This window comes from Pseudomonas sp. MPFS (assembly GCF_022537035.1).
GTDB lineage: Bacteria > Pseudomonadota > Gammaproteobacteria > Pseudomonadales > Pseudomonadaceae > Aquipseudomonas > Aquipseudomonas sessilinigenes.
Window position 1 is genome coordinate 2,487,972 of record NZ_CP066123.1, and the last position, 111,752, is coordinate 2,599,723.

Here is a 111,752-nt window from a genome sequence, read left to right on the forward strand (position 1 = left end):
TGCCGAGGAACATCAGCGGCAGGCTGCTGTACAAGGATTTGGACAGCAGTCGTTCATGGGCCTGGGCCACCAGGCTGTTGTGGTCGAAGGGCAGCTTGAAGGCGCCGCTGGCCACTTCCCGCAAGCTGAAGAAACCTTGCTGCGGGCCAGGCTGCACGGGTTCGCTGGCGATCCCCAGGTAGAAGGTCGAGGACGACCAGCAGCGCGGATCGCGAAAGGCATCGCCCACCGTGCCCACCTGTTCCAGCCAGGCCAGGGGCATGTCCACCTTGCTCGAGCGGCGCAGGCGTTCCACCGCGTCGTTCAGGCTGCGGTCCTCGACATCGCCGTTGACCACGATCCCGGGCAGCGCCCAGTGCCCGGCGAAGGGTTCGCTGTCCCGCTGGTGCAGGAGGATGTCCAGTTCGCCGCTGTCACGGTTGTAGCGCAACAGGCACAGGTCGATGGTGTGCAGGTAGGCGTTGGCGAGGGTGGGGCGGTCGTGCATATCAACTTCCGTGGACGGCGTAGAGGCCGTAGTTTAGCGGATTCATCCCCGGAGCCAGCCACTGGCTGGGCGGTGTTTCGCCACGAGCCAGGTATTGGCGCAAGACCGTGCTGCGCACGCCGGGCTGTTCCTCGATGCGCAGGATGGAAAAGCGCTGCAGCAACTCCTGGCCGCGATGGAACCTGGGCAGCTGCCGCGCGACATCCTCACCGACCACCAGGGCGATGCGTTTGCCCTCCAGGGCCAGGTCGTCGGCCAGGCGTTCGAGCAGGGTGAAGCTGTATACCGGGCCGGGATCGGCCAGCGCCAGTGTCTGCTCCAGGCGGCTCACCGCCAGCTCGGCCGGGCATTGTGCTTGCAGGTGTCCGGTGATGGCCTGCAACCAGAGTGCCCGTTGTTCGAAATCGGCCATGCGCTTGCCGTCGGGGTGGCGGAAGCTGGGCACCACCAGGACGCGCCGGGCATGGCGAGCGGCCTCGAGCATCACTTGGGCGTGTCCGGCGTGGGGCGGATTGAAAGCGCCGCCATACAGGGCCAGTTCGAACATTGGTTTATCCTCTGTTGGTACATGACGTGTACTTTATCACCGCTTTGCCCTGCTGCAACTGCTGTTTGAGGCTGTCATTCAACTTGTGATCGATTTGGCGACACTGAAAAAATCTGGAGCAGGGGGGATTGCCACAAAAGTACATGACGTGTACTTTGTGCTTCATGCAGAGGAGAGACCCAGCATGAACAGCCAAACGATGAAGACCGCTTCTTTCGATGTCGATGCGCAAAAGAGCTTCACCCCGCTGTGCCCGGACGAGTTGCCGGTGGCCGAGGGCGACCGCATCGGTGGCGAGCTGAACTTCATGGCGACCCTGGCCAGCCTGCGTATTGGCAGCAAGGACGCCCACAGTCCCCAGGCTCCCTGGGTGGTGGCCGGGCACGAGCAGATGCTCCAGCCCACCGGCCTGGCACACGCCGACCTGACCTGGGTCAGCCACTGCGTTCCAGGCACCGAGGGCTTCACCCTGCTGGACGAATTGCCCAGCCCCTATGACTACGACTACTTCGTGTGGAAGGGCGTGGAGCCGGACCTGCACCCCTACGGCGCCTGCTACCACGACCTGCACGGCAAGCTCTCCACCGGGGTCATCGAGTACCTCAAGAGCCAGGGCGTGCAGCGGGTCATCGTTGGTGGCCTGGCCCTGGACTTCTGCGTCAAGACCACCGCCCTGCAACTGGCCGCCGCCGGTTTCAAGGTGATCATCCACCTGCCGGCGTGCCGGGCCATCAGCGCCGAGGGCGCCACCCAGGCCATCGCCGACATGCAGCAAGCCGGTATCGCGATAGCCGCGACCCGCGAAGAAACCGCCAGCCTGGCCAGCGTTTGAGGAGTCACCATGGAAAGTGCATTTGACCGCGACAACGGCGTGATCCAGAGCCTGCTGGACACCGACTACTACACCTTCACCATGATGCAGGCGGTGCTGCACCAGCACCCCAATGTCGAGGTCGAGTACCAGTTCATCGTTCGCTCCAAAGAGTCCCTGGTGCACCTGATCCCCGAGATCCGCCAGGAGCTGGAGAAACTGGCCGACCTGCAGATGCGCGAAGGCGAGCAGCGCTTTTTGTTCAGCAAGCGTTTTCGCGAATACCTGACCCCTGATTTCGAGCAATTCCTCGGGCTGTTCCGCTTCAACCTGCGCTACATCCACGTGGCCGCCGTCGAGGGTCAGTTGAGCATCCGCGTCCGTGGCCCGATGCTGCACTGCATCATGTTCGAGCAACCGGTGCTGGCCATGGTCAGCGAGCTGCGCAATCGCGACAAGTACCCGGATGTCGAACTGGCGGACGTCACTCGCCGGCTCTACCAGAAGTTCGAATGGCTGGAGAAGAATGCCAGCCGCGATGAACTCGCCGAATTGCGGGTCTCGGACTTCTCCACCCGCCGGCGCTTGTCGTTCAAGGCCCAGCGCGAAGTGGTGAAGATCATGCACAGTGATTTTCCCGGGGTGTTCGTCGGCACCAGCAATGCGCACCTGGCCTACGAGTTCGACCTGCCGCTGATCGGCACCATGGCCCACCAGTGGCTGATGGTGCACCAGCAACTGGGGCGGCTGCGGGAAAGCCAGAACGCCGCGCTGGAGAACTGGGTTCGCGAGTATCGCGGGCGCCTGGGCATCGCCTTGACCGACTGCATCAGCACCGACTTCTTCCTCAAGGACTTCGACCTGTACTTCGCCAAGCTGTATGACGGCCTGCGCCAGGATTCCGGGGACCCGCTGGTCTGGGCCGACAAGGTCCTGGCCCGCTATCGGGAACTGGGCATCGACCCGCGGAGCAAGGACCTGATGTTCTCCGACGGCCTGAACTTCGAGAAATGCCTGCCGATCCTGCGTCATGTGCGCGGCCAGGCCCGCTTCGGTTTCGGCATGGGCACCAGCCTGGCCTGCGATGTGGAGGGTGTGGAGCCGCTGAGCATCGTGATGAAGCTGGTGCGGGTGCATGGCGAGCCGGTGGTGAAGTTCTCCGACGACCCGGTGAAGAACGTCTGTGAAGACCCATCCTTCCTTCGCTATGCGGCGCAGGTATTCAACGTCGATCTTGCCAACTCGCCCCTGGAGGCCTGACATGACCCATCCGACCCAAGAACGTATCGCCCGGGAACTGGGCATCGATCGGCAACTGGTCGCTGGCGGCGAGCCTGCCGAGATTGCGCGCCGCGTGGCATTCATCCAGCAGGTCCTGGGTGATTCCGGTTGCCACAGCCTGGTGCTGGGCATCAGCGGCGGCGTCGATTCCCTGGTGGCCGGGCGCCTGTGCCAGCTGGCGGTGGAGCAGATGCGCGAGGCCGGCCATGGGGTGCGTTTCATCGCCATGCGCCTGCCGTATCGCCACCAGGCCGATGAACACGACGCCCAGGCTTCCCTGGCATTCATCCGCCCCGATGAGATCAGCACCTGCAATATCGCCGACAGCGTCGATGGCTTGATGCGTGAGGTGCAGCTCGACGGCCTGGAACCTTCGGCGGCCCTCACGGATTTCACCAAGGGCAACGTCAAGGCCCGGGCCCGGATGCTGGCCCAGTACGCGGTGGCCAACCTGAGCAATGGCCTGGTGGTGGGTACCGATCATGGCGCCGAGGCGTTGATGGGTTTCTTCACCAAGTACGGCGACGGCGCTTGCGACCTGGCGCCGTTATCGAGCCTGACCAAGACCCAGGTGCGGCTGCTGGCCGATGCCCTTGGCGCGCCCGGGCACCTGGTGCGCAAGGCACCCACCGCAGACCTCGAAGAACTGTCCCCGGGCAAGCTGGACGAGGACGCCTATGGGTGCAGCTACGAGGAAATCGACGCCTACCTGATGGGCCAGCCGGTACCCGACACCGTGCGCCAATTGATCGAAAACGCCTACCAGCGCACCGCCCATAAGCGCGCCTTGCCCCACACTCCGGCGCCACATACCCGGTCCCTTTAACCGCTGCCGAGCGGGCGAGGCTGCGACCGGGGGCGCAGCGTCCGCCAAGCCTGGCGATGGGGTCCATCAGGTCAATTTCGGATACGCCGGATGTGGCTCGTGCCGAGCCATGCGTAGCCTGCGGCAGCGGCTTGTATCTCGACTATCGCGTTTACACACGCGATAGTTCTCGACTGATCATCGAGGAAGAGGAATGAAGCCGGGCAGCGGCTAAGGCCTTGAGCCTGCACTGTAGATTGAGCTCCTCCTCTTCAACCTCACTCGCTAAGTCCGAACGGTATCCTGAGCCCTGCATCGCACGGTAGCTCGCATCAACAAGGCTGAGACCGAGTGATGGATGATCCTCAACCCGCGCATACGAGGAAGAGAATATGTCTAACGTCATCGGGATCGATATCGCCAAGAACACATTCGATGTCGCCACGCCTCTGCCCAACGGCAAGTACCGCACACGCGGCAAGATTCCCAACAATGCCGAGGGCTTCGCCCAGCTCGACCAGTGGCTCAAGTTGCATGCGCAGCCCGACGCCAGGGTCGTCATGGAAGCCACCAGCGTTTATCACGAAGCCCTGGCAGAGCACCTCTACCACCAGGGTTACAAAGTCATCGTGGTCAACCCGGCCCGGGTCCATTACTTCAAGAAAAGCGAAGGAATCAACTACAAGACCGACAAGGTGGACGCCAAGTTGCTGGCCGCCTTTGCCCAGGCCAAGCACGAGTCACCCTTGACGCCCTGGGCGCCGGAGCCTGTGGCGATCCGCCGGCTACGGGTCCTGCTGCGACGCCTGGACGACCTGCAGGAGATGCTGCAGATGGAACGTAATCGCCAGGAAGTGGCGGATACGGTGGTTCAGGAATCGATCCAGTCGCACATCAGCCACATCGAAAAAGACATCGTCCAGACCCGCCAGATGATCAAGCAGCATGTCGACGATGATCCCGACTTGCGGGGCAAACGGGATCTGCTGTTGAGCATCGACGGTATCGGCGAGAAGACCGCGTCAGTGATCCTGGCCGAACTGGGCGATCTCAAGGAGTTTCGTAGCGCCCGGGCCGTAGTCTCGTTTGCGGGGTTGAATCCGCAGCTGGCCGAATCCGGCAAATTCAAGGGCCGCACGCTGATCAGCAAGGCTGGTTCGGGGCGTATCCGCCGAGCGTTGTACCTACCCAGCATCACCGCCATGAACATGAGTGAGCCCCTCATGGCGATGAAAGAGCGGCTGCGCGCCAAGGGTAAAGCGGGCAAGCAGATCGTCTGTGCAGTGATGCGCAAGATGCTGCACATCGTATTTGGCGTGCTCAAGTCGGGTCATCCTTATGACCCGAAATTGGCGCTTGCCCGGTAACGGGCAAGACGGTATCTACACGCAGCGGTTTCAACCATCGCGCCACTTGTCCAGGGCCATGCGGCAATCGGCGACCAGCTCGGGCATGTGCTCCCGTGCCTCTGGCCAGCCCAGGTCTTCCAGCGCGAGCTGGGCCGCCTGGCGCAATGGCTGCCATTGCCGGTGTTCGAAACCGTTGTCCTCCAGGGTCATGCCGTAGGCTTCCGGGCTCAGCCCTTCACAGGCTGTCAGCAAGGCTTGCAGGTGCTGGTGCAGGGCCGGGTCCAGCCGCGCCGGGAAATCCCGCACGAAACGCTCCAGGTAATCCAACTGATCGGACCACAGGTTGCATTCCGCGCAGCAACCGATCTCCACCCGTTGCCGGCTCGCGTCCATGGCCAGGAACTCCAGGGCCGGTCCCAGTTCGCCCAGGAGGATGAGCCAGCGGTACTGGTCCTGGCCGTACCAGGTCCAGATATTCGTCGCCAGTTTTTCGTGGCCGCTGCCTGGGTTCATGGCGCTTCTCCGGCGTGCCACCAGCGCGGTCGCTGGCTCTTGTAGGAGTGGTGGGTGGGCATCAGCGCCTTGCGGTTGTTGCTGTCGAACGTCCCCAGCAGCAGGGCGACCGTGGGTTCGTCGTCGATGGCGCCCAGGGAGCTGCCGCACTGGGCACAGAACGCCCGGCTGGAATAATCCGACGACCTGAACGTGCTCGGCGCGCCGCCTGGGCCAGTCCAGCGCACCCGCTCGCGGGGGAACTCGACCCAGGCCAGGGTCAGGGCGCCGCTATGGCGCTGGCACAGCTTGCACGAGCAGGTATGGGGATTGGCGGCAGGCCCCCGGGCCTCGAAGCGAATCTGCCCGCACAGGCAGCCGCCCTGGTATATCTCTGCGCTCATGCTGGTCCTCCTCCAGGGTGTGCCGTAGTGGCTGGAGGGCGAATCTAGCATGCCCTCCGACCGGCTTCAGCGCAGTTTTTCCAGCATCTGGTAATACCACATGCCAGCGGCCAGCATCGGGTTGCCCAGCTGGTCGCCGAACGGCACGCGGATGTGCTGGCAGGCGGCGAAGGTGTCATAGCGGCCCAGGTGGCCGGTCAGGGCCTCGGCCATGATCTCGCCCATGATGTGGCTGGTGGCCACGCCATGCCCGGAGTAGCCCTGGCAGTACCAGACGTTGTCCGAGAGCTTGCCCAGTTGCGGGATGCGGTTGATCACGATGCCCATGGCGCAGCTCCATTGGAAGTCGATGGCCACGCCCTTGAGCGCCGGGAAGGTACGCTCGATGCACGGTCGCAGTTCGCCGGCGATATCCCGCGAATCCTTGCCGCTGTAGTTGGCGCCACCGCCGAACAGCAGGCGGCCGTCGGCGGTCATCCGGTAGTAGTCGAGGACGAAGCGGCAGTCGTATACCGCCAGGTCCTCGGGGTTCAGGCGCCGGGCCAGGTCGCCCAGGGGTTCGGTGGTGACGATGCCGCCCATGGCCGGGAAGATCTTGCCCTTTAGCTGCCCGGGCTCGAGCTTGTGGTAGACGTCGCCGGCCAGCAGCACCTGGCGGGCCTCGATGCGCCCCTGGGCGGTGACCACCGCCGGCTGCGGGCCATGGACGATCTCCAGCACCGGGCTGTGTTCGAAGATCAGCGCGCCGAGGCTTTCGGCGGCGCGGGCCTCGCCGATGCACAGGTTCAGCGGGTGCAGGTGCAGGTTGCGGGTGTTCTTGATCGCGCCGTGGTAGAGATCGCTTTCCAGCAGGCCGCGGACCTGCTCGCGGTCCAGCAGGCTGACCTCGTCGCCCATGCCACGTTCCACCGCTTCGTCGTAGGCGTCGCGCAACTCGGCCAGGTGCCCGGGCTTGTAGGCGGCATGCAGGTGGCCGTGCTTGAGGTCGCAGGCAATGGCGTATTTTTCTACCCGCTGGCGGATGATCTGGTGCCCGCGCCAGCGCAGGTGCCAGATGAAGTCATCCACCTCGTCGCCCAGGCTGCGGCGCATCTGCTTGCGCATGGCGGCATCGCCGGACAGGCTGCCGGTGACCTGGCCGCCGTTGCGCCCGCTGGCGCCCCAGCCAATCTTGTGGCTCTCGACGATGGCCACCTTCAGGCCGCGCTCGGCCAGCTCCACGGCGCTGGCAACGCCGGTGAAGCCGCCACCGATGATCAGCACGTCCACCTGCTGGCTGCCTTGCAGGGTCGGGTACTGGGTTTCCTGGTTGAGGGTGGCGCTGTAGTAGCTGGGGCAGCGCTCGGCTGCCGGGGTCCGCGGATCGAAGGCGGCGCTCATGGGAAATCCTCGCAAAAGAATGAACCGGGCCGCTGCCGGTAGGCAGCGGCCAGCAAGTCGGGTTGCCCGCAGGGGCTCAGGCCTGGGTCAGGTACCAGCGCCAGTCCTGCTCGCCGACCTCGGCCATGAACTGGCGGTACTCGGCGCGCTTGACCGCCAGGTACACCCCGAGGAATTCGCTGCCCAGGGCCTCGCGGGCCCAGGTCGAGCGTTCCAGGGCGGTGAGCGAGGTCAGCCAGTCGGTGGGCAACAGCTCCTTGGCCTGGGCATAACCGTTGCCCTGCACCGGATCCCCCGGGTCGAGTTGTTCAGCCAGGCCACGATGGACTGCGGCGAGGATCGCTGCGGCGGCCAGGTAGGGGTTGGCATCGGCGCCGCAAATGCGATGTTCGATGTGCCGGCTATTGGCCGGGCCGCCGGGAACCCGCAGGCTCACGGTGCGGTTGTCGACACCCCAGGTGGGGGCCAGTGGTGCATAGCTGTTGGCCTGGAAGCGCCGGTAGGAGTTGGCGTTGGGGCAGAACAGCAGCAACGAGTCCAGCAGCGAGGCGAGCATGCCGCCCACCGCTTGGCGCAGCAGCGGGGTACCGGCCGGGTCCTGGGCGGCGAACAGGTTGTTGCCGGCGGCATCGGCGATGCTCACGTGCATGTGCATGCCGGTGCCGGCCAGGTGGTCGAAGGGCTTGGCCATGAAGGTGGCCTGCATTCCATGCTGGTGGGCCACGGCCTTGACCAGGCGCTTGTAGCGCACGGCCTGGTCCATGGCGGCGAGGGCGTCGCCATGCTCCAGGGTGATCTCCACCTGGCCTGGGGCGTACTCGGAAATCGCCGTGCGCGCCGGAATGCCCTGCAGCTTGCAGGCGGCATAGAGGTCGGCGAGGAAGGGTTCGATCTGTTCCAGTTCCCGCAGGCCATAGACCTGGGTGGTACGCGGTCGGCCGCCATCGGCATCCAGCGCCGGTTGAGGGCGGCCATTGCCGTCGCGCCTGGCGTCCAGCAGGTAGAACTCCAGTTCGCAGGCCATCACCGGGTAGTAGCCGTCGGCCTTGAGCCGGTCGATGACCTTGATCAACAGGTGGCGCGGGTCGGCGATGTTGGCTGGCTGGCCTTCCTGCGGGTGCATGCTGACCTGCACCGCAGCGGTGGGGATCTGCCGCCAGGGCAGGCGTACCAGGCTGCCCGCCAGCGGATAGGCGCGGCAGTCGATATCGCCCACATCCCACACCAGTCCGGAGTTCTCCACGTCGTCGCCATTGAGGGTCAGGCCGAGGATGGTGCTGGGCAGGGGGCGGCCGCTTTCATACACCGCCAGCAGTTCCTCGCGGTGCAGCAGCTTGCCTCGTGGCACGCCGTTGGCGTCGAGGATGAACAGCTCGATCATGTCGATATCGGGGTTGGCGGCCAGGAAATCACGGGCCTCTTCGGGGGCGGCAAAATGCATGCTGGTTCTCGCTTGCGCCTTCAGGGCGCACAGGTTTTCAGGTCCTGCGACGACACCACGCACGGGGCGTTCGCAGGGACGCAAAACAGGTCTGGAGGGGTGATGCGCAACGTTGCGCGATCAGGCCAGGAGCGAGTGATCCGGAGGACGTGAGGAGTGGCGCAGGCGGGAACGGCACAGGGCCATGGGCAGGTTGACCAGGAGCTTCATGGGCAGGACCTGTCCAGCAGGTAATAACCGATGACGGCGGCGCGACCCTCATGGACCTCATGAGGGGGATGGGCGAAGTGGCGAAGGTGGCGAGCAGGCAGCGAACCCTGTGCGACGGCCATGCCCGTGCGACCCTGGCTGCAAGCCGTGGGGGCGGGGCGGGCGAATCCGTGGTACGGGTTCGTGAGGGACATCGGCCGGTGATCTCGCTGTCGAGTTCGTTGTGCTTATTCTTCCGGGTGTCTCAGGGGCAGCAAGCCCCGAGGCGAACCCATACTGCAAGAATCCTTTGGCCAATGTAAGGGGGTGGTGGAGTCAGTCAGCCCCGGAAGGCTTCCATGGAGTCGGTGCCAAGTCCCGGGCTAGAGCGGGGCGTTGGCCTTGGCGAGGGTGTCTAATTTTTTTTACGGCATTTCAGTAGAGGCCGGGCAACAAGCGCCAGCTGCGGGCGCAGTAGTCCTCGTAGGGCTGGCCGAAATGCTCGCGGAGCAGCGCCTCCTCGGCGTGGATCCGGGCAATCAACGGCACCAGGGTCAGTACCGCCAGCAACAGCCCCAGCCCGGAACGGAAGGCCAGGGCCCACCCCACTGCGTTGACCAGCAAGCCGAGGTAGCTGGGGTTGCGCAAGTGGCGATACAGGCCGTCGGTCACCAGGCGGTGATCGGGCTGGATGGCCACCAAGCCGCTGAAGCGCCGGCCGAGGATGAACACCGGCCACAGGCGCAAGGCGCCACCGGCGATGAACAACAGCGCGCCGAGCCAGCGCAGGGCCTCGCCGCCGAAGGTCCAGAACTCCAGGCGATCGCAATAGGCTGGCAGGAAACCGCTCGCCAGGCCGATCAGGCCAAACACCGGCAGCACCCAGCGATTGTCCCGGTCTTCCTGTTCGCCGCTGCTGAGGTTGACCTCGCTGCACAGCGAGGCCAACACCATGAGCAAGGTGGCAATGGCGATCAAGGTCAGCGCCGGGTGGGCGAAGAACGCCGCGAAGCCGCCGCGTCCCCAGATCGCCAGGCCAAGGTAGGCCAGGGCGCCCAGCAGGCTGGAGATGGCCAGTCGAGGAGAGATTTTCATGATGACCGCACTAGCATCAGGAACCTCTCTTGAGTGTAGGAGCGCGCCGGTTCGGCCAGGTGTACGTTGGTCCGGTTCAGGCGCTGCGCTGGGCCAGCCGGCTCACCAGGAAGTCGATGAAGGCCCGGGTCTTCTGCGGTACTCGCCGGGCCGAAGGGTAGACCACGTTGATGCTGATCGGCGGCGCCTGCCACTGGCACAGCACCGGCACCAGGCGTCCTGCCTCCAGGGCCTCTTCGACGATGAAGTCCGGCAGCAGGGCGATCCCCATTCCAGCCTCCGCCGCCTGGGCCAGCAGGTCGCCATTGTTGGCGTGCAGGGGCCCGGTCACATGCACCCGCTGGGTATCGCTGCCATGGCTCAACTGCAGGCTGACGCCACTTTGCAGGTAGCCGTAGCCGAGAAACCGGTGGCTGCCCAGGTCCTTGGGCTGGAGCGGCAGGCCGGTGCGTTCCAGGTAGGCGGGGGAGGCCACCATGATCCGTGGCACCGGCGCCAGTTGCCGGGCTACCAGGGAGGAATCCGCCAGGCTGGCGATCCGCAGCGTCACGTCGAAGCCGCCGCGCACCGGGTCCACTTGCTGGTCGCTGAGCACCAGCTGCAACTCGATCAGCGGATGCAGTTCATGGAACAGCGGCACCAGCGGCCCGAGCCGGCGCAGGCCGAAAGACATCGGCGCGTTGACCCGCAAGACTCCGCGCAGCTCGGCGCTACCGTCCCGGGCCCGCTGCTCGGCTTCGTCCACCGCTGCCAGCACTTCGCGAGCGGATTCGTAGTATTCGGCGCCGGTCTCGGTCAAGTGCAGGCTGCGGGTGGTGCGTTGCAGCAGTTGCACGCCGAGGCTTTCCTCCAGGGCCTGGATCTGTTTGCTGACCTTGGAGCGGGGCACGTCCATGGCCCGCGCCGCAGCGGCAAAACCGCTTTCGTCGACGGTGGCGACGAAGGCGCGCATGCATTCGATACGATCCATGATTGTCCCTGTTTTAGAATCAATGATTCTCGATTTTAGGGAATTGTTCCTGTTTCAGCCAGAACCTAGATTAACCACCAAGCCGGCCCCACAGGGCGCCTTCAGCGCCATCAGCCGGTCATGTTCGCCCCTCACTCTGACTGCAAAAGGAACGCGCCATGTCCATTCGTGAATTGCTCACCCCGCACAACTCGGCCCTGATCCTGATCGACCACCAGCCGCAGATGGCTTTCGGCGTGCAATCGATCGACCGCCAGGCCCTGAAGAACAACACTGTGGCCCTGGCCAAGGCCGCCAGGATCTTCAACGTACCGAGCATCCTCACCTCGGTGGAGACCGAGAGTTTCAGCGGCTACATCTGGCCGGAACTGTTGGCGGTGTTTCCCGAGCAACAGCCCATCGAACGGACCTCGATGAATTCCTGGGAGGATCGCCACCTGGTGGCGGCCGTGCAGGCCACCGGGCGCAAGAAACTGGTGATGGCGGCCCTGTGGACCGAGGTCTGCCTGACCTTCCCGGCCCTGGAGGCGTTGGCCGAGGGCTATGAGGTGTACATCGTCACCGATGCCTCCGGCGGCACCAGCCAGGAAGCCCACGACATGGCGGTGCAGCGCATGGTCCAGGCCGGCGCGGTGCCGGTGACCTGGCAGCAGGTGCTGCTCGAGTACCAGCGCGACTGGGCCCGCAAGGATACCTACGATGCAGTCATGGCCCTGGTGCTGGAGCACAGCGGTGCCTACGGCATGGGTGTCGACTATGCCCACAGCATGGTGCACAAGGCCGGGCAGCGCCGGCTGTGATGGCTCTCCAGGCGGTGCCTCCGGGCACTCGCTGGATATCGTGCAGCAGGGCGCGCCCCTGCTGGTCGCTCAATGTGCTGGCAGTGCGGAGTCGCAGATGAATATTGAACTTACCGATGGCGTGGTCACCCTGCTGGTGCGCCACCGCATCAAGAAGGGGCAGGAGCAGGCCTACGAGACCTGGCTGCGCCAGATCATCGCCAAGGCCCGCAGTTATCCGGGGCACCTGGGGATCGATGTGGTGCGCGGCCACAGCGGCGGCCTCGGCCTCTTCACCAGCGTGCTGCGCTTTGCCAGCACCGAGCAGTTGCAAGACTGGCTGGACTCCGACGACCGTCGGCAACTGGTGCAACAGGCCCAGCACCTGCTGGCCGATGGCGACCAGACCGAGGTCAATGTCGAGCGCGAGTTCTGGTTCACCCCCCAGGACAGCGCCGCGCCGGCCCCGCCGCCGCGCTGGAAGCAAGCCTGCGTGACCTTCCTGGTGATCCTGCCGCTGACCTTCCTCGTGCCGCAGTTATGGAAGCCGCTGTTCGCCTGGCTGCCCTGGCTTGGCGGTTACGTGCAGGCCAATGTGCTGATCACCCTGAGCATCGTGCTGCTGGTGGTCTACGTTTTCATGCCTCGGGTCACCCGCCTGTTCAGCCGCTGGCTGCAACCGCGCGGCGCGGCCTGAACCTTTTCGCCTCAATCGGAGCCATGCCATGAACCACAACGCAATTGCCGATCTGATCCTGTTCAATGGCCGCCTGCATACCGTGGACCGGGCCAACCCTCGGGCCACGGCCGTGGCGATCAAGGAGGGGCGCTTCATCGCCGTGGGCGACGATGCCCAGGCCATGGCCTTGCGCGGCAGCACCACCCAGGTCATCGACCTCAAGGGGCGTACGGTGATCCCCGGGCTCAACGACTCGCACCTGCACCTGATCCGCGGTGGCCTCAACTACAACCTGGAGCTGCGCTGGGAAGGCGTGCCGTCGCTGGCCGATGCCCTGCGCCTGCTCAAGGAACAGGCCCAGCGCACCCCGGCACCGCAGTGGGTGCGAGTGGTCGGCGGCTGGAACGAATTCCAGTTCGCCGAAAAACGCATGCCAACCCTGGAAGAGTTGAACCAGGCGGCACCGGATACCCCGGTATTCGTCCTGCACCTCTACGACCGGGCGCTGCTCAACCGCGCCGCGCTGCGGGTGGTGGGCTACGATCGCCATACCCCGAACCCGCCGGGCGGCGAGATCGTCCGCGATGGCAACGGCAATCCCACCGGCATGCTGATCGCCCGGCCCAACGCGATGATCCTCTACGCCACCCTGGCCAAGGGGCCCAAGTTGCCGCTGGAGTACCAGGTCAACTCTACTCGCCAGTTCATGCGTGAGCTCAATCGCCTTGGGGTCACCAGTGCCATCGATGCGGGTGGCGGCTTCCAGAACTACCCGGACGACTACCAGGTGATCGAGCAACTGGCGGCCCAGCAGCAATTGACGGTGCGCATCGCCTACAACCTGTTCACCCAGAAACCCAAGCAAGAACTGGCGGACTTCAAGAACTGGACCAGCAGCGTGCGCTACGGCCAGGGCGATGACTTCCTGCGGAACAACGGGGCAGGGGAGATGCTGGTGTTCTCCGCCGCCGATTTCGAGGACTTCCTCGAGCCGCGCCCCGATCTGCCTCAGGACATGGAGCAGGAGTTGGAGCCGGTGGTCCGCCATCTGGTGGAGCAGCGCTGGCCGTTCCGCCTGCATGCGACCTATGACGAATCCATTTCGCGCATGCTCGATGTTTTCGAAAAGGTCGACCGCGATATCCCCTTCAACGGCTTGCCCTGGTTCTTCGACCATGCCGAGACCATCAGCCCGCGCAATATCGAGCGGGTCCGGGCCCTGGGCGGTGGCATCGCGATCCAGGACCGCATGGCCTTCCAGGGCGAGTACTTCGTCGACCGCTATGGCGCCAAGGCGGCCGAGATGACCCCGCCGATCCAGCGCATGCTCGCCGAAGGCATTCCAGTGGGCGCCGGTACCGATGCCACCCGGGTCTCGAGCTACAACCCCTGGACCTCGTTGTACTGGATGGTCAGTGGCAAGACCGTCGGTGGCCTGGCTCTGTATCCCCAGGGCCTGGATCGCGATACCGCACTGGAGCTCTATACCCACGGCAGCGCCTGGTTCTCCTCGGAACAGGGCAAGAAAGGCCAGCTCAAGGTCGGGCAACTGGCGGATCTGGTGGCCCTGTCGGCGGACTACTTCAGCGTCGAGGAAGAGGCGATCAAGTGGATCGAGTCGCTGTTGACGGTGGTGGATGGCAAGGTGGTGCATGCCGCCGGCGACTTCCACTCGCTGGCACCGCCCAGCTTGCCCGTGACGCCGGACTGGTCGCCGGTGGCCAAGGTGCCGGGGCATTGGAAGCCTGCCGCGCCGTTGTCGGCTCAGTTGCACCAGTGCAGCGGTCCTTGCGCGGTGCATGCCCACGGGCACGAGCGGGCTCGCCTGGCCAAGGTGCCGGTCAGCGATTTCCAGGGCTTCTGGGGCGCGTTTGGCTGCTCGTGCTTTGCCTTTTGAACCCAGCCGATAAAAGGGCGACAGGACGCTGCGGCGTGCTGTCGCCTGCTGGCTGGGCATTCGCGACAGGCAAGTGTCTCAGTCTTCACCAGGCGCGGCATACGCCTGTTCGATGTGACCGATGTTCTTGTTCAGGATTGGCTTGGAAATACGCAGGATCAGGGACTCGACATGCTTTGGAAAGTCTCGCCATTCTGAGCTGCCGACATCGTAGGCAGAAATGTAGCGCACCAGTTCATAGCGTTTCTCGGGCTTCTTCTTGATTCCCGCGGGGAACTGGATATGCACATCCCGGCGTATGGCCGAATAGGCTTCCTTGAGCAGGTTGGTGGCTTTGCCGAGGTAGATGAGGTTGGCCATCGAGTCATAGAACGCATAGATGCCGGCCCGGTCTTCGTGTCCTTTGAACAGGACCTTCAACTGCTTCATCACCGGTTGATCCGGCTGGAACTCGGCGAATTCGATCACCGACTGGAATTCAGGCGTGAAGGCGCGGTGAATGAAGTACTCGACGGTGATGTGCTGGGGCTGGCAATGGCCTGAGCACCACTCCTGGATCTGCTTGACGCTGTATCCGGTGCGGGCTTCGGCGTCTTCCAGATCGTCCGAGTAGTACCGCTCAATGATGTAACGCAAGACACCGCTGCGATCAGTCACACAAAGTCCTTTTTTAAGGTTCGACTTGGCTTTCGAATATCGTGCCTGGTGGTGACATCGAGGCGTCAGTGAATACTGCAGCCCTCTTTGCCAACCGCCTGGCCGGTTTGAGCGGGGCGATGCTACTAACTGGCCATCAGGCTGTCCAGTTGCCAGGTGATCGTGTTCATGAACCGCGATGAGTGAGCTGGAAGATGTTGTTCGGATTAATTGCGGGCAATAAAAAGGGGCGCTGAAAGTTCAGCGCCCCTGCTGTTTTATATTGAGATTAAACTTGTCTCAACAAAACCGATCGATGATTCGAACTTCCGGATTGCCGCGCAGCGACTGCCATTCGTTCTTCAGGGTCTCCAGTACCCGACCGATGAAGTCCTTGTCGGCGGCGGCTTTCTTGCCGACATAACCCTGGCCGCGGCGGTACATCTTCAGGCGGGCTGCCAGATCCTGGTTGTTGCGGTCGAATTCTGCTTCATGGCTATGGGGCGACAGGCAGTCGATATGCACTTGGCCCGACTTGGCAATCCACAGGATATGGCTGTCGTGGCTGTCTTTGCGTGCGGCGAACATACGTGCCAATTCATCAATAGTGGGATGGTTATTAAGATTCATTTGTAGCCCCCTTGACCATTCATCGATCTATCTAAGTTGTTTAGCTAATTCATCTTGCTACATCGGTAAGTTGAACCCTGATACCGGAAACAGGGCGACAGAGGGTGTCTGTCGGATACAGATAAGGCCCAGAGCCTGATGTGTGTAGTTACCTTGATTAACTGCTACGCACAGAGCGCCACAACGATAGAAAGCAGCATGAACCTGGATGAAGCTGCCGACATTCCCACCATCGGCCACAAGCATCTTGAAGAGTTCTCGCCGGCTTTCCCGTCGAATCGCGAACGGTCAATGCCAGGTCAGTTTCATCAATCTGCCTTGTGGGCAGTACACATCCGGGTCAACAGCTCGGCGGTCAGACGAGCTTGCTCATAACACCTTTGCCTTGTCCCCCGATCGGGGGGACGCCTGCATCATGCAAGGGCGCAATCCGCTCGTCAACGGTTTTGTAGTGAAAATTTTCAGGCACTACATATTGTCTGACAAAAGCCGCAAAGCCCTCATTCGAGCCCCCAAGCAGGGCTGGGGCAGGTAGAATCGGCGCCTGGAAATGGTTCTGAGGTTGCAGCGGTGGATGTACAACAAGGCTTCGTCCTGACGCGACACTGGCGCGATACGCCAGCAGGCACTGAAGTCGAATTCTGGCTGGCCACCGACCAGGGGCCACGGCACCTGCGCCTGCCGTTGCAGACCTCCGTGGCTTTTGTCCCGGCCGTGCAGCGGCACCAGGCCGAGCGCCTGCTGGCTGACGATCCGGATGTCGAGCTGCGCCCCCTGCAACTGCGTGATTTTCACCAGCGCCCGGTGCTGGGTTTGTATTGCCCGCAGCACAACCAGTTGATCCGCCTGGACAAGACGCTGCGCCGGGCCGGGGTCGACGTGTTCGAAGCCGATATCCGCCCGCCGGAGCGCTACCTGATGGAGCGCTTCATCACCGCGCCGGTAGAGTTCAATGGCCAACCGGGACCGGATGGGCTGCTGCTGGACGCGCAGATGAAACGCGCCGTCGACTACCGCCCGCAACTGCGCCTGGTGTCCCTGGATATCGAGACCAGCGAGCGTGGCGAGTTGTATTCCATTGCCCTGGAGGGCTGTGGCCAGCGCCAGGTGTACATGCTAGGCAAGGCCCGCGCCGACGACAGCGCGGTGGACTTCGACCTGGAGTTCTGCGCCAGTCGCGAGCAATTGCTGGAGAAGCTCAACCAGTGGTTGGCCGAGCACGACCCCGACGCGATCATCGGCTGGAACCTGGTGCAGTTCGACCTGCGAGTGCTGCATGAGCATGCCCGGCGCCTGGCGGTACCGCTGCGCCTGGGCCGTGGAGGGCAGGAGATGCACTGGCGCGAACACGCCACCCACAACCATTACTTCGCCTCGGCGGCGGGGCGCTTGATCATCGATGGCATCGAGGCCCTGCGCTCGGCCACCTGGAGTTTCCCGTCCTTCAGCCTGGAAAACGTCGCCCAGACCCTGCTGGGCGAGGGCAAGTCGATCGACAATCCCTACCAGCGCATGGACGAGATCAACCGCATGTTCGCCGAGGACAAGCCGGCCCTGGCCCGCTACAACCTCAAGGACTGCGAGTTGGTGACGCGGATCTTCGCCAAGACCCAGCTGCTGACCTTCCTCCTGGAGCGGGCCAGCGTCACCGGCTTGCCGGCCGATCGCAGTGGCGGCTCAGTGGCGGCCTTCACCCACCTGTACATGCCGCTGATGCACCGCCAGGGTTTCGTCGCCCCCAATCTCGGCGAGCTGCCGCCCCAGGCCAGCCCCGGCGGGTTCGTCATGGATTCGCGGCCCGGCCTCTATGAATCGGTGCTGGTGCTGGACTACAAGAGCCTGTACCCCTCGATCATCCGCAGCTTCCTGATCGACCCGGTGGGCCTGGTGGAAGGCCTGCGCCAGAGTGACGAAGAGCATTCGGTGGCGGGTTTTCGCGGGGCGCGTTTCTCCCGCACCCGGCATTGCCTGCCGGCGATCGTCCAGCGGGTGGCCGAGGGCCGGGAAGTGGCCAAGCGCGAGCACAACGCGCCGCTGTCCCAGGCCCTGAAGATCATCATGAACGCCTTCTACGGCGTGCTGGGCTCCAGTGGCTGTCGCTTCTTCGATCCGCGCCTGGCCTCGTCCATCACCCTGCGCGGGCACGAGATCATGGCCCGCACCCGGCAGTTGATCGAGGCCCAGGGTCACCAGGTGATCTATGGCGATACCGACTCCACCTTCGTCTGGCTCGGCAGCGCTCACGACGAGGAGCGCGCCGGGCAGATCGGCCGGGCCCTGGTGGACCACGTCAACCAGTGGTGGCGCGATCACCTGCGCGAGCAGTACGGCCTGGAAAGCGCCTTGGAGTTGCAGTTCGAAACCCACTACAAACGCTTTCTGATGCCCACCATCCGCGGCGCCGAGGAGGGCAGCAAGAAGCGCTACGCTGGCCTGGTCCAGCGCGCCGATGGCAGCCAGGAGATGGTCTACAAGGGCCTGGAGACCGTACGTACCGATTGGTCGCCGCTGGCCCGGGAGTTCCAGCAGGAACTGTATCGGCGGATCTTCCACCGCCAGCCCTACCAGGACTATGTGCGCGACTACGTGCAGCGCACCCTGGCCGGCCAGCAGGACGATCTGCTGATCTACCGCAAGCGCCTGCGCCGACCCCTGGATGAGTACGAGCGCAATGTCCCGCCCCATGTCCGCGCGGCGCGCCTGGCCGACGACTACAACCGTGAACAGGGCCGGCCGCTGCAATACCAGCGTGGTGGCTGGATCAGCTATGTGATGACCCTGGCGGGTCCCGAGCCTCTGGAGATCCGCCGTGCCACCATCGACTACGAACACTACCTGACGCGCCAGTTGCAGCCAGTGGCGGACGCCATCCTGCCGTTCGTGCAGGATGACTTCTCGACCCTGGTGGGTGGGCAGATGGGGTTGTTCTAAGGCTGAGCAGCAGCCAGGCTGTCATGACGGGCCGCTGGGCGGGTGGGCGAGTCAGTCGTCCACGGCTTCGCACAAATGGCTGGCACCGTGCTTGTCGGTGTAGTTCACGGTGACCGAATCGTCTGCTTCAACGCTGATGGACAGGTTGGCTTCGCCTGCCTTGACCTGGAAATGCCGGTCATCCACGGCCGTGCTCTTGACCTCCTTGCCATTGATGTACACCGGGCCGCCCTGGTCGGCGCTGACCGCCAGGTTGCCGGGGCAGGCGACGTTGAACAGGGGAATACCTTCGGCCTGGGCGGTGCCGGTGATGATCATAAAAGTGCCCAGCAACAATGTCTTGCGCATTACGGACTCCTGGCGAGAAGGGGTAGGGACGGCCGTTGCGACCTCCCTGGCACCCCGGATCAGTGCCTAGCCTATCGCCTGCCCAACGCTTGCGCGAGTGGAATATGGCCCCCGAAACGCGGCTCCGGCGGGTTCTGAGCGGGCGAAAAAAACCATGGACTCGCCGTCGACGAGTGTGTCAGCTTCGGAGCGCCTCTTTGGGCGAGTGATAGGACGATCTCGCAGGCGGGGTCGTTTGTGTTCTATCGAACATTTTCTGTCTGGAACAAGGACGTAACAATGTCAAAGACACTGTCAAAAGCACTGTCGGAAATTACCTGGAATTGGGCCGACCAGGCCGCACAAGCCAGTAATGCCTACCAACAGGTACAGGCTTTCAGCCACCGCTATGACCGGGGTGGCAGCGATCCGGTGAACGGCAAGCCGTCGTTCACCGCCGACCAGGCCGCGGATGCGATCCTGCGCAAGAACCTGTCCTGGCACGACAAGAACGGTGACGGCAAGATCGACCTGACCTACACCTTCCTCACCGAGAAACCCGCCAACTACAACCCGTCCCTGGGTACCTTCAGTCAGTTCAGCGCCTTGCAGAAGGCCCAGGCCGTGCTGTCGATGCAGTCCTGGGCGGATGTGGCCAAGGTCAGCTTCACCGAGGCGGCCAAGGGTGGCGACGGGCACATGACCTTCGGCAACTACAACGTCAGCACCGGCGGCGCGGCCTTCGCCTACCTGCCATCCGGTGGTAGCTACGACGGCCAGTCCTGGTACCTGATCAACAGCCAGTACCGGGTCAACGAGACTCCCGGCACCGGCAACTACGGGCGCCAGACCCTGACCCACGAGATCGGCCATACCCTGGGCCTGTCCCATCCGGGTACCTACAACGCCGGCAATGGCAACCCCACCTACAAGGACGCCAGCTACGCCCAGGACACCCGTGGCTACAGCCTGATGAGCTACTGGAGTGAGAGCAACACCGGGCAGAACTTCAGCAAGGACGGTAGTGGGGCCTATGCCTCGGCGCCGCTGGTAGACGACATCGTCGCGGTGCAGAAGCTCTACGGCGCCAACTACCAGACCCGTGCCGACGACACCGTGTACGGCTTCAACTCCAACACCGGGCGGGATTTCTACAGCGCGCACTCCAACAGCGACAAGCTGGTGTTCGCGGTCTGGGACGGTGGCGGCAACGACACCCTGGACTTCTCCGGCTTCAGCCATAACCAGAAGATCAACCTCAACGCCGGTGCCTTCTCCGACGTTGGCGGCCTGGTGGGCAACGTCTCCATCGCCTATGGCGTGACCGTGGAGAACGCCATTGGCGGTTCCGGCAACGACCTGCTGATCGGTAACGCGGTGGCCAACGTCCTCAAGGGTGGTGCCGGCAACGACATCATCTACGGTGGCGGCGGCGCCGATACCCTGTGGGGCGGAAGCGGGGCCGACACCTTCGTCTTCGGCGCGGCGTCGGATTCCACCGTCAACGCGCCGGACTGGATCATGGATTTCACCAGCGGCCAGGACAAGATCGACCTCACCGGTATCGCGCAGTTCGCCACCGGCGGCGCAACCCTGAACTTCGTCAAGGCCTTCAGTGGCCATGCGGGCGACGCGATCCTCAGCTACAACGCCGGCACCAACCAGAGCAGTCTGCTGGTTGACCTCGCCGGTCACGGCACGGCGGACTTCGCCGTGGGTATCGTTGGCCAAGCGGTAGCGGCCGACATCATCGCCTGATCGATCAGGTCCAGTGGAGCGGCGCGCGATGCGCCGCTTCCACTCTGTCGGCCAGGGCCCGCCACCTTTTCGGTAGCAGCGCGGCCGCCACAGGTTTCCCCGGCGCTCAGTCGCCGCCCCCACCGCCACAACCGCCGCCTCCGCAACCACTGCTGTCACCGCCGCCGTCGCTGCTGCCGCCATCGCCGCCGAAGCGCGAGCTGTCGCTGTCGGAGCTGCTGGGGGACGAGTCGCTGTCTGCAGAGCTGCTGTGCAGCTCGCTGCCGCAATGGATCACCGTGCTGCCGGCGCCGTTATCGGTCAGGCGCCGCAGCGACTGGCAATCGGCGACGTAGTGAAAGCCCTGGGCGATCTTCAGCTTGGCATCCAGGGCGAACAGCAGCGGCAAGCGGCTGGGTTGGGCGGGGTGGATGTTTTCTTCGAGGCACGCCTGGCGCCAGACCCGGCGCAGGCCGTTGTCGCTCTGGCGCTCGGCATTCTGGCCGAGGACCGCCGCCGGGGTGTGATGCAGGAACTGGCCGAAGGCCTGGTGGCAGAACGCCTGGTAATCACGGGTATGAAGGATGAATTCGTGCCACAGGTCATCCACTACCTGGGACGGCATCGACACGTAGCGCTGGCCGCTTTTCAAGTAGGCCAGGAAGAACTGGCGCAGGCCCTGGGCGACCAGTTGGCAGTCCTTGAGCGTCAGGTGGGGGTGCCGGGTGCGCAGGGGCGTAAAGAGCCCGGGCGGCAGGCTGAAACTGCGGATGAAGGCCTCGCGGCGCAAGGCCGCCAGGGCTTTCTGGCGCCGCCAGAACAACAGCGCCAAGGCCAGGGCCGCCACTGTGGGAAGGATGAACAGCATGCCAGGGTCTCCGCCGCAAAAGTGCCGAGACAGTGGCGCAAAGCCGCGGTTAATTCAAGCCGCGCGGTGCCGGGCCCGGGCAGCGGCGATCCGGGACACCCCGGGGAAAAAACCGGATGGCGCCAGGGGACGCTTCTATCCTCTGGCGGTATCGGCCGTGCCTGTGGCCGACCATGGATTTCACCCCACACGGAAGCCATCTCATGAAACTCAGTACCTCCATCCCCCTGGCCATGGGCCTGGCTGGCCTGTGCCTGCTGTCTAGCGCGCAAGCCGACCAGGGCAGCGATACGGTGGCCCGTCTCAACCAGCTGTACAACGACACCCGCCAGGACTGCGGCGGCCCGTCCAAGCCGGCGTTCCTCTGCTCGGGGGTGCTGTTTCGCGCCACCTGGCCCTCCACCGACTACCAGTTCTACAGCATCAGCCCGAAAAGCCAGGCCAGCGGCGGCGTCTCGGCGTCCTACCTGCGCAAGGACTCCAAGTTCCGCAAGTTGGCCTACGGCCTGCAGAGCGGCTTCATCTTCGACACCATCTTCGGCAACCCCAAGGATCACCAGGACTACGCCGTGCTGTGCTCCTTCCCCATCGATGCCGCCACCGACGACCGCCAGCAGCAAGGCTGCACCGACTCGCGGCGCACCCCGGGCAGCGTCGAGAAGTACTGCCACGAGATCGGCGTGACCACCGCCGAGCAATGGGGCGCCAACTACCGGCAGAATCGGGGTGATCATTCGCGCCAGTGCTCCTTCGACGTGCGCGATGAGCGCAATGCCGCAGCTGGCCCGGCGTTCTACCAGAGCATCCGCTCCATGGCGCAGATCGCCGCCGAATCCTTCGGTACCCAGAACGAGCTGCGCCTGGCCAAGTGGGAAGAGAAGCCGCCGCAGTCGCCGTCGATCCTGGCGCTGTTCTACACCGAGGAGGGCGGCCTGGAGGGCGCGCGCCTGAACCAGATCCAGTGGTACAAGGCGGTCCAGCAGTACCTGCCGGTGATCAACATGAAGTTGCCGCAGACACCCCAGCAGGAGGCGAGCTTCGTCTACGACAACAAGAAGCAGGTGATCTACCCCATCACCGAAAAGAACAGCTGCGAGCGCTATGTGCAGAGCGCCACCTGGATCGAGCGGGATGACCCGGGGTTCGGCAAGAAGGTCATGACCCTGGAAGTCACCCCCACCGACTGCGGGCGCAAGGTCCAGGACAACCAGACCAACAACTTCTTCAACGAGTTGGCCAGCGACCATTACCTGGACGCCCAGTGGAAAAACAACCCGGACAACCGCGACAGCACGGTGGGCAGCATGCGCCGCCAACTGGTCTGCCACTTCAACATCGCCCGGGACAAGCCGCAGTGGAACCTGGAGCCCTCGCGCCCCTATACCTCCAATGAGGACTCCATCGCCAAGGGTTGCAACAACACCTGAGTGAACCGGCCGCCGGCCATCAGTTGTGGTTGATGTCCACCTCACGGGTTTCCTTCAGGCACAGCAGGCCCACCAGCAGGCTGACCCCGGTGATCGCCACCGGGTACCACAGGCCATAGAAGATGTCGCCGGTGTACACCACCAGGGCGAAGGACACGGTGGGCAGGAAGCCGCCGAACCAGCCGTTGCCGATGTGGTAGGGCAAGGACATCGAGGTGTAGCGGATACGGGTCGGGAACAGTTCTACCATCAGCGCCGCCAGCGGGCCGTAGCACATGGCGGCGATCAGGATCAGGGCGACGATCAGCGCCACCACCATGGCCTTGTTGACGTTCTGGTTATCGGCCTGTTGCGGATAGCCGGCCAGGGTCACCGCACCGCGCAGCGCCGCCTCGTCGAAACCGTCGATCTTCACGTCGCCGACGCTGACCTGTACCGGGCTGCCCGCCGGGGCGGCGATGCTGGAATAGGGCAGGCCCTGTTTCACCAGGAAAGTCTTGACCTTGTCGCAGGGGCTGTCGAAGCGTGCCTTGCCCACCGGGTCGAACTGGAAGGTGCAGGTGGCCGGGTCGGCGGTGACGGTGATGGGCGCCTGGCGGCTGGCCTGGTCGATGGCCGGGTTGGCGTAGTGGGCCAGGCCCTTGAAGATCGGAAAGTACAGCGCCGTGGCCAGCAGCAGGCCAAGCATCAGCACCGGCTTGCGGCCGACCTTGTCCGAGAGCCAGCCGAAGAAAATGAACATCGGCGCGCCAATCACCACGCTGATGATCAGCAGGCTGTTGGCCAGGGCCGGGTCCATCTTGAGGAACTGGGTGAGGAAGAACAGCACGTAGAACTGCGCGGCGTAGAAGGTCACCGCCTGGCCGGCGTTGATGCTGAACAGGGCGATCAGCACCACCTTGAGGTTCTCCCACTTGCCGAAGGATTCGCGGATCGGCGCCTGGCTGGCGCGGCCTTCTTCTTTCATCTTCAGGAACGCTGGCGACTCGTGCAGGCTCATGCGGATCCAGGTGGAGATGCCCAGCAGCACGATCGACAGCAGGAACGGCAAGCGCCAGCCCCAGACGTCGAATTGATCGCCGGTGAAGTAGCGGCAGGCCAGCACCACCAGCAGCGACAGCAGCAGGCCCAGGGTCGCGGTGGACTGGATCCAGCTGGTGTGCAGGCCGCGCTTGCCATGGGGCGCATGCTCGGCCACGTAGGTCGCGGCACCGCCGTACTCGCCGCCCAGGGCCAGGCCCTGGAGCATGCGCAAGGCCACCAGGATGATCGGCGCGGCGATGCCGATGCTGGCGTAGTTGGGCAACAGGCCTACGGCGAAGGTGGCCAGGCCCATGAGGATGATGGTGGCGAGAAAGGTGTACTTGCGCCCGATCATGTCCCCCAGGCGGCCGAACACCAGGGCGCCGAAGGGCCGCACCACGAAGCCGGCGGCGAAGGCCATCAGGGCGAAAATGAAGGCCGTGGTGTCGTTGACCCCGGCGAAGAACTGCTTGCTGATCACCGCCGCCAGGGCACCGTAGAGAAAGAAGTCGTACCACTCGAAGACGGTACCGAGGGACGAGGCGAAGATGACTTTCTGGCTTTCCTTGCTGGTGGGCACCACGGCCGTGGTGTCCATCGCTTGAGCATGTTCCGACATATCGATATCCCTCACAGTGATTGTTTTTGTTGTTCCACTGTCGGCGCCAGTGATGGCGTCGCTGTCTGCATCTTTTCGCAGTCCTCGCTCCTAGCAGGGTGGGGTCAGGCGGGGGAGGCGGTTTGTTTTTCCGGGGCAGGGCTCCTTGTAGTCGTGGCCAGAATCAGTTCGGCGGCCTTCTCGGCGATCATCAGGGTCGGCGAGCAGGTGTTGCCCGAGGTGATGCGCGGCATGATCGAGGCGTCGGCGATGCGCAGCCCGGCGATGCCGTGCACGCGCAGTTGGGCGTCCACCACGGCCTGGGCGTCGTGGCCCATGCGGCAGGTGCCCACCGGATGGAAGATGGTGGTGCCGATCTTCGCTGCGGCTTCATGCAATTGCTCCTGGCTTTGCAATTGCGCGCCGGGCAGGTACTCGCTGGGACTGAACGCTTGCAGGGCCGGGGCGGCGACGATGCGTCGGGTCAGGCGGATGGCGTCGGCCGCCACTTGCAGGTCCTGCGGATGGCTCAGGTAGTTGGGCTGGATCAGCGGCGCCTGGCCTGCGTCCACGGAACGGATCTCGACCCGGCCACGGCTTTGCGGGCGCAGGTCGCAGACTGAGGCCGTGAACGCCGGGAAATCGTGCAAGGGTTCGCCGAAGCGTTCCAGGGACAGTGGCTGCACGTGGTATTCGAGGTTGGCGGTGGCCTGCTCGGGGCTGGAGCGGGCGAAGGCGCCGAGCTGGCTGGGAGCCATGGACAGCGGGCCGCTGCGGTCGTACAGGTAGCGCAGGCCCATGCCCATCTTGCCCCACAGGCTGCCGGCGATCTGGTTCAGGGTGCGGGCGTTATCCAGCTTGTAGATCAACCGCAGTTGCAGGTGGTCCTGGAGGTTGCCGCCGACCCCGGGCAGGGCATGGGCGACGCCGATGCCCAGGCGTTGCAGCAACGCCACCGGGCCGATGCCGGAACGCTGGAGGATGCTCGGCGAGCCGATGGAGCCGGCACAGAGAATGATCTCCCGGCGGGCCTTGAAGTCCTGCTGGCGTCCCTGGGCCATGGCGCGCACCGCCGTGGCGCGGCCGTCTTGGAGGAGCAGCCGTTGCACCTCGACGCCGGTCAGGACGGTGAGGTTGGGGCGCTGGGCGATGGGCTTGAGAAAGGCCTTCGCGGCGTTCCAGCGCACCCCGGCCTTCTGGTTGACCTGGAAGTAGCCGCAGCCTTCGTTGTCGCCGCCGTTGAAGTCGTCGATCCGTGGGATGCCGCTCTGTTCGGCAGCGCTGCGAAAAGCATCGAGGATCGGCCACGAGAGGCGCTGGCGCTCCACCCGCCACTCACCGGCGGCGCCGTGCAGCGGGCTGGCCCCGGCGAAGTGGTTCTCGCTCTTCTTGAACAGCGGCAGGACCTCGCTCCAGCTCCAGCCCGGGTTGCCCTCGGCGGCCCAGCCATCGTAGTCGGCAGCCTGGCCACGCATGTAGATCATGCCGTTGATCGATGAACAGCCCCCCAGCACCTTGCCCCGCGGGTAGCTCAAGGCGCGACCTTGCAGGCCCGGTTCGGCCTCGGTCTTGAAGCACCAGTCGGTGCGTGGGTTGCCGATGCAGAACAGGTAGCCGACGGGAATGTGGATCCAGGGGTAGTTGTCGCGTCCGCCGGCTTCCAGCAGCAGCACCCGGTGCTGGGGGTTGGCGGACAAGCGATTGGCCAGCAGGCAGCCGGCGGGACCGGCACCGACCACGATATAGTCGAAAGCGTCAAAGGCAGGAAGCATTCGTGACCTCGTTGGCAGATTCTTATTAGCAGGCCGTTGAAAAACTACCTGCGTTGCCATCGCTGCGTTGAAAACAGGCTCAAAATGCTCATTTACCACATGTAAATTGCGCTTTTTCGCCTGTTTTCGCCTTGCGCTGGCTGCCTCGCCTACATTTTTCAAGGGCCTGTTAGCAGCTGTCCGTCATCCGCGGCAGCCTTGTGCTTCATCCTAGTTGTTAGCTTTCGTTAAAAGAATGTTAGTTTTTGCCCACCCGCTGTGCGTTTTCTAACAGCATTAGCCCCCAGGCACCGGCAAGGAATCCCCATGTTCGACTGGAACGACCTGCGCTTTTTTCTCGAGCTGCAACGCAGTGGCCGCCTGCTCACCGCGGCGCGACGGCTGAACACTACCCACGCCACGGTGGCGCGGCATATCGAGGCGGTGGAGAAGGCCCTGGGCACCGCGCTGTTCGTCCAGCACGCCCAGGGCTATGAGCTGACCCCGGCCGGCGAGGCGCTGCTCAAGCACGCCGAGGCCATGGAGAACGTGGCGCTGCTGGCCCAGGAGGAAATCACCCAGTCCAGCGCGTTGCTGGGCAAGATCCGCGTCGGCGTCACCGAGGGCCTGGGGGTCAAGTTCCTCGCCAGCCGCATGGGCGGCCTGTTCGAGCGTTACCCGGGGCTGGAGGTGGAACTGGTGGCGGTGCCGCGGTTCGTCAGCATCCTCAACCGCGAGGCGGAAATCAGCATCCACCTGGAACGACCCAGTGCCGACATGCTGGTGACCCGCAAGCTCACCGACTACCGCCTGGCGCTGTACGCCAGCCAGGCTTACCTGGACCGCGCCCCACCGCTGCGCAATCGCGAGGACCTGGGGCGCCATGCCTGGATCGGCTACGTCAACGACCTGCTGTTCAGCCAGGAACTGATGTTCCTCAACAGCTTTTGCCGCAACCCCCAGGTGTTGTTCCACAGCACCAGCGTCATCGCCCAGCAGGAGGCGGCCCGTTCGGGCCTGGGGATCGCGGTGCTGCCGTGCTACATGGCCGCCACGGATCGGCAGCTGGTGCCGTTGCTGCCCACCGAGAGCATCCAGCGCGCCTACTGGATCAGCACCCGCCGCGAGCTGCACAAGTCGGTGCGCCTGCGGGTGGTCTGGGACTACCTCATGGAGCTGTGCGCCACGCACCAGCCGGTTTTGCTGGGGACCGCCCCACAGGTCTAGGGCGATTCACAACAGCGGCCCACAGTGGGCCGAGCGGCTGAGCAGGTCGCCGGCCTGGATATCGACGAAGCGCGAGCCGTAGGACAGCGGCTTGAGTGCCCCGCGCTCCTGGCCCATGCCCAGGCCGCCAGTGGTACGGGTCTCGCCGTCCTGCAACAGCGGGTCCAGGCGTGCCTGGGCAGCCACCAGGCGCAGGGTCACGGCCTGGCGCCGTGGCAGCTCACCGGCGAGCAAGGGACTGGAGCGGTGCCACAGGTACTTGCTGAACAGCAGGGCATCGCCGGGCTCGAAGGCTTCTTCGATGCGCTGTCGCTCGAAGCGCTCGGTCAAAGGTCCCGGGCTGGCGTAGGTCTGGCGCAAGAGCTCGGACAGTTCGGTGATTGACTCGCCCTGGGCCAGTTGCTGGGCCAGCATTCGCGAAAACTGGAAGTTGCCCACGGCCGAGCACAGCGACAGCGGCACCCAGGCCATGCCGCCACCCTGTGCCTTTGGGCGTACCGGTTGCAGGGGCAGCCACAGGCTGAAGGCCGGGTCTTGGGGGCGGATGTAGCGAAAGTTCAGCGAGTCGTAGTGCCAGGCGAAACCCGAGCGCCCCTGGTCCAGCTCGAAGCCTTGGGCTTCGCACAGGATCAGCCGGCTGTCGGTGAGGTAAGTCAGTACCTGGGCCAGTGCCGGCTGGCCTTGGAGTTGCCGGAGAATACCGTCCTGGTCCAGGCGGTGGGTCAGGCGGTTGAACCCCTCGCCAGCGCTGGCCTGGGTCGGACGCAGTTGCTGCTCCACCAGCTGGCGCAGCGATTCGATGGCGGCGCTGGTCAGCAATCCCGGCAGCTTGAGGTAGCCCTGTTCGTGGAACAGCCGCCGCTGTTGCGGGTCCAGGGGCAGGGGATTGACCAGGTAAGGGGCGGGCGGTTGCGGCAGGTTCACGGGCGTATTCCATTACCGGGGACAGGTGCCTGAGTATGGACAGTGGCACCGCTGACCGAGCGCTGGATTCGACCTCGACCGGTGTTTAAGCGACACCTGCCACCGGTTGCTGTCGGCGCGCGGCCAGGCGAGGGCGGGTCTGTCGCCATTGGCACATCGAGCGCTGTCAGGAGTTGGGGCCGGCAGCTTGCAGGTCTTGCTGGCGGATGTAGGAGTCCTGGGTCCGGATGAACCGGTCGAAGGCTCTGGAGTTGTAGACCTGCAAGCAAGCGTGCAGCACGACTTTGCCAGGACGGTGCTTACTGTTGGCCGCGACCTGGTCATAAGCCTTGAAGACGTATTCGGTGGTGGCGTCATAGGGGTCATGCAGGGTCGTGAGCGTGTCTTCGTCCTGCAGGACCTGATGCAGGCCACCGCCCATGACGCCATACATGCCGATGGCATGCCCAACGTCCTCGCCCATGGCCGAGCGCTCGGGAAACTGCCTGGCCATGCAGTAGGCCAGTCCATAGTTCTTCAGGGACTGGCGTGCCGCCGCCAGGTCCTTCGCGCCAGCCTGGCCCATGCCTGCCATCAGGCACAGCGCCAGCGAAAGCCTTTTCATCCTTGATCTCCTGAGTCATGGCCGGCAGCGGCCGTTGCGGCGCCGATGGTCGAAGCCGCCATCGAGCTTGTCAATGCCCCGGCTCGCCGGTGCGCCTGGCCAACCTGATAGCGCCTGCGGGCATTGGCGTGAAAAGACAAAAAGTCGTCATCAATTGAAGCCGGTCGCCGCCTGGGCCGTTGCTAGATTGGCAGCCGTTGCCGTGCCACCTCACCCATAACAATCAATAACGAAGGTGCCTATCGTGAGCGCTACCGCCGAACCTGCAGCCCTGCCGGGCGAGGCCAGTCATCGCTGGCTGCTGATCACTATCACCCTATGTGCGTCGGTGCTGCCGGCGACCTTCCTCTGGGCCCCGGCCCTGTCCATGCAATTGACCACGCAGATCGGCCTGAGCCCGAGTCGGATCGGCGCGATGTTTTCCCTGGAACTGATCTTCAGCAGCCTGGCCACCTTGCCGGCCATCTACTGGCTGCGCTCGGGTCACTGGCAGCGCTGGGCCTTGCTGTTCATGGGCCTGTACATCGGCGGCAACCTGGCTTCGGCGCTGTTGCTGGAGCGCTATTTCAACGCCTTCCTGGTGGCTCGGGGCGTCACTGCACTGGCCGCCGGTTCGCTGCTGATCCTGTGTACCCGCAGCGTCGCGCACCTGGATGATCGCGGGCGGGCGTTCGGTTCGATCATCTTCGGCCAACTGATACTCGGAACCCTGGGACTGGCGGTGTTGCCCAGCGCCTTCCAGCATTTTGGCCCCGGGGTGTGCTTTGCCTTGCAGGCGCTGTTGATGCTGGCCTGCGTGCCGCTGTGCCGGCACTTCATTCGGGTCCCTCAGCTAGCGGCCAGCGGTGGGCGCCGTCGCTTGGGGGCTTCCAGACATGGCCTGCTGGGGGTGGCCTCGATCTTCCTGCTGTATGTGTGCCTGGGCGGAGTCTGGACCTTCATCAGTGCCTTGCAGGCGCCCACGGCCATGGATCGTGGGCAGTTGGACCAGTTGCTGACCCTGTCCAGCGCGGTGGGCATCCTCGGCGCCGGCGCCGCCACTTTGCTGGGACGTGATCGCTATCGCGGGGCATGCCTGCTGCTGGGGTTCGCCGCGTTGGTCCTGGCCTTGCTGGTGATGGCGGCGGTGCCCCGGGCGGATGCGGCCTTCATCGCGGTGCTGGTGTTCAAGTTCACCTGGACCCTGCTGGTGCCCTTCATGCTCACGGTGATCAGCCTGCACGATCGCGAGGGCGGCTTGATCAACCTGACCAACCTGGTCCTCGGCCTGGGGCTGGCCTGTGGCCCGGCGCTGTGCGGCTATCTGCTGGAAACCTTTTCCTACCAGGCGATGTTCGGCTGCGGCGCGCTGCTGGCCCTGCTGGCCGCCGCGGCGATCAACCTCGCGCACTTCCACCTGCCATCCAAGAGTCTTTGCCATGAAGCCTGAATTGCATCCTTCAGCGGGCGCCAGTGCGTTCCTGTTCGACGAGCGCTGCCTGTGGTTCCACTCCGGCCGGGCCTCGGCCCTGGCGGCCCCGGTCGGCGGGTGGGTCCAGCCGCTGGCCAGCGGCTCGGGCGTGGCCTCGGCCGATTGCTTGCGGCGGCTCAAGGCGTTGATGGACGCCAGCGGCCTGAGCCGACAGTTGCGGGTGGAGTCCGCAGCGCCGGCCTCCCTGGCGCAGATGGCCAGGGTCCATGACCTTGAGTACCTGGAGCGCTTTCGTCGGTTGAGCGAGCAGCAGGGAGGAGAACTGGGACTGGCGGCGCCTTTCGCTGCCGGCAGCTTCGAGCTGGCGGCGCTGTCCGCCGGGCTGGCCAGGGCGGCGGTGGAAGGCGTGATACGCGGCGAGTACCAGCGAGCCTATGCCGCCTGCATCCCGGCCGGGCACCACGCTTTGCGGGATCAGGCCATGGGCTCGACGCTGCTGGCCAACTCGGCCATCGCCGTGGAGCACGCCATTGCCGAACTCGGCGCGCGGCGCGTGGCCATCGTCGATTGGGATGTGCACCACGGCAACGGTACCCAGTCGCTGTTCTACGAGCGCGGGGACGTGCTGACCATCTCCCTGCACCAGGAAAACTGCTTTCCCCCAGGCTCCGGCGGCGCCGACGAACTTGGGCGAGGTGTAGGGCAGGGGTGCAATCTCAACATCCCGCTGCTGCCCGGTTGCGGCCACCAGCAGTACCTGCATGCCATGGCGCAGTTGGTGGTGCCGGCGCTGCTGCGTTTCGCCCCGGACCTGCTGGTGATCGGCGCCGGCTACGACGCCAGCACCTACGACGTGCTCGGCCACATGCAATTGCACAGCGGCAGTTTCCGCGAGATGACTCGGATGATGGTGGCGGTGGCCGAGCGCCTCGGCCATGGGCGCCTGGTGATGGTCCATGAGGGCGGCTACTCGGAGGTCTACGTGCCGTTCTGCGCGATCGCCGCCATCGAGGCCCTGACCGGCCTGCAGACCCAGGTCCGCGATCCCTTTATCGAGTTCATCGAACAGCAGCGGCTGGCGGACGACTTCGATCGCCTGCACCACCAGCGCGTGCAAACCCAGGCCCGGCAACTGGAGCTGGTGCCTGCTCCTTGAGTCCATCGCCCATACAGGTCCGACCATGAATCCTTCCAATAACAACAATCGATTCTTCGTCCAACGTGGGGCTGTGCTGGCGTGCTGTGCCCTGTGGGCCGGGTGCGCGCTGGCCGGCCCGGATCAGCCCGGCCCGGTCGCGAACCCGGTCTCGCCGGCCCGGGCTCCGAGCCTTGGCGAACAGCTGGATGCCCAGGGCATCGCCGTGCACGGCTTCGGTAGCTGGTACAGCTTGTACAACACCTACGGGGTGGGGCGTCGCCAGGATCAGAACAACCTGTTCCTGATGTTGGCGGCCGACTTCGACCTGGAAAAGCTGCTGGGTGTGAAGGGCGCCAGCGTGCACCTCAAGCAGAGCTATGCCCCGGTGGCCAGCAATGTCGACTACGGTCCGGCGCTGGGGGACATCTATGGCGCGGTGGCGCCCTTCGTACCGAAGAAGGCGCGGCTGGTGCAGCTGTCCTACGAACAGCGCCTGCTGGAGGATGCCCTTAAGCTGGAGCTGGGCCGGAGCAACCCAGCGACCTCGTTCATGCAGCCGGCTTGTGCCTTCGTGTTCACCTGTTTCAACCCGCTGACGTTGATGAACGGCTCGGTGTTCGCCTATCCGTTCGCCTACTGGAGCGCCACGGCCCGCTACAACTTCGACGACAACCGCTTTGCCCAGGTGGGCGGCTGGTTGCTCAATGGGCAGATCCCCTTCGAGTCCGGCTGGAACTGGCGCGAGGAACGCCACGACGGGCGCTTCTTCCTGGCCCAGGTCGGCACCCAGACCCGTTTTGGTGAGGCGCTCTATCCCAGTCGTTTCGAGCTGACCCTGTATCGCTCCACCAAGAAACAGCCCAACCCCAGCCGCACGGTGGCCGGTACCTCGACCTTGCTCGACCCGGGCTCGGCGCCCAAGGTCCAGGACCATGCCGATGGCATTCTCTTCAATTGGCAGAAGACGGTGTACCGCGCCGACGGTGGTAGCCGCCCGTTCGATACCCACCCGCGCAGCCTGACCCTGGAAGGCGGGCTCAGCTCGTCGCTGACCCCCGGGGTTACCGGTGGGGTGGATGCCTTCGGCTTCATCGGGGTCAATGCCCTCAACGTTATTCCGGGCCGCCCGCTGGATAGCCTTGGTGCACGCCTGAGCTGGTTTCGCGTGAGCAAGGACTTCCAGGCCCGCCTCAAGGACGCCGGGCGCCTGTCGGGCAGTGCCTACGAGCAGCCACGGGACAGTTTCGTCGCCGAGCTCAATGGGCGCTTCGTCCTGGGTAGCGGCGTGACCCTGGACCCCTTCATCAACTACGTGCTGCAACCCAGTCGCTTCCAGAACCCCTTCGCCGAACAGCGTCCGGCCAGCGGCTGGTTGTTCGGCCTGGGCCTGAACTTCGCCCTCGACCCGTTGCTGGGCTGGCGCCACTGATCCCTTGAGGAGAGTCCCGATGAACCTTGTGCAAACCCAGGACCTGATCTTCTGCAACTGGCAACAGGCGGCAGTGGACGGTGACCTGGAGCAGCAACTTGCCGCCTTGCTCGAAACCATGGCCGCCGCCCTGGCCGAACGAGGGGTGAGCTTGGGCGCGATGCTCAAGCACAGCATCGCCATTCGCAATGGCGCCGTGGACCCGCTGGCGGCGATCCAGGCATTCCATCGCCAGTGCCATGCCCTGGCCCCCCGGTTGGTCCGGGAGCCCAGCGTCGGCACCCTTTTCCGGGTGCCGCATCTGCCCCGGGAAGGGGCGCTGGTAGCGCTCGAGGCGGTATTCGCCAGGCATGCCACGCCGGCACGGCGGGCCCTGTTCGACGACCTGCCGATGGATGTGGCGCGGGCCCTGGAGTATCGCGGCCAGCTGTTCCTCACCGGTTTCGAGGCCCTGGAACTGCTGGCGCCGGAGCGTGGCTTGAGCGCCGATAACCTGCAGGTCCGTCCCGGGCTGGCGGAGCAGGTGGAGGTGATCCTGGACAAGATCCAGGACAGCCTCCGGGCCCTGGACGCCGACTGCTCCGACCTGGCCCGCCTGACCCTGTACCTGCGCGCCGACCAGGACCCGCAGCACGCCCGACAGTTGGTAACGCAGGCTGTGCGCCAGCGGGCCGATGCCAGGGTGGCCGAGGCGCTGCAACTGTGCGTGCTACGTGGCCACGGCATGGTCCTGGAGGAATTCAAGATCGAGATCGATGGCCTGGCCCTGCGCCCGCAAGTCCTGCGGCCAACCTGGGTCAGCCTGGCCTGCGGCGAGGCCGGCAGCTTGTCGCTGGCGAGCGTGGAGCAGGCGGCGAGGGCCCTGGCCAGGCGCCTCGACACCGGTGGCCAGCCGGCGGCCTTGCAGGTGTTGCTCAAGTGCCCCGGCATCGAGGCCGGCCCCGTGGCGAGCCAGCCCTTGCTGGAAGCGTTCAGCCGCCAACTGCAGCGTGAGCTGGGAGCCGCGGCGACGTTGCAGCTGTCCGTGGCGCTGCTCTGGGTCAAGGCCCTGGAGGCACCCGGTGCGGCCCTGGAGCTGGACGCCAGCCTGTTCATTCAATGAAGGAAGGAGTAGCAACATGTCATTCGATACCCATACACGAGCCTGGGATCTGGTCCGGGACCTGGACCTCTCCGGCAAGATCTACCTGGTGACCGGCGGCACTTCGGGGTTGGGCAAGGAAAGCGCCCGCTGCCTCGCTGCCCGTGGCGCCCGGGTACTGGTGCTGGGCAGCAGCGCCGAACGCGGCAACGCCGCGCTGGCCGAGCTGCGGGCCGCCACCGGCAGCCAGTCGCTGCACTTCGAGGCGGTGCGCCTGGAGTCGTTGCGCGACGTCGACCGGCTGGCCTCAAGGCTGCTGGAGCAGTTGCCGCACCTGGACGGCGTCATCGCCAGTGCGGGGATCATGGCCACCGATTTCGCTCGTACCGACGATGGTCTGGAGCGCCAGTTCGGCATCAACCATATCGCCCACCATCGGTTGATCACCCGGCTGTTGCCGCTGCTGCGCCAGGCGGCCGCTGCCCGGGTGGTGCTGCTGACCTCGGGCGCCCATCGCCTGGCGGGCATCGATTTCGCCGATCCCAACTTCGAGCACCGGGCCTACGACCGCTGGACGGCCTATGGCCAGTCGAAGTCGGCCAACGTGCTGTTCGCCGTGGGCCTGGACCAGCACCTGGCCGAGGAGGGCATCCGCGCCCTGGCGGTGGCCCCCGGAGTGGTGGCCGGGACCAACCTGCACAATCACCTGACCGACGCCGACTTCGTGCCCTTGCTCGAACGCCAGCCCGGGCTGCGCCAGTTGACCCGGCGCAAGAGCACCGAGGAGGGTGCGGCGAGCATTCTCTGGGCCCTGCTGCATCCGCAATTGGAGGGCTGTGGCGGTTACTACCTGGAGGATTGCCAGGTGGCCTTGAGCAACGCCGATCCCCTGGATCACCTGGGCGTCATGCCCCGGGTGCGTGATGTCGCCCAAGCCCGGCAACTGTGGGCGCTCAGCGAACGGCTGATCCAGCAGGCCCTGGCTGGCGAGCCGCGGGAGGTGCGGCCATGAACCCGCTGGAGCAGGCGCTTCCCGGGTTCGATGACTTTGCCGCGCAGTTGCGCCGCAACCGCCTGCCGGACAGCCCGGCGCTGCGCGGGCGGCGCTTCGTCCTGGGGTTCGCCGAGCAGCGGGGCGAGCTGGCGTTCGATGAACAGGGCGAGGCTCGCTGGCAGGGACTGCCGTTGGCGCTGGCGGCGGGGACCGCGCAAGCCAATGTGGTGCAGGCCTGCGCCGGGCTGTTTTTCATCGACCTGCCATTGCCGGCGGCGCAGCGCCAGAGCCTGGTGGTGATCATCGACGAGCAGCGATCCCGGGCCTTGCTGGTGCATTCCTGGCTGGATACCGGGCGCAAGGCGCGCGGATTGGCCTCCAACGTCGGCCAGGCGCTGCAGCACGCCGGATTGGATGGCCTCCCGGCAGGCGCACCGCCCGAGCGCAGCGGCGAGCTGATCGGCAAGCGCGTGCTCAATCTCTATAGCCAGGACACGGCGGTGGAACATGTCTATCTCAACAGTCGCTGGTACGCCTACCAGATCCATGGCGGCGTGCGCCATGGTGACTGCGATTGCGACGAGGCCAGTTATTTCAAGCTGCGCGAGCAGTTGTACCTGGTGACTTTTCGCGAGAAGGCGGTGGATGTGGCGATCGTCTTTGTCCTCGACACCCGTGCCTGGCGCAATACCGGCATGGCCCTGGGCGAGGTGGATGGGACCTGGTTCAACGTGCCCATCGGCGCACAGGTACGACTGCTGAGCGAGACGGCGTATCCCGAAGGCATCTCGCCGCTCTGAAGGGGCGGGCCGGCTAGAGGAACTGCCGCCGGTAGCGCAGCGGCGGCACCCCGGTCCAGCGCTTGAAAGCCTTGGAAAACGCCGCGCTGTCGGCGTAGCCCAGGCTGTCGGCGAGTTCGTCGATCCGCGTGCCGGGATGGCGCATGCGTTCCAGGGCAAGGCTGTGCCGCACCTGCTCCAGCAGCTCGGAGAACACCACCTGTTCCAGGGCCAGCTTGCGTTGCACGCTACGTGGCGACAGGCACAGCTGACGCGCGATGCGCTCCAGGGAGGGCGGCTGTTCGCCCAATTGCTGTTCCAGCAGGCGCCGCACCCGCTCATGGAAGCTGCCGCTGTGTTGTTCGGCGCACAGGCCCTGGATGTGCTCGCGAAAGAACAACAGGACGTCGGCATCGCAGCCCTGGCCAGGGCACCTGTGGTCCAGCCAATGGCTGGCGAAGACGATGCCGTTGCTCGGCGCGGCATCCCGTACCGGACAATCCAGCAACCCGGCCAGGGCCTCGCGCTCCTTGGCCGTCAGTTCATGGCAGAGGTCGATCCGCTGGGCTCGCCAGTCCTGTCCCAGGCGCAACTGCAAGACATGGATCAGCATGCCCAGGCTGAACTCCACGTCCTGGCGGCAGGCACTGGCCGGGTAGGCGGGCAACTGGTAGCTGATCTGCACCTGCTCGCCGTCGATGCGCAGTTGGGTGCGGGTGCCGCCCTGCAAGGCCGTGGTGCTGAGGTTGAGCTCAAGCAGTGCGCCGTGCAGGGTCGCTTCGTTGAGGAACAGCTCGCGCAGCGGCGAGAGCACTGGGGAGCGGCTGGCAAGGCCGATGCGCGCGCCCAGCAGCGGGTCGTCCAAGGCCCGGGCCGTCTCTTCGAAGAAGCCCAGGTAGTGATCCAGGGGAATATTGTCCGCGGGTTTGAGCCCTTGCCACTGGGCCTGGGAGGGCGATGGCAGGCGCAACTGCCGTTCTTGCAGGTACTCGAGCAAGGGGCTGAGCTTCAGGCGGCGCACATAGGCGCCGACGGGGCGGGATGCAGGCATGGCGATGGCGTTTTCTTATTGTTCTGCAAGGCACGTTCCCAGGTGGTACGCGCGGTCCGGCAACCATACTAGACGAGGAGAAAAGCCCCGGACAATGGGCATCGCTCACCTGTTCTCGCCCCCTTGGGGCAGGGCGGTGCCATGCCCTGCGGGCTGCTCCGCGTGTTCCGCGCGGGGCTGTCGGCGAATAGCCAGCAGCAAGCCCATGGCCAGCAGGCTGGAGGCACCCGCCAGCAGCATGGCCAGGTGCAAACCGCTGGTCATGGCCGTGCGGTACAGCTCGCCGAACAGCGGGTTGTCCGGGGGCAACTGGTGTTCGGTCACCGCTTGGTGGGCCAGTTCGCCGGCGTTGGCCATGCCGCTGGCCCGGGCCGACTCGCTCAGCACCTGGATGGCCCGGGCACCCATCAGGCTGCCGAGCAGGGCGATGCCGATGCTCATGCCGGTCTGGCGCAGGGCATTCATGCTGGCCGAGGCGATCCCGGCGCGTTCCGGCGGTGCGCAGGCCATCACTGTCAGGCCGGTGCCCGGCAGCGCCAGGCCCATGCCCAGGCCCAGCAGCCCCAGCAACGAGCCCACCAGCCAGTAGGGAGTGTGGGCGTCGAATAGGGTCATGGCGGTCATGGCCAGGCCCACCAGGCCGTAGCCGGCCACCATCAGCCAGGACAGGGGCACGCGCTGGTTGATGCGCCCGAAGCCGATGGCTACCAGGCCGGTGACGGTGAATTGTGGCAGCAGGCGCAGGCCGGTTTCGGCTGCGGACCAGCCCTGGATCTGCTGCAGGAAGATCGAGAAGAAGAACAGGCTGCTGTAGCTGGAAAAACCGAGGATGAACGAGGCCAGGTTGGCCACGGCGAACGGGCGCTGGCGGAACAGGTCCAGGGGTACCAGCGGCCGTTGCACCCGCCGCTCCACCAGGGTGAAGGCCAGCAGCCCCACGGCGGCCACCAATAAGGTCAGCAGGGGGCCTCGGCTGGCGAAGCCTTCTTCGCCGGCGAGGATCAGGCCATAGGTCAGGGCCGCCAGCCACAACACGCTCAGTGCCTGGCCCAGCGGGTCGAGGGCGGCATGCTGTGGGTGCTTGCGCTCGCTGATTCCCCAGCACCCGAGGGCCAGGGCCAGGAGGCCGATGGGCAGGTTGATCAGGAAGATGCTCTGCCAGCCGACGGACTCCAGCAGCAGGCCGCCCACCAGGGGGCCGAGGATCAGCGCCAGGGCACTGAACGCCGACCAGCCGCCGATGACATGGGCCCGCTGGCGCAGGTCGGGGAAGGCGTGGCTGAGGATCGGCATCGCCCCGGGAATCAGCAGTGCCCCGGCCAGCCCCTGGACCGCGCGCCCGGCCAGCAGCAACCCGAGCTCCTGGGCCAGGGCGCAGAGCGCTGAACCCAGGGTGAACAACAACACCCCGGCCAGCCAGCAGCGCTTGTGGCCGAAGCGGTCGCCCAGGGGGCCGGCCGAGAGCATGAAGGCCGAGAGGCAGATGGCATAGGCGTTGACCACCCATTGCAGGCCGGCCAGGTCGGTGGCCAGGGCCTGTTGCAGGGTCGGCAGGGCGACGTTGACGATGCTGATGTCCAGCGAGGCGAGGAAGGTTCCGAGGTAGGCGGCGGCCACCAGGGCCGGGCGACGATAGCGTTCCATCAAACATCTCCCGTGGAGGGCTGGAGAGGGGCGAGGCACTCAGGTTAGTATTTCGACTGACCGTCGGTCAATGGGAAATGATAAATATTCTCAACTCTCTTTTGCCCGGCAATTGCCCTAGACTGGCGGCCCTCGCCACCACCCGGAATCGTTCATGATCGTGAAACGCCACAAGGCCCAGGAACCTGCCAGCGATTTGCCGCAGCCGCGGACCAAACCCGCCGAAGTGCGCCTGGAAGAATTGATGGGCGCCGCCCGCAGCCTGTTCCTTGAGCAGGGAGTGGAGGCCACCACCATCAGCCAGATCGTCGAGCGCGCCGGGGTGGCCAAGGGCACCTTCTATCACTACTTCCAATCCAAGAACGACATGCTGGCGGCCCTGGGCGAACGCTATACCCGGGACTTCCTCGAGTGCCTGGAGCAGGCGGTGGCGGCCTGCGCCGAGGATGACTGGGTGGCGAAGGTCAGTAGCTGGATCCGCGCCAGCGTCCAGGCCTACCTGGCCACCTACCGCCTGCACGACATCGTCTACCCCAACCATCACCACCATGAGCGCGGCAACCCGGAGCGCAATGCGATCCTGCGGCAGTTGCAGGGCATCCTCGAAGGAGGGCGGCAGGCCGGTTGCTGGCCCCTGGAACAGCCGACGGTGATCGCCTCGCTGATCTATGCCGGGGTGCACGGCGCCACCGATGACGTGATCGCCGCCCGCCAGGAAGATGGCCAGGCCCTGGCCGAGGCCATCGTCCAGGCCTGCCTGCGGATGCTCGGCGTGACCCAGCCCTGAAGTTCTTCTCGGTACAAGGAAAGACCCCGATGAAACACAGCAAACGCCTACTCGGCGCGGTACTGGCCGTATTCCTGGCGTACAAGGGTTATGGCTGGTTCTACTACGGCACGCCCTACCAGGATCGCTACTACAGTGACGACCGGGCCTTCTACTACCAGAAGTACCGGCTGTTCAGCTGGCGCGCCTGGATTCCGACCATGACCATGCCCGGCGATGGCGACAGCTCGCGCTACTCCACCGGTGGCTACCTGCGGGTGTTCAAGGCCGATGGCAGCCTGGTGGGCGAGTCTTATGACCCGTGCATTGCGGTGGTGGAGGTGTCCTGGGGCAGCGAGCACGTGGTGGGCTTTGGCTGCGACGACCACCTGATAGCGTTGACGGGCACGACCGCCAAGGACTGAAGCCCGGCGCGCTGCGGCCGAGTTGCACGTGGCCGCAGCGCAGGTTTCAGAAGCCGTTGGCCCGGGCGAAGTCCAGCCGTGGGTCGCTGATGCGCGTAAGGTTCACCGCGGCGCCCGACCAGCCACCTTCCATCTCTTCGCTCAAGTGATAGCGGCTCAGGTCGTACTGGATCGCGGTGCTGCCCAACTGCGGATGACCGACCCGGCTAGTGAGGCTCTGCAGCAGGCTGGAGATCAGGAACTGCAGGGGCGACTCGCAGGTTTTCAGGCCGATCCCGTAGTCGAAGCCCTGGTCGTCACGCTCGCGGAAATAGCCGAGGAACTTGCGTTTGTCCAGGTTGAGTCCAAGCACCCGGTTGAAGGCCTGGCGGCAGGCTTCCAGCTCTTCGCCGGCAACCCGGGGCAGGCCCAGGATGTTGTTGAGGTTCTTCAGGGCCACGCAGCCCTGGGTGGCGATCACCTCCGGCATCAGGATCACGTCCTGCTCGCCCTGGGCCAGGGGCTCGCGGTGCCAGGTGTTGAGGCTCTGGCGCAGCTTGTCCAGGCTGCCGGCGGTATAGCCGTTGTAGCCATAGATGTAGGTTGGCGGCAGCAACTGGTCGCGGACCGAGAAGGATTGCGCCGGTGGTAGGTCGGCGAAGGGTTTGCGGTACATGAACTGGCTGTAGTGGTTCATGGATTCCCGGGTGATCGACACCTTGAGGTTGCGTACCGACTTGCCGTTCTCCAGGGCCTGGAACAACTGCGTTTCGTTGAGCTGCGACTTGACCTCCACCGTGGCCACCACGCCTTCGATCAGGTACACGTCGGCCGAGCCGAAGGTGCGCAGGATGGGAAAGTCGTTGCGGTAGATGATCAGGTCGATCTGCTTGGAGATCCCGCCCTCGGCATCGACGATCTGCCCTGAGCCGATGCTGATATTGCGCGGCAGGAAGCGTTGCAGCACATCCCTGATGAAACTCTCCCGGGCGTCGCCCAGGATGGTCTTGTGGTCGGCGATGCTGCTGCTCACCGCAAAGCTGCTTTCCAGCACCTTGGCGATGGACTTGGCCCACCTGTTGATGATTGCCACGAGGTCTTCCTTGTGTGGATTGAGAGGGGTCAGGGCAGCAGGTCGAAGTGTCCGCTGGCCAACCGTTCGCCGTTGACCAACAGGTGCACCAGGTGGCGCCCGGGGTAGTGCCGGCGAGTGGTGAATTCACGGATCTGCTGCTGGCGGGCCAGTGTCTGGCGCCCCTGGCCGGGCAGGGTGAAGGTCTTGAGCTTGAACACCTTGGTGCTGGTGGCGCCCGAGGCCTTGATGTAGTCGATGGCGTAGTCCACCACCAGGCGCTGGGGCTGCGAGCTGCTGGAGACCAGTTCCAGCGCCAGCTCCAGGCGCTCGCCCAGGCGCAAGGCCGCGGGCGTGACGGTGAAGTGCGTTACCTGGACCTCAGCCCGGGCCCCGGCGCCGATCAAGGCCAGGGCCTGGCGCTCGCCCTGCTTGATCAGGCTGCGCAGGCCATGGCGGACGATCCAGGCCGTGTGCGGTTGCTCCAGCGGCCAGTCTTGCAGGCGTTGCAGCACCCACTGCGGGTGGTCCTTGGTGATGTCGTTGAGGTGGTTGGCCACCGACTTGCGCACATACAGGCTGGGGTCGTTGCGCAGTCGCTCGAGGATCGGCGCCGCCAGCCCAGGTTCGGCCTGCAGGCGTTCCAGGCGGAACGACCAGGGCAGGCGCGGGCGGCTGCCTTCGCTGGCCAGGCGGCGCACGTGTTCGTCCGGATCGCGCGACCAGTCGTACATATGCTCCAGGGTCGCCGCCTGCTGGTTGACCAGGAACGGGCGCACGGCGAACTCCGAGGAGCCAAAACCGGTGAAGAACTTCAGCGCCGCCATGGAGCGGGCGAAGTCATGGGTGCCATGGCTGGCCACGAAGTGCGGCAGGAACATGCAGACGAAGCGGCTGTCGAGCCGTGGCGCCAGGGCATACAACAGTTCCAGGCTGTGTTCGTAGTGCCCGGGCAGCACCTGGTGCAGGCTGTCGCTGACCCGCGCCAGGCGCTGCATCACCGAGAGCTCGGCCAGGCCCTGGCTGGCGCGCTTGAGAAAGCCCGGGTGATCGAACGCCGGATACACCTCGCGCATGGCGTCGGCGATATGCACCAGGCGTTGCTGGTTGAAGATTTCCTTGAGGGCTGGGGCGGCGTCGCTCATGGAGGGTTCCTGTCTGGGGAGGGGGCCGCCCAATCTAGACTGGGCGGCTGACAGAATCTGTCAGGAGAGTGCTTCAGCGCATCGGCGGCAGCAGGTTCTCTTCCAGGCGTTCGTCCTCTTCGTCGGCCTCGAACAGGCGGGCCAGTTCGGCACGGGCTTCCTGGGCAGTCTGCATGACCTTGGCCTCGTCGTCGTACACCTCATGCTGGGCGGCCAGCAATTGCTGGTCGTGCTGGGTGAAACGCTGGATCCGCGAGTCGGCCTGGACCTGGCTGAGCCCGAGGCCGATCAGGGTCCGGCGGCTCATCTCCAGGCTCGAGTAGTAGGTTTCCCGCACGGCCTGGGCGCCCAGGTCCACCAGGCGGTGCACGTGCTGGCGGTTACGTGCGCGGGCGATGACCTTCAGGTGCGGATAGAGCTTGCGCACCTGCTCGGCGGTCTTGATGTTGGTGTCCGGGTCGTCGGTGGCGATGACGAAGAACTCCGCCTGGCCGACCTTGGCTGCGCTGAGGATCTCCGGCCGCAACGGGTCGCCATAGAACACCGGGATGCCGCCGCCGAAGCTGCGGATCAGCTCGATGGTTTCCACCGAGGTGTCCAGGGCTACGAACGGCACCTTCTGGGCCCGCAGGATACGCGCCACGATCTGGCCCATACGGCCCATGCCGGCGATCACCACCCGCGGTTGGTCGGAGTCGATCCGGCGGTATTCGGCGGGCATTTCCACCGGCTTGGGCTTGGGCTTGAGCAGGCGCGAGCAGGCCAGCAACAGCAGCGGGGTCAGGGCCATGGACAGGGTGATGGTCAGCACCAGCAGGTCGTGCAGGCGCGCGTCGAACAGGCCCTGGTCGCGGCCGATCTTGAACACCACGAAGGCGAATTCACCGCCCGCCGCCAGCACCACCCCAAGGCGGATCGCATGCTCGCGGTCCAGGCCACCGGCCAGGCGCCCGACCACGAACAGCAGTGGCAACTTCAGGCCGATCAGCAGCAGGGTCAGGCCCAGCACAGCCAAGGGCGCGCTGAGTAGCAGGCTGAGGTTGGCGCCCATGCCGACGCTGATGAAGAACAGGCCCAGCAGCAGGCCCTTGAAGGGTTCGATCTGGGCTTCCAGCTCATGCCGGTATTCCGAGTCGGCCAGCAGCAGGCCGGCGAGGAAGGCGCCCAGGGCCATGGATACGCCCACCAGGTCCATCAGCCAGGCGGTACCGATCACCACCAGCAACGCGGTGGCGGTGGAGACCTCCGGCAAGCGGGTCTTGGCCACGATGCGAAACACCGGGCGCAGCAGGTAGCGGCCACCGACCACCACCACGGCGATGCTGCCCAGCACCTGCAAGCCGTGGCGCAGGTCCTCGGCGCTGCTGGTGTGGTGATCGACACCGGCCAGTACCGGCACCATGGCGATCAGCGGGATCGCGGCGATGTCCTGGAACAGCAGGATGGCGAACGCCAGGCGTCCGTGGGGGCTGGTCAGTTCCTTGCGTTCGGCCAGGCTCTGCAGGCCGAAGGCGGTAGACGAAAGGGCCAGGCCCAGGCCCAGCACCACTGCGCTGTTGAGCGTCTGGCCGAAGAGGAACAGCGCCACGCTGCCGATCACGATCCCGGTCAGCAGCACCTGGGCCAGGCCAACCCCGAAAACCGCCTTGCGCATCACCCACAGGCGTCGCGGCGACAGCTCCAGGCCGATGATGAACAGCAACAGCACCACCCCCAGCTCGGAGATGTGGCTGACGCTCTGGGGATTGCCGATCAGGCCCAGCACCGACGGGCCGATCAGCACCCCGGCCAGCAGGTAGCCGAGCACGGCCCCCAGTTGCAGGCGCTTGGCCAGGGGCACGGTGACGACCGCGGCGCAGAGAAACACGACGGCGGCTTGTAGCAGGTTGCCTTCATGGGGCATCGGGGGGACTCCTGGTAGAACGGGGCGCAGGTGATGATAAAGGCTCGTCGATGACGATGGGCAGATGGCTATCGCCAGCCTGCGCTCGGATAAAAAACGGTATGGATGTTCTGAGACTGGCGGAGTGCCTGGCAAGGCACGTCGGAATATGGGAGATGCTGGAGGGCCGGGCCGGTCAATGTGGCCACTGCTCCAGCAGGATCGCCACGAATTTTTCCGCGGCCGGCGACAGCGATGCGCCGCGGCGGTACACCAGGCCCAGGGTGCGGTTGACCACCGGCTCGGTCAGCGGAACGCTGACCAGGGTCGGGTGATCGGCGGCGGGCATGGCCAGGCTTGGCATCGCCGAAACTCCGAGCCCGGCCTCGACCATGCCCAGTGACGTGGACAGGTGCTGCACTTCGTAGAACCACTGGGGCCGCCAGCTCAAGCCGGACAGGGCATGGTCCAGCAGCATGCGGTTGCCGCTCAGGCGGCCAACGCCGATCAAGCGATAGTCGCTGAGTTGCGACCAGGTCACCGAACGGCGTCCGGCCAGTTCGTGGTCGCGCCGGCAGGCCAGAACAAAGGGTTCGTTGACCAGTGGCACGAACTCGATGTCCGGGTGCTGGCCGCTCATCATGTTGATGCCGAAATCCGCTTCGCCGCGCAGCACCGCTTCAAGGCCCTCGTTGGCACTGAGGTCGAGCAGGCGGATGCGAATTTTCGGATAGCGCTGGTTGTACAGGCGGATCACCGACGGCAGGAAATAGAAGGCCGCCGTGGGGATGCAGGCCAGGGTCACCTGACCGATCTGGCGTTCCGCCAGCTCACGGATGTTGAGGATCGAATCGTCGAAGTCGTCCAGTAGGCGGCGGGCCTTGGGCAGGAAGTCGCGGCCGACGCTGGTCAGGCTGACCTTGCGCGTGGTGCGATCGAGGAGGGCGGTGCCCAGCCCCTCTTCGAGCTTTTTCATGCGCCGGCTCAGGGCCGGTTGGGACAGGTGCAAGGCGTCTGCCGCTTCGTGGAAACTCCCCAGTTCGGCGATTTTCACGAAAGATCTAATGTCCTGGAGCTCATATTCCATGCGGGCTTCTCAAGGCGGGAGTCGGGTGGGGCGCTGGCGGACACGATATTTGACTCATGCGTTGAACGCAATAATCTCTCTGATATTTGCATTGGAAACACATTTTAATCCCTGACACTCTTGTGCCCAGAACATCAATTACCTCGATTGATCAACAAGAGTCAGTATTCATGCAACGAATTCCTTGTGTGTTGATGCGCGGCGGCACCTCCAAAGGGGCGTTTTTCCTGGCCTGGGATCTGCCGGTGGCAGTGGCCGAGCGTGATGAACTGTTGCTCAACCTGATGGGCTCCGGTCACGAACTGGAAATCGACGGCATCGGCGGTGGCAGCCCGCAAACCAGCAAGGTGGCGATCGTCAGTCCGTCGCTGCACCCGGATGCGGATGTCGATTACCTGTTCGTCCAGGTCATGGTGTCGCAGCGGCGGGTCGATACCGCGCCCAACTGCGGCAACATGCTGTGCGCTGTCGGGCCTTTCGCCATCGAACAGGGGCTGGTCAAGGCCAAGGGGGCACAGACCCAGGTGCGGATTCGCAACCTCAACACCGGCACGTTGGTCAATGCCCAGGTCCAGACCCCCGATGGCAAGGTCAGCTACGAAGGCGACACCACCATTGACGGCGTGCCGGGTAGCGCAGCGCCGGTAGCCCTGACCTTTCTCGATGCCGCCGGTAGCAAGACCGGCCAATTGTTCCCCACCGGCCAGCCTCGGGACCTGATAGACGGCATCGCGGTGACCTGCATCGACATGGCCATGCCCATGGTGCTGGTGCAGGCGGCCTGCCTGGGCAAGCGTGGTGATGAAACCCCCGCCGAACTGGACGCCGATAGCGAGTTTCTCCAGCGCCTGGAGAGCCTGCGGCTCAAGGCCGGCCTGGCCATGGGGCTGGGTGATGTCAGCGACAAAGTGATTCCCAAGCCGGTACTGGTTTCCCGGGCCCAGGCCGGGGGCACCCTGGCGGTGCGCTATTTCATGCCCCACAACTGCCATCGGGCCCTGGCCATCACCGGCTCCATCGGCCTGGCTACCGCCTGTGTCACCGCCGGCAGCGTGGTGGCCGAGATGCTGGGCGGGGTCAGTGAACCGCGCCTGGATCAGGTCCGTATCGAACACCCCAGCGGGGCGATAGATGTCGTATTGTCCTACAGCGGAACAAACCCCGAAACCATCCGGGCCTCGGTGGTTCGGACCGCTCGCCGGTTGTTTTCCGGGTATGTCTACGTGCCTGCTTCACAACGTCTTGCCGGTTAGTCGACGCGCTGTCGATCTTGATTGCATCAGTACAATTCTAAAAATGGGTGATGCCATGAAAGTAGTTAAATCGCTCTACTTCCAGATCCTCTGCGCGGTGTGCCTCGGGGTATTGGTGGGACACTTCTGGGCCCAGCAAGCCATAACCTTGAAGCCGCTGGGCGACGCCTTCATCAAGCTGATCAAGATGATGATCGCTCCCGTGGTGTTCTGCACCATCGTCATCGGTATTGCCGGCATGAACGACAAGCGTTCCCTGGGCCGCCTGCTGAGCAAGACGATGTTGCTGTTCCTGGGCCTGACGCTGATCAGCCTGTTCATCGGCCTGGCGGCGGTCTACCTGTTCCAGCCCGGTGCGGGGATGAACATCGACCCCACCCGGCTGAACACCCAGGGCCTGTCGCAGTACACCGAGTCGGCGGCCAAGCTGGGGGTGGTGGAATTCTTCATGCACATCATCCCCGAGACCTTCATTGGCGCCTTCAACAAAGGCGAGGTACTGCCGGTGCTGTTTATCGCGGTGCTGTGCGGGTTTGCCCTGTCGTCCCTTGGAGAGCGTGGCAAGCCGGTGCTGGAGGTGCTGGAGTCGGCTTCGCAGATGGTGTTCAAGATTTTTTCCTACCTGATGCGTTTTGCCCCCGTCGGCGCCTTCGGCGCCCTGGCCTTTACCGTGGGCCAGTACGGCATCACCTCCCTGGGCGCCCTGGCCAAACTGATCATGACCCTGTATGTCGCCTGCGGCTTCTTTGTCTTCGTGGTCCTGGGGGGTATTTGCCGGGCAAACGGCTTCAGCCTGTGGAAGCTGCTGCGCTACCTGCGTGAAGAGTTCCTGGTGGTGCTTGGCACCTCGTCCACGGAGCCGGTGATGCCACGCATGCTGGAAAAGCTCCAGGCCCTGGGCTGCCGCAAGAGCGTAGTGGGGCTGGTGCTGCCCACCGGCTATTCGTTCAACCTCGACGGTACGGCGATCTACCTGTCCCTGGCGGCGATCTTCATCGCCCAGGCGTGCAACATCGAGCTGAGTGCCGGTCAGGTCGTCACCATGCTGGCAATCATGCTGCTGTCGTCCAAGGGCGCCGCCGGGGTGACCGGCAGCGGTTTCGTGGCCCTGGCCTCGACCCTGACGGTGATTCATGACATTCCCCTGGCGGGCCTGGCGTTGCTGATCGGCATCGATCGCTTCATGTCCGAGGCCCGGGCCTTGACCAGCCTGGCCAGCAACGCCGTGGCAACTGTGGTGATCGCCCTCTCGGAGCAGGCCTGCGACCGCCAGGTGCTGTTGCGCACGCTCAATGGCCAGCCGCTTGCGGCCCAGGCCGCTGCCGCCGATGACACCCCGGTGACCGTCCTGGCGAGCAAGCTCGGCTAGACCAGCCGGCTGCACCGCTTTACCCCAAGTACCGACTCAACACCTGTACCGGGCGCCCCTGATCGGGGGGCGTCCGGTGCTCGGGTGGCCGTGCGCCCGCGCGCCGGCCTCGCTCATCATAAAAACAAGAGAATCGACTTATGCTCGCTTTACTCGGCCTCGCCATGGTGGTGGTCTTCACCGTCCTGATCATGACCAAACGCCTGTCGCCCATCGTCGCGCTGACGCTGGTGCCCATCGTCTTCGCGGTGCTCGGCGGGTTTGCCGGCACCACCGGCAAGATGATGCTCGACGGCCTGAAAATGGTCGCGCCGTCGGCGGCGCTGTTGCTGTTCGCCATTCTGTTCTTCGGCTTGATGATCGATTCGGGGCTGTTCGACCCGCTGATCCGCAAGATTCTCAAGCGGGTCAATGGCGACCCGACCAAGATCGCCATGGGTACCGCACTGCTGTCGCTGGTGGTGGCCCTGGACGGTGACGGCACCACCACCTACATGATCACCTGCGCGGCGATGCTGCCGTTGTACAAGCGCATCGGCATGAACCCGATGATCCTCGCCACCATTTCCATGCTGTCGTTGAGCATCATGAGTGGCATGACCCCCTGGGGCGGGCCGGCAACCCGAGCTATCGCCGCCCTGGGCCTGGATGCCGGCGAGTACTTCGTGCCGCTGCTGCCGACCATGATCGGCGGCGCCGCCTGGGTGGTGTTCACCGCGTACCTGCTGGGCCGGGCCGAACGCAAGCGCATCGGCAATACCCAGCTGCAAAGCGGCGGTGGCGACTGCTACATCAAGGCCATTCTCGAAGACACCCCGCACAAGCGGCCCAAGCTGGCCTGCGTCAACCTGCTGCTGCTAATGGTGGTGATGATCGCGCTGGTGCTGGGCCTGATGCATTCGGCGGTGCTGTTCCTGATCGGTTTTGTCCTGGCCTTGATGATCAACTACCCGCGGTTGGAAGTGCAGAAGGAGCGCATTCTCGCCCATTCAGGCAATGCCATGACCGTGGTACTGCTGGTGTTTGCCGCAGGGATCTTCGCTGGCATTTTCTCCGGCACCAAGATGGTCGACGCCCTGGCACAGACCCTGGTGGACTGGATTCCGCCGTCCTGGGGCCACCTGTTCCCCCTGGTGGTGGCGCTGACCAGCATGCCGCTGACCTTTGTCCTGTCCAACGATGCCTACTACTTCGGCGTGGTGCCGATCCTGGCCAACGCGGCGGCGGCTTATGGCATTTCTCCCCTGGAAATCGCCCGCGCCTCGATCCTCGGCCAGCCGGTGCACCTGATGAGTCCGCTGGTGGCCTCGACCTTGCTGCTGGTGGGCATGGTGGATCGCGACATCGGCGACTTCCAGAAAGCCACGGTGAAGTGGGCCGTGCTGACCTCTCTGGTGATTACCGCCCTGGCCTTGCTGACCGGCGCCCTGACCCTGTTCGCCTGACTCGTTCAAAGCCCACTTTCGTGGTCTGGCGCGCCTGCTGGCGGGGCGTCTGGCGACCTGCGCCTTGAATAACAACAACGAGAAGTACGACATGAGCCATTTGCTGATCCGCGTAATGCTTGTTCCCGGTCTGAGCCTGTTGCCCCTGAGCCTGGTCCAGGCCGCGGGTTTGATCGACGACAGCAGCCTCAAGCTGCAATTGCGCAACGTCTATTTCAACGAAAACTTCCGCGACGAACACGGCCTCAGCGCCAAGGCTGCGCGCACGGCCAAGAGCGAGCGCACCGAATGGGCCCAGGGTTTGCTGCTCGATTATCAGTCCGGATTCACCCCCGGCACCCTGGGGTTCGGGATCGATGCCCTGGGGCTGTGGGGCGTGCGCCTCGATTCCGGCAAGGGCCGCAGTGGCACGGGGCTGCTGCCGGTGCACGACGATGGGCGCGCCGCAGGCGAATTCGCCAGTGCCGGCGCCACGGCCAAGGTGCGGCTGGCCAAGACCACGCTCAAGTACGGCACCCTGCTGCCCAAGACCCCGGTACTGGTCTACAACGATGCCCGGCTGTTGCCGCAGACCTACCACGGCACCCAGTTCACCAGCACCGATATCGACGGCCTGAGCCTGACCGGCGGCTATCTGCAGCGCTTCAAACTGCGCGACTCCACCGACAGCGTGGGGCTGGTGCCCGACGGCTACAGCGGCGGCCAGTCCGGGGACTTCCGCTATGGCGGGGGCGAATACCAATGGAGCAAGACCCTGCGCCTGAGCTATTTCCATGGCGAACTCGAGAACTTCTATCGGCAGGACTTTGTCGGCCTGCAACATGACCTGGCGCTGGGGCAGGGGACCTTGACCAGCGACCTGCGCTACTTTCGCAGCGCCGATTCAGGCGCGGCGTTCGACGGCAAGATCGCCAACCGCCTGTTCAGCGGCCAGCTGACCTACGCGATCGCCGGGCATTCCCTTGGCGGCGGCTACCAGCGCCTCAGTGGCGATGCCGGGCTTCCCTATATCAGCGGCGCCACGGTCTACTCCTTCAGTAATGCCGGGATCGGCAAGTTCATCGAGGAGGGTGAGAAGACCTGGATGCTCGGCTATGGCTACAACTTCGCCAGCCTGGGTGTTCCCGGCCTGACCTTCAGCTCCCGCTACCTGAGCGGTAATGACGGTAAGTCCGGCACCCGCGTCGATGAGTGGGAGCGCGACAGCGAACTGGCCTATGTGCTCCAGCAGGGCTCGTTCAAAGGGCTGGGAGTGAAGCTGCGCAATTACGTGTATCGCTCCGACTACTCACGTGGGCGCGACAGCAACCGCCTCTACATCACTTACGACATTGCCCTCTGGTAGCGCATTTACAGCGGCTTGAAGCGTCCATCCCACTGCGGATCCAGGCGCCGTATGCGCTCGGCCAGGGGCGGGTGGGTGGCGAACAGCCGGTCCAGGCGCGACTGCACGCCCTGGTGGAAATACATGTGGCTGTATTGCGCGGCGTTGAAGGCCTTCAGGCGCGAGCCGGCCGTGCAGCCGCCGATTTTCTTCAGCGCCCCGCTCAGGCCCTGGGGGTTGCGGGTGAACTGTACGGCCGAGGCATCGGCGAGGAATTCGCGCTGGCGGCCGATGGCGGCCTTGATCAGGTTGCCCAGCAGGGTGCCGAGCGAGCCCAGGATCAGCAGGGCCAGCCACGATGATTGCCAAGCCCGGGCAATTCTGCGAAAAAGCCGCCCGCAGCCCCGCACCGGGGCAATGGTTGAAGGATGAGCACGCATGAGCGATGAGTTGCAGGTGATCGATATCCAGCTGGGCGACGGCAAGGCCGTGGTCAAGGGCGCCCTGATCACCACCCAGTACCGGGGCTTTCTGGAGGACGGCAGCAGCTTCGATTCTTCCTATGATCGCGGCAAGCCGTTCCAGTGCGTGATCGGCACCGGGCGGGTGATCAAGGGCTGGGACCAGGGCCTGATGGGCATGCAGGTGGGCGGCAAGCGCAAGCTGCTGGTGCCGGCGCACCTGGGGTATGGCGAGCGCGCCGTGGGTTCGATCCCGCCCAACGCCAACCTGGTGTTCGAGATCGAACTGCTGGAAGTACTGACCCGCGATGACTGATCCAGAACACGCGGTCCTGCCGGCGAACAAGGCCTGCCCCGTGGTGTTGCGCCAGGGCGCAGGCTTGGAAATCCTGGCCTTCGAGCATCCGTTGGCTGGCCTGCAACTGGTCAAGGGCAGCATCGAGGCGGGTGAAGCGTCGGCCGCGGCGGCGGTCCGCGAGCTGGCGGAGGAGGCTGGGGTCCAGGGCATCGCGGTGCGCCCGCTGGGCATCTGGCGGTCCGGATTCCCCGGCCAGGTCTGGGCCTTCCATGAGTGCCAGGCGGCCCAGGCGCTGGCCGAATCCTGGAGCCACCGTTGTGGCGATGACGGCGGCCATGAGTTCAGCTTCTTCTGGCATCCCCTGGCCGAGGCGCCATCAGAGCAATGGCATCCGCTGTTCCAGCAGGCCCTGGCCTTTTTGCGCGAGCGCCTTGCGGGCAATTGACCCGATAGCGGGCAATGGGTGTCGCGGTGTGTTCATTGCCCCAGTCGGTACTGGTTGTTACCGCTGCGCTTGGCCTCGTACATCGCCAGGTCGGCGACGTGCAGCAATTGGTCCATGCGGGCCCCGTGGTCGGGGAACACTGCCACCCCCAGGCTGCTGCCGATGCTGTGTCGGTGGCTGTCGACCTCCACTGGTGGGGACAGTTGGCTGAAGATCTTCTCGCCGATGCGCCTGGCTTCCTCGGACAGATCCAGGCCCGCTGACAAACCTTCGAGAATCACCACGAATTCGTCGCCACCGATGCGCGCCACGGTATCGCTGGCCCGCAGGATGCCTTGCAGGCGCCGGGCGGTGACGTTGAGCACCTGATCACCCGTGGCATGGCCGTACTGATCGTTGATGGCCTTGAAACCGTTGAGGTCGACGAACACCAGGGCGACCCGGGTCTGGCTCAGGCGGGCCTGCTCCAGGGCCCGGGACAGGCGCTGTTCGAGCATCAGGCGGTTGGGCAGGCCGGTCAGTGGGTCGAAATGCGCCAGGCGCTGCAAATGGCGGGTGGACACCTTTTCATCGGTGATATCGCGCACCACGCCCATCATCTTGATCGCGGCGTCGTGTCCATTCTTCACCACGTTGCCGGTTTCCCGCAGCCAGTGGACGCTGCCATCGGGCCATACCACGCGGTACTCCTCATCATGGTTCTCCCCAGTGCGCAGGCAGCGCAATTCCCCCTCGCGCACCCGTTCCCGATCCTCTGGGTGCACGCAGGAGCAAAACAGCTCGTAGGAGGGCACCACTTCGCCAACCTTGAAACCGAACATGCCGTAGATGGCTTCCGACCAATACAGGCGCTGGGTGTCCACCTCCCAGTCCCAGGTACCGATCCGGGCGAAATACTGGCTGCGCTTGAAGCGCTCGACATCGTCGGGCAGGTCCTCGGCGAGTTTGCGATAGGCCCGCAACTGTGCCTGGGCGTGGCGTTCACGATGCAATAGCCACAACGCCAGCAGGGCCAGCAGCAGGGTCAGGCAGAGCAGGGACCAGACAGCAATCATCGGATTCTGGACGACATGGAGGGAGAGATCCTGAGGGTGGCACATGGCTATGTTAATCCACGCCATGTGACGAACAGCAGTTTTTTCTGCCGAACCATGCCGTTGGTCGGCAAGTCGCCACCGGCAGCAGGCAAAGGCGTTTTTTCTGCGTGGGTGGCTTGTGTGGCGACGGGCCAGCGGTCAGGATCCGCAGCATATAGGTATAGGGGGTATAGGTATGTCGCACACTCATGAGCGCAAGGAGCAGTTGCTCAAACGCGTCCGGCGCATTCTTGGCCAGGTCCAGGCCATCGAGCGGGCCCTGCAGGACGGTGCCGAGTGTGGCAAGACGCTGCATCTGGTGGCTGCCAGTCGGGGCGCGATGAACGGTTTGCTGGACGAGATCATCGAGGCCCATGCCCTGGAACATGTGGCCAATCCTGAACTCAGCGACGCCGAGCGGGCGCACGGCGTAGACGAGTTGCTGGAAGCCATCCGCCGTTATTCCAAGTAGGAGCCATGCGATGAATTTGTCCCAGCAGGCCGCACACCTGGCCCACGATCACCAGTTTCTCGGCGCCGATCACGACGCCAATGCCCGGCGCACCTTGTGGGTGGTGGTGCTGACGGTGGTGATGATGGTGGGGGAAATCCTCGCCGGTTATCTCACCGGTTCCATGGCGTTGCTGGCCGACGGGCTGCATATGGCGACCCATGCCGGGGCCCTGGGGATTGCGGCGGCGGCCTATGGCTTTGCCCGGCGCAATGCCGGCAACTGCCGTTTCAGCTTCGGTACCGGCAAGGTCGGCGACCTGGCGGGTTTCGCTTCGGCGATCATCCTTGGCCTGGTGGCCCTGGGCATCGCCGGCGAGTCGCTGGTGCGCCTGTTCCAGCCGGCCAGCGTGGCCTTTGCCGAAGCCACGCTGATTGCCATAGTGGGGTTGGCGGTGAACATCCTCAGCGCCTGGATGCTGGGGGCCGGGCATGGCCACCACGGCCATGCCCACGGGCACCACCATGATCACGAACACCACGAACACCACGAACACCACGAACATCGACAGCAGCACGCTGTCCACGGTGACAACAACCTGCACTCGGCCTATGTCCACGTCCTGGCCGATGCCCTGACCTCGGTACTGGCCATCGTCGCCTTGCTGGCCGGGCGTTACCTGGGGTGGGTCTGGCTCGATCCAGCGATGGGCATCGTCGGCGCCCTGGTGATCGCGCGCTGGTCCTACACCTTGATCAAGTCCAGCGCCGCGGTGCTGCTCGATGCCAGCGACGAGCAGGTGGCCGAGCAGATCCGCCGTTCGGTGGAAGCGCCGGGAGACGCCAATATCGTCGACCTGCATGTGTGGCAGGTGGGCCCCGGGGCACGGGCGGTGATCGTCAGCGTGGTGGCCCGCGCGTCCCTCAATGCCGAGGCCCTGCGTGGGCGACTGGCACCGGTGCCCGGGCTGGCGCACCTGACCCTGGAGCTGCGCAGCGTCTGACGTCTCAGGCCGCCGGGCGCAGCAGTTCCAGCACCGAATAGACCAGCCCCACCAGTGCCACGCCCATCAGCACCAGGCTCGACAAACCGGTGATCAGGCGCTTGTACTTCAGTGAGAAGCCATGGCGAGCGACGAGGATGTAGGCCCCCAGCACCGCGAAGTCGATCAGCGCCCAGACCAGGGTCAGCAGCAGGGCGCTGTGCTGCAGGGAGCGCCCAACCTGGATGAACTGGGGAAAGAACGAGACGAAGAAGATGATGTCCTTGGGGTTGCCGATCCCCACCAGGAAGCCGGTCGCCAGGCCCTGGCCACGGCGCCGTGGGCTAGTGGCCTCAGGTTCGCTGCCGGGCGCAGCGGCAGCTTCCCGCAGGCCCTGGAACGCCAGCCAGCCGATGAAACAGCAGCCCAGCAGGCTGACCCAGCTAATCAGGCGCGGGTCCAGGGACAGGCCGGTGGTCAGCATCAGCACCGCCACCAGGGCCAGCAGCAGTGAGGCCGCGTTGGTGCCCACGGCGGTCAGCAGCGCCTGGCGCGGGCCGGCGTTCATGCTGGTATTGATGATCAGCGCCACTACCGGTCCCGGGGTCGCCACCAGCATCAGCACGCTCAACATGTAGACCAGCAACAACGACAGATTCAGCTCCACGGACCAGGCTCCCGGCAATTGACAGGCGCGCAGCTTGGGGGCTTTTGCCGGCGTTGAAAAACGCAAAAAGCTGTGACCTACTATGATTTTTTATCATGATGAGTGTCCGCCGATGGTCGAGTCCCTGCCGCCGCTCTATGCCTTGCGCGCGTTCGAAGTGGCCGCTCGTTCCAGTTCCTTCACCCGTGCGGCAGAGGAGCTGTCCCTGACCCAGAGCGCCATCAGCCGACATATCCGTACCTTGGAGAGCCAGTTCGGTTGCCGCCTGTTCGAGCGTCATGGACCGCGGCTGGTGCTCACCGAAGTCGGCCAGCGCCTGGCCCGGGAGCTCAAGAGCGGCTTTCGGATCATCGAGGACGCCTGCCTGCCCCTGCGCGCCAACAGCGGCCAACTGCGCCTGAAAGCCCCCTCGACCCTGACCATGCGCTGGCTGCTGCGGGTGCTGGAGCAATTCAAGGGCGACTGCCCGGAACTGCCGGTGCAGTTGGCCAGCGTGTGGATGGATTTCGATCATGCGGATCTGCACGCCGAGCCCTACGACTGCGCGATCCTGCTGGGCAATGGCCACTTCGGGGCCGGGGTCGAGGCTTGCAAGCTGTTCGACGAGTGGCTGATCCCCATTGGCCCGCCGCAACCTGCAGATGCACCGGCCTGGACCCTGGAACGCCTGGCGCAGGCCGAGCTGATCCACCCCTCGGCGGATCGCCGGGACTGGCGCCGCTGGCTGCAGGCCCAGCCAGAGCAGGGCTTGGTACAGGCGCTGCGGCTGGACCGGGGTACGGTCTTCGACACCCTGGACCAGGCAATTTCCGCCGCCATGGCCGGGCACGGGCTGTCGGTGGGCGACCTGCACCTGGTGGCCGAGGACATTCGGCGTGGGCGGGTGGGGCTGCCGTTCCCCCGGGCAGTGGCCTCGGGAGACGGTTACTACCTGGTGTGGTTGCGCGGCAGTCCCCAGCAGGAGCGGATCGCGCGCTTGCGCCAGTACCTGCTGGAGCGGGTGGTGCCGATCGACGACCTGGCCCTGGATTATCTGGTGCCCGGCGCACCGCGAGCCTAGGCCGCCACTACGGGCCTAGCCGAGGATGATGTAGTCATTGTGCTGCGTTATGCCCCGGTGCGGGCCTGGCACCAGGTGCACGTAGCGTCCTTGCAACAGGTCGATCGGCAGGCAGTCGTCGACATCCAGCAGGGCATCGGTATGGGCCTTGTGCCAATGGGCGAGCATCTGCTGCTTGGCCTTGGCCTTGGCTTGCTGCTTGTCCGAGGCAACCACCAGCAAGTAGCGATGGGCTTCGCCGAAGGTGGCGCTCTCGTAGCCGCCCAGGTTGATGAAGAACAGCCGGGGTGCGCCGGCCGCGGGGGCCAGGGGGCTGAGTTCGAGCTTGTAGTGTTCGACGCCATCGACCTGCATCCATGAGTCGATGTGCAGGCCGGCGGGGCTGCCGAACCAGCCCTCGCGCAGTTGCGGGTAGGCCGCTTCCAGGGAGTCGGCCACCACGAACTGGACGTCGTGGACCTCGATCTTCGCCTGGGGGTGCTTGCCCCCCAGCATCACTACAAACAGCATGGGCGTTCCTTGTTCCGGGATCGGTCGGGGTGCGGGGCACCGCGTGGGCCGCAGGTTTACCGCAAGCCCGGGACGCTGCCAAGGGGGCCTGCTTCAGTGGGGCGGTGATGCATCGTTGAACCACGGAATACGACCATTGAGCGACGGCAGGTAGTGCCAGCGTAGCCGCAGCTCGGCCAGGGCTGGCGTGCCCAGCAGGACCCGGAGCAGGCTGGCGACGATGTTCAGCGCCAGGCCCCGGCCGGGGCACTGGTGGCGGCCGGCGCCGAAACTCAAGTCCTGGTCCGGGGGCAGGGCCGGGTCGTGGTTGGCCGCGGCCAACAGCACCAGCACCGTATCGCCGGCCTGCAGTGGCACCCCGGCCAGGGTGCAGGGCTCGGCCACGAAGCGCCGGGTGTTGTGCACCGCTGGATCGAGCTTCTGTTGTTGGCACAACCAGGTGCCGAGCTGCGCCGGATCGTGGCGCAGGTGCTGGACCAGCGCCGGTTGGTCGAGCAAGGCCAGCAGGGCATTGCCGAACAGCCCGGCACAGGCGTCATGGGCCTGGATCAGCAAACCCACCAGGTTGGCCCGCAGGTCTGCCGGGTCCAGGCCCCCTTGCTGTTGCCGGATCGCTTGCAGCAGCGGCCCGGGAGCATCGGCGTGCAGCAGGGCGTGCATCTGCTGGTCCAGGTAGTGCGCTGCCTGATGGGCGGCCTGGCGCTGGGAGGCATCGCCCAGGGGTGAGAGCCCGGCCACCAGCTCGCCCGTGCGCTGGGCGATCTCGGGTTGTTGGGCGATGGTCACGCCGAGCGAGCCGGCGACCAACTCCACCGGCAGCCGGAATTGCCAGTGGCGCAGCCCGGCGGCGTCGGTGGGTGTATCCAGCCTCGGGTAACCGTGGCCCAGGCAGGCCTGCAGATCCAACTCGGCCGTGGCCTGCAAGCCCGGTTCAATGGCCGTGCGCGGGCAGGCGTGGCGCGGACCGTCGTTCATCCGCATCAGGCGGGCGAAGAGCGCTCCAGCGGGCCCATCGGTCAGCGCCACCGGCACGGGTTCGTGGGCTGGCCGCACGCGACAGGCCGGGTGCTCGAGGACCGCCGCTACCGCCGCGGCGCTGCTGGCGATCCACAAGCCGAGCGTGGAGTCGTAGGTCAATCCGCCCTGGGCACGCACCGGGGCGTAGTACCGCTGGTAGGGGTTGGAATGGCTGTGGATGCTGATCAGGTCCATGATTGATCTCTATGTTTGGCAAGCATTCGGGTTGTCACTATCCTCAGTCGCTCGAAGGCATGATTCGTCGGAGAGCGAAATATGAATGTCGAACACCCCGACCGTGGCGTATCCCTGGTCGCCGCGGCCATCGCCGAACCGGCCCGGACCCGTATGCTGTGCGCCTTGATGGATGGCCATGCGCGTACCAGCACCGAGCTTGCGGCCATCGCCGAGGTCAGTACCTCCACGGCCAGCGTGCACCTGGCCAAGCTCAAGGACGCGGGCCTGGTGCGGGTGCAGGTCCAGGGACGGCACCGCTACTACTGCCTGGCCGATCCCTTGGTGGCCCAGGCCCTGGAGACCCTGATGGTGATCGGCCAGGGCGATATCGGCACCTTCACCCCGCGCACTCCGGATCGCCTGCAGTTCGCCCGGACCTGCTACGACCACCTGGCGGGCACCCTGGGCGTGCAGTTGCACGACCGCTTGTTCGAGGCCGGCTGGCTGCTGGAGGATGGGGAGGGCTACCGGGTCAGCGCCAGCGGGAGTGAATTCTTCCGTGGGCTGGACATCGATGTCGCGGCGCTGGCCGGCTTGCGTCGGCGTTTCGCCTGCGGTTGCCTGGACTGGAGCGTGCGTCGTCCGCACCTGGGCGGCGCTTTGGGCGCGGCCTTGCTGCAAGCCCTGGTGCAGCGCAAATGGCTGGTTCGCGACCTGGACAGCCGTGCCCTGGCGTTGACCAGCACCGGTGCGCGAGCCATCAGCAAGCGTTTCGGCGTGGCGCTGATCCAGCCGGCCCGGCCGCTCTCGGCCTCGGCCTGCCTGGAGCAGCAGGGCCTCGGCGGCTGAACGGCACATGACGATTTGTACCCCTAACCAGGAGAAGCGCCCCATGCTCATCGTGTTCGGCGGTTTGCCTGGCACTGGCAAGACCACCATCGCCCGCACCCTGGCCCCACGCCTGGGGGCCACCTACCTGCGCATCGACAGTATCGAACAGGGCCTGCGTGATGCCGGCCTGGCGGACGTCGGCAGTGCGGGTTATCAGATTGCGTTGCAACTGGCCGAGGCCAACCTGGCCCTGGGCAACCGGGTGCTGGCCGATTGCGTCAACCCGGTGGCCGAGAGCCGCGCGGCCTGGCAAACCCTGGCGCGCAAACTGGAGGTCGACCTGCTGGAAATCGAAGTGGTGTGTTCCGACCGCGACCAGCACCGACGCCGGGTCGAGGGCCGGTGCGCGGATGTCCCGGGTCTTTCGCCCCCAAGCTGGCAATCGGTACTGGCCCACGACTACCAGGCCTGGGACCGACCGCGACTGGTGCTGGACACTGCGCGGCTGGCACCGGAGCAAGCGGTACAGCGGATTCTCGCGCAGTTGTCCGCGCCGGCCCGCTGAAGCACAGGTGGTGGGTTCAGCCGCGCCCCATGCACTGCCGGCGGTATTCGTCCGGGGTGGTGCCCATCATCCGCCGGAACATGCTGATGAAGGCCGAGGCGCTGCTGTAGCCCAGGTCCAGGCCGATGGTCTCCACGGTCTGGCCGCGTTCCAGCAAGGCCAGGGCCTGGACCACCTTGAGCCGCTGGCGCCATTCGAGCAGCGACATGCCCAACTCCTTCTGGCTGCGGCGCACCAGGGTGCGCTCGCTGGTATTGGCGGCATGGGCCAGTTCCGCCAGGGAACGCGGGTCCCCGGGGTTGGCCTTGAGCATGTGCAGCACCGGACCCAGCAGCGGATCATCGGAGGAGGGCAGGTAGCTGCCGGCGCAGGACGCCTGGCCGAGCTTGTCCACCAGCACTTGCAGCAAGCGCTGCTGCTCCGGGCTTTGCGGCAGGCCGGGCGGGTCCTGGCGCAGGTCGTCCAGCAGCGCCAGCACCAGCGGGCTGAGGCTCAGGGCACAGTGCCGCGCGGGCAGGGCACCGCACAGCTCCGGGCTCAGGTACAGCGAGCAGTGGCAGGCCTCCTGGTGGTTGAAACCCACATGCTCGACATTCGGTGGCAACCAGATGCCGTACTGCGGCGGCGCCAGGTAATGGTGGTCGTCCAGCTCGATCTCCATCACCCCGCTGTAGGCATAGACGAACTCGCCCCAGGCATGGCTATGCCGGGGGTAGGTGGCGTGGGCGGGCAGGTTGGCCGTGCGAAAGAACACCGGCGCCGGCAGGTCCTGGCTGAACGGTGGCAGGTGCAAGTGTTGCGCGGCTTTGGGCATGGCGGCACCGGTGGGTGGACAAGCAAAAGGGGGTAGGTGCGAATCCTACACGACCCATTGGATTCATCGCTGGAGGCGGTAACAGGAAAGGGGGCTGCCAGGGCCAGTTCTTTAGTCTTGTTGCCGATTGGAGCGAACCCGAGGTGGGTTCCTGGATGATGTATGAAAGCGTCTGCTGCCACGTTTTTATGGTGGTTTGTAGTTGTATTTGTGAGTCTGATGGTGCAGTCAACTATATGGCCGCCGTGACTGCGATGGTGACCGCAACTGTGATAGGCCCCATTTTTATTCGGGCTGCGTCGTAGATAACCAGAATGATGCGAAGGGTTGTCGCTGGGTGTTCTAAAACCTGAGGTTTTTGCTTTGATACCCGCTATTTCCTGACGTTAAACCGTTTAGCAAATGACGTTATTCGCTGCTAAGTGCAAGAGCCAGATCCGTAGTCGCCCAAACAAACATGATTGAGCCTGTAAATTCCGATATAGGTTAGCTGGAGTGTTTTCTCGCGTCTGAAAGGGTGATGCCGATGGCAGCGATGGTGACCGCAACAACGGCAACGGCCATACGTGGATAGATAGGTTGAGCTAGAACCACAAAAGCAACCACGGCCGAGGCGGCAGGCTCCATCGATACAAGAACGCCGAATGAACGCGCCGATAAGCGGCGCAGCGCGTAATACTCCAAGGACAACGGCAGTATTGTAGAAAAAAAGGCCATCAAGAATTCACCTAGCAAGATGCTTGGTGCGACACTCCCCAATCCGTTGTCCAGCCAAGCAAAGGGAAAGATCAAAGCACAGGCAATGGCCATCCCGATTGCCAACCCGGATTCGCCTTCAAACGCCTTAGAGATTTTCGGGCTCAATAAGACAAAAGCAGCCCAGAATACTGCCGACAAAACGGCGTAAACCACACCAAGCCTGTTGAGGCTCGTACCCAACTCGGGAGCCAAGGCCAGTACACCTGCCATAGCCAGAAAGATATAAAGGAAATGTGAGGCACGCCTGGCAAATAACACAGATAACGCCAACGGTCCCATGAACTCTATGGTTGAGCCAATCGCCATCGGAATCAGTTCTACCGCGTAGAAAAAAGAGAGAAACATTCCGGCGATTGAACAACCAAATCCCAGCACTAATAGCACATTCCGGGCATGCCACTGGACTTTTGCCCGCCAGGAAAAACTCCCCAATACGAGGGCTGAAAAAAATGCATTGTAAAATGCTGCACCACTTGCCGGAACCGCATGGAACAGGTGTATCGCAATGGCAGTGCCGACTTGCACAGACAGGATAGAGAAAACGACCAGCCAAATCGGTGATACACGTGCCAACCAATGACCCAGTAAAACCTCTACCTTCATGACGAAGCCCCATTGACAATCTGAACCCAATCTTGCGCACCATAACCATTGAATCGTGTCGCCAGCGAAGGGGAATAGGCCCCTAACATGCCAAACCCTACATAGTCCCCAACGGCTATCTCATCGGGAAGTGAATACAACTTCTTGAACATGTCCGAGCTGTCGCAGGTCGGTCCCGTCACGCGCCAAGGGCCTGCATTACCCATACGTTCCTGCCCGAGGTCATCCCATGCTACCAATGAGTCGAACCCTTCTCGTACCAAAGCTCCCGCCAACCACGTCATCCAATGAGGGAGTTCCCAAAGAACATTCTTCATTGGCTTGAGTCCAGGGTGAGTGGCATGGTAACGAATATCAAAGTTTCGCCAAAAGCTCTCTCGCTCGGAAAGGCTGACTATTGCCATGGGCGTATGAACAAAAACAATATGCATGGTAGGAGCTCCTGTCTTCGATCATTTTCCAAGCTTGCCTGAACTTCAAGTGGCGCTCTTTTTTGATACCTCTATCCAAGTGTGAAAAGCATGCGGTCAAAAAATTAAACATTGTCTGAAATCAAAAAATAATCAAGGATTAGCCTGAATAATTTTATTTATATGTTTCAATGATATGGTGGTTTTCGGACTTTTCATACATTGATTTCGGAAGTTTCAGTCGAAAATGGTCGTTGGGTGTTCCCGCCTAATTGTGGCTGAAATGGCCTGTGTATTTAAGTTGAGTCACAGTGGATTAGTGTTGTGCAATAAAACCCCGCCCGAAATCGCTTGTGTTCATGCAGCAATAAATTGTCTGGCAGGACAGTCTCAACCGACTGTCTATCTTGGTTCAGCGGGTCCAGCCCTGATTCCGGTACGTCTCCTGACGTGCTTTGAACTACTGCGTTTTTTCGCCATGAACTGCAGGTAAGTAATCTGCGAGTTACTGGCATAGCCTAGAAAAACCACATATACAGGGGATCTCTGCTCAATACGTCTGGAACGTCGTGCTACTTACAGCAGGGTGAACACGATCTACCTCCGTTTACATAAATGCGAGGGTAGGAAAATTAAGATGCAGCTTTGTCTTTACCAACGTCGGGTTGGTGATCCGTACATCAACAACGCGGTCGACCTGGTCGAGGATTCAGTCCTTGTGCCTTGCCGTTTCAATGGTGGCCCGTAGCCCCAAATGCTCGGGCACCTTTTTCAATCTGGGCGTAGTGTTGGGAATTCCGCTGTAGAGGGGCAGGCGAGGGCCTTGCGGTCTTTTGCTTTTCCTCGAGGCACTGGATTTGCGAGACCTGCTCTATGGGCATCAGATGCTCGTCGCTGAAAGCGACGGCACGCTTACTCGTAAAGGCTTTGAAAGCCCTTTTAGTGATGCACCAGTCCCTGATAGTTGTTGATAGTGAGCGAACAGCGCTTGCTCGCCTAGCGCCAGATTGGTTTGTCTTGAAAGTCCCCTCGTGAAAATTTCCGATGCGGTTGTCTTTAACTCGCTATGACTTGGCGTAGGTGAGCTATATCTAGCAATTCTGTCAGGTGGACAATAGCCCACCTGAATCATTCACCCAAGGAACCGTCATGGCTGTACGCCAACCCCTCGATGCCACGGCTTGCAGCCTGATGGTCGGCCTGTGTGCCGTCTGGGGCCTGCAACAGGTGGCGCTCAAGGCCACCGCCCAGGACATCGCGCCGATCATGCAGATTGCCCTGCGTTCCGCTGGCGCTGCATTACTGGTGGGGCTGCTGATGCTCTGGCGCGGTGAGCGCCTGGGCCTGCGTGAAGGTCACTGGCGCCCCGGCCTGCTGGTGGGCGCGCTGTTTGCCCTGGAGTTCCTGCTGGTGGGCGAGGGCCTGCGTCATACCAGTGCTTCGCATATGGCGATCTTCCTTTATACCGCGCCGATCTTCGCCGCCCTGGGCCTGCATTGGCGGCTGCCCGCCGAGCGTCTCAAGTCGATGCAATGGCTGGGGATCGGCGTGGCGTTCGCCGGTATTGTCGTGGCCTTTAGCGGGCCTTCGTCCCAGGGCGCCGGGGGCAATGCATTGCTGGGGGATTTCCTCGGCCTGCTGGGCGGTGCCGCCTGGGGGGCGACCACGGTGGTGGTGCGCTGTTCACGCCTGGCTTCGAGCCCCACCACCCGGACCTTGCAGTACCAGTTGCTGGGTGCCTGCGTCTGGTTGGGATTGGCGGCCTGGCTGTCCGGGCAAACCTCCATCCGCTTCACCCCGCTGGTCATCACCAGCCTGAGCTTCCAGGTGCTGGTGGTGTCTTTTGCCAGCTTCCTGATCTGGTTTGGCCTGCTGCGCCGCTACCTGGCCTCGCGCCTGGGGGTACTGTCGTTCATGACGCCGCTGTTCGGCATCGGTTTTGGCGTGTGGCTGCTGCACGAGCCCCTGGAGCCGAGCTTCATCTTCGGCGCCGCGCTGGTGCTGGCGGGCATCGTGCTGGTCAGCGGTTATGAATGGCTGCGCCAGCGCCTGGGCCATGGCTCGCGGCGAGCCATGGGTTCCTGAATGGCGGCCTCAGGGCTTGGGCGCCGCGAGCTTGTCCTGGATCTTCTGCTGGAGCTGGATGGCGGCGGTGCAGGCCGGGTCCTTGGTACCGTGCTTGTTGCAGGACCTGCCCAGCACCTTGAGGGCCTTGGTGCTGTCCGGCGGGGTACCAATGCCCTGGCTCAGGTTGAACCCGTACATGGTGCAGGCCCAGGGGTCGTCCGTCTCGCAGGCCTTGGCGTAGGTGTGGGTTACGCACTGGCGCACGGATTCGTCGTCGGGGCTGGCCACGAACATCCCGGCCGCACGGTTGGTGCAGCCGGACATCACGCCCAGGCTGCAGGCTCGCTGGAACAGCGGCTCATAACCCATGGCCGGGCCCTTGGCCTTTTGCACGTTGATGGCCAGCCAGTAGCAGTCATTGCCATCGCCGGCCTTGCAGTGTTGCAGGCAGCTTTCCATGTGCTCGGCCTCGCTGCAGTTGTCGCCGCGGTCGAGACTTGCCTGCGCCCGTTTCGGGATCAGCGTCGCCGGGCATTGCTGGGCCTGGGCCTGCCATTGCGACTGCGCCAGGACCTTGTTCGATACCGCTTCGGCCGGGGTCGTGGGCGTTGTCGCGGCCTGGGCCTGCCAGATGGGCAGCAGGATCAGGGTCAATAGCCAGGAGGCGGCGGGGTGGCGCATGGAGCAGTCCTTTCTCGGGGCGGGGAGGGGCGCGTATCTTAAGGGCTTTGGCGAATCTGGCGAGGGATTTGTCCGGGTTATCCGGGGTATTTTTTCATGATCCAGGCCCCCGGTCCCCTTGAACTGTCGAGGGCGAATTCTTTACTGTATATAAAAACAGTATCCGGGTCCGGCCATGCAACTGATCGACAAGCTGGGCATCCTCGCCGATGCCGCCAAGTACGACGCTTCCTGCGCCAGCAGTGGCGCCCCCAAGCGCAGCTCCCAGGGCAAGGAAGGGCTGGGCTCGACCAACGGCATGGGTATCTGCCATAGCTACACGCCGGACGGGCGTTGCGTCTCGTTGCTGAAGATCCTCCTGACCAACTTCTGCCTCTACGACTGCCAGTATTGCGTCAATCGCCGTTCCAGCGATGTGCCACGGGCCCGTTTCACCCCCGAGGAAGTGGTGCGCCTGACCCTGGACTTCTACCGGCGCAACTGCGTCAGCGGGCTGTTCCTCAGTTCCGGGATCATCCGCTCGGCGGACTACACCATGGAGCAGTTGGTGCAGGTGGCCAGGCTCTTGCGCGAGGAGCACGAGTTCCGTGGCTACATCCACCTCAAGACCATCCCTGATGCCGACCCCGCGTTGATCGAGCAGGCCGGGCGCTATGCCGACCGCTTGAGCGTGAATGTCGAGTTGCCCACCGACCAGGGCCTCAGGACCCTGGCCCCGGAAAAGCAGCTGGGCTCGATCAAGCAGGCCATGCGCACCATCCACACCGGCGAGCAGACGGTGCTCAACGAGCCCCGGGCACCGCGTTTCGCCCCGGCCGGGCAGAGCACGCAGATGATCGTTGGCGCTGACGACACCGACGACAGCACCATCTTGCACAGTGCCGAGGCCCTGTACGGCAACTTCCGCCTGCGCCGGGTCTATTACTCGGCCTTCAGCCCGATCCCCAACAGCCCGAAGAGCGTGCCCCTGGCCGCGCCGCCGCTGATGCGCGAGCACCGCCTGTACCAGGCCGACTTCCTGTTGCGCGGTTATGGCTTCAGTGCCAATGAACTGTTCAAGGGGCCCGGGCTCCTGGCCCTGGACATCGACCCCAAGCTGGCCTGGGCCCTGGAGAACCGCAGCCTGTTTCCCCTGGACCTGAACCGCGCCGAGCCAGCGTTGATCGCGCGTATCCCGGGGATCGGCCTGCGTACCACCCAGCGCCTGGTGGAGCTGCGCCGGGAGCGGCGCATCCGCTTCGAGGACCTGGCGCGCATGCGGTGCGTGCTGGGCAAGGCCAAGCCGTTCCTGATCACCAGCGACTATCACCCGCGCCAGGCCGAGACCAGCAGCGCGCAGCTCTACCAGCAACTGCGCGATCGCCCGCAGCCGCAGCAGATGGGGTTGTGGGGATGATCGACCTGGACTGCCACGAGTCGTTCGACACCTGGCGCGAGCAGGCCCGGCGCTTGCTCAGCCATGGCATCGACCCCAGCCAGGTCAGTTGGTCCGGCGCCCGCGAGGCCGACCTGTTCGGCCAGCAGCAGGACTATCCGCAGCAACCCGGGCCATTCCAGGCACGCATTCCCCTGGCGCTGCTGGGGCTGTTGCAGCGGGCGGGAAGCTATTGCGGCGAGCAGCGCTGGAGCCTGTTGTACGAGGTGTTGTGGCGGGTCAGTCATGGCGACCGCACGGCCATGCTCAGCGGCGACCCCTTGGGCAGCGAATTGCAACGGCGCATCCGCCAGGTGGATCGCGAGGCCCATCATTTGCACGCTTTCGTGCGTTTTATCGCGGTGCCGCCAGGACGTTCGGCCCTGGCCGAGCAGCCGCAGTTCGTGGCCTGGCATGAGCCGGCCCACGACATCCTGGCCAGCGCCAGCGAGCATTTCATCGGGCGCATGGGGCGCCAGCGCTGGATGATCGCCACACCCCGGGACGGGGTGTATTTCGATGGCGAACGCCTGCTGTACCAGCGCCAGTGTCCACTTGGCTGGCAACAGTTGGCCCAGGGCATGGAAGACCCCGGGGGCGAGCTGTGGTTGACCTACTACAGCCATATCTTCAACCCGGCGCGGCTCAACCCCAAGGTCATGCAGGGGCACTTGCCGGCGCGGTTCTGGAAGCACCTGCCGGAGGGGCCGTTGATCCCCGCGTTGATCGCCCAGGCCCGCCACGGCAAGCAGCGCGACGGCCAGGCCAGCCAGGTGGCGGTGCGGCCGGGCAAGCGCATCGGCAGCAACTGAGCCACGCGCTGGACAATAAAAAGCCCGCCGCTGGCAAGCAGAGGCGGGCTCGGGTGAAGCGGGGCGGGTCAGACCTTGACGATCCAGCCGGCCGGAGCCTCGACTTCGCCGGTCTGCACGCCAGTCAGCTCCTTGTAGAGCTTCTGGGTGATCGGACCGACTTCTTTTTCGCTGTAGAACACGTGCAGCTTGTTCTGGTACTCGATGCCGCCGATCGGGGTGATCACCGCAGCGGTACCGCAGGCGCCGGCTTCCTTGAAGTCGCCGAGCTTGTCGATGAACACGTCGCCCTCGACCACTTCCAGGCCCAGGCGGCTCTTGGCCAGTTCGATCAGCGACAGGCGGGTGATCCCCGGCAGCACCGATGGCGAGTTCGGGGTCACGAACTTGTCGTCATGGGTGATCCCGAAGAAGTTGGCCGAGCCGACTTCCTCGATCTTGCTGTGGGTCAGCGGGTCCAGGTAGATGCAGTCGGCGAAGCTGGCCTTCTTGGCCTGGGAGCCGGGCATCAGGCTGGCGGCGTAGTTGCCACCGACCTTGGCCGCGCCGGTGCCCTGTGGCGCTGCACGGTCATAGCTGGAGATCAGGAAGTTGTGCGGGGTCAGGCCGCCCTTGAAGTAGGCACCGACTGGAATGGCGAAGATCGAGAAGATGAACTCGGGTGCGGTGCGCACGCCGATGTTGTCGCCCACGCCGATCACGAACGGGCGCAGGTACAGCGCGCCGCCAGTGCCGTAGGGCGGGATGAAGCGTTCGTTGGCCTTGACCACGGCCTTGCACGCTTCGATGAATTGTTCGGTCGGTACCTGCGGCATCAGCAGGCGAGCGCAGCTGCGCTGCATGCGGGCGGCGTTCTGGTCCGGGCGGAACAGGTTGATCGAACCGTCCTTGCAGCGGTAGGCCTTGAGGCCCTCGAAGCACTGCTGGCCATAGTGCAGGGCGGTGGAGCCCTCGCTGATGTGCAGCACGTTGTCTTCGGTCAGGGTGCCTGCGTCCCACTCGCCGTTGCGCCAGTACGACAGATAGCGCTTGTCTGTCTTGATGTAGTCAAAACCCAGCTTGTCCCAATTGATGCTTTCGTTACCCATGACACCCTCTATCTCTTAACAACCGTCGGAACGGCTCAAGGCTTCTGACGTTTTTATTGGATGGGCACAACAATACTGCATTCCGGGGGCAGGCCGCACCCCGGACGATGGGAGGGGGAGCAAAAAAACTTAGCCTGCTCATGAACCCTCTCGTCACCCCACGGATAGCGACCTGCTTTGCATCTTTTCTGTAGGAGCGAAGCGTGCTAGCGATGACATCGGCGCAGACGGTTCGACATCTCTGGCGTACCTGCTGGCCTTATTGCGGGCAGCCTCGCTCCTACGCTCTGGTGGTTACATGTGCAGCGCGTGGCCCAAGGCGCGCAACGCGGCTTCCTGGACGGCCTCGCCCAGGGTCGGGTGGGCATGGATGGTGCCGCCGATGTCTTCCAGGCGCGCGCCCATCTCCAGGGATTGGGCGAAAGCCGTGGACAATTCGGAAACCCCGACGCCCACCGCCTGCCAGCCGACCACCAGGTGGTTGTCGCGCCGTGCCACCACGCGCACGAAGCCACCCTTGGATTCCAGGGTCATGGCCCGGCCGTTGGCAGCGAACGGGAAGCTGCTGACGATGCAGTCCAGGCCGGCGGCCTTGGCTTCGTCCGGCGTCTTGCCGACCACCACCACTTCCGGATCGGTGAAGCACACCGCCGGGATCGCCGCCGGGGTGAACTCCCGGTGCTTGCCAGCGATCAGCTCGGCCACCATCTCGCCCTGGGCCATGGCCCGGTGGGCCAGCATCGGCTCGCCGCTCAGGTCGCCGATGGCCCAGACGTTGCGCATGCTGGTCTGGCAGCGTGCGTCGATCTTGACCGCCGAGCCGTTCATGTCCAGGTTCAGCGCTTCCAGGTTCCAGCCCTGGGTGTTGGGCTTGCGGCCCACGGCCACCAGCACCTGGTCGGTTGCCAGGGCCAGGGTGTCGCCGTTGGGCTCGCGTACCTGCAGGCTGCTGGTGCCGGCATCGAAGCCCAGCACGCTGTGCTTGAGGTAGAGCTTGATCCCCAGTTGCTTGACCGATTCCAGCACCGGTTGGGTCAGCTCGGCGTCATAGGCCGGCAGGATGCGCTCCTGGGCCTCGACCACGCTGACCTCCACCCCCAGCTTGCGGTAGGCGATGCCCAGTTCCAGGCCGATGTAGCCACCGCCGACCACGGCCAGGCGCTTGGGCAGGACCTTGGGCGCCAGGGCCTCGGTGGAGGAGATGATCGGCCCGCCAAGGGGCAGCATCGGCAGGTTGACGCTCTTGGAACCGGTGGCCAGCAGCAGGTGCTCGCACTGGATACGGGTGTCGGCGCCGTCGATTTCCACGGTCTTGCCGTCGATCACCCGGGCCCAGCCATGGATCACCTGGACCTTGTTCTTTTTCAGCAGGGCCGCGACCCCGGTGGTCAGGCGGTCGACGATGCCGTCCTTCCATTCCACGCTCTTGCCGATGTTCAGGGTCGGCGCCGCCACTTCGATGCCCAGGGCCGAGCCCTGGCTGTGGTGGCGGGTCTGGTGGAACTGCTCGGCTACGTGGATCAGTGCCTTGGACGGAATGCAGCCGATGTTCAGGCAGGTGCCGCCCAGGGACTGGCCTTCCACCAGGATGGTGGAGATCCCCAGCTGGCCGGCGCGGATCGCTGCGACATAGCCGCCAGGGCCGCCACCGATGATCAGCAGTTGGGTGTTGAGAGTCTGTTGCATGTCTTACTCCACAAACAGCGTGGCGGGTTGTTCGAGCAGGCCGCGGATGGCCTGGATGAATTGCGCGGCGTCCATGCCGTCGACCACCCGGTGATCGAAGGAGCTGGAGAGGTTCATCATCTTGCGAATCACGATCTGGCCCTTGATCACCATGGGCCGCTCGACGATCTTGTTGACCCCGACAATGGCCACTTCCGGCAGGTTCAGCACCGGCGTGCTGACGATCCCGCCCAGGGCGCCGAGGCTGGTGAGGGTGATGGTCGAGCCGGACAGCTCTTCACGCGCGGCCTTGCCGGCACGGGCGGCCTTGGCCAGGCGTACGATCTCCTCGGCGTTGCCCCACAGGCTGCGGGCCTCGGCGTGGCGCACCACCGGCACCATCAGGCCAACGTCGCTCTGGGTGGCGACCCCGACGTGCACCGCACCGTGGCGGGTGATGACCTGGGCTTCATCGTCGTAGCGTGCATTGATCTGCGGGAAATCGCGCAGGGCCACGACCATCGCCCGTACCAGGAACGGCAGCAGGGTCAGCTTGCCGCGGGTGGCGCCATGCTTCTCGTTGAGGTGGATGCGCAGTTCTTCCAGGGCGGTGACGTCCACTTCCTCGACATAGCTGAAGTGCGCGGCGCGGTGCTTGGATTCCTGCATGCGCTGGGCGATCTTGCGGCGCATGCCGATCACCTGGATCTGCTCTTCGTCGTGGCGCTCGGCATAACCGGCAGATGGCGCCGAATGTCCGTGCGCCGCCCGGGTGCCCTGGGCCAGGTAGGCGTCCAGGTCTTCATGCAGGACGCGCCCGGCAGGGCCGCTGCCTTGTACCAGGCGCAGCTGGATGCCCAGGTCCAGGGCATGCTTGCGCACCGCCGGCGAGGCCAGTGGGCGCTCGTTGGCGTCCCGGGCGACCGGAGCCTGGGCCGGACGGCTGGTGGCGGCCTGGCAGGCGGGAGCCGGTTTTTCCACTTGAGGTGCGGCGGCCACCGGCGCGGCGGCCGGTTTTTCCGCGGCGGCTGGCGCCTTGCTCGGCGTCGGCAGCTGGTCGGAGTCCTTGAGGTTGCCCGCCCCCTCGACCTCGATGCTGATCAGGATGCTGCCTACCGCCATCACTTCACCCGGCTCGCCGCCCAGGGCCAGCACTTTGCCGTGGACCGGGGAGGGGATGTCGACCATGGCCTTGTCCGTCATCACGTCTGCCAGCACCTGGTCTTCGACCACCAGGTCGCCAACCTTCACGTGCCACTGCGACAGTTCTACTTCTGCGATGCCTTCGCCGATGTCCGGCATCTTGATAACGTGCGTGCCCATTCAGACCTCCATGACCCGTTGCAGCGCCGCGCCCACTCGGGACGGCCCTGGGAAATATGCCCACTCCTGCGCGTGGGGATACGGCGTATCCCAACCAGTGACGCGCTCGATCGGGGCCTCCAGGTGATGGAAGCAATGCTCTTGCACCAGCGACACCAGCTCGGCGCCGAAACCGCAGGTCCGGGTGGCCTCGTGCACCACCACGCAACGGCCGGTCTTCTTCACCGATTTGACGATGGTGTCCAGGTCCAGAGGCCACAGGCTGCGCAGGTCGATGACCTCGGCGTCGATGCCGGTTTCCTCGGCCGCCACTTGCGAGACATAGACCGTGGTGCCGTAGGTCAGCACGGTGACGTCCTTGCCCGGACGGGCGATCGCCGCCACGTCCAGCGGGACCTTGTAGTAGCCGTCCGGCACCTGGGCCGAAGGGTGCTTCGACCAGGGTGTCACAGGGCGGTCGTGGTGGCCGTCGAACGGGCCGTTGTACAGGCGCTTGGGCTCCAGGAAGATCACCGGGTCATCGTTCTCGATGGAGGCGATCAGCAGGCCCTTGGCGTCGTAGGGGTTGGATGGCATCACGGTACGCAGGCCGCAGACCTGGGTGAACACCGCCTCGATGCTCTGGCTGTGGGTCTGGCCGCCATAGATGCCGCCGCCGCACGGCATGCGCATGGTCAGCGGCGCGGTGAACTGGCCGGCGGAGCGATAACGCAGGCGCGCGGCTTCGGAGATGATCTGGTCGGTGGCCGGGTAGACATAGTCGGCGAACTGGATTTCCGCCACCGGCCGCAGGCCATAGGCGCCCATGCCGACGGCGGTGCCGATGATGCCGCTTTCCGAGATCGGTGCGTCGAACACCCGCGATGTGCCGTACTTGGCCTGCAGGCCTTCGGTGCAGCGGAACACGCCGCCGAAATACCCCACGTCCTGGCCGAACACCACGACGTTGTCGTCACGCTCGAGCATCACATCCATGGCCGAGCGCAGGGCCTGGATCATGGTCATGGTGGTGGTGGTCATGGCGGTGTCCAGCTGGATATTGTTGTTGTGATCGTTCATCTCAAACCCCCAGTTGCTGGCGTTGGCGTTTCAAGTGCTCGGGCATGTCCTTGTAGACATCTTCGAACATGGTCGCGGCGCTGGGGATCTGGCCGCCGGCGAGGGTGCCGAACTGTTCGGCTTCCTTCTGCGCGGCGATGACCTGGGCTTCGAGTTCGGCGCTGAGCGCGGCGTGTTCCTCTTCGGACCAGTGGCCGAGCTTGATCAGGTGCTGCTTGAGGCGAGCGATCGGGTCGCCGAGCGGGAAGTGGCTCCAGTCGTCGGCCGGCCGGTACTTGGACGGATCGTCGGAGGTGGAGTGCGGGCCGGCACGGTAGGTGACCCACTCGATCAGGGTCGGGCCGAGGTTGCGGCGGGCGCGTTCGGCGGCCCAGCGCGAGGCGGCGTAGACGGCGATGAAGTCGTTGCCGTCGACCCGCAGCGAGGCGATGCCGCAACCCACGCCGCGTCCGGCGAAGGTGGTGGCTTCACCACCGGCGATGGCCTGGAAGGTGGAGATCGCCCACTGGTTGTTGACCACGTTGAGGATCACCGGCGCCCGGTAGACGTGGGCGAAGGTCAGGGCGGTGTGGAAGTCCGATTCGGCGGTGGCGCCGTCGCCAATCCAGGCCGAAGCGATCTTGGTATCGCCCTTGATCGCCGAGGCCATGCCCCAGCCCACGCCCTGCACGAACTGGGTCGCCAGGTTGCCGGAGATGGTGAAGAACCCGGCTTCTTTCACCGAGTACATGATCGGCAGCTGGCGCCCCTTGAGCGGATCGCGCTCGTTGGACAGCAGTTGGCAGATCATGTCCACCAGTGGCACTTCGCGGGCCATCAGGATGCTTTGCTGGCGATAGGTGGGGAAGCACATGTCGTCGACATTCAGGGCCAGCGCCTGGGCGCTGCCGATGGCTTCCTCGCCGAGGCTCTGCATGTAGAACGACATCTTCTTCTGGCGCTGGGCGACCACCATGCGGTTGTCGAAGATGCGGGTCTTGAGCATGGCTCGCATGCCCTGGCGGAGGATCTCTACAGGCACGTCTTCGGCCCATTCGCCCAGGGCGTTGCCCTGGTCATCGAGTACTCGGATCAGGCCACGGGAGAGGTCGGCGGTATCGGCGGGTTCTACATCGATCGGGGGTTTGCGCACCAGGCCGGCGTCGTTCAGGCGCAGGTAGGTGAAGTCGGTCTTGCAGCCGGGACGGCCCGATGGTTCGGGCACGTGCAGGCGTAGCGGAGCATACGCTGGGGTCATGGCTTTCTACGCTCGATCTTGTGGATTTCTTGTATTTGGGCGCGCTAGCTGGCAGTCATTCCCTGGGTAAGGGAAATCTTGTCCTACAAACATCATAGGCCGGGAGAAGGAGAATATTTATCTCTGTTTCGTTGCGCAGAAAGTCATTTGCAGATAAAAAATCTGCATAAACATAAAAACAAGGTTGTTTTGTCTCATGCGCAAACTGGACCGTACCGATATCGGCATTCTCAATAGCCTGCAAGAGAACGCCCGCATCACCAACGCCGACCTGGCCCGTTCGGTGAACCTGTCGCCAACCCCCTGCTTCAACCGCGTCAGGGCCATGGAGGAACTGGGGCTGATCCGCGAGCAGGTGACCCTGCTCGATGCCGACCTCCTGGGCCTGCACGTCAACGTGTTCATCCACGTCAGCCTGGAGAAACAGGTGGAAGAGGCCCTGCAGCACTTCGAAGAGGCCATCTCCGATCGTCCGGAAGTGATGGAGTGCTACCTGATGGCCGGTGACCCGGACTACCTGATTCGCGTGCTGGTGCCCAGCATCCAGTCCCTGGAGCGCTTCATGATGGACTTTCTGACCAAGGTGCCCGGGGTGGCCAATATCCGCTCCAGCTTCGCCCTCAAGCAGGTGCGCTACAAGACTGCGTTGCCGCTGCCGGCCAATGGCCTGACCCTGGGCACCTGAGGCTCAGGCCGGGACGTCCTGCCATAACCGATCGAGTTCCTTGAAGTCCCAGTCGCCGGGGGCTTCACGGGCGATGATGCGTTCGCGTCCCTTGACCTTGGCCAGGTCCACCACGCTCTGTTCCAGGGGCAGGTTGGAGCGGGTGGAGAAGAACACCTTGACCTTGGGGGTCAGCAACGCATCCGGGTGTTGCTCCAGCACCACCGCCAGGCGCCCGCTCTCCAGGCGCACCAGGGAGCCCACCGGGTAGATCCCGACACTCTTGACGAAGGCCTGGAACACCCGCTGGTCGAAGTGGCCGGTCCAGGTGGACATGCGCTGGATCGCCTCGGCCGGGTCCCAGCCGCGGTTGTAGGGGCGGTTGGAAGTTACCGCGTCATAGACGTCGCAGACCGCGCCCATCTGCGCGAACAGGCTGATCTGCTCGCCCTTCAGGTGGTGCGGATAACCCGAGCCGTCGGCCTTTTCATGGTGGTGCAGGCACACATCCAGCACCAGGGCATCCACCGCACCGTTCTGGCGCAGGATGCTGCCGCCAGCCTCGGGGTGCAGCTTGACCTGTTCGAACTCGCTGTCCGACAGCTTCTGCGGTTTGTTGAGGATGGCATCGGGGATGGTCAGCTTGCCCACGTCGTGCAGCAGCCCGGCCACCCCGGCCAGTCGCACGAAGTGTTCCGACAGGCCCAGTTGGCGAGCAGTGGCCAGCATCAGCGCGCACACCGCCACCGAGTGCATGTAGGTGTAGTCGTCGGCGCGTTTGAGTCGGGCCAGGCTGATCAGGGCGTGGGGATGGCGCAGCAGCGAATCGGTGATCATGCCCACCAGCTCGTTGACCTGTTGCACCTGGATCACCTGGCCCATGCGTACTTCCTGGAACATGTCCATCACCGCCTGGCGTGAATGGGCACAGACCTTGATGGCCCGTTGCAGCTCCTCGCCCATGCTGGCCCGCGGCGCAGTCGTTGGGGCGGCGACAGGCGAGGGTGGTTCGGGCGCGGGTGGCGGGGTCGCTTGCCGCTCGCCAGGTTCGGGCAGGTCGCGGCCCTTGGCCGAGTCGATCCACAAGCCGCTCAGGTTCGAGCGTTGCAGGCGCCGCAGGTCTTCACGGCTGTTGAGGACGAAACCGGCTTTCCAGAACGAGTGGTCCAGCCAGGAACCACAGAACTGGTGGATGTACATGCCCATTTGCAGTTGTTGCAGCGAGATCAATTTCAGCATCACCAGTACTCCCCACGGGGCGCTCGACTCTCCCCGCTGCAACGGCTGGACGGCAGCCGTTGCAGCGGAGAACTGCGGATCACACGAGCGTTTTTACCCACGCGTTTCGCTAAGGCCCCACGACACGCGTCACAGGGCGAAGCGTGCCACCAGCTTGTTCAGACCCACCGCCAGGGACGACAGTTCGCTGCTGGCCAGGGAGGTCTGGCTGGCGGCGGACGAGCTCTGCAACGCCAGGTCGCGGATGCTCATCAGGTTCTGGTCCACCGAGCGGGCCACCTGGGCCTGTTCTTCCGAGGCGGTGGCGATCATCAGGTTGCGCTCGTTGATGTCGCTGATGGCTTCGGTGATATGGCCGATGGCACTGCCGGCCTCGTGGGCGATGGCCAGGGTCTGGTTGGCGTCCTCGCTGCTCTGCTGCATGGACAGCATGGCCTTGCTCGAGCCGTTCTGGATGCCTTGGATCATCTGCTCGATTTCCTGGGTCGACAACTGGGTGCGATGGGCCAGGGCCCGCACCTCGTCGGCCACCACGGCAAAGCCGCGACCTTGCTCGCCGGCACGGGCCGCCTCGATGGCGGCGTTGAGGGCCAGCAGGTTGGTCTGCTCGGCGATGGCGCGGATCACGTCCAGGACCTTGGTGATGTCCTGGGCCTGCTGGGCCAGGCCGGCCATTTCCACCCGGGTGTTCTCCACGGTGCCGGTGAGCTTCTCGATGGCATGGATGGTCTGCTCGACCCGCTCCTTGCCCAGGCCCGCCGAGCGTTCCGAGGCCTGGGTCGATTGCGAGGCGGATACCGCGTTGCGCGCCACTTCCTCCACTGCCGCGGTCATCTCGTTGACTGCCGTGGCGGCCTGGTCGGTCTCCATGCTCTGTTGCTGGATGCCGGCGTTGGATTCACGGGTGATGGCGCTCATCTCCTCGGCGGCCGAGGCCAGTTGGGTCGAGGAGTCGCTGATATGGCGGATGGTCGACTTGAGGCTGTCGAGCATGGCCTGGGTCGCTGCCTGCAGATCGGTCAGTTCGTCATGCCCGCTGACCTCCACCTGGGTGCGCAGGTCGCCCTCGGCGATCTTGCGAGTGCTGGCCAGCAACGACAGCACGGGCCGGGTCACGCTGCGGGTGAACAGGGTGGCGATCAAGATGGTCAGCACGATGGCCAGGATGATGATCACCCAGGTCACGGTCAGGCCGGTGCTGAACTGGTCGCCGGCGATCACGGCGGATTGCCCGGCCCCGCTTTCGTTGATGCGAATCAGCTCCTCGATGGACGCTTGCAGGGTGTTGGCCAGAGGCACCGTGATCTGGTTGATGTAGTCGGCGGTCTGCTGGGCGGTGTTGGTCTGGGTGGAGTTGATCATCACCGCCAGCTTGTCGAGGTAGTCCTGGGCGCCACGCTTGACCTGTTCGTAGGCAGCTTTCTCCTCGGGGCCGGACACCAGCGGTTCATAGTCCTTGATGGCCTGGGCCAGGGTGGTCTTCAGGGTGCCCAGCTTGTCCAGCGAAGCGGGTTTCTGGTTGTCTCCCTCAGTGGCGTAGTGCAGGGCCTCCAGGCGGACCCGCAAGGTGCCGGATTCGATTTTCGCGGCTTGGCGGACGCTGGGCATCCAGTTGGTTTGCAAGTCCAGCGCGGCGTCGTGAATCTGTCCCATCTTCCACAGTGCCAGCCCCCCGAGGCCAATCAGTAGTACGCAGATGGCGCCGAAGCTCAGCAGCGCCCTGGAAGTCAGCTTCAAGTTTCTTGTCACCATAGAGGCACCTTGCAGGTTGGAGTGATACAGCCAGGTTTGTGTCGACTCCTTGTCGCCCTGATATCACTCTGACTCCTAAATGATGAAAAATCTGTAGAGATGTTAAAAAATATTTCTGTAAACGATTCTCCGTTTCACCCAGCGCGCCAACGCCCCGCAAACCGGGCGATGCGTCCTGGCAGGCACACCGCGGATGCAGGTTCTGCGACTCGTGCCGAGCCATACACGGCCCCTGGTTTGACTCCCATCAACGCGCCTTTTGCGCTTTTGCGCCATGCTGGGCGCCTGTCCAATGGAGAAGGAAAAGGCCCATGACTACGCCTGTGACAACGGCGCCCGCGGCCAAGGCCGCATTACCAATTGGATTGCTGATCGCCGTGCTGGCCATGATCGGCGTGTTGTTCCTGCCGCTGCCCGCCGACCTGCCCGTGGCGGGGCACCGGATGCTGGCGATCCTGGCATTCGCGGTGGTGGTGTGGATCAGCGAAGCGGTGTCCTACGAGGCCAGCGCGATCATGATCACCGCCCTGATGGCGATCCTCATCGGCACCGCACCGACCTTGAACGACCCCGGCCAACTGTATGGCAGCTCGGCGGCCATCAGCCTGGCCCTGACCGGGTTTTCCAACTCGGCCCTGGCCCTGGTGGCCGGCGCCTTGTTCATCGCCGCCGCCATGACCCACACCGGCCTGGACCGGCGCATCGCCCTGGTAACCCTGGCCCGGGTCGGCACCAGTACCCGGCGCATCCTCCTGGGTGCCATCGCCGTGACCATCCTCCTCAGCCTGCTGGTGCCCAGCGCCACCGCCCGCAGCGCCTGCGTGGTGCCGATCATGATGGGAGTGATCGCCGCGTTCGGCGTCGACAAGCGCTCGAACATCGCCGCCGGGCTGATGATCGTGGTGGCCCAGGGCACCAGTATCTGGAACGTCGGGATCCAGACCGCCGCCGCACAGAACCTTTTGACCGTAGGATTCATGGACAAGATGCTCGGCCACCGCGTGGCCTGGCTCGACTGGCTGATCGCCGGAGCGCCCTGGGCGCTGATCATGTCCCTGGTGCTGTTGTATCTGGTGCTCAAGATGCTGCCCCCGGAGAGCGACAGCATTCCCGGCGGCAAGGAGGCGGTGGCCAGGTCCCTGGCGGATATCGGCCCCATGACCGGGCCGCAGAAGCGCCTGCTGGCGGTGTCGCTGCTGTTGCTGCTGGCCTGGTCCACCGAAGGCAAGCTGCACCCGTTCGACACCACGACCACCACCTACGCCGGGCTGGTGTTCCTGCTGCTGCCACGGATCGGCATCATGACCTGGAAGGATGTGCAGTCGCGCATTCCCTGGGGCACGGTGATCGTCTTCGGGGTCGGCATCAGCCTCGGTTCGGCGCTGCTCAGTACCCAGGCCGGGCAATGGCTGGGCACTCAGGTGGTGGCCCACACCGGGCTGGACCAGGTCGGCCCGCTGGCGGTCTTCGCTATCCTCGGCGCCTTCCTGATCCTGATCCACCTGGGGTTCGCCAGCGCCACGGCACTGACCTCGGCCTTGCTGCCGATCCTCATCGCGGTGCTGCAGACCCTGCCGGGCGAGTTCAGCCGGCTGGGCATGACCATGCTCCTGGGGTTCGTGGTCAGCTACGGCTTCATCCTGCCGATCAACGCCCCGCAGAACATGGTGTGCCTGGGCACCGAGACCTTCACCGCGCGCCAGTTCGCCAAGGTCGGGCTGGTGGTGACGCTGGTCGGCTACCTGCTGATGCTGGTGTTCGCCATGACCTGGTGGAAATGGCTGGGCTGGCTGTAGGCCCGGAGCGGGGCAGGGCTGGCGCTACAGCCAGCCGCTGAACACCCGGGTCACGCTACCGGCCAGGCGCACCTTGCCCTGGCCGTCCCAGCTCACGCTCACCGGTCCGCCGTCGCACAGCACCGTCACCTGGTTGTCCAGCAGGCCCCGGCGGATGCCGTTGACCACTGCGCCGCAGGAGCAGGAACCGGAACCCAGGGGAATGCCGCCGTGGCGTTCCCAGATCCGCAGGCGAATGGTCTGGCGGTCGATGACCTGGATGAAATGCACGTTGGTCTGGTGTACGAACAGCGGATGGGTCTCGATCGCCGGTCCAAGGCTGGCGATGTCCAACTGCTGCAGGTCGTCGACGAAAAAACTGCAATGCGGATTGCCCATGCTGCACGCCGCCGGTTCCCCCGGCAGCGGCAGGCGCAGGCTGTCCAGCTCCCGGGCCAAGGGAATGTCCTGCCAGGCGAGCCCGGGAACGCCCATCTCCACCGACACGCTGTGGTCGGCCAGGCGCTGGCAGTCTTGAATGCCGCGGGCGGTCTTCAGGCGCAGCGAGCTGGCGCCGCTTTCGCGCAGCAACAGCTCGGCGGCACCCCGGGTGGCACTGCCGCAGGCATCGAGGCTGGAACCATCGGCATTGAAGAAGGTCAGTTGCGCCGCGCTCTCGCGACAATCGCCCAGCACCACCAGTTGATTGAAACCTATGCCACGTTGCCGGTCGCCCAAGGCCCTGGCGCGTTCGGCGGTGATCGGCTGGCCGCGACCGCGGGCGTCGATCACCACGAAATCGTCGCCATTGGCATGCATCTTCACGAAATTAAGCGGCATTTATGCTCCACAGGGATAGGACAAGATAGGCAACCAGGCCAGGATCGAACAGTCAGCGGCACCCGTCGCCATCCGTTGCAGGATTTCGAAAAAACTCCGGCGACGCCAGCGTCTTGAAATAAAATTCACCCAACGTACTCCAGGCGTGCCTGGGCCCGGGGGTTTATGGCAGGCTGGCGGTCACACCACCCGCGTCGACCTTCCCGGTACGGACCAGAACAACACTAAGGTCACTGCATGGATCACTACGCCCCGCGCAACTGGCAGCCCCACGAAAAGCCCAGCTTGCCCGGCTCGCCCTCGACACCGCTGCACCCCACCCACAAGCGCCTGGCTTATGCGCTAGTGGGCCTTTTGGTGGCCATCACCGGTGGGCTGGGCAACTCCCTGGTGATCGCCAACCTGCCGTACCTGCAAGGCGCCCTGGGGGCCACCAGCGCGGAAATGGCCTGGTTGCCGGCCGCCTATGTCATGACCAACGTGTCGATGAACCTGCTGCTGGTGAAATTCCGCCAGCAGTTCGGCCTGCGGGCCTTCACCGAGGTGTTCCTGGTGCTCTATGCCCTGGTGACCTTCGGCCACCTGTTCGTCAACGACCTGAGCTCGGCCATCGCCGTGCGTGCGGCCCACGGCATGGTGGGTGCGGCCTTGAGCTCGCTGGGCCTGTACTACATGGTCCAGGCCTTCCCGGCCAAATGGCGGCTCAAGGCCCTGGTGCTGGGGCTGGGCACCTCGCAGCTGGCCTTGCCCCTGGCGCGGCTGTTCTCCGAAGACCTGCTGCAGATCGCCGAATGGCGTGGCCTGTACCTGTTCGAGCTGGGCTTGGCCCTGGCTTCCCTGGGCTGCGTGTTCATGCTCAAGCTGCCGCCCGGCGATCGCTTTCGCACCTTCGAGAAACTCGACTTCCTGACCTTCGCCTTGCTCGCCACCGGCGTGGCGCTGTTGTGCGCAGTGCTGTCCCTGGGGCGCATCGACTGGTGGCTGGAGGCTCCGTGGATCGGCTACGCCAGCGCCGCCTCGATCCTGCTGATCTTCGCTGGCCTGTGCATCGAACATAACCGCAGCAACCCGATGCTGATGACCCGCTGGCTGGGCAGCGGGGCGATGATCCGCCTGGCCCTGGCGGTGATCCTGATCCGCATGGTGCTCTCGGAGCAGTCCACCGGCGCGGTGGGTTTCCTCCAGGCGCTGAACATGAGCAGTGAACAGATGCGCCTGCTTTACGGGGTGATGCTGCTGGGCAGCATTGCGGGGCTGGCCACCAGCGCCTTGACCATCAACCCGGCGCACCTGTTCATGCCCCTGGTCATTTCCCTGGCGCTGATGGCCGTCGGTTCGGTGATGGACAGTTTCTCCAGCAACCTCACGCGCCCGGCCAACATGTACATCAGCCAGTTCCTGCTGGCTTTCGGCGGTACGTTCTTCCTTGGCCCGACCATGGTCCTGGGCACCCGCAACGTGCTGACCAACCCGCGCAACCTGGTGAGCTTCTCGGTGCTGTTCGGCATCTGCCAGAACCTCGGCGGGCTGATCGGCTCGGCCCTGCTGGGGACCTTCCAGATCGTGCGCGAGAAATACCATTCCAGCTTCATCGTCGAGCAGCTGACCTTGCTCGACCCCCAGGTCCTGGCCCGGGTGCAGAGCGGCGCGGCGGCCTATGGCAAGGTCATCGCCGACCCTGACCTGCGCACCCTGCAAGGCATGCGCAGCCTGACTTCGGCGGCCACCCGCGAAGCCAACGTGATGGCCTACAACGATGTATTCATGCTGATCGCGGTGATCGCCGTGCTGACCATGATCTGGATCTTCATCCGCAGCCTGTGGCTGATGAGCACCACCAAGCCCGTCGCGCCCCAGCCTCCCGTCCAACCCAGTGGTGCCCCTTCTTCATGAGCGAAACCGTCAATCCCACCACCAATGCCATCGCCTCGAGCCCCGAGCCCAATGGCCCGCCGACCATTCCCGCCACCGAGCCACGGCCGTTGGCGGTGCGGATCATCTCGTCCCTGGGATTCGCCGCGATCGCCATCGTCGGCGTGCTGATCGTGCTCTACGCCTGGCAGCTGCCGCCGTTTTCCAGCGCCATCGAAAGCACCGAGAACGCCCTGGTGCGCGGCCAGGTGACGATCATCGGGCCGCAGCTCAGCGGTTATGTGTTCGAAGTACCGGTGCAGGATTTCCAGCACGTCAAGACCGGCGACCTGCTGGTGCGCCTGGATGACCGCATCTACCAGCAGCGCCTGGACCAGTCACTGGCCCAGTTGGCGGTGCAGAAGGCCTCCCTGGCCAATAACCTGCAACAGCGCAACAGTGCCGAAGCCACCATCAAGCTGCGCCAGGCGGCCCTGGCCGACAGCCAGGCCCAGGCGCGCAAGAGCGCCGCGGACCTGTCGCGCAACGAGGCGCTGATCGCCGATGGTTCGGTGTCCCGGCGTGAGCTGGACGTGACCCGCGCCGCCAATGCCCAGACCGTGGCGGCGGTGGCCCAGGCCCAGGCCCAGCTGGAAATCGCCCGCCAGGACCTGCAGACCGTGATCGTCAATCGCGGTTCCCTGGAGGCGGCGGTGGCCAATGCCGAAGCGGCGGTGCAACTGGCGCGGATCGACCTGTCCAACACCCGGATCCTCGCCCCGCGCGATGGCCAGCTGGGGCAGATCGGCGTGCGCCTGGGGGCCTACGTCAACTCAGGGGCGCAGTTGATGGCCCTGGTGCCGGACCAGTTGTGGGTGATCGCCAACATGAAGGAAACCCAAATGGACAACATCCGGCTGGGGCAGCCGGTGAGCTTCACTGTGGATGCGCTGAACCACCGCAAGTTCACCGGCAAGGTGCAGCTGATCTCGCCGGCCACCGGCTCGGAATTCGCCTTGCTGCAGGCGGACAACGCCACCGGCAACTTCGTCAAGATCGCCCAGCGAGTGCCGGTGCGGATCACCGTCGACCCTGACCAGCAAGAGCTGGATCGCCTACGCCCGGGGTTGTCGGTGGTGGTCAGCATCGACACCTCCGTCACCCCCTAGCGCTACCGTCCTATAGCCGCTGTCGAGCCCGCGAGGCTGCGCACGAGAACGCAGTCCTCGCCAAACCGGCCGCTGCATTCCATCTGGATAATTGCGGTGCCTGTTTCCACGGGCGCTGCGCGCCCGGTCGCAGCCGCGCTGGCGCTGGACGGCGGCTACAAAGGCGGTTCAGGCTTGCAGCGGCGGTAGGGTGCCCAACAGGGCGACGGCCGCCACGGCCGCGATGCCCAGCAACCACTCCAGGCCCACGCTGCGGCGCAGGCTGTCCAGGCGCTGGTCGCAGCCCCGGGTGCGCAAGCGATTGAACAGGGCCAGGGCCAGCATGCCGGCCACCAGCAGGGCTTTCACCAACAGCACCAGGGCGAAACCGCTGAACAGCGGAGTCGGCCACCATTGGCCAGTGAGCATCCGTACGTTGACCAGGCCGCTGGCCAGCAGGCCCGCCACCAGCACGTAGCCCACACCGCTGAAGCGCCGCAACAGCGGCTCCATGGACGCCTGCGGCTGGCGCAGGACCATCAGCAATACCAGCAAACCGCCCAGCCACAGGCCGACGCAGCCCAGGTGGACGATCTGGTTGAGAATCAGCAATTGCCCCTTGAGGCCATCGAACATGGCGCCGTGGCCCACCGGGGCCAGGGTGCCCAGGAGCAGGGCGGCCAGCCCCAGGCGCAACGGCAGGGAACGGCCCAGGGGTGTCAGCAGCAGGCCCAGCAACACCAGGTTGAGCGCCAGGTGCCAGGTCCAGACCTGGCCGAAGAACGTCTTGCCCAGCACCAGCCAAACTGTCGCCGGGTCCAGGGCGGCGGACCAGGCCCCGGCCATGCTGGCGCTGATCAGCAGCAACCAACCCAGAGCGCTGGCCAGGCCGACCAGGGTCAGCCCGCGAGCCACGCGGTCCAGCCGCTGCTGCACGACTTCATGGCCTCGGCCCAGCAGCAACGGGCGCAAGCCCCAGGCCCCGACCAGGGTCAGGATCGCGGCGAAATGCACGAAGCGGCACAGCACCAGCCATGACGCCATGGGTTACGGGCTCACCTTGAAGCTGTAGCTGCCTTCGCTCTTGTGGGTGTCCACCGACACGGCGTGCCATTGCACCTTGTAGCTGCCGGCCGGCAGCGGAGCGCTGGCGGGGGTGACGACCAGGGTCTTCTTGTCCGCGCCTTCGGTGGCCAGGCCCTTGAGCGCGACGGGGGCGCCGTCTTTGCTCAGCTCGACCTTGGTGAAGGCCGCTTCCACGCCCTCGCTGAACTCCAGGCGCAGCTCGCTGGGGGCGCTGGCGCTGCTGTCGGCGGCGGGCGTGGTGGTTTTCAGGTGGGCGTGGGCCAGTGCCGAGCCGGTGGCCAGCAGGCAGGTGAGGAGGGCGGAGGTGGTGCAGAGTGTTTTCAACGACATGGCAGGTTACCTGTAGAAAAGCCAGGGAGCCGGCGCCGCTGGGGCGCCGGTATGGTTCAAGCGTCTTGCAACTGCATGTGGATGATGGGGTACGGCTTGCCTTCACCATCGGTTTCCGAGCGACCGTAGTCGACGAAACCATAGTGACGGTAGAAGCCATGGGCCTGGGGGTTCTGTTCGTTGACATCGACCTTCAGGCCCGGCTGCCGGACCTGGTCCAGCAACTGGCGGCCGATGCCCTGGCCACGCTGGGCCGGTTCGATGAACAGCATCTGCACGGTGTCGTCGCCAATGGCGATGAAGCCGCCGGGCGTGGCATCGGGGTTCTCCCAGACCAGCACTTGCAGGGCCGGCAGGTAGCTGTCGCGTATCAGCGGGTAGAGGCGCTGGATGTCGTCTTCGCTGATGAAGTCATGGGTGGCGCGTACCGAACGCTCCCAGAGCGCGGTAAGCAAGGCGTCGTCCGCAGCGACGCGAGGGCGAATCTTCATGGGGATGATCCATCTTGGTAACTGATTAGATGGCCGGCGGTAGGGTAGGGCCGGCATTTGGGCAGAGACCTGTATGCCCGTGTCGCGAATCAACGCTTGGACGGAGCACTGCAGTGACGGCTGCAAATGAGCGGGAGGCCGATCCTACCCAATGATGCCCGCCAGCGAAACCCCGAAGGCGTCTTTAATGCCGCATGGGCAAGAGCCCCAGCTCGACCAGCTTGGCATCGGTCGTTGCGATTTTCTGCAGATGTTGTGCATTGCCTTCATCCATTACGTCGGGGCATGTGACGATGATGCTGCCTTGGGCCGGGGTTGGGCGCAGTTCATCCACCTGGGGGAAATCCTGCGCCGACAAGGGCTGGGGGCAGTAGCCGATCCAGCCGACGGTTTGCCGGTCTGCGAAGGTTCGTTGCCGGCGGTAGTAAGCGTTGGGGGCCACCACGCCCCAGGCGATCTCCGGCCAGAAATCAAGCGCCGTGCTGATCAGCTCCACCAAGCCTTGCCGCGGATTTTGCAAGCAGCGGACCAAGGTCCCGGCGTCGGAAAACTCGAGGCCCGTGGGCAGCGAACCTCTGTGCCTTGCGTGGTACTTGAGTGAAAGCCCGCCTTTGAGCGGGTCGGATATCCCGTTCCAGAGCACAAAGCTCATGTCATTGATGGCGAAGTCCTCATCCTTCCAGGACTGCACTTCGCGGACAAAGCTGGCCTCGTCCAGCAGCACCTCATGCTCCAGGCCCTTGTTGCGGCTGTCAGCGCACAAGAACCAGTGCCTGAGGACAGGGTCGATCCTGCCGATCTCTCGCAAGAAGCCAAGGCTTCTCTGGATCTGGAGGTGCTCCGGGACTTGAGCGATTTTCTGCCTGTCGAAACTCAAATTGAAATTGAAGCGCTTGAATTCGTCCATGAGGTCTCCGTAAGGATGCTCCCTGCCTTTTGGGGCAAAGCGTTGTCGCGTCAATCGCTGGGCGGCGAGTCGTCTCCTCGGCCCAGGGTACGGGTGGGCCGCGCCAGGGCGTGATTTAACATGAAATGGCGAGCTGGGTGTGGCTCCCATGAATCAGCCGCCACGTTGATGCAGGCATGGCACTGGCACCGGCGATCCGCGTTGTTTCTAGCGGGCAAGCAAGCCGGTTTTCTCGGCAGTGCTTGAGTTAGAAGTGCGCTTAGCAGGGTGCTAGTCTTGCCGCAGACTGTTTTGGTAGGAGCCCTCATGGGCAATCACAAGATCGAGATTCGTCGCAACAACGTGGAAAAGATCCTCCTGGGGGCCGAGAAAGTCTTCGCCGAAAAGGGTTACGCCGGCACCGCCATGGCCGACATCGCCGAAGAGGTGCAACTGCCGCGTTCCAACCTGCATTACTACTTCAGCACCAAGCACGAACTCTACAGCGCGGTGCTGTTGGACCTGCTGGACGTGTGGAAGCAGGACGCCCTATGCTTCGAGATGTTCGACGACCCGCGGGTGGTGCTCAGCAGCTATATCCGCGCCAAGATGCAGCATTCGCGCAGCCGCCCCCACGGCTCCAAGGTCTGGGCCAACGAGATCATGCATGGCGCGCCAAGCCTGGGCACCGCGTTGGACGAGAGCCTGTACGACTGGGCAAAGATGAAGGAAGCCAAGATCCGCCAATGGGTCGACGACGGGCGGATCCTTGCGGTGGAACCCTCGGCGCTGCTGTACCTGATCTGGGCCTCGACCCAGCATTACGCCGACTTCGACCACCAGGTGAACATCCTCAACGACCACCAGCCGCTGTCGGATCTGCAATTCGAACGGGCGGTGCAGACCGTCACCAGCGTGATCCTGCGCGGCATCGGCCTGGAACCATAGAGGCAGCGGCAAGCGGCAAGTGAAAGCAAGCTTCAAGCTAGGAGCTTGAAGCTTGCGACTTGCTGCTTAGAACTTGCCGCTTGTAGCTGCTTCCTCGCGGTGAGGGTTGCGGGGGTCGTGCAGCCAGTCGAGGAATGGCTTGCCGGTCTGCTGCGGCACCATCTCGATGCAATCCTGCACCGGGCACGTGATCTGGCACAGGTTGCAGCCCACGCATTCGTCGTCGATCACCTCATATTTATGGGTGCCGTCCGCTTGCCTGAGGCTGGCAATCGCCTGGTGCGAAGTGTCTTCGCAGGCAATATGACAACGGCCGCAACCGATGCAGGCCTCCTGGTCAATTTTCGCGATCACCTGGTAGTTGATATCCAGGTACTTCCAGTCCGTGGTGTTGCCCACCGCCCGCCCGGAGAAGTCCTGCAGGCGGTGGTAGCCCTGGCTGTCCATCCACCGCGAGAGGCCATCCTGCATCTCTTCGACAATACGAAAGCCATGCAGCATCGCCGCCGTGCACACCTGCACCGCGCCGCAGCCCAGGGCCACGAATTCCGCGGCATCGCGCCAGCTGCCGATACCGCCGATGCCGCAGATCGGCAGGCCACGGGTCTGTGGGTCACGGGCGATCTCGGCCACCATGTTCAGGGCGATCGGCTTGACCGCCGAGCCGCAGTAGCCACCGTGGGTGCTCTGGCTGCCCACCATCGGGTGGGCCACCATGCGCTCCAGATCGACGCTGGTGATGGAGTTGATGGTGTTGATCAACGACACCGCATCGGCCCCGCCACGGTGGGCGGCGCGGGCCGACTGGCGGATGTCGGTGATGTTCGGCGTCAGCTTGACGATCACCGGCAGCGAGCAGTACGTCTTGCACCAGCGGGTCACCTGCTCGACGTACTCCGGCACCTGGCCCACCGCCGCGCCCATGCCGCGTTCCGGCATGCCGTGGGGGCAGCCGAAGTTCAGCTCGATGCCATCGGCGCCGGTGGCCTCCACCAGCGGCAGGATGTGTTTCCACGAATCCTCGACGCAAGGCACCATCAGCGAAACGATCAGCGCCCGGTCCGGCCAATCCTTCTTCACCTGGGTGATTTCCCTGAGGTTGATCTCCAGGGAGCGGTCGGTGATCAGCTCGATGTTGTTGATCCCCAGCACCTCGCGGTTGGCGCCGAAATGCGCCGAGTAGCGCGACGACACGTTGACCGCCGCCGGGTCTTCGCCGAGGGTTTTCCAGACCACGCCGCCCCAGCCCGCCTCGAAGGCGCGGACCACGTTGTAGGCCTTGTCGGTGGGCGGCGCGGAGGCCAGCCAGAACGGGTTGGGCGCCTTGATTCCTGCGAACACAATCGACAGATCGGCCATCACGCAGCCTCCACGTTGAGCATGAGTTGAGCATGCATGGCCTCGGCGGCCAGCTTGCCGTGCTGCACGGCCTGGACGGTGAGGTCCTGGCCGAGGCTGGTGCAGTCGCCACCGGCGTAGACTCCGGGAATGCTGGTGCGCAGTTGCTCGTCCACGGCGATGCGTTCGCCGCTGCGCTTGAGCTCCCGGGCCAGCGGATCGTCCAGGCTGGCGCTGTCGAACGCCTGGCCGATGGCCTTGAAGATCGCGTCGGCGGCCAGCTCGAAGGTTTCGCCGGTGGTGTGCAGGCGACCCTCCACCAGTTGGGTCCGGGCAAAGCGCATGCCGCGCACCCGGCCCTGGTCGTCCAGCAATACCTGTTCGGGAGCGGCCCAGGTCAGCAACCGCACCTGGTTGGCCTTGGCGATGTCCTGCTCATGGCCGGTGGCGCCCATGTCCGCGGCGCCACGGCGGTACACCAGATTGACGTCGCGGGCACCGAGGCGGGCCATCTGCACCGCCATGTCGATGGCGGTATTGCCGGCGCCGATGACGATGCAGCGCTCGGCCAGGGGCAACTGGCCAAGGTCGTCGGCCTGGCGCAGCTCGCGGATGTAGTCGGTGGCCGCCAGCAGCCCGGGGGCGTCCTCGTGCTCCAGGCCCAGGCGCTTGCTGGCCGCCAGGCCCAGGCCGAGGAATACCGCATCGAACTCTTGGTGCAGTTCGCTCAGGCTCAAGTTGTCGCCCAGTACCTGGCCATGGCGGATCTCGATGCCGCCGACGTCGAGCAGGAACTCCAGTTCACGCTGGGCGAAATCGTCCACCAGCTTGTACTTGGCGATCCCGTATTCGTTGAGGCCCCCGGCTTTTTCCCGGGCCTCGAAGATCACCACCTCATGGCCGTGCAAGGCGCTGCGGTGGGCGCAGGACAGCCCGGCCGGGCCGGCGCCGACCACGGCGATACGCTTGCCGGTGGCGGCGGCGCGCTGGAACGGATGCTGGCTGAACTGCGCGTTGTCCAGGGCGTAGCGCTGCAGTTGGCCGATCAGCACCGGCGCGCATTCCTGGGCGTTGTTGCGCACGCAAGCCTGCTGGCACAGGACCTCGGTGGGGCAGACCCGGGCGCAGCTGCCGCCGAGGATATTCGCCGCGAGGATCTTCTGCGCCGCGCCCTGCACGTTGTCGGTGTGGATGTGGCGGATGAACGAGGGGATGTCGATCTCGCTGGGGCAGGCGTTGACGCAGGGCGCGTCGTAGCAGTACAGGCAGCGCGAAGCTTCCAGCTGCGCCTGGCGTGGGGTCAGGGGTGGCGCCAGGTCGCTGAAATGCTCGGCGAGGGTGACGCCGTCCAGGGTCGGACGGGGCAAGTGGTTCAGGGTCTGGATCACGGTTCTGGCCTCAGGTTTTTTTATCGAATGCCTCTGATGGGCATTGTTTTTCAGCGATGGAGCGGTTATCGCGCTGACCTCTGATTCGCTGCCGGTTTCTGTAGCCCCAGCGAGGTTTCGATCGGCAACGCAGTTGCCGCAAAACCTGCGCTTGCGGTGCGCCAGGTAGAACGCGATAGCCGGGTTACGGCCGCTTCGTCGGACTGCCGCCCAACCCGATCGCAGCCTCGCCAAGGCTCGGCAGCGGCTGCAGGGCGACAGGTTCAGCGTTTGACGGCGGTCGGCTTGTGGGCTTCGGCGCGCTTGTTCAGCAGGTCGAACACCGTCGGGTAGGGCGGGCGCTCGACGTAGCGCCCGGCGCCGCGCTCGGCCCGCAGGTCGCCGTCGGCCCACACCAGCCGGCCCTGGCTGATGGTGTGGCTGGGGATGCCGCGCACGGTCTTGCCTTCGAAGATGTTGAAGTCCACCTGCTGGTGGTGGGTCTTGGCGGAAATGGTCCGGGTGCCGGCCGGGTCCCACAGCACCAGGTCGGCATCGGCGCCGACGCGGATCGCCCCCTTGCGCGGGTAGAGGTTGAAGATCTTGGCGGTGTTGGTGGAGGTCAGGGCGACGAACTCCTGCATCGACAGGCGCCCGCTGTTGACCCCTTCGTCCCACAGCACGGCCATGCGGTCCTCGATGCCGGCGGTGCCGTTGGGGATCTTGCTGAAGTCCTCGCGCCCGGCGGCCTTCTGCTCGGCGCAGAAGCAGCAATGGTCGGTGGCGGTGGTGTGCAGGTTGCCCGATTGCAGGCCATGCCACAGCGCCTCCTGGTGGCCGCGCGGGCGAAAGGGCGGGCTCATCACGTAGCCGGCGGCGGTCTGCCAGTCCGGGTCGCGGTACACGCTGTCGTCCAGCAGCAGGTGCCCGGCCAGCACTTCGCCATAGACCGGCTGGCCCTGGGCCCGGGCATAGGTGATTTCATCCAGGGCCTCGCGGGTGGACACGTGCACCAGGTACAGCGGCGTGCCCAGGGTCTGGGCGATGCGGATCGCCCGGCTGGCGGCTTCGCCCTCCACCTGGGATGGCCGCGACAGTGGATGGGCTTCCGGCCCGGTGATGCCCTGGGCCAGCAGCTTGCGCTGCAGGTGATACACCAGCTCGCCATTCTCGGCGTGCACCGTGGGCACTGCGCCCAGTTCCAGGCAGCGCTCGAAGCTGGCCACCAGGGTGTCGTCGGCGGCCATGATGGCGTTCTTGTAGGCCATGAAATGCTTGAAGCTGTTGACCCCGTGATGCCGTACCAGCTCGGCCATCTCCTCGCGCACCTGTTCGCTCCACCAGGTCACGGCCACATGGAATCCGTAGTCGCTGGCCGATTTCTCGGCCCAGCCGCGCCACTGGTGGAAGGCCTCCAGCAGCGATTGCTGAGGGTTGGGAATCACGAAGTCGATGATCGAGGTGGTGCCGCCGGCCAGGCCCGCCGCCGTCCCGCTGAAGAAGTCCTCGCTGGCCACGGTGCCCATGAAGGGCAGTTGCATGTGGGTGTGGGGATCGATGCCGCCGGGCATCAGGTACTGGCCGCTGCCGTCGAGCACTTCGCAGCCTGCGGGAATGTCCAGGTGAGCGCCGATGGCTCTAATCAGGCCCTCTGCGCACAAGACATCGGCTTTATAACTTTCATCATGGGTAATAACGGTGGCGCCACGGATCAACAGAGACATTCCGAGTTCCTCGCAGGCATGACCGACTGTTTGCCGGTTCTAACTTTTTTATTGAACGCACTGACAACTAAACAATCCTGTCAGCGGTGTCAGGATTAAACGCTAGTCTCACTTTGAAGAAACATCAAGAATATTTTTTATAAGCTTATATTGAATGTAACTAGTTGAAATTTAACGATAAAAATATAAATCCCAGAAATCGTGCAGGCGTTCACCATTTTGACTCACTTGACAGGATCGAAGAATAGTCGAGATTTTCCATGTCCTATCAGCGGCTTGAATAGGTACGAGAACGAATCGGATATCGTTGCTGAAAGTGCGGTGCACCTATTTGGGTCTTGATCTAAGTGGCAACTTGCCAGCTACCTTGCCTGAGTGGCCTGGCAACTAACCTGAGACCTGAAAGTTATTTGAATAAAGCTGAGTTACATCAGTTGCTTACATGGATTCCATCAACTGGTCGGTCACGAACCTGGGCTCACCGGCACACTTATTGAGTGCCGCCACGGATCGTCACGCCGGAGGGTGGAAGTCGTCAGTTCTCCGGCCATCGTCCGGCGCCCGATCCAGGGATCGCTGGCCGATGAGCACAATAACCAGAACAACAGTGGAGCGGCCATGCAACAGATCAGATCCCAGGTGACCGAGCGCGCCGGCTTGTACGAGCTGGACGCCGGCAGCGACGTGCTCGACAGCCCCCGTTACAACCACGACATCGCCCCGACCAAGGTCCAGGAACGCACCTGGAACAAGTGGCACATCACCGCGCTGTGGATCGGCATGTCGATCTGCGTGCCGACCTACACCCTGGGCGGGGTGCTCACTGCCTACTTCGGCCTGAGTGTCGGCGAGGCGCTGCTGGCGATCCTCTTGGCCAATGTCGTGGTGCTGTTGCCCCTGACCCTCAATGCCTTCGCCGGCACCAAGTACGGCATTCCGTTCCCGGTGCTGCTGCGCTCGTCGTTCGGCATCATCGGCTCCAACGTGCCGTGCCTGATCCGCGCCCTGGTGGCCTGTGGCTGGTTCGGCATCCAGACCCTGTTCGGCGGCCTGGCCATCCACCTGTTCCTTGGCTCGATCTTTCCGGATTGGAAGGCCCTGGGCGGCACCGGCGAGGTGATCGGCTTCATGCTGTTCTGGACCCTCAACCTGTGGGTGGTACTGCGCGGTGCGGAATCGATCAAATGGCTGGAGACCTTGTCGGCGCCGCTGTTGGTGGCGGTGGGCATCGGGTTGCTGCTATGGGCCTTGCCCAGCGTATCGCTCGGTGAGTTGCTGGCGATCCCGCCCAAGCGTCCCGAAGGCGCCAGCGTCACCGGCTACTTCATGGCCGGGCTGACGGCCATGGTCGGTTTCTGGGCCACCTTGTCGCTGAACATCCCGGACTTCAGCCGCTACGCCAAGAGCCAGAAGGACCAGGTGCTGGGGCAGATCTTCGGCCTGCCGCTGACCATGTTCCTGTTCGCCGCCCTGGGAGTGGTGATGACCGCGGCCTCGGCCAAGCTGGTGGGGGTCACGGTCTCCGACCCGGTGAGCCTGATCGGGCATATCCAGAGCCCGGGCTGGGTGGCCGTGGCCATGGCGCTGATCATCATCGCCACGCTGTCGACCAACACCGCGGCCAACATCGTCTCGCCCACCAACGACTTCCAGAACATCGCCCCCAAGCTGATCGGCCGCACCACGGCGGTGATCCTCACCGGCCTGGTAGGGCTGGCGCTGATGGGCCACGAACTGCTCAAGAAGCTCGGCCTGCTGGTGTCCGACGTGAGCCTGGAAACCGTGTATTCCAACTGGCTGCTGGGCTACTCCAGCCTCCTGGGGCCGATTGCCGGGATCATGGTAGTGGACTACTTCATCATTCGCAGGCAACGCCTGGACCTGGCCGGGTTGTACCGCGACGACGTGTACCCGGCGTGGAACTGGCACGGCTTCATCGCCTTCGCCATCCCGGTGGCGCTGACCCTGATGTCGCTGGGCAGCAGTGCCTTCAACTGGTTCTACAGCTACGGCTGGTTCACCGGTTCGGCCCTGGGCGGGCTCATCTACTACGGCCTGTGCAACCTGCGCAGCCCGCAGGGCGTGAGCGCCAAGACGCCGGTGTGATGCATTGAGAGCATCGCGGGCAAGTCGCATCGCCGCCCGCTCGCTCCTGCAGGGAACGCGGGGCTTGTTCACAAACAATCCACCAGACACCACAGCACTCAAGACGAGCACGACCTTGTCGACCACAACCAGAAAAGCCTGAGGAGATCACCATGAACGCTGCCGTCGACGTTCTGCAATCCAGCCATCAGCACATCAACCGCGACCGCCTGTGGCAGTCGCTCATGGAGCTGGCCCGGCTCGGCGCCACGGTCAAGGGCGGGGTCTGCCGCCTGGCCCTGACCGACCTCGACCGCCAGGCCCGTGACCTGTTCGTCACCTGGTGCGAGGAGGCCGGGTGCACGGTCAGCGTGGACGGCATCGGCAACATCTTCGCCCGCCGCCCCGGGCGCAACCCGCAGTTGCCTCCGGTGATGACCGGCAGCCATATCGACACCCAGCCCACCGGGGGCAAGTTCGATGGTTGCTTTGGCGTGCTGGCGGGGCTTGAGGTGTTGCGCACCCTCAACGACCTCAAGCTGGAAACCGAGGCCCCCCTGGAAGTGGTGGTGTGGACCAACGAGGAAGGCTCGCGCTTCCCGCCGTGCATGATGGGCTCCGGGGTGTTCGCCGAGAAATTCACCCTGCAGGACACCCTGGCCAGGACCGATGCCGAGGGCATGAGCGTCGGCGCGGCGCTGAACGCCATCGGCTACGCCGGCACGCGCCAGGTCAGCGGGCATCCGGTGGGGGCCTACTTCGAGGCGCATATCGAGCAGGGGCCGATTCTTGAAGACGAGCGCAAGACCATCGGCGTGGTGCTCGGCGCCCTCGGGCAGAAGTGGTTCGACCTCAAGCTGCGCGGGGTCGAGGCCCATGCCGGTCCGACCCCGATGCACCTGCGCAAGGACGCCCTGGTCGGTGCTGCTGCGGTGGTGGCGGCGGTCAACCGTGCGGCCCTCGGCCATCAACCCCACGCCTGCGGCACTGTCGGTTGCCTGCAGGCCTATCCGGGCTCGCGCAACGTGATTCCCGGCGAGGTGCGCATGACCCTGGACTTCCGTCACTTGGAGCCAGCGCGCCTGGACTCGATGATCGCCGAGGTGCGCCAGGTGATCGAATGCACGTGCGAGGAACACGGCCTGAGTTTCGAGCTGACCCCGACGGCGGACTTCCCGCCGCTGTACTTCCACAAGGTGTGCGTCGAGGCCGTGCGCGGCGCCGCCGAGGGCCTGGGCTTGTCGCACATGGACATCGTCAGTGGCGCCGGGCATGACGCGATCTTCGTCGCCGAACTGGGGCCGGCGGGGATGATCTTCGTGCCCTGCGAAGGCGGCATCAGCCACAACGAAATCGAGAACGCCGATCCCGACGACCTGGCCGCCGGCTGCGCGGTGCTGCTGCGCGCCATGCTCGCCGCCTCCCAGGCCATCAGCTTGAAATCCTGACTGCCGTTCCCGGCCTGCGAAGCTGCGTCCTCGTACGCAGCTTCGCAGGCTCAGCAGCGGCTACAGGTTTGCATGGGTGACGAACCTTTGGCAGACACTAAGCTAATTCCTAAAAATTATTTATTTTCTAATTATTAGATCAATTAGCTTTTAGTGACTGTCCTCTCCCAGAAGGTTCGCCCCCCATGCGCCAGCCCTTTGCTTCGCCTCGTCGCTTGTCGCTCTCCGTCCTTGTCGCCCTGGCGCTGGGCATGGCCTGCAACGCCCAGGCCGACACCAGCCTGCGCATCGGCTACCAGAAATCCTCGACCCTGCTGGCAGTGCTCAAGGCCCAGGGCACCCTGGAAAAGCAACTGGCGGGGCAGGGGGTGAACATCACCTGGCACGAGTTCACCAGCGGTTTGCCCCTGGCCGAATCGCTGAACGTGGGCAATGTCGATATCAGCGCCGATGTCGCCGACACCGTGCCGGTGTTCGCCCAGGCCGCCGGCGCCAGGTTGACCTACTTCGCCACCGAGACCCCATCGCCTGCGGCCCAGTCCATCGTCATCGGCAAGGACTCGCCGCTCAAGTCCCTGGCCGATCTCAAGGGCAAGCGCATCGCCGTGACCAAGGCTGCCGGCAGCCATTACCTGCTGATAGCCGCGTTGCGCGAGGCGGGCTTGAGCTTCGCCGATATCCAGCCGGTGTACCTGACCCCCGCCGATGGCCGCGCCGCCCTGGAAACCGCCAAGGTCGATGCCTGGGTCACCTGGGAACCCTTCGTCGCCAGCGCCGAGCGCCAGCAAGGCGCACGGGTGCTGCACGACGGCCAGGGCCTGGCCAGCTACCGCCGCTACTACCTGGCCTCCAACGACTACGCCAAGGCCCATCCCGAGGTGTTGCAGCAGGTGTTTACCGAGTTGCAGAAAACCGGCGCCTGGGTCAAGGCCAACCCGGCACAAGCGGCCAAGCTGCTGGGCCCGCTATGGGGCAACCTCGACGTCCCGACCGTAGAACTGGCCAACAGCCGCCGCACCTACCAGGTCGAGCCCGTACAGGTGCAAGCCCTGGGTGAGCAGCAGAAGATCGCCGACACCTTCTACCAGGCGAAACTCCTGCCCAGGCCCGTGGATGCCCGGGCCGTACAGCTCTGGAGCCCCAAGCACCTGTAGCTACACAAAGCGATCTTCGCGAGCCGCAGGACTCTCCGGTGATCTGCCGCCAATTCCATCCGTAGTCGCTAATCCCATACGCAGCTTCTTGTAGCCGCTATCGCTGGCTGCGAAGCATCAGCAAAGGCCTGGTACCCGGTCTTGGGTTGCAGCACGAATCGGGCAGGCCCCAGGCCTTCTATCCCTTGTTCCCGGCAAGGAATTGTTGCAAGCGTTGGACGCCCTGTTGCAGGCGTTCTGGGTCGGTGGCATGGCACCAGCGTAACCAGGTGGCCGCTTCCGGGCCAAAGGCACTGCCGGGTGCCAGGCCGAGGCCGACCTGGTTCACCAACTGGTGGGCCAGGGCCATGGAGTCTGGATATCCGTTGATGCGAAAAAACACATACATGGCCCCGCCCGCGTCGGGCAGTTCGATCTCGTCGATGGACCTGAGCTGATCCACCAGGGATGTCCGGGTCGCCGCCAGCCGTTGGCGTAGCGCCGCTACTTCATCTTCTCCTTCGAGCAAGGCCGTCATGGCCGCCCTCTGAATCGGCTCCAGCACGCAAGAGCTGTTGAACTCGATCAACTTGGCCAGATCGTCCAGCAGCTCCGGCGGGGCCACTAGCCAGCCGATGCGCCAGCCGGTCATCGACCAGGCCTTGGAGAAACTGTTGACCGACAAGATACGATCGCCAGGAACGTAGTGCCTTAGGAAGGACGGTGCCGACGCCACACGGAGATCGTAGAGCAAGCGCTCATAGACGTCGTCGCAGATGATCCAGATGCCATGTTGGCGACAGTGATGAAGGATCGGTGCGATCTCGTCCTCACTGATGGTCCAGCCCGTGGGATTGTTCGGCGAGTTGAGCAGCAGCATTCGTGTGTCCGTGGACAGGGTTTGCAGTAGCCGCTCCACATCCAGGCTCCACTTGCCATCGACGACCGAAAGCGCGAACCGGCTGACCCTGGCGCCCAGGATCCCCGGGATCTCGGTCAGGTTTGGCCACAGTGGAGTAATCGCCACCACATGATCGCCCGGCTCCAGCAACAATTGAGCCGCCAGCATCACCCCCGAGACCCCGGAGGGGGTGACCGCCACGCGGTTCATGCCGATCGGTGTGCCATGCAACTGGCTCAGGTATTCGGATATGCCGTGGCGCAAGTAAGGCCTGCCCAGGTTCTGGGTGTAGCGGGTTTCACCGTGGCTGAGCGACTCCATGGCGGCATGCCGGATAAAACGTGCGGTGGGTTGGTCGGACTCGCCGAACCAGAACGGCAGTACGTCCTCGCGGCCCATGGCGCTGTTGGCCAGCTCCCTGATGGGGGATGCGCCCAGGGTCTGGACGGTGGGGCGGGGGAGCAGTCGCGGAAAACCGGGTTGCCGCTGCTGGGTATCGAAAGACATGGGAAATCCTCTTCGGGGTCAGGCGGATTGACGGCGCTCAGCACGTGACGACGTACCGATGAAGGCGCGGGCGCGCTCCGATGCCGGGCACTGGAAAAAGGTCTCGGGCGGGGCGACCTCGACGATGCGTCCCCGCTCCATGAACACCACCCGATCCGCCACCTTGCGGGCGAAGGACATCTCATGGGTGACGATCAGCAGGGTGACCCCGGTCCTGGCGATGTCCTGGATCACATCCAGGACCTCCTCGACCATCTCCGGGTCCAGGGCCGAAGTGGGCTCATCGAACAGCAGCAACTCCGGCTTCATGGCCAGGGCCCGGGCGATGGCTACGCGCTGTTGTTGTCCGCCGGAGAGCTGGCTGGGTCGCTTGTGCTGGTGCTCCTTGAGCCCCACCCGTTCGAGCAACGCTTCGGCGCGGGCCGTGGCATCGGCCCATGACAGCCCGCGAACCCTTACCGGAGCCAGTGCCACGTTGCGCAGTGCACTCATGTGCGGGAACAGGTTGAACTGTTGGAACACCATGCCGACCTCGGCACGTACGCGGGCCAGGTTACCGTCGTTGGCGACCCTGATGCCGTCTACCTCGATGACACCCGCGTCATATTCCTCCAACAGGTTGATGCAGCGCACCAGGGTGGATTTACCTGAGCCGGAAGGGCCGATCAGGGCAATGACTTCGCCACGGCGAACCTCAAGATTGATGTCATCCAGGGCCTGGAACTGACCGTAGTTTTTCTGCAGGTGACGGATGCGGATGAGCGGGGTCTGGACTTGCGATTGGTGGAGGGTATCCATCAGCGTTTTCCTCTGCGTTTCTGCTTCGCCTCGATGATGCTGACCACTCGTACCAGGGGTAGCAGTAGCGCCAGGTACAACAGTGCAGCGCCGATCAAGGGTGAGGGGTTGGCAAAGTAGGCCTGGGCCTGGGTCGCTTGTTTAAGCAGGTCCGGCATGGCGACCACAGACGCCAGGGCCGTGTCCTTGATCAGGCTGATGGCGATGCCGGTTCCTGGAGGGATGGTGACGCTGATGGCCTGGGGCAAAACTATGTCGGTCATCATTCGCCGCCATGAGAAACCCAGGGCCTTGGCCGCTTCTATCTGCCCGGATGGCACCGCCTCGATACCGGCGCGCAAGGTTTCGGCGATATAGGCGCAGGCCACCAGCGACAACGCGGTGGTCGCAGCCCAGAAGGGCGAGAGGCGCAAGCCAATGAACGGTAAGGCGTAGTAGATGATCACCAGCAATACCAGCAGGGGAATCGCTCGTAGCAGGTCGATCAGAACAATGGCCAGATACTGCATCGGCCTGATGGCATACAGGCGTATCACCACCAGTACCAGGCCCAGCAAGGTGGCCAGCAGCAGGCTGGTGAAGCCCAGCAGGATGGTCAGCTTGAAGCCATTGAGCAGCGACTCGATGGAATTGGCCAATATCTGCGAATTGAAGAAGGTTTCGATCAAGCCCATGGGGGTCTCCTCGTCTGGCGCCATGCCCGTGTCGTCCTTGCCGTCGCTTGGCGACCCGGTCTTGATGGGCTTGGCGTTCAGGGGTGTCAGTGGCCTGGAATGGGTTCGATCTTGACCGTGCTGGAATCGGCATGGGCTTGGGCGTTGAACCATTTGCGGTAGAGGCCGGCCATGCTGCCATCGGCTTTCATGCGGCCGATCTCCTGGTTCACCTGCTCCAGCAACGGGCTGTTCCTGGGCAGCATCAGGGCGTTCTTGTCGCCGGTGGCGACCTCGTGAATGATTTTGAACTGTGGCTTGTCCTTGATGTACCAGGCGGTAATCGGGCAGTCGTTGATGGTTGCACTGGTACGCCCCGAGGCCAGGTCCATCATCGGGTCGATATTGCCGTCGTAACGGCGGATGTCATTGAAGGCCCGTTCCTTCTGCGCCTTGCTGGCCCAGATTTCGCCGACGGTGCCGGTGATCACTCCAACATCCCGCCCCTCGAGTTGGGCGATGCCCTGGACATCGCCCTTGGCCAGAGTCGTCACGCATTGGTTGGAGTCGATGAAGGGTTGGCTGAATGCCACGTTCTCCAGGCGCTTGGCGGTGATGGTGATACCGCCGATGGCAATGTCCGCCCGGCCTGACTGTACGGAGGCGAACAGCATGTTGAATGGCATGGAGGAAAACTCGACACCTTTGTTCAGGCGCTGGGCCACGGTCTTGACCACGTCTACCTCGAAGCCGGTCAGGACACCGTTGCTGTCCTCGAATTCATAGGGTGGGTTGGCCTGGTTGACGACCACCTGGATGCTGGCGGCTTGGCTGGTCAGCGAGGCAAGGGCAAGCACCACGGCGGTCAAGGGTACGATCCGGATCTTGTTCATTGTTGTTCTCCAGGAGCTGGCGATCGGTTGGTGGTACCCACGCTAGCAATGGACCCGGCACGGTCGGAATCCCCCCATGGGGGGATGGTGGCGCGAACGGTGTGCGTCCTAACTTGCAGGCACGGTCGGTGCTGCTGGATGGCTGCACGACGTTTGCTCAACGACATCGGGAGAATGAGTATGGATCTGAGAGGTAAGCGAGCCCTGGTGACTGCCGCCGGCCAGGGCATTGGTCGAGCCACCGTGGTGGCTTTTGAACAGGCAGGGGCGCAAGTGATTGCCGTTGACATCAACCCAGCGGCTCTCTCGGGTCTTGGCGGGGCGAGGACGGTGCAGTGCGACCTGACCTCGAACGCGCACATCCAGCGCCTGGCAGCCGAGGTCGGTCATATCGACGTGCTTTTCAACTGTGCCGGTGTTGTTCATAGCGGGGCGGTGCTGGACTGCAGCGAGGAGGACTGGGAACAGGCCTTTGCGCTCAACGTTACATCGATGTTCCGCCTGATCCGGGCATTTTTGCCATCGATGGTCGAGGCGGGAGCCGGCAACGTGATCAACATGTCGTCGGTGGCTTCGAGCATCAAGGGTGTCAGCGGACGGTTCGCCTATGGTGCCAGCAAGGCGGCGGTGATCGGTTTGACCCGTTCCATTGCCGCGGACTACGTCAAGCAAGGCATTCGCTGCAATGCCATTTGTCCTGGAACGGTCGAGTCGCCTTCGCTGCGCGAGCGGATCCGGATGCAGGCCGAGCAGTCAGGACGGTCCGCCGAGCAGGTGTATGGCGAGTTTGTCGCCAGGCAGCCCCAGGGCCGGCTCGGCAGCGCCGCGGAGATCGCCCAGCTGGCGTTGTATCTGGCCAGCGATGCCAGCGCCTTCGTCACCGGTACCACCCAGATCATCGATGGTGGTTGGAGCAACTGAACAGTAAGGAGTAGAGGTTATGAAACTGGTTCGTTTTGGTGAGAAGGGCTTCGAGCAGCCGGGAATCCTCGATGCCCAGGGGCGCATTCGCGACCTCGGTGCGGTTGTCCCTGATGTAGCGGGGCAGACATTGACTCCCGAAGGTCTTTCCCGCTTGCGAGCATTGGAGCCCGAATCCCTGCCGCTGGTGGCCGACACCGTGCGCCTGGGGCCCTGTGTCGGCGCCGTGGGCAAGTTCATCTGCATCGGTTTGAACTATGCCGACCATGCCAGGGAGACGGGAGCCGCCATTCCTGCGGAACCGGTCATCTTCGGCAAGTGGACCAGCGCCATTGTCGGGCCCAACGATGAGGTGCAGATTCCCCGCGGGTCGCAAAAAACCGATTGGGAGGTGGAGTTGGGAGTGGTCATCGGCAAGCCCGGCCGCTACATCAGCGAGCAAGCAGCTCTAGAGCATGTGGCTGGTTACTGCGTTATCAACGATGTATCCGAGCGGGAGTTCCAGATCGAGCGTGGCGGCACCTGGGACAAAGGCAAAGGTTGCGACACCTTTGGCCCCATCGGTCCCTGGTTGGTCACGGCCGATGAGGTGGCCGATCCCCACGAGCTCGACCTGTGGCTGGAAGTCGATGGGCGACGCTACCAGGACGGTAACACGCGAACCATGATCTTTTCCGTGCCCTACCTGATCAGCTATGTCAGCCGATTCATGAGCCTGCAACCTGGCGATATCATTTCCACTGGCACGCCCCCGGGTGTCGGCATGGGACAAAAGCCCGAGCCGGTGTATTTGCGCCCTGGCCAGCGAATACACCTGGGCATTCAAGGGCTTGGCGAACAGCACCAGCGTACTGTCGCAGCCAGCGGCACAGCAGGCGACGAATAGCCCTGGAACTTGGCGGGTTCGTCGTTGCTGCCCTCATGGCGATTTGGCATGCTCTTCGGGCCTGTATGCCATTGCCCGCTGGAGGTCCCGAATGCCTGCTGCGATTTCGATTGCGCAAATGAGTCAGTTGGTAGACGCACTGGACCATGAGGACTTCCCGGCGTTGCTGCTCAGTTATCTGGAACGCACTGTCTCCTTCGACTTGTTCGCTTTGTTCCTCTACGACCAGGCAGCCGCCCCGACTTACCTGTGCAGCAACTTTCCAGCTGGCGTGAAAGAGCTGTCGCTGCACAGGTTTTCCGGTCGAACCTTCCGTTACCACCCATTCTTTCAGCATCACCTGAAGGGCATCGCCAACGGTATCCACTCCCTCAAGGACCTGAGCCAGTCGGATTTCCTGCTCCGGCCGGAGCGCGAGTGCGATCACATCCGCTTCAAGAGCGATGAGGAGATCGGCTACATCACCAAGGGGTTTCCTGATTCACTCAAGGAGCTGGATATCACCATTGACCTGGGGCACGGACAGACTTTGCAGGTGGGCTTGTACCGTCAGCAACGGGCCTCGTTCAGCCTGGCGGAAGTGGCCAGGCTCAACAGCCTCTACCCGTTGCTGGAGTCGCTGTTCAAGCGCTACCTCAAGACTTGGCTGGCCCGACGTGCGGGCGCCTCACGCGAAGGATTGCATCGTGCGGGAATGAGCGATCTGCAGCAGCTGCTATCGCCACGGGAGGCCCAGGTCGTCGGGCTGATCATCAAGGGTTTCAGCTCAAGGGATATCTCGGAAAAGCTCAGAATCAGTGCTGAAACCGTCAAGAGCCATCGCAAGAATGCCTACTTCAAGCTAGACGTCTCGACGACAGCAGAATTGGCTTCACGTTTTCTGGATGGTGTCTCGCTGGCCTCCCACATTTCAGGTATCGATAACCTGGTTGGAAGTGCCGGCACATTGCGCTGAGTCGATCAAGGTGGCCAGCAGGCCGGAAGCGATCCCTGTAGCCGCTGCCGCAGGCTGCGCCCGGGCGTGCAGCGCCGCGAGACCCCACGACACGCTGCATCAGGCCCCGCTGCGCAGCCTCACCCAGCCGCTACAGCGTCACGCCCAGCGCTTGCAATTGTTCACGCGTTTGCTGCGCCGAAAGATGGTGGATGGCATTCCAGCCCAGGGCCCTGGCCGCCTGGATATTCGGCTCATGGTCGTCGATGAACGCCAGTTCCTCGGGGGCGATGTCCGGCAGGTGGGCGCGGATGCGTTGCACCGTGGTGTGGTAGATCGGCGGCTCGGGCTTGAGCTGGTGCTCCTGGCCGGACACCACGATGTCGCGCAGAAGCCGCAGGAAAGGGTAGTTGTCCCAGGCGTAGGGAAAGGTCTCGCGGGACCAGTTGGTCAAGCCGAACAGCGGCATCTGCGCCTGGTGCAGCTCCTCCAGCAGGGCCACGCCGTCGTCCAGCTGTCCGCGCAGCATTTCCACCCAGCGCCCGTAATAGGCTTCGATCAGCGCTGCATGCTCGGGGTGCTCGGCCACCAGGCTGCGGGTGCCCTCGGCCAGGCTGCGACCGCCGTCTTGCCGGGTGTTCCAGGCCTGGGTGCAGATGGTGTCGAGGAACCACTGGCGGTGTTGATCATCGGGGATCAGTTGCCGGTACAGATGATGGGGACTCCAGTCGAACAGCACGCCACCGAAGTCGAAAACCACAGCACGAATCGTCATGGACATTTCCTGTTGAGCGGTTGAGGGCAGGGGCCATCCTGCGACGCCAGCCGGCACAATGCAATTTGTCCTGCGCCATTGGTCCGGTTCACGGCACCCACGGGCTCGATTGCGATCTATGCCTGTACCCGTCACGCAGGCATTCGCGCAGGAGGAGTCCATGAGCACCCGGCAACCCACCGGACCGAGTTCGTCCGAGCACGCCACAGGCCGTCATGACCCGGGATTCGATCCCGACTCACCGGACCTGGCCGACCCCCAGGTCGATCCGGTAGGCCCGGCGAGGGCCCCGCTGGATCGGCCGCCACCGGAGCATGAGCGCAAGCGCTCCCGAGCCTATGATCCGTTGGCCAACCTGAAGAAGTGAAGCGAGTGCGCCGGGCATGCCGACATGCGGCAGTCGCCGGTTCCACATGCGGGTGTAAGGTGGACCGGCCAGCCTCAGGCTCGCTGACGATAAGGAGGTGTGTATGAGTACGCCACTGCTGAACAAGATGCAGATCAATGGCTATCAGGTACTGAGCGTCAATAACGGACCCTGGAAGGTCTGCACCCCGGGCGACCGGCTTGCCACCTTTGGCACCCGGGAAGAGGCCCTGGCCTTCGCCGCTGCCTTGCCGGTACGCAAGGATCGGCCCAGGCCCACCGCACGATAGCTGACTGGCAACGAGAAGCCCCGGTTCGTCCGGGGCTTTTCGTTGCGCGCTAGCTGCGTTGGCCGGTGCTGCGTCAGTCACCCTCGGCCAGGTCGGCTATGGGCGAGAGGGTGCGCGGCCGATACTTGCCAAAGACCCGCAGCGCCAGTAACGCCAGGACCAGGGTAGCGCTGGCGCCGTAGCCCAGGACCCAGCCGATTCCCTGCATCAATGCGTGACGCGCCAGGTCGATGGGAACCCCCAGCGCTTCAGCGGCCGTGAAGTTGCCTGCGCAGATGGCGTCCACCAGTGCACGCCCCGCCTGGACCCCGAGAGGGGCCAGGCTTTGCTCCAGCGACCAGGAGACTCCCAGCCCCAGGATCAATCCCATCACGGCAATGTTGATGGACAGCGAAATCATCCGTGCACTGAACTCCATGCCAGAGGCCATGCCTGCGCGCTCCGCTGGGAGAGCCCCGGTGGCGGTGTTGGTGACGCAGGTGGTGGTCAGGCCGACTCCCGCGCCTGCCAGCAGGCAGCCAGGCAGCAGGCTGGCCCAACCGGCGTAGGACGTGGTGACGGCAAGGCCCAGGAGTCCAAACCCCAGGGCTATGGCGAACATCCCAAGGGGGATCACCCAGCCAGGGCCGCGCTTGGCCAGCATCTTCTCCGCCAAGGGCGGCACGAGGCAGATCGGCAGGGTGTAGGTGAGTACGATCAGCCCGGACTGCACGCCGTCATAACCCAGTGCCGACTGCAGGTAGAGGGGAAAGTAGATGATGAAGGGCCAGAAGCTGAAGTTCATGGCGCAGGCCCCCAGCAGGGCTCCGGAGAAGTGGCGGATACCAAAGGCCTTGAAATCGAAGATGGGCCGTTCGGCCCGGCGTTCGATCACGACGAAGAGCAGCAGGCAGGCGAGGCTGGCCGCCAGCACGCCCCTTGCCCCGGCACTCCCGAGGCCGAGCTCCTGGCCCTGGGTGATCAGGTAGACGCAACCGAACACCGCCAGTGGCAAGGTGATCATGCCGCCGATGTCGATACCGGTGGTGTGCGGGTCGGCCGACTCTTGCACCCCGCGTTGGGTCAGGGCAAGGGTCAGCAGCGCCAGGACCCCATGGATCAGGAACACCCATTGCCAGCTCGAAACCGCCAGGATCGCCCCGCCAACGACCGGGCCGGTGCCCAGGCCCAAGCCGAAGACCACGCCCCAGCAGGAGAACGCCACGCCCCGTTCGGGGCCTTCGCGAAACTGTTGGGAGAGGATCGCCACCTGGCAGGCCAGCATCCCTGCGGCACTGACACCCTGGCCGAAGCGCGCGGCAATCAGCAGCGGGGCATTGCTGGCCAGGCCGCAGACCAGTGACGCCACGCCGAAAGCCGCGACGTTGAGCATGAACAGGCGCTTGCGGCCATAGCGGTCGGCCAAGGCGCCCATGGCGATGAGCATGGCGCACATCGCGATGGTGTAGGCGTTCATGATCCATTGCAGTTGCCGGAAGTCGGCGGCCAATGTGTGTTCAAGCGTGGGCAGGATGGCCGGGATGCTGGTGATTTCCAAACCGAGCATCGTGGCGGACAGGCAGACCGCCATCAGGGCGATCCGGTTTCTGGATGATGCAATTGCGCTCATTGTGCAGGTCACTCCTGGATCGAATCAGCGCGGGTTGAAAGAACCCCGGGACGCCCGGGCAGCGCTGATCAAGCGGTAGCGATGCTAAACACAACGAAATAGAATCACCCGCCATATCTATGACAACAATTTGGGATGTCTCCATGGTCGCCAACTTCACCCTGGACGTGGATTCGGTCCGGGCTTTCGTGGTCATCGCCGATTCGCAGAGCTTCACCCGTGCCGCGCAATGTCTGGGCACGACCCAAGGGGCGCTCAGCGTCAAGCTCAAGCGCCTGGAAGACAAGCTCGGGCATCGTTTGATCGAGCGCACCCCGCGCCATGTGCGGCTGTCCACCAAGGGCGAGCTGTTCATCGAGTCGGCCCGGGACTTTCTCGCGGCCCACGAGCGGGCCTTGGCCAACCTGGCCACCCAGCGCAAGCACCTGAAGCTCGGCATGGCCTGCCATGTCATGGGGCCGGAGATCACCACGCTGCTGGCCCGGTTGAAATCCATGGACCCGGGCTTGTCCATCGAGGTGCGGCTCGACAGCGTCGGGCCATTGCTCGATGACTACGACGCTGGAGCGCTGGATGCGGTGATCATCCGCGATTGTGAAGATCGCCGTGACGGCAACGTGTTGTGCGTCGAAACCTTCGGTTGGTTCGCCGCCGCAGACTTCGAATTCAATCGCAACGAGCCCTTGCGCGTCGCCAACCTGAGCCCGCAATGCGGCGTGCGGGATCTTGCGGCGTTGTCGCTCGATCGCGCGGCCATCCCTTGGGTCGAAGTGTTCGTTGGCGGCGGGGTATCCACTGTCGTCGCGGCGATCTGTGCCGGGCTGGCGGTGGGCGTCTTGCCTTGCCGCCTGGCTCCGGTGGAACTGGTGGAGGTCTCCCAGCGTTTCGACCTGCCTGGCCTGCCATCGTCGAAGCTGGTGGTGCATTCCAAACTATCGGACACCCGCACCCGTGAGTCCCTGCGAGTCATCGCCAGCGCCTTTCGCGAACCGCGCAGCTAGGCTCGCTCAGGCCCCGCAGAGCTCGACGAGATGTAGGCGCAGGGGCCCGACACCGGTTTCGACCGGGCCGCTGACAGGGGTCAGTCGACGATCACCCGCTCCTCCGGGCCACCGCCCAGGCATACGCTCAACTGCTCGCCCGCCTTGTTGAATGCGCAATAGGGCAGGGCCCGCTGGCGCATGGCGTTCAAGGGCGGAAGGATGAACAGCGCCGCGAGGATCAATGCCCAGACGGTGCGCAGGAACAGCTCATCGGCGCTGGTGGCCGCAGGGCGTGGTGCCAGGCGTCGTCGGCGCAACAGTTGCACGCCGCTGTAGATGAAGGCGCAGCCAATGGCCATGGCGTAGTCCAGCTCCCGGGCCATGGGGCTGAACATCAGGTTGCCATCGGCATCGTCCGGGTAGTTGATCCGCCACCAGGCGCCCAGCAGCAAAGGCACCAACCCGGCACCGATCCAGGCCAGGCGAGCCCCGGGCACCCGGGTCAGCAAGGCCAGGCCCAGGCCCAGGGCACACGCCAGCCAGATGCTGAGGTACAGGATGAAGCCCATTGAACCGCCGAACAGGGTGCCGCCGACATCCCGCGGGACAATCAATTGCACGTCACAAAACACCATCAGCGCCAGCGGCGCCGCGACGGCGACCCAGCACAGGGGGTGGTAGAGCCAGGACCAGAGGGTGAACAGGCGGGGCATGGGTAAACTCGATGAAGGTGAAGGGTGGTTGCGGTGCAGGTTCAGGCGAGCGCCAGTGCACTGCCGACGGCAAACAGCAGCAAGGCCAGGCTGATGCCTACCAGCGGGATGCGAAACCAGTAGAGCACCGCCAGGACCCACAGCCCGGCGAGGAAGGCCAGGCCCAGGTACAAAAGCCCCGGGGCCTGTTGCAGCAGCTCGGGATGCAGCCAGGCCAGGTAGCCATAGACCAGGCCGAAGAGCATGGCGCCCAGGCTATGACTGGCGTTGAAACCGATCCAGGCGCGCCACAGGCTGGTCTGGGCGCTGATCACCGGGGCGACCGCGCGCATGCGTTCGGCCAGGGCCGGGTCGCGGGGCTGGAACTTGTCGGTGGCGAAGGTGTAGATCAGGTGCAGGGTACCGAGCAGCAGCACGATGGCTGCGCCGGCGATGAGCAGGGCAGGTGCCGACACGATTCATCCTTGGGTGGTGGGCAGGGGCGCCGAGTATGCCGGGGCGCCCGGGGTTTTGCACCTGCTTGTGCAAGGGGCCGGGCAGGGCGCCGCACGCCCGGCCCGGTGCTTCAGAACTGCTCGTCGGCGAGGCTGAACAGCGGCGAGCTACCGGCACGGATGCTCTGTTCCAGGCCAAGGATGCGCGGCAGCAGGCGGCTGAAATAGAAGTCCGCGGTGCCCAGCTTGGCGCCGTAGAAGCGTTCGTCCTCGGCGCGCTTGTGCCCGGCCACCTGGGCCATGCGCGCCCACAGGTAGGCGTAGGCCACATAGCCGAACAACTGCAGGTACTCGACGCAGGCGCTGCCCACGGCGTTGGGGTTCTGCACGGCCTGTTCGCACAGCCAGTCGCTGAGTTCTTCCAGGCGCTGCACGGCATCGAGCAGCTGCGCCGAATAGGCCGCGCCGGGCAGGTAGGCGTAGTCGCGGATCTCGCCGGTGAACAGGCGCAGGGCCACGCCGCCGTTGGCCACCACCTTGCGCCCCAGGAGGTCCAGGGCCTGGATGCCGTTGGTGCCTTCGTAGATCTGCGCGATGCGCACGTCGCGCACCAGCTGCTCCTGGCCCCACTCACGGATGTAGCCGTGGCCGCCAAACACCTGCTGGCCCAGCACGCAGCTGTCCAGGCCGTTGTCGGTGAAGAATGCCTTGGCCACCGGGGTCAGCAGCGCCACCAGGGCTTGGGCGTTGTGCCGCTCATGGGGCTGGTCGGCGAACTTGGCCAGGTCCAGCTGCTGGCCGACGTAGCTGGCGAAGGCCCGGCCGCCCTCGGTCATGGCCTTCATCGACAGCAGCATGCGCCGCACGTCCGGGTGGTTGATGATCGGGTCGGCGACCTTGTCCTTGGCCACCGGGCCGGACGGGGCGCGGCTCTGCAGGCGCTCGCGAGCGTAGGTCCGGGCGTTCTGGTAGGAGTTCTCGGCGCAGCCGATGCCCTGGATGCCGATGGACAGGCGCTCGTAGTTCATCATGGTGAACATCGCCGCCAGGCCCTTGTTGGCCTCGCCCACCAGGTAGCCGCTGGCGCCGTCGAAGTTCAGCACGCAGGTGGCCGAGCCCTTGATCCCCATCTTGTGCTCGATGGAACCGCAGCTCACGGCGTTGGCCTGGCCCAGGTTGCCGTTGGCGTCGACGTGGATCTTGGGCACCAGGAACAGCGAGATGCCCTTGGGCCCGGCCGGGGCATCCGGCAGCTTGGCCAGCACCAGGTGGATGATGTTCTCGGTCAGGTCCTGCTCGCCGCCGGTGATGAACATCTTGCTGCCGCTGATGCGGTAGCTGCCGTCGGCCTGGGGTTCGGCGCGGGTGCGGATGATCCCCAGGTCAGTGCCGGCGTGGGCCTCGGTCAGGCACATGGAGCCGGCCCAGCGGCCTTCGTACATCGCCGGCAGGTAGCGCGCCTTGAGTTCCTCGCTGGCGTGGGCGTCGATGGCCAGGCAGGCGCCGGAGCTCAGGGTCGAGTACAGGGCGAAGCTGGAGTTGGCGCCGTAGAGCATCTCCTCGAACTGCACCGCGAGCATCTTCGGCATGCCCATGCCGCCATAGGCCGGGTTGCCGCCCAGGCCGACCCAGCCGCCCTGGATATAGGTCGCGTAGGCCTCCTTGAAGCCTGCGGGGGTGCGCACCTGGCCGGCGTCCCAGGTGGCGCCTTCTTCGTCGCCGCTGCGGTTGAGCGGGGCCACCAGGGTGGCAGTGACCTTGGCGGCTTCCTCGAGGATCGCATCGGCGGTGTCGCCGTCCACGATGTCCGCCAGGGCCGGCAGCCGGGCCCAGAGCTTGGGGGCGTTGAACACTTCATGCAGGACAAAGCGCATGTCGCGCAGGGGAGCGTTGAATTCGGGCATTGCAGGAAACCTCGTGCAAGGGTGGAGGTTGCACGGCCGTGGCCGCGTGATTCAAAAGGGGCGGGCCCCGCGAACATGCCGGGGCAGCATGCGCGGGGATCTTGGGTTCAGGCTAGAGGTTTTTCGCCATGTCGCGCAGGACGAACTTCTGGATCTTGCCGGTGGAGGTCTTGGGCAACTGGCTGAAGACCACGGTGCGCGGCACCTTGAACCCCGCCAGGTGCTCGCGGCAGAAGGCGATGATCTGCGCTTCGCGCACGTCCTGGTGGTCGGCCTTGAGGGTGATGAAGGCGCAGGGCGTCTCGCCCCATTTTTCGTCGGGCCGGGCCACCACCGCCGCTTCCAGTACCGCCGGATGGCGATAGAGCACGCCTTCGAGTTCGATGGTGGAGATGTTCTCGCCTCCGGAAATGATGATGTCCTTGAGCCGGTCGCGAATCTCCACGTAGCCGTCCGGATGGGTCACGCCCAGGTCGCCGGTGTGGAACCAGCCGCCTTCGAAGGCTTCGGCGGTGGCGGTGGGGTTCTTCAGGTAGCCCTTCATCACCGTGTTGCCGCGCATGAAGATCTCGCCGATGGTCTGGCCGTCCCGGGGCGTGGGTTCCAGGGTCTTCGGGTCGGCCACCATCACCCCTTCCAGGGTCGGGTAGCGCACGCCCTGGCGCGCCTTGATCTGCGCCCGCTCTTCCAGGGGCAACGGGTCCCAGGCAGCGTGCCAGGCACACAGGGTCACCGGGCCATAGACCTCGGTCAGGCCGTAGACGTGGGTGACCTGGATGCCCATCTCTTCCACGGCGCCGATCACCTTGGCCGGTGGCGCGGCCCCGGCCACCATGGCCTTGACCGGGTGGTCGATGGCCGCCTTGGCCGATTCCGGCATGTTCACCAGGGCATTGAGCACGATGGGCGCGCCGCACAGGTGGCTGACCTGGTGCTCGCGGATCAGGTTGAGGATCTTCTGCGGGTCGACCCGGCGCAGGAATACGTGGACCCCGGCCAGGGCGGTGACGGTCCAGGGGTAGCACCAGCCGTTGCAGTGGAACATCGGCAGGGTCCACAGGTACACCGGGTGGTTGCCCATGGCCCAGGTCATCTGGTTGCCCAGGGCGTTGAGGTAGGCGCCGCGGTGGTGATAGACCACGCCCTTGGGATTGCCGGTGGTGCCGGAGGTGTAGTTCAGGGCGATGGCCTGCCACTCGTCATCCGGCCACTGCCAGGCGAACTCCGGGTCGCCCTCGGCGAGGAACGCCTCGTAGTCCAGGTCGCTGACCGGCTGGCCCTCGCCGTACTCCGGGTCGTCGAGGTCGATCACCAGCGGCGGGTGGTCGAGCATGGCCACGGCGGCCTGGATCACTGCATGGAACTCGCGGTCGGCGATCAGCACCTTGGCCTCGCCGTGGGCCAGCATGAAGGCGATGGCCTCGGCGTCCAGGCGCACGTTGAGGGCGTTGAGCACGGCGCCGATCATCGGCACGCCGAAATGCGCCTCGAGCATCGCCGGGATGTTGGGCAGCATCACTGCCACCGTGTCGTTCTTGCCGATCCCGCGGCCGGCCAGGGCCGAGGCCAGGCGCCGGCAGCGGCTGTAGGTCTGGGCCCAGGTGCGACGGATCGAACCATGGACCACCGCCGGGTAGTCCGGATAGACCGCGGCGGTACGCTCGATGAAGCTCAGGGGCGAAAGGGCGATGTGGTTGACGGCAGACGGCGCAAGGCCTTGCTCGTAGATGGACATGGTTCGGGCACCCGGTGGCTGATTGTTAGCTCTATTGACCGAGGCGCTCGTTGGCGCCTCGGTGACTTATCCGGAGGCTTTTATATACTGTTTGCAGATTGATATGGAAGTAATACCTGAGTTGTATAGTATTAATACTATATTGATCGCCGATGATCCCTAAAGGTCCAACGATGATGCAAAGCTCCGCTCACTTGAGCCATTGGCTGCGCCTGCAGCGCGAAGGCCGCCTGCCAGATTCGCCCTGGCTGGGCCATGACCCGCAGCCCAGTGCGCTGCTGGATGCCGACGCCCGGGCGCTGGACCTGAACCCGGCGCTGCGCCAGTGGCTGGAGGGCGCGACAGGGGATGGGCTGGCGGCCTGGCTGCCGGTCAACCACCCGGCCCTGGTGCGGGCCTGCCTCGACCAGCAACGGCCGATCGAGGACGTCGAGGCCCAGTGCGGCGAGCGGATCCTGCTCTGGACCTTCATCCCCGACCCGTATCGCCAGCGGGTCCTGGCCCGGTGCCGCGAGGCCACCACCCAGGTGCAGGCCGAGCGCGAGTCGGCCAGGGCTCGGCGGCTGTATCGGCTGATCACCGAGAACACCACCGACCTGATTTCCCGGCACACCCCCGATGGCTGCTTCCTCGACGCCTCGCCTGCGTCCTGGACCCTGCTCGGCTACTGGCCCGAGGAGCTGCGCGGCATGCCCGCCCGCAGCCTGTTGCACCGCCGCGGGCTGGCCGGGCTGATGCAGCGCACCGGGGATGCCCTGGAGCAGGACGGCTACCACACCATGACCTATCGCATCCGCCATCGCGACGGCCACTACCTGTGGTTCGAGACCGCCTGCCGGGCGATCCGCGAGACCTACACCGGGGCGGTGGTGGAGGTGGTGGCGGTATCCCGGGACATCACCGCCCGGGTCCAGGCCGAGGAGAACAAGCGGCGCCTGGCCGAGGTGGTGGAGGCCAACCCCGATCCGGTGCTGTTCGTCCAGCCGGGCGGCAGTGTCACTTACCTCAACCCGGCCGCCCGGCGCGCCCTGGGCCTGGAGCCCGCGCAGGCGATGCCCGAGCTGGTGGCGATCCTCAGTCCGGCGGTGCTGCAAAGCCTGCAGCGAGAGGGCTGGGAATGCGCCGAGCGCACCGGGCGCTGGAGCATCGAGACTCGCTTGCAGCCGCCCTCGGGCGGTGAGTCGGTGGCGGTGTCGCTGATGCTCCTGGCGCACCGGGCGGCCAGCGGCGAGCGCTTCTATTCCCTGGTGGCCCATGACCAGAGCGAGCGCGAATTGCGCGAAGCCCAGCAACGTCATCACCAGGACGAG

At 64.6% G+C, this 111,752-nt stretch carries 105 protein-coding genes and 1 pseudogene (2 of these 106 cut by a window edge); 49 read left to right on the forward strand and 57 right to left on the reverse strand.

Annotated features, from left to right (window positions below):
* Window positions 1-487, reverse strand: the 5' portion of a protein-coding gene (locus I9018_RS11770; protein ID WP_241109533.1) for an NUDIX hydrolase. The gene continues 221 nt to the left of window position 1, outside the view; the window shows 487 of its 708 coding nt (coding positions 1-487); the start codon lies at window positions 485-487; its stop codon lies off the left edge, out of view.
* 1 nt (window position 488) lies between these two features.
* Window positions 489-1,034 (reverse strand): adenylyltransferase/cytidyltransferase family protein, encoded by a 546-nt coding sequence (locus I9018_RS11775; protein ID WP_241109534.1) that lies wholly within the window; start codon window positions 1,032-1,034, stop codon window positions 489-491.
* A gap of 184 nt (window positions 1,035-1,218) precedes the next feature.
* Between I9018_RS11775 and I9018_RS11780 the strand changes: the two genes are divergently transcribed.
* From I9018_RS11780 to I9018_RS11795, 4 genes are all read left to right on the forward strand, one after another.
* Window positions 1,219-1,866, forward strand: a complete 648-nt coding sequence (locus I9018_RS11780) for a nicotinamidase (RefSeq protein WP_241109535.1) — start codon at window positions 1,219-1,221, stop codon at window positions 1,864-1,866.
* Between the two features lie 9 nt (window positions 1,867-1,875).
* On the forward strand, window positions 1,876-3,105 hold the full coding sequence (gene pncB, locus I9018_RS11785) for a nicotinate phosphoribosyltransferase (protein WP_068586778.1): 1,230 nt from the start codon (window positions 1,876-1,878) through the stop codon (window positions 3,103-3,105).
* A 1-nt stretch (window position 3,106) separates the two neighbouring features.
* On the forward strand, window positions 3,107-3,952 hold the full coding sequence (gene nadE, locus I9018_RS11790; protein ID WP_241109536.1) for an ammonia-dependent NAD(+) synthetase: 846 nt from the start codon (window positions 3,107-3,109) through the stop codon (window positions 3,950-3,952).
* A gap of 371 nt (window positions 3,953-4,323) precedes the next feature.
* Window positions 4,324-5,298, forward strand: coding sequence for a transposase (locus tag I9018_RS11795; protein WP_241107265.1), 975 nt, complete (start codon window positions 4,324-4,326; stop codon window positions 5,296-5,298).
* A gap of 30 nt (window positions 5,299-5,328) precedes the next feature.
* On the opposite strand, the gene I9018_RS11800 is transcribed toward I9018_RS11795, so the two are convergent.
* The 6 genes from I9018_RS11800 to I9018_RS11825 all read right to left on the reverse strand — a co-directional run bounded on the left by I9018_RS11800 (window position 5,329) and on the right by I9018_RS11825 (window position 11,251).
* The gene (locus I9018_RS11800; protein ID WP_124346440.1) at window positions 5,329-5,793 is read right to left on the reverse strand and encodes a hypothetical protein; all 465 of its coding nucleotides are present in this window, start codon (window positions 5,791-5,793) and stop codon (window positions 5,329-5,331) included.
* Window positions 5,790-6,176, reverse strand: coding sequence for a GFA family protein (locus I9018_RS11805; RefSeq protein ID WP_124346441.1), 387 nt, complete (start codon window positions 6,174-6,176; stop codon window positions 5,790-5,792). Before I9018_RS11805 ends, I9018_RS11800 begins: the two co-directional genes overlap by 4 nt.
* 66 nt (window positions 6,177-6,242) lie before the next feature.
* Window positions 6,243-7,556 carry an FAD-binding oxidoreductase gene (locus I9018_RS11810; RefSeq protein WP_241109537.1) on the reverse strand — a complete coding sequence of 438 codons (1,314 nt, stop codon included), beginning with the start codon at window positions 7,554-7,556 and terminating at the stop codon, window positions 6,243-6,245.
* A gap of 76 nt (window positions 7,557-7,632) precedes the next feature.
* Window positions 7,633-8,997, reverse strand: a complete 1,365-nt coding sequence (locus tag I9018_RS11815) for a glutamine synthetase family protein (RefSeq protein ID WP_241109538.1) — start codon at window positions 8,995-8,997, stop codon at window positions 7,633-7,635.
* A gap of 624 nt (window positions 8,998-9,621) precedes the next feature.
* The gene (locus tag I9018_RS11820; RefSeq protein ID WP_241109539.1) at window positions 9,622-10,281 is read right to left on the reverse strand and encodes an isoprenylcysteine carboxylmethyltransferase family protein; all 660 of its coding nucleotides are present in this window, start codon (window positions 10,279-10,281) and stop codon (window positions 9,622-9,624) included.
* 76 nt (window positions 10,282-10,357) lie between these two features.
* The gene (locus tag I9018_RS11825; RefSeq protein WP_241109540.1) at window positions 10,358-11,251 is read right to left on the reverse strand and encodes a LysR family transcriptional regulator; all 894 of its coding nucleotides are present in this window, start codon (window positions 11,249-11,251) and stop codon (window positions 10,358-10,360) included.
* A 158-nt stretch (window positions 11,252-11,409) separates the two neighbouring features.
* On the opposite strand from I9018_RS11825, the gene I9018_RS11830 reads away from it, so the two are divergent.
* The 3 genes from I9018_RS11830 to I9018_RS11840 all read left to right on the forward strand — a co-directional run bounded on the left by I9018_RS11830 (window position 11,410) and on the right by I9018_RS11840 (window position 14,606).
* A complete protein-coding gene (locus I9018_RS11830; protein ID WP_241109541.1) occupies window positions 11,410-12,051 on the forward strand; it encodes a hydrolase in 642 nt (213 codons plus the stop codon).
* A gap of 97 nt (window positions 12,052-12,148) precedes the next feature.
* A complete protein-coding gene (locus tag I9018_RS11835) occupies window positions 12,149-12,727 on the forward strand; it encodes an antibiotic biosynthesis monooxygenase (RefSeq protein ID WP_068586832.1) in 579 nt (192 codons plus the stop codon).
* 28 nt (window positions 12,728-12,755) lie between these two features.
* Window positions 12,756-14,606 carry an amidohydrolase gene (locus tag I9018_RS11840; RefSeq protein ID WP_241109542.1) on the forward strand — a complete coding sequence of 617 codons (1,851 nt, stop codon included), beginning with the start codon at window positions 12,756-12,758 and terminating at the stop codon, window positions 14,604-14,606.
* 78 nt (window positions 14,607-14,684) lie between these two features.
* Here I9018_RS11840 and I9018_RS11845 read toward each other — a convergent pair whose 3' ends face one another.
* Together I9018_RS11845 and I9018_RS11850 are read right to left on the reverse strand one after the other, a co-directional pair.
* On the reverse strand, window positions 14,685-15,263 hold the full coding sequence (locus tag I9018_RS11845) for a hypothetical protein (RefSeq protein WP_068586837.1): 579 nt from the start codon (window positions 15,261-15,263) through the stop codon (window positions 14,685-14,687).
* Between the two features lie 279 nt (window positions 15,264-15,542).
* Entirely contained in the window at window positions 15,543-15,872 is a 330-nt protein-coding gene (locus I9018_RS11850; RefSeq protein WP_241109543.1) for a hypothetical protein, read from the reverse strand.
* Between the two features lie 198 nt (window positions 15,873-16,070).
* On the opposite strand from I9018_RS11850, the gene I9018_RS11855 reads away from it, so the two are divergent.
* Window positions 16,071-16,247: a hypothetical protein gene (locus I9018_RS11855; RefSeq protein ID WP_164487277.1), complete on the forward strand. Its 177-nt coding sequence runs from the start codon at window positions 16,071-16,073 to the stop codon at window positions 16,245-16,247.
* Between the two features lie 195 nt (window positions 16,248-16,442).
* Window positions 16,443-18,803: a DNA polymerase II gene (locus I9018_RS11860; RefSeq protein WP_241109544.1), complete on the forward strand. Its 2,361-nt coding sequence runs from the start codon at window positions 16,443-16,445 to the stop codon at window positions 18,801-18,803.
* A gap of 51 nt (window positions 18,804-18,854) precedes the next feature.
* Here I9018_RS11860 and I9018_RS11865 read toward each other — a convergent pair whose 3' ends face one another.
* Window positions 18,855-19,151, reverse strand: a complete 297-nt coding sequence (locus I9018_RS11865) for a hypothetical protein (protein ID WP_124346450.1) — start codon at window positions 19,149-19,151, stop codon at window positions 18,855-18,857.
* Between the two features lie 279 nt (window positions 19,152-19,430).
* Between I9018_RS11865 and I9018_RS11870 the strand changes: the two genes are divergently transcribed.
* Window positions 19,431-20,888 (forward strand): serralysin family metalloprotease, encoded by a 1,458-nt coding sequence (locus I9018_RS11870; RefSeq protein ID WP_068585716.1) that lies wholly within the window; start codon window positions 19,431-19,433, stop codon window positions 20,886-20,888.
* 106 nt (window positions 20,889-20,994) lie between these two features.
* On the opposite strand, the gene I9018_RS11875 is transcribed toward I9018_RS11870, so the two are convergent.
* A complete protein-coding gene (locus I9018_RS11875) occupies window positions 20,995-21,735 on the reverse strand; it encodes a hypothetical protein (RefSeq protein WP_068585715.1) in 741 nt (246 codons plus the stop codon).
* Window positions 21,736-21,938: 203 nt separating this feature from the next.
* Here I9018_RS11875 and I9018_RS11880 point away from each other — a divergent pair, with 203 nt between their 5' ends.
* Window positions 21,939-23,162: a DUF2599 domain-containing protein gene (locus tag I9018_RS11880; RefSeq protein WP_124346451.1), complete on the forward strand. Its 1,224-nt coding sequence runs from the start codon at window positions 21,939-21,941 to the stop codon at window positions 23,160-23,162.
* 19 nt (window positions 23,163-23,181) lie between these two features.
* Here the strand turns inward: I9018_RS11880 and I9018_RS11885 are convergent, their stop codons facing one another.
* Both I9018_RS11885 and I9018_RS11890 read right to left on the reverse strand, forming a co-directional pair.
* On the reverse strand, window positions 23,182-24,804 hold the full coding sequence (locus I9018_RS11885; RefSeq protein WP_241109545.1) for an MFS transporter: 1,623 nt from the start codon (window positions 24,802-24,804) through the stop codon (window positions 23,182-23,184).
* 104 nt (window positions 24,805-24,908) lie between these two features.
* Entirely contained in the window at window positions 24,909-26,555 is a 1,647-nt protein-coding gene (locus I9018_RS11890; RefSeq protein WP_068585704.1) for a GMC family oxidoreductase N-terminal domain-containing protein, read from the reverse strand.
* A gap of 306 nt (window positions 26,556-26,861) precedes the next feature.
* On the opposite strand from I9018_RS11890, the gene I9018_RS11895 reads away from it, so the two are divergent.
* Window positions 26,862-27,761 (forward strand): LysR family transcriptional regulator, encoded by a 900-nt coding sequence (locus I9018_RS11895; RefSeq protein WP_085596530.1) that lies wholly within the window; start codon window positions 26,862-26,864, stop codon window positions 27,759-27,761.
* A 6-nt stretch (window positions 27,762-27,767) separates the two neighbouring features.
* Here the strand turns inward: I9018_RS11895 and I9018_RS11900 are convergent, their stop codons facing one another.
* Together I9018_RS11900 and I9018_RS11905 are read right to left on the reverse strand one after the other, a co-directional pair.
* Window positions 27,768-28,685: a phytanoyl-CoA dioxygenase family protein gene (locus I9018_RS11900; RefSeq protein ID WP_241109546.1), complete on the reverse strand. Its 918-nt coding sequence runs from the start codon at window positions 28,683-28,685 to the stop codon at window positions 27,768-27,770.
* 166 nt (window positions 28,686-28,851) lie between these two features.
* Entirely contained in the window at window positions 28,852-29,289 is a 438-nt protein-coding gene (locus I9018_RS11905; RefSeq protein ID WP_241109547.1) for a hypothetical protein, read from the reverse strand.
* Between the two features lie 244 nt (window positions 29,290-29,533).
* Here I9018_RS11905 and I9018_RS11910 point away from each other — a divergent pair, with 244 nt between their 5' ends.
* Genes I9018_RS11910 through I9018_RS11935 form a run of 6 tightly spaced genes read left to right on the forward strand, consistent with a single transcriptional unit; the run spans window position 29,534 to window position 36,142 of the window.
* On the forward strand, window positions 29,534-30,718 hold the full coding sequence (locus I9018_RS11910) for an MFS transporter (protein ID WP_124346456.1): 1,185 nt from the start codon (window positions 29,534-29,536) through the stop codon (window positions 30,716-30,718).
* Window positions 30,708-31,856: a class II histone deacetylase gene (locus I9018_RS11915; protein WP_241109548.1), complete on the forward strand. Its 1,149-nt coding sequence runs from the start codon at window positions 30,708-30,710 to the stop codon at window positions 31,854-31,856. Before I9018_RS11910 ends, I9018_RS11915 begins: the two co-directional genes overlap by 11 nt.
* A gap of 25 nt (window positions 31,857-31,881) precedes the next feature.
* Complete coding sequence (locus I9018_RS11920) at window positions 31,882-33,267, forward strand: carbohydrate porin (protein ID WP_241109549.1); 1,386 nt, start codon at window positions 31,882-31,884, stop codon at window positions 33,265-33,267.
* Between the two features lie 19 nt (window positions 33,268-33,286).
* Complete coding sequence (locus I9018_RS11925) at window positions 33,287-34,369, forward strand: hypothetical protein (protein WP_241109550.1); 1,083 nt, start codon at window positions 33,287-33,289, stop codon at window positions 34,367-34,369.
* A 16-nt stretch (window positions 34,370-34,385) separates the two neighbouring features.
* Window positions 34,386-35,360, forward strand: a complete 975-nt coding sequence (locus I9018_RS11930; RefSeq protein WP_241109551.1) for an SDR family NAD(P)-dependent oxidoreductase — start codon at window positions 34,386-34,388, stop codon at window positions 35,358-35,360.
* Entirely contained in the window at window positions 35,357-36,142 is a 786-nt protein-coding gene (locus tag I9018_RS11935) for a MoaF C-terminal domain-containing protein (RefSeq protein ID WP_241109552.1), read from the forward strand. Before I9018_RS11930 ends, I9018_RS11935 begins: the two co-directional genes overlap by 4 nt.
* A gap of 13 nt (window positions 36,143-36,155) precedes the next feature.
* On the opposite strand, the gene I9018_RS11940 is transcribed toward I9018_RS11935, so the two are convergent.
* Both I9018_RS11940 and I9018_RS11945 read right to left on the reverse strand, forming a co-directional pair.
* Window positions 36,156-37,172: an AraC family transcriptional regulator gene (locus I9018_RS11940; protein WP_241109553.1), complete on the reverse strand. Its 1,017-nt coding sequence runs from the start codon at window positions 37,170-37,172 to the stop codon at window positions 36,156-36,158.
* Between the two features lie 105 nt (window positions 37,173-37,277).
* The gene (locus I9018_RS11945; RefSeq protein WP_241109554.1) at window positions 37,278-38,816 is read right to left on the reverse strand and encodes an MFS transporter; all 1,539 of its coding nucleotides are present in this window, start codon (window positions 38,814-38,816) and stop codon (window positions 37,278-37,280) included.
* A gap of 154 nt (window positions 38,817-38,970) precedes the next feature.
* On the opposite strand from I9018_RS11945, the gene I9018_RS11950 reads away from it, so the two are divergent.
* Both I9018_RS11950 and I9018_RS11955 read left to right on the forward strand, forming a co-directional pair.
* Window positions 38,971-39,603: a TetR/AcrR family transcriptional regulator gene (locus I9018_RS11950; protein WP_241109555.1), complete on the forward strand. Its 633-nt coding sequence runs from the start codon at window positions 38,971-38,973 to the stop codon at window positions 39,601-39,603.
* A 29-nt stretch (window positions 39,604-39,632) separates the two neighbouring features.
* Window positions 39,633-40,007, forward strand: coding sequence for a hypothetical protein (locus tag I9018_RS11955; protein WP_241109556.1), 375 nt, complete (start codon window positions 39,633-39,635; stop codon window positions 40,005-40,007).
* Window positions 40,008-40,053: 46 nt separating this feature from the next.
* On the opposite strand, the gene I9018_RS11960 is transcribed toward I9018_RS11955, so the two are convergent.
* The 4 genes from I9018_RS11960 to I9018_RS11975 form a co-directional block, all read right to left on the reverse strand.
* On the reverse strand, window positions 40,054-41,079 hold the full coding sequence (locus tag I9018_RS11960; protein ID WP_241109557.1) for a DUF6602 domain-containing protein: 1,026 nt from the start codon (window positions 41,077-41,079) through the stop codon (window positions 40,054-40,056).
* Window positions 41,080-41,108: 29 nt separating this feature from the next.
* Window positions 41,109-42,203: a DNA alkylation repair protein gene (locus I9018_RS11965; protein ID WP_241109558.1), complete on the reverse strand. Its 1,095-nt coding sequence runs from the start codon at window positions 42,201-42,203 to the stop codon at window positions 41,109-41,111.
* A 73-nt stretch (window positions 42,204-42,276) separates the two neighbouring features.
* A complete protein-coding gene (locus tag I9018_RS11970) occupies window positions 42,277-44,106 on the reverse strand; it encodes a monovalent cation:proton antiporter-2 (CPA2) family protein (RefSeq protein WP_085596516.1) in 1,830 nt (609 codons plus the stop codon).
* Between the two features lie 175 nt (window positions 44,107-44,281).
* Complete coding sequence (locus I9018_RS11975) at window positions 44,282-45,172, reverse strand: LysR family transcriptional regulator (RefSeq protein WP_185700273.1); 891 nt, start codon at window positions 45,170-45,172, stop codon at window positions 44,282-44,284.
* Window positions 45,173-45,342: 170 nt separating this feature from the next.
* Between I9018_RS11975 and I9018_RS11980 the strand changes: the two genes are divergently transcribed.
* The 4 genes from I9018_RS11980 (at window position 45,343) to I9018_RS11995 (ending at window position 50,584) form a co-directional block, all read left to right on the forward strand.
* The gene (locus tag I9018_RS11980; RefSeq protein ID WP_241109559.1) at window positions 45,343-46,425 is read left to right on the forward strand and encodes a 4-oxalomesaconate tautomerase; all 1,083 of its coding nucleotides are present in this window, start codon (window positions 45,343-45,345) and stop codon (window positions 46,423-46,425) included.
* Window positions 46,426-46,468: 43 nt separating this feature from the next.
* Complete coding sequence (gene dctA, locus I9018_RS11985; RefSeq protein WP_241109560.1) at window positions 46,469-47,794, forward strand: C4-dicarboxylate transporter DctA; 1,326 nt, start codon at window positions 46,469-46,471, stop codon at window positions 47,792-47,794.
* Window positions 47,795-47,934: 140 nt separating this feature from the next.
* Window positions 47,935-49,239: a citrate:proton symporter gene (locus tag I9018_RS11990; protein ID WP_241109561.1), complete on the forward strand. Its 1,305-nt coding sequence runs from the start codon at window positions 47,935-47,937 to the stop codon at window positions 49,237-49,239.
* Between the two features lie 91 nt (window positions 49,240-49,330).
* Entirely contained in the window at window positions 49,331-50,584 is a 1,254-nt protein-coding gene (locus I9018_RS11995; protein ID WP_241110131.1) for an OprD family porin, read from the forward strand.
* Between the two features lie 5 nt (window positions 50,585-50,589).
* Here the strand turns inward: I9018_RS11995 and I9018_RS12000 are convergent, their stop codons facing one another.
* A complete protein-coding gene (locus I9018_RS12000) occupies window positions 50,590-51,003 on the reverse strand; it encodes a M48 family metalloprotease (protein ID WP_241109562.1) in 414 nt (137 codons plus the stop codon).
* Here I9018_RS12000 and I9018_RS12005 point away from each other — a divergent pair.
* Both I9018_RS12005 and I9018_RS12010 read left to right on the forward strand, forming a co-directional pair.
* Entirely contained in the window at window positions 51,002-51,340 is a 339-nt protein-coding gene (locus I9018_RS12005) for an FKBP-type peptidyl-prolyl cis-trans isomerase (protein WP_241109563.1), read from the forward strand. The genes I9018_RS12000 and I9018_RS12005 overlap by 2 nt on opposite strands.
* 16 nt (window positions 51,341-51,356) lie before the next feature.
* Window positions 51,357-51,767: an NUDIX domain-containing protein gene (locus I9018_RS12010; protein ID WP_241110132.1), complete on the forward strand. Its 411-nt coding sequence runs from the start codon at window positions 51,357-51,359 to the stop codon at window positions 51,765-51,767.
* 32 nt (window positions 51,768-51,799) lie between these two features.
* Here I9018_RS12010 and I9018_RS12015 read toward each other — a convergent pair whose 3' ends face one another.
* Window positions 51,800-52,822: a sensor domain-containing diguanylate cyclase gene (locus tag I9018_RS12015; RefSeq protein WP_068584530.1), complete on the reverse strand. Its 1,023-nt coding sequence runs from the start codon at window positions 52,820-52,822 to the stop codon at window positions 51,800-51,802.
* A gap of 217 nt (window positions 52,823-53,039) precedes the next feature.
* Between I9018_RS12015 and I9018_RS12020 the strand changes: the two genes are divergently transcribed.
* Complete coding sequence (locus tag I9018_RS12020; RefSeq protein ID WP_241109564.1) at window positions 53,040-53,315, forward strand: metal/formaldehyde-sensitive transcriptional repressor; 276 nt, start codon at window positions 53,040-53,042, stop codon at window positions 53,313-53,315.
* A 10-nt stretch (window positions 53,316-53,325) separates the two neighbouring features.
* Window positions 53,326-54,297: a CDF family Co(II)/Ni(II) efflux transporter DmeF gene (gene dmeF, locus I9018_RS12025; protein ID WP_241109565.1), complete on the forward strand. Its 972-nt coding sequence runs from the start codon at window positions 53,326-53,328 to the stop codon at window positions 54,295-54,297.
* Between the two features lie 4 nt (window positions 54,298-54,301).
* On the opposite strand, the gene I9018_RS12030 is transcribed toward dmeF, so the two are convergent.
* Window positions 54,302-54,937, reverse strand: a complete 636-nt coding sequence (locus I9018_RS12030; protein ID WP_241110133.1) for a LysE family translocator — start codon at window positions 54,935-54,937, stop codon at window positions 54,302-54,304.
* A 118-nt stretch (window positions 54,938-55,055) separates the two neighbouring features.
* Here I9018_RS12030 and I9018_RS12035 point away from each other — a divergent pair, with 118 nt between their 5' ends.
* Window positions 55,056-56,003, forward strand: coding sequence for a LysR substrate-binding domain-containing protein (locus I9018_RS12035; RefSeq protein ID WP_241109566.1), 948 nt, complete (start codon window positions 55,056-55,058; stop codon window positions 56,001-56,003).
* Between the two features lie 15 nt (window positions 56,004-56,018).
* Here I9018_RS12035 and I9018_RS12040 read toward each other — a convergent pair whose 3' ends face one another.
* Together I9018_RS12040 and I9018_RS12045 are read right to left on the reverse strand one after the other, a co-directional pair.
* Entirely contained in the window at window positions 56,019-56,513 is a 495-nt protein-coding gene (locus I9018_RS12040; RefSeq protein WP_241109567.1) for a DUF1543 domain-containing protein, read from the reverse strand.
* A gap of 93 nt (window positions 56,514-56,606) precedes the next feature.
* Entirely contained in the window at window positions 56,607-57,725 is a 1,119-nt protein-coding gene (locus I9018_RS12045; RefSeq protein WP_241109568.1) for a cytochrome P450, read from the reverse strand.
* A gap of 81 nt (window positions 57,726-57,806) precedes the next feature.
* Between I9018_RS12045 and I9018_RS12050 the strand changes: the two genes are divergently transcribed.
* Window positions 57,807-58,556, forward strand: coding sequence for a metalloregulator ArsR/SmtB family transcription factor (locus tag I9018_RS12050; RefSeq protein ID WP_241109569.1), 750 nt, complete (start codon window positions 57,807-57,809; stop codon window positions 58,554-58,556).
* A gap of 43 nt (window positions 58,557-58,599) precedes the next feature.
* Entirely contained in the window at window positions 58,600-59,103 is a 504-nt protein-coding gene (locus tag I9018_RS12055; RefSeq protein ID WP_241109570.1) for an AAA family ATPase, read from the forward strand.
* A 16-nt stretch (window positions 59,104-59,119) separates the two neighbouring features.
* Here I9018_RS12055 and I9018_RS12060 read toward each other — a convergent pair whose 3' ends face one another.
* The 4 genes and pseudogenes from I9018_RS12060 to I9018_RS12075 form a co-directional block, all read right to left on the reverse strand.
* On the reverse strand, window positions 59,120-59,917 hold the full coding sequence (locus I9018_RS12060; RefSeq protein WP_068584514.1) for a helix-turn-helix transcriptional regulator: 798 nt from the start codon (window positions 59,915-59,917) through the stop codon (window positions 59,120-59,122).
* A 486-nt stretch (window positions 59,918-60,403) separates the two neighbouring features.
* Complete coding sequence (locus tag I9018_RS12065) at window positions 60,404-61,279, reverse strand: EamA family transporter (RefSeq protein ID WP_241109571.1); 876 nt, start codon at window positions 61,277-61,279, stop codon at window positions 60,404-60,406.
* The gene (locus I9018_RS12070) at window positions 61,276-61,710 is read right to left on the reverse strand and encodes a hypothetical protein (RefSeq protein WP_241109572.1); all 435 of its coding nucleotides are present in this window, start codon (window positions 61,708-61,710) and stop codon (window positions 61,276-61,278) included. The genes I9018_RS12065 and I9018_RS12070 overlap by 4 nt, the downstream gene beginning before the upstream one ends.
* 275 nt (window positions 61,711-61,985) lie before the next feature.
* A pseudogene (locus I9018_RS12075) lies at window positions 61,986-62,497 on the reverse strand (hypothetical protein); the annotation flags it as partial.
* A gap of 341 nt (window positions 62,498-62,838) precedes the next feature.
* Between I9018_RS12075 and I9018_RS12080 the strand changes: the two are divergent.
* Complete coding sequence (locus I9018_RS12080; protein ID WP_241109573.1) at window positions 62,839-63,774, forward strand: DMT family transporter; 936 nt, start codon at window positions 62,839-62,841, stop codon at window positions 63,772-63,774.
* A 9-nt stretch (window positions 63,775-63,783) separates the two neighbouring features.
* On the opposite strand, the gene I9018_RS12085 is transcribed toward I9018_RS12080, so the two are convergent.
* The gene (locus I9018_RS12085) at window positions 63,784-64,437 is read right to left on the reverse strand and encodes a sel1 repeat family protein (protein WP_241109574.1); all 654 of its coding nucleotides are present in this window, start codon (window positions 64,435-64,437) and stop codon (window positions 63,784-63,786) included.
* Between the two features lie 175 nt (window positions 64,438-64,612).
* Between I9018_RS12085 and I9018_RS12090 the strand changes: the two genes are divergently transcribed.
* Both I9018_RS12090 and I9018_RS12095 read left to right on the forward strand, forming a co-directional pair.
* Window positions 64,613-65,833, forward strand: coding sequence for a putative DNA modification/repair radical SAM protein (locus I9018_RS12090; RefSeq protein ID WP_241109575.1), 1,221 nt, complete (start codon window positions 64,613-64,615; stop codon window positions 65,831-65,833).
* Window positions 65,830-66,663: a TIGR03915 family putative DNA repair protein gene (locus I9018_RS12095; protein WP_241109576.1), complete on the forward strand. Its 834-nt coding sequence runs from the start codon at window positions 65,830-65,832 to the stop codon at window positions 66,661-66,663. The genes I9018_RS12090 and I9018_RS12095 overlap by 4 nt, the downstream gene beginning before the upstream one ends.
* Window positions 66,664-66,731: 68 nt before the next feature.
* Here the strand turns inward: I9018_RS12095 and I9018_RS12100 are convergent, their stop codons facing one another.
* The 5 genes from I9018_RS12100 to I9018_RS12120 form a co-directional block, all read right to left on the reverse strand.
* Complete coding sequence (locus I9018_RS12100) at window positions 66,732-67,751, reverse strand: branched-chain amino acid aminotransferase (RefSeq protein WP_022643880.1); 1,020 nt, start codon at window positions 67,749-67,751, stop codon at window positions 66,732-66,734.
* A gap of 294 nt (window positions 67,752-68,045) precedes the next feature.
* On the reverse strand, window positions 68,046-69,437 hold the full coding sequence (lpdA, locus tag I9018_RS12105) for a dihydrolipoyl dehydrogenase (RefSeq protein WP_241109577.1): 1,392 nt from the start codon (window positions 69,435-69,437) through the stop codon (window positions 68,046-68,048).
* A gap of 3 nt (window positions 69,438-69,440) precedes the next feature.
* Window positions 69,441-70,739: a dihydrolipoamide acetyltransferase family protein gene (locus I9018_RS12110; protein WP_241109578.1), complete on the reverse strand. Its 1,299-nt coding sequence runs from the start codon at window positions 70,737-70,739 to the stop codon at window positions 69,441-69,443.
* Window positions 70,740-71,798 carry an alpha-ketoacid dehydrogenase subunit beta gene (locus tag I9018_RS12115; protein WP_068584462.1) on the reverse strand — a complete coding sequence of 353 codons (1,059 nt, stop codon included), beginning with the start codon at window positions 71,796-71,798 and terminating at the stop codon, window positions 70,740-70,742.
* A gap of 1 nt (window position 71,799) precedes the next feature.
* On the reverse strand, window positions 71,800-73,035 hold the full coding sequence (locus I9018_RS12120; protein WP_068584459.1) for a 3-methyl-2-oxobutanoate dehydrogenase (2-methylpropanoyl-transferring) subunit alpha: 1,236 nt from the start codon (window positions 73,033-73,035) through the stop codon (window positions 71,800-71,802).
* Between the two features lie 196 nt (window positions 73,036-73,231).
* Between I9018_RS12120 and bkdR the strand changes: the two genes are divergently transcribed.
* Window positions 73,232-73,720 (forward strand): Bkd operon transcriptional regulator BkdR, encoded by a 489-nt coding sequence (bkdR, locus tag I9018_RS12125; protein ID WP_068584458.1) that lies wholly within the window; start codon window positions 73,232-73,234, stop codon window positions 73,718-73,720.
* Window positions 73,721-73,723: 3 nt separating this feature from the next.
* Here the strand turns inward: bkdR and I9018_RS12130 are convergent, their stop codons facing one another.
* The gene (locus I9018_RS12130) at window positions 73,724-74,938 is read right to left on the reverse strand and encodes an HD-GYP domain-containing protein (protein ID WP_241109579.1); all 1,215 of its coding nucleotides are present in this window, start codon (window positions 74,936-74,938) and stop codon (window positions 73,724-73,726) included.
* Between the two features lie 129 nt (window positions 74,939-75,067).
* Window positions 75,068-76,690, reverse strand: a complete 1,623-nt coding sequence (locus tag I9018_RS12135) for a methyl-accepting chemotaxis protein (RefSeq protein WP_068584455.1) — start codon at window positions 76,688-76,690, stop codon at window positions 75,068-75,070.
* A 311-nt stretch (window positions 76,691-77,001) separates the two neighbouring features.
* Between I9018_RS12135 and I9018_RS12140 the strand changes: the two genes are divergently transcribed.
* Window positions 77,002-78,486 carry a DASS family sodium-coupled anion symporter gene (locus I9018_RS12140; RefSeq protein ID WP_241109580.1) on the forward strand — a complete coding sequence of 495 codons (1,485 nt, stop codon included), beginning with the start codon at window positions 77,002-77,004 and terminating at the stop codon, window positions 78,484-78,486.
* Window positions 78,487-78,510: 24 nt separating this feature from the next.
* Here I9018_RS12140 and dapF read toward each other — a convergent pair whose 3' ends face one another.
* On the reverse strand, window positions 78,511-79,305 hold the full coding sequence (gene dapF / locus I9018_RS12145) for a diaminopimelate epimerase (RefSeq protein WP_241109581.1): 795 nt from the start codon (window positions 79,303-79,305) through the stop codon (window positions 78,511-78,513).
* Window positions 79,306-79,542: 237 nt separating this feature from the next.
* On the opposite strand from dapF, the gene I9018_RS12150 reads away from it, so the two are divergent.
* Both I9018_RS12150 and I9018_RS12155 read left to right on the forward strand, forming a co-directional pair.
* Window positions 79,543-81,198, forward strand: a complete 1,656-nt coding sequence (locus I9018_RS12150; protein ID WP_241109582.1) for an MFS transporter — start codon at window positions 79,543-79,545, stop codon at window positions 81,196-81,198.
* Window positions 81,195-82,325 carry an HlyD family secretion protein gene (locus I9018_RS12155; protein ID WP_241109583.1) on the forward strand — a complete coding sequence of 377 codons (1,131 nt, stop codon included), beginning with the start codon at window positions 81,195-81,197 and terminating at the stop codon, window positions 82,323-82,325. The genes I9018_RS12150 and I9018_RS12155 overlap by 4 nt, the downstream gene beginning before the upstream one ends.
* 168 nt (window positions 82,326-82,493) lie before the next feature.
* Here I9018_RS12155 and copD read toward each other — a convergent pair whose 3' ends face one another.
* The 4 genes from copD to I9018_RS12175 form a co-directional block, all read right to left on the reverse strand.
* Window positions 82,494-83,348, reverse strand: a complete 855-nt coding sequence (gene copD / locus I9018_RS12160; RefSeq protein WP_241109584.1) for a copper homeostasis membrane protein CopD — start codon at window positions 83,346-83,348, stop codon at window positions 82,494-82,496.
* Window positions 83,349-83,351: 3 nt separating this feature from the next.
* On the reverse strand, window positions 83,352-83,720 hold the full coding sequence (gene copC / locus I9018_RS12165) for a copper homeostasis periplasmic binding protein CopC (protein WP_068584439.1): 369 nt from the start codon (window positions 83,718-83,720) through the stop codon (window positions 83,352-83,354).
* Window positions 83,721-83,776: 56 nt separating this feature from the next.
* Complete coding sequence (locus I9018_RS12170) at window positions 83,777-84,211, reverse strand: GNAT family N-acetyltransferase (protein WP_022643928.1); 435 nt, start codon at window positions 84,209-84,211, stop codon at window positions 83,777-83,779.
* A 184-nt stretch (window positions 84,212-84,395) separates the two neighbouring features.
* Complete coding sequence (locus I9018_RS12175) at window positions 84,396-85,118, reverse strand: Imm52 family immunity protein (protein WP_241109585.1); 723 nt, start codon at window positions 85,116-85,118, stop codon at window positions 84,396-84,398.
* A 306-nt stretch (window positions 85,119-85,424) separates the two neighbouring features.
* Between I9018_RS12175 and I9018_RS12180 the strand changes: the two genes are divergently transcribed.
* Window positions 85,425-86,045, forward strand: a complete 621-nt coding sequence (locus I9018_RS12180) for a TetR/AcrR family transcriptional regulator (protein WP_068584434.1) — start codon at window positions 85,425-85,427, stop codon at window positions 86,043-86,045.
* Between the two features lie 66 nt (window positions 86,046-86,111).
* On the opposite strand, the gene preA is transcribed toward I9018_RS12180, so the two are convergent.
* The 3 genes from preA to hydA all read right to left on the reverse strand — a co-directional run bounded on the left by preA (window position 86,112) and on the right by hydA (window position 90,474).
* Window positions 86,112-87,407: an NAD-dependent dihydropyrimidine dehydrogenase subunit PreA gene (gene preA / locus I9018_RS12185; protein ID WP_241109586.1), complete on the reverse strand. Its 1,296-nt coding sequence runs from the start codon at window positions 87,405-87,407 to the stop codon at window positions 86,112-86,114.
* A complete protein-coding gene (locus tag I9018_RS12190; protein ID WP_241109587.1) occupies window positions 87,404-88,771 on the reverse strand; it encodes an NAD(P)-dependent oxidoreductase in 1,368 nt (455 codons plus the stop codon). The genes preA and I9018_RS12190 overlap by 4 nt, the downstream gene beginning before the upstream one ends.
* Before the next feature lie 263 nt (window positions 88,772-89,034).
* Window positions 89,035-90,474 carry a dihydropyrimidinase gene (gene hydA / locus I9018_RS12195; protein ID WP_124346500.1) on the reverse strand — a complete coding sequence of 480 codons (1,440 nt, stop codon included), beginning with the start codon at window positions 90,472-90,474 and terminating at the stop codon, window positions 89,035-89,037.
* Between the two features lie 618 nt (window positions 90,475-91,092).
* Here hydA and I9018_RS12200 point away from each other — a divergent pair.
* The 3 genes from I9018_RS12200 to I9018_RS12210 all read left to right on the forward strand — a co-directional run bounded on the left by I9018_RS12200 (window position 91,093) and on the right by I9018_RS12210 (window position 95,161).
* A complete protein-coding gene (locus I9018_RS12200; RefSeq protein ID WP_022643934.1) occupies window positions 91,093-92,580 on the forward strand; it encodes an NCS1 family nucleobase:cation symporter-1 in 1,488 nt (495 codons plus the stop codon).
* A 152-nt stretch (window positions 92,581-92,732) separates the two neighbouring features.
* On the forward strand, window positions 92,733-94,007 hold the full coding sequence (locus tag I9018_RS12205; RefSeq protein ID WP_241109588.1) for a Zn-dependent hydrolase: 1,275 nt from the start codon (window positions 92,733-92,735) through the stop codon (window positions 94,005-94,007).
* 185 nt (window positions 94,008-94,192) lie between these two features.
* Window positions 94,193-95,161, forward strand: coding sequence for an aliphatic sulfonate ABC transporter substrate-binding protein (locus I9018_RS12210; protein WP_241109589.1), 969 nt, complete (start codon window positions 94,193-94,195; stop codon window positions 95,159-95,161).
* Window positions 95,162-95,339: 178 nt separating this feature from the next.
* Here the strand turns inward: I9018_RS12210 and I9018_RS12215 are convergent, their stop codons facing one another.
* From I9018_RS12215 to I9018_RS12230, 4 genes are all read right to left on the reverse strand, one after another.
* Window positions 95,340-96,548, reverse strand: coding sequence for a pyridoxal phosphate-dependent aminotransferase (locus I9018_RS12215; protein WP_241109590.1), 1,209 nt, complete (start codon window positions 96,546-96,548; stop codon window positions 95,340-95,342).
* A gap of 18 nt (window positions 96,549-96,566) precedes the next feature.
* Window positions 96,567-97,346, reverse strand: a complete 780-nt coding sequence (locus tag I9018_RS12220) for an amino acid ABC transporter ATP-binding protein (RefSeq protein ID WP_241109591.1) — start codon at window positions 97,344-97,346, stop codon at window positions 96,567-96,569.
* Window positions 97,346-98,020 (reverse strand): amino acid ABC transporter permease, encoded by a 675-nt coding sequence (locus I9018_RS12225; RefSeq protein WP_241109592.1) that lies wholly within the window; start codon window positions 98,018-98,020, stop codon window positions 97,346-97,348. The genes I9018_RS12220 and I9018_RS12225 overlap by 1 nt, the downstream gene beginning before the upstream one ends.
* Window positions 98,021-98,106: 86 nt before the next feature.
* Window positions 98,107-98,892, reverse strand: coding sequence for a transporter substrate-binding domain-containing protein (locus I9018_RS12230; RefSeq protein ID WP_241109593.1), 786 nt, complete (start codon window positions 98,890-98,892; stop codon window positions 98,107-98,109).
* Between the two features lie 180 nt (window positions 98,893-99,072).
* Between I9018_RS12230 and I9018_RS12235 the strand changes: the two genes are divergently transcribed.
* The 3 genes from I9018_RS12235 (at window position 99,073) to I9018_RS12245 (ending at window position 101,654) form a co-directional block, all read left to right on the forward strand.
* On the forward strand, window positions 99,073-99,813 hold the full coding sequence (locus tag I9018_RS12235; RefSeq protein WP_241109594.1) for an SDR family oxidoreductase: 741 nt from the start codon (window positions 99,073-99,075) through the stop codon (window positions 99,811-99,813).
* A 19-nt stretch (window positions 99,814-99,832) separates the two neighbouring features.
* Window positions 99,833-100,699, forward strand: a complete 867-nt coding sequence (locus tag I9018_RS12240) for a fumarylacetoacetate hydrolase family protein (RefSeq protein ID WP_241109595.1) — start codon at window positions 99,833-99,835, stop codon at window positions 100,697-100,699.
* 118 nt (window positions 100,700-100,817) lie between these two features.
* On the forward strand, window positions 100,818-101,654 hold the full coding sequence (locus I9018_RS12245) for a helix-turn-helix transcriptional regulator (protein ID WP_241109596.1): 837 nt from the start codon (window positions 100,818-100,820) through the stop codon (window positions 101,652-101,654).
* Between the two features lie 130 nt (window positions 101,655-101,784).
* On the opposite strand, the gene I9018_RS12250 is transcribed toward I9018_RS12245, so the two are convergent.
* Window positions 101,785-102,408: an HAD family phosphatase gene (locus tag I9018_RS12250; RefSeq protein ID WP_241109597.1), complete on the reverse strand. Its 624-nt coding sequence runs from the start codon at window positions 102,406-102,408 to the stop codon at window positions 101,785-101,787.
* 160 nt (window positions 102,409-102,568) lie between these two features.
* Here I9018_RS12250 and I9018_RS12255 point away from each other — a divergent pair, with 160 nt between their 5' ends.
* Complete coding sequence (locus I9018_RS12255) at window positions 102,569-102,775, forward strand: DUF6021 family protein (RefSeq protein ID WP_124346502.1); 207 nt, start codon at window positions 102,569-102,571, stop codon at window positions 102,773-102,775.
* Window positions 102,776-102,878: 103 nt separating this feature from the next.
* Window positions 102,879-103,064: a DUF2188 domain-containing protein gene (locus tag I9018_RS12260; protein ID WP_068584415.1), complete on the forward strand. Its 186-nt coding sequence runs from the start codon at window positions 102,879-102,881 to the stop codon at window positions 103,062-103,064.
* A 73-nt stretch (window positions 103,065-103,137) separates the two neighbouring features.
* Here I9018_RS12260 and I9018_RS12265 read toward each other — a convergent pair whose 3' ends face one another.
* Window positions 103,138-104,673 (reverse strand): MFS transporter, encoded by a 1,536-nt coding sequence (locus I9018_RS12265; RefSeq protein WP_241109598.1) that lies wholly within the window; start codon window positions 104,671-104,673, stop codon window positions 103,138-103,140.
* 143 nt (window positions 104,674-104,816) lie between these two features.
* Between I9018_RS12265 and I9018_RS12270 the strand changes: the two genes are divergently transcribed.
* Complete coding sequence (locus tag I9018_RS12270) at window positions 104,817-105,674, forward strand: LysR family transcriptional regulator (protein WP_068584411.1); 858 nt, start codon at window positions 104,817-104,819, stop codon at window positions 105,672-105,674.
* Between the two features lie 80 nt (window positions 105,675-105,754).
* Here I9018_RS12270 and I9018_RS12275 read toward each other — a convergent pair whose 3' ends face one another.
* The 4 genes from I9018_RS12275 to I9018_RS12290 form a co-directional block, all read right to left on the reverse strand.
* A complete protein-coding gene (locus I9018_RS12275; protein WP_241109599.1) occupies window positions 105,755-106,369 on the reverse strand; it encodes a hypothetical protein in 615 nt (204 codons plus the stop codon).
* A gap of 41 nt (window positions 106,370-106,410) precedes the next feature.
* Entirely contained in the window at window positions 106,411-106,824 is a 414-nt protein-coding gene (locus tag I9018_RS12280) for a hypothetical protein (protein WP_241109600.1), read from the reverse strand.
* A gap of 110 nt (window positions 106,825-106,934) precedes the next feature.
* On the reverse strand, window positions 106,935-108,707 hold the full coding sequence (locus tag I9018_RS12285; RefSeq protein WP_241109601.1) for an acyl-CoA dehydrogenase C-terminal domain-containing protein: 1,773 nt from the start codon (window positions 108,705-108,707) through the stop codon (window positions 106,935-106,937).
* Between the two features lie 112 nt (window positions 108,708-108,819).
* A complete protein-coding gene (locus I9018_RS12290) occupies window positions 108,820-110,442 on the reverse strand; it encodes an acyl-CoA synthetase (protein ID WP_022643578.1) in 1,623 nt (540 codons plus the stop codon).
* A gap of 176 nt (window positions 110,443-110,618) precedes the next feature.
* Between I9018_RS12290 and I9018_RS12295 the strand changes: the two genes are divergently transcribed.
* Window positions 110,619-111,752: the 5' portion of a PAS domain S-box protein gene (locus I9018_RS12295; protein ID WP_241110134.1), read on the forward strand. It continues 756 nt past the right edge of the window; 1,134 of the gene's 1,890 nt are visible here — the first part of the coding sequence; its start codon is at window positions 110,619-110,621; the stop codon falls past the right edge of the window.

Excerpts from the sequence above, each read along its gene's own strand:
- I9018_RS11775 (WP_241109534.1), bottom strand. The coding sequence starts at position 1,034 with ATGTTCGAACTGGCCCTGTATGGCGGCGCTTTCAATCCGCCCCACGCC.
- I9018_RS11780 (WP_241109535.1), top strand. The coding sequence starts at position 1,219 with ATGAACAGCCAAACGATGAAGACCGCTTCTTTCGATGTCGATGCGCAA.
- pncB (WP_068586778.1), top strand. The coding sequence starts at position 1,876 with ATGGAAAGTGCATTTGACCGCGACAACGGCGTGATCCAGAGCCTGCTG.
- nadE (WP_241109536.1), top strand. The coding sequence starts at position 3,107 with ATGACCCATCCGACCCAAGAACGTATCGCCCGGGAACTGGGCATCGAT.
- I9018_RS11795 (WP_241107265.1), top strand. The coding sequence starts at position 4,324 with ATGTCTAACGTCATCGGGATCGATATCGCCAAGAACACATTCGATGTC.
- I9018_RS11800 (WP_124346440.1), bottom strand. The coding sequence starts at position 5,793 with ATGAACCCAGGCAGCGGCCACGAAAAACTGGCGACGAATATCTGGACC.
- I9018_RS11805 (WP_124346441.1), bottom strand. The coding sequence starts at position 6,176 with ATGAGCGCAGAGATATACCAGGGCGGCTGCCTGTGCGGGCAGATTCGC.
- I9018_RS11810 (WP_241109537.1), bottom strand. The coding sequence starts at position 7,556 with ATGAGCGCCGCCTTCGATCCGCGGACCCCGGCAGCCGAGCGCTGCCCC.
- I9018_RS11815 (WP_241109538.1), bottom strand. The coding sequence starts at position 8,997 with ATGCATTTTGCCGCCCCCGAAGAGGCCCGTGATTTCCTGGCCGCCAAC.
- I9018_RS11820 (WP_241109539.1), bottom strand. The coding sequence starts at position 10,281 with ATGAAAATCTCTCCTCGACTGGCCATCTCCAGCCTGCTGGGCGCCCTG.
- I9018_RS11825 (WP_241109540.1), bottom strand. The coding sequence starts at position 11,251 with ATGGATCGTATCGAATGCATGCGCGCCTTCGTCGCCACCGTCGACGAA.
- I9018_RS11830 (WP_241109541.1), top strand. The coding sequence starts at position 11,410 with ATGTCCATTCGTGAATTGCTCACCCCGCACAACTCGGCCCTGATCCTG.
- I9018_RS11835 (WP_068586832.1), top strand. The coding sequence starts at position 12,149 with ATGAATATTGAACTTACCGATGGCGTGGTCACCCTGCTGGTGCGCCAC.
- I9018_RS11840 (WP_241109542.1), top strand. The coding sequence starts at position 12,756 with ATGAACCACAACGCAATTGCCGATCTGATCCTGTTCAATGGCCGCCTG.
- I9018_RS11850 (WP_241109543.1), bottom strand. The coding sequence starts at position 15,872 with ATGAATCTTAATAACCATCCCACTATTGATGAATTGGCACGTATGTTC.
- I9018_RS11855 (WP_164487277.1), top strand. The coding sequence starts at position 16,071 with ATGAACCTGGATGAAGCTGCCGACATTCCCACCATCGGCCACAAGCAT.
- I9018_RS11865 (WP_124346450.1), bottom strand. The coding sequence starts at position 19,151 with ATGCGCAAGACATTGTTGCTGGGCACTTTTATGATCATCACCGGCACC.
- I9018_RS11870 (WP_068585716.1), top strand. The coding sequence starts at position 19,431 with ATGTCAAAGACACTGTCAAAAGCACTGTCGGAAATTACCTGGAATTGG.
- I9018_RS11875 (WP_068585715.1), bottom strand. The coding sequence starts at position 21,735 with ATGCTGTTCATCCTTCCCACAGTGGCGGCCCTGGCCTTGGCGCTGTTG.
- I9018_RS11880 (WP_124346451.1), top strand. The coding sequence starts at position 21,939 with ATGAAACTCAGTACCTCCATCCCCCTGGCCATGGGCCTGGCTGGCCTG.
- I9018_RS11885 (WP_241109545.1), bottom strand. The coding sequence starts at position 24,804 with ATGTCGGAACATGCTCAAGCGATGGACACCACGGCCGTGGTGCCCACC.
- I9018_RS11890 (WP_068585704.1), bottom strand. The coding sequence starts at position 26,555 with ATGCTTCCTGCCTTTGACGCTTTCGACTATATCGTGGTCGGTGCCGGT.
- I9018_RS11895 (WP_085596530.1), top strand. The coding sequence starts at position 26,862 with ATGTTCGACTGGAACGACCTGCGCTTTTTTCTCGAGCTGCAACGCAGT.
- I9018_RS11905 (WP_241109547.1), bottom strand. The coding sequence starts at position 29,289 with ATGAAAAGGCTTTCGCTGGCGCTGTGCCTGATGGCAGGCATGGGCCAG.
- I9018_RS11915 (WP_241109548.1), top strand. The coding sequence starts at position 30,708 with ATGAAGCCTGAATTGCATCCTTCAGCGGGCGCCAGTGCGTTCCTGTTC.
- I9018_RS11920 (WP_241109549.1), top strand. The coding sequence starts at position 31,882 with ATGAATCCTTCCAATAACAACAATCGATTCTTCGTCCAACGTGGGGCT.
- I9018_RS11925 (WP_241109550.1), top strand. The coding sequence starts at position 33,287 with ATGAACCTTGTGCAAACCCAGGACCTGATCTTCTGCAACTGGCAACAG.
- I9018_RS11930 (WP_241109551.1), top strand. The coding sequence starts at position 34,386 with ATGTCATTCGATACCCATACACGAGCCTGGGATCTGGTCCGGGACCTG.
- I9018_RS11935 (WP_241109552.1), top strand. The coding sequence starts at position 35,357 with ATGAACCCGCTGGAGCAGGCGCTTCCCGGGTTCGATGACTTTGCCGCG.
- I9018_RS11940 (WP_241109553.1), bottom strand. The coding sequence starts at position 37,172 with ATGCCTGCATCCCGCCCCGTCGGCGCCTATGTGCGCCGCCTGAAGCTC.
- I9018_RS11945 (WP_241109554.1), bottom strand. The coding sequence starts at position 38,816 with ATGGAACGCTATCGTCGCCCGGCCCTGGTGGCCGCCGCCTACCTCGGA.
- I9018_RS11950 (WP_241109555.1), top strand. The coding sequence starts at position 38,971 with ATGATCGTGAAACGCCACAAGGCCCAGGAACCTGCCAGCGATTTGCCG.
- I9018_RS11955 (WP_241109556.1), top strand. The coding sequence starts at position 39,633 with ATGAAACACAGCAAACGCCTACTCGGCGCGGTACTGGCCGTATTCCTG.
- I9018_RS11965 (WP_241109558.1), bottom strand. The coding sequence starts at position 42,203 with ATGAGCGACGCCGCCCCAGCCCTCAAGGAAATCTTCAACCAGCAACGC.
- I9018_RS11970 (WP_085596516.1), bottom strand. The coding sequence starts at position 44,106 with ATGCCCCATGAAGGCAACCTGCTACAAGCCGCCGTCGTGTTTCTCTGC.
- I9018_RS11975 (WP_185700273.1), bottom strand. The coding sequence starts at position 45,172 with ATGGAATATGAGCTCCAGGACATTAGATCTTTCGTGAAAATCGCCGAA.
- I9018_RS11980 (WP_241109559.1), top strand. The coding sequence starts at position 45,343 with ATGCAACGAATTCCTTGTGTGTTGATGCGCGGCGGCACCTCCAAAGGG.
- dctA (WP_241109560.1), top strand. The coding sequence starts at position 46,469 with ATGGGTGATGCCATGAAAGTAGTTAAATCGCTCTACTTCCAGATCCTC.
- I9018_RS11990 (WP_241109561.1), top strand. The coding sequence starts at position 47,935 with ATGCTCGCTTTACTCGGCCTCGCCATGGTGGTGGTCTTCACCGTCCTG.
- I9018_RS11995 (WP_241110131.1), top strand. The coding sequence starts at position 49,331 with ATGAGCCATTTGCTGATCCGCGTAATGCTTGTTCCCGGTCTGAGCCTG.
- I9018_RS12005 (WP_241109563.1), top strand. The coding sequence starts at position 51,002 with ATGAGCGATGAGTTGCAGGTGATCGATATCCAGCTGGGCGACGGCAAG.
- I9018_RS12000 (WP_241109562.1), bottom strand. The coding sequence starts at position 51,003 with ATGCGTGCTCATCCTTCAACCATTGCCCCGGTGCGGGGCTGCGGGCGG.
- I9018_RS12015 (WP_068584530.1), bottom strand. The coding sequence starts at position 52,822 with ATGATTGCTGTCTGGTCCCTGCTCTGCCTGACCCTGCTGCTGGCCCTG.
- I9018_RS12020 (WP_241109564.1), top strand. The coding sequence starts at position 53,040 with ATGTCGCACACTCATGAGCGCAAGGAGCAGTTGCTCAAACGCGTCCGG.
- dmeF (WP_241109565.1), top strand. The coding sequence starts at position 53,326 with ATGAATTTGTCCCAGCAGGCCGCACACCTGGCCCACGATCACCAGTTT.
- I9018_RS12035 (WP_241109566.1), top strand. The coding sequence starts at position 55,056 with ATGGTCGAGTCCCTGCCGCCGCTCTATGCCTTGCGCGCGTTCGAAGTG.
- I9018_RS12040 (WP_241109567.1), bottom strand. The coding sequence starts at position 56,513 with ATGCTGTTTGTAGTGATGCTGGGGGGCAAGCACCCCCAGGCGAAGATC.
- I9018_RS12045 (WP_241109568.1), bottom strand. The coding sequence starts at position 57,725 with ATGGACCTGATCAGCATCCACAGCCATTCCAACCCCTACCAGCGGTAC.
- I9018_RS12050 (WP_241109569.1), top strand. The coding sequence starts at position 57,807 with ATGAATGTCGAACACCCCGACCGTGGCGTATCCCTGGTCGCCGCGGCC.
- I9018_RS12055 (WP_241109570.1), top strand. The coding sequence starts at position 58,600 with ATGCTCATCGTGTTCGGCGGTTTGCCTGGCACTGGCAAGACCACCATC.
- I9018_RS12060 (WP_068584514.1), bottom strand. The coding sequence starts at position 59,917 with ATGCCCAAAGCCGCGCAACACTTGCACCTGCCACCGTTCAGCCAGGAC.
- I9018_RS12065 (WP_241109571.1), bottom strand. The coding sequence starts at position 61,279 with ATGAAGGTAGAGGTTTTACTGGGTCATTGGTTGGCACGTGTATCACCG.
- I9018_RS12070 (WP_241109572.1), bottom strand. The coding sequence starts at position 61,710 with ATGCATATTGTTTTTGTTCATACGCCCATGGCAATAGTCAGCCTTTCC.
- I9018_RS12080 (WP_241109573.1), top strand. The coding sequence starts at position 62,839 with ATGGCTGTACGCCAACCCCTCGATGCCACGGCTTGCAGCCTGATGGTC.
- I9018_RS12085 (WP_241109574.1), bottom strand. The coding sequence starts at position 64,437 with ATGCGCCACCCCGCCGCCTCCTGGCTATTGACCCTGATCCTGCTGCCC.
- I9018_RS12090 (WP_241109575.1), top strand. The coding sequence starts at position 64,613 with ATGCAACTGATCGACAAGCTGGGCATCCTCGCCGATGCCGCCAAGTAC.
- I9018_RS12095 (WP_241109576.1), top strand. The coding sequence starts at position 65,830 with ATGATCGACCTGGACTGCCACGAGTCGTTCGACACCTGGCGCGAGCAG.
- I9018_RS12100 (WP_022643880.1), bottom strand. The coding sequence starts at position 67,751 with ATGGGTAACGAAAGCATCAATTGGGACAAGCTGGGTTTTGACTACATC.
- lpdA (WP_241109577.1), bottom strand. The coding sequence starts at position 69,437 with ATGCAACAGACTCTCAACACCCAACTGCTGATCATCGGTGGCGGCCCT.
- I9018_RS12110 (WP_241109578.1), bottom strand. The coding sequence starts at position 70,739 with ATGGGCACGCACGTTATCAAGATGCCGGACATCGGCGAAGGCATCGCA.
- I9018_RS12115 (WP_068584462.1), bottom strand. The coding sequence starts at position 71,798 with ATGAACGATCACAACAACAATATCCAGCTGGACACCGCCATGACCACC.
- I9018_RS12120 (WP_068584459.1), bottom strand. The coding sequence starts at position 73,035 with ATGACCCCAGCGTATGCTCCGCTACGCCTGCACGTGCCCGAACCATCG.
- bkdR (WP_068584458.1), top strand. The coding sequence starts at position 73,232 with ATGCGCAAACTGGACCGTACCGATATCGGCATTCTCAATAGCCTGCAA.
- I9018_RS12130 (WP_241109579.1), bottom strand. The coding sequence starts at position 74,938 with ATGCTGAAATTGATCTCGCTGCAACAACTGCAAATGGGCATGTACATC.
- I9018_RS12135 (WP_068584455.1), bottom strand. The coding sequence starts at position 76,690 with ATGGTGACAAGAAACTTGAAGCTGACTTCCAGGGCGCTGCTGAGCTTC.
- I9018_RS12140 (WP_241109580.1), top strand. The coding sequence starts at position 77,002 with ATGACTACGCCTGTGACAACGGCGCCCGCGGCCAAGGCCGCATTACCA.
- dapF (WP_241109581.1), bottom strand. The coding sequence starts at position 79,305 with ATGCCGCTTAATTTCGTGAAGATGCATGCCAATGGCGACGATTTCGTG.
- I9018_RS12150 (WP_241109582.1), top strand. The coding sequence starts at position 79,543 with ATGGATCACTACGCCCCGCGCAACTGGCAGCCCCACGAAAAGCCCAGC.
- I9018_RS12155 (WP_241109583.1), top strand. The coding sequence starts at position 81,195 with ATGAGCGAAACCGTCAATCCCACCACCAATGCCATCGCCTCGAGCCCC.
- copD (WP_241109584.1), bottom strand. The coding sequence starts at position 83,348 with ATGGCGTCATGGCTGGTGCTGTGCCGCTTCGTGCATTTCGCCGCGATC.
- copC (WP_068584439.1), bottom strand. The coding sequence starts at position 83,720 with ATGTCGTTGAAAACACTCTGCACCACCTCCGCCCTCCTCACCTGCCTG.
- I9018_RS12170 (WP_022643928.1), bottom strand. The coding sequence starts at position 84,211 with ATGAAGATTCGCCCTCGCGTCGCTGCGGACGACGCCTTGCTTACCGCG.
- I9018_RS12175 (WP_241109585.1), bottom strand. The coding sequence starts at position 85,118 with ATGGACGAATTCAAGCGCTTCAATTTCAATTTGAGTTTCGACAGGCAG.
- I9018_RS12180 (WP_068584434.1), top strand. The coding sequence starts at position 85,425 with ATGGGCAATCACAAGATCGAGATTCGTCGCAACAACGTGGAAAAGATC.
- hydA (WP_124346500.1), bottom strand. The coding sequence starts at position 90,474 with ATGTCTCTGTTGATCCGTGGCGCCACCGTTATTACCCATGATGAAAGT.
- I9018_RS12200 (WP_022643934.1), top strand. The coding sequence starts at position 91,093 with ATGCAACAGATCAGATCCCAGGTGACCGAGCGCGCCGGCTTGTACGAG.
- I9018_RS12205 (WP_241109588.1), top strand. The coding sequence starts at position 92,733 with ATGAACGCTGCCGTCGACGTTCTGCAATCCAGCCATCAGCACATCAAC.
- I9018_RS12210 (WP_241109589.1), top strand. The coding sequence starts at position 94,193 with ATGCGCCAGCCCTTTGCTTCGCCTCGTCGCTTGTCGCTCTCCGTCCTT.
- I9018_RS12215 (WP_241109590.1), bottom strand. The coding sequence starts at position 96,548 with ATGTCTTTCGATACCCAGCAGCGGCAACCCGGTTTTCCGCGACTGCTC.
- I9018_RS12220 (WP_241109591.1), bottom strand. The coding sequence starts at position 97,346 with ATGGATACCCTCCACCAATCGCAAGTCCAGACCCCGCTCATCCGCATC.
- I9018_RS12225 (WP_241109592.1), bottom strand. The coding sequence starts at position 98,020 with ATGGGCTTGATCGAAACCTTCTTCAATTCGCAGATATTGGCCAATTCC.
- I9018_RS12230 (WP_241109593.1), bottom strand. The coding sequence starts at position 98,892 with ATGAACAAGATCCGGATCGTACCCTTGACCGCCGTGGTGCTTGCCCTT.
- I9018_RS12235 (WP_241109594.1), top strand. The coding sequence starts at position 99,073 with ATGGATCTGAGAGGTAAGCGAGCCCTGGTGACTGCCGCCGGCCAGGGC.
- I9018_RS12240 (WP_241109595.1), top strand. The coding sequence starts at position 99,833 with ATGAAACTGGTTCGTTTTGGTGAGAAGGGCTTCGAGCAGCCGGGAATC.
- I9018_RS12245 (WP_241109596.1), top strand. The coding sequence starts at position 100,818 with ATGAGTCAGTTGGTAGACGCACTGGACCATGAGGACTTCCCGGCGTTG.
- I9018_RS12250 (WP_241109597.1), bottom strand. The coding sequence starts at position 102,408 with ATGACGATTCGTGCTGTGGTTTTCGACTTCGGTGGCGTGCTGTTCGAC.
- I9018_RS12255 (WP_124346502.1), top strand. The coding sequence starts at position 102,569 with ATGAGCACCCGGCAACCCACCGGACCGAGTTCGTCCGAGCACGCCACA.
- I9018_RS12260 (WP_068584415.1), top strand. The coding sequence starts at position 102,879 with ATGAGTACGCCACTGCTGAACAAGATGCAGATCAATGGCTATCAGGTA.
- I9018_RS12265 (WP_241109598.1), bottom strand. The coding sequence starts at position 104,673 with ATGAGCGCAATTGCATCATCCAGAAACCGGATCGCCCTGATGGCGGTC.
- I9018_RS12270 (WP_068584411.1), top strand. The coding sequence starts at position 104,817 with ATGGTCGCCAACTTCACCCTGGACGTGGATTCGGTCCGGGCTTTCGTG.
- I9018_RS12275 (WP_241109599.1), bottom strand. The coding sequence starts at position 106,369 with ATGCCCCGCCTGTTCACCCTCTGGTCCTGGCTCTACCACCCCCTGTGC.
- I9018_RS12285 (WP_241109601.1), bottom strand. The coding sequence starts at position 108,707 with ATGCCCGAATTCAACGCTCCCCTGCGCGACATGCGCTTTGTCCTGCAT.
- I9018_RS12290 (WP_022643578.1), bottom strand. The coding sequence starts at position 110,442 with ATGTCCATCTACGAGCAAGGCCTTGCGCCGTCTGCCGTCAACCACATC.